This window comes from Beggiatoa leptomitoformis (genome assembly GCF_001305575.3).
Taxonomy (GTDB): domain Bacteria; phylum Pseudomonadota; class Gammaproteobacteria; order Beggiatoales; family Beggiatoaceae; genus Beggiatoa; species Beggiatoa leptomitoformis.
The window spans coordinates 3,921,662-4,037,004 of the sequence record NZ_CP012373.2 but is presented as its reverse complement, the minus strand read 5'-3'; the positions used below and the strand labels follow the sequence as shown (position 1 = coordinate 4,037,004).

At 40.1% G+C, this 115,343-nt stretch carries 101 protein-coding genes and 2 pseudogenes (2 of these 103 running past the window's edge); 48 read left to right on the top strand and 55 right to left on the bottom strand.

The window, feature by feature from the left end:
• The 3 genes in view from AL038_RS17235 to pspB are tightly spaced (at most 12 nt apart) and all read right to left on the bottom strand, a layout consistent with a single transcriptional unit that may run on beyond the window.
• On the bottom strand, positions 1 to 773 hold the 5' portion of the coding sequence (locus AL038_RS17235; RefSeq protein ID WP_062154936.1) for a M17 family metallopeptidase. Its footprint begins 709 nt before the window's first position; 773 of the gene's 1,482 nt are visible here — the first part of the coding sequence; it begins with the start codon at positions 771 to 773; the stop codon falls past the left edge of the window.
• Positions 770 to 1,390: a PspC domain-containing protein gene (locus AL038_RS17230; protein ID WP_062154934.1), complete on the bottom strand. Its 621-nt coding sequence runs from the start codon at positions 1,388 to 1,390 to the stop codon at positions 770 to 772. The genes AL038_RS17235 and AL038_RS17230 overlap by 4 nt, the downstream gene beginning before the upstream one ends.
• Before the next feature lie 12 nt (positions 1,391 to 1,402).
• The gene (pspB, locus tag AL038_RS17225) at positions 1,403 to 1,627 is read right to left on the bottom strand and encodes an envelope stress response membrane protein PspB (protein ID WP_062154933.1); all 225 of its coding nucleotides are present in this window, start codon (positions 1,625 to 1,627) and stop codon (positions 1,403 to 1,405) included.
• 114 nt (positions 1,628 to 1,741) lie between these two features.
• On the opposite strand from pspB, the gene AL038_RS17220 reads away from it, so the two are divergent.
• Together AL038_RS17220 and AL038_RS17215 are read left to right on the top strand one after the other, a co-directional pair.
• Positions 1,742 to 2,248, top strand: coding sequence for a methylated-DNA--[protein]-cysteine S-methyltransferase (locus tag AL038_RS17220; RefSeq protein WP_062154931.1), 507 nt, complete (start codon positions 1,742 to 1,744; stop codon positions 2,246 to 2,248).
• A 258-nt stretch (positions 2,249 to 2,506) separates the two neighbouring features.
• Entirely contained in the window at positions 2,507 to 2,869 is a 363-nt protein-coding gene (locus AL038_RS17215; RefSeq protein ID WP_062154929.1) for a GxxExxY protein, read from the top strand.
• A 157-nt stretch (positions 2,870 to 3,026) separates the two neighbouring features.
• Here the strand turns inward: AL038_RS17215 and AL038_RS17210 are convergent, their stop codons facing one another.
• Together AL038_RS17210 and AL038_RS17205 are read right to left on the bottom strand one after the other, a co-directional pair.
• On the bottom strand, positions 3,027 to 3,608 hold the full coding sequence (locus AL038_RS17210; RefSeq protein ID WP_062154927.1) for an HD domain-containing protein: 582 nt from the start codon (positions 3,606 to 3,608) through the stop codon (positions 3,027 to 3,029).
• 12 nt (positions 3,609 to 3,620) lie between these two features.
• Positions 3,621 to 4,172: a septation protein A gene (locus tag AL038_RS17205; RefSeq protein WP_062154925.1), complete on the bottom strand. Its 552-nt coding sequence runs from the start codon at positions 4,170 to 4,172 to the stop codon at positions 3,621 to 3,623.
• Between the two features lie 124 nt (positions 4,173 to 4,296).
• On the opposite strand from AL038_RS17205, the gene AL038_RS17200 reads away from it, so the two are divergent.
• From AL038_RS17200 to AL038_RS17190, 3 genes are all read left to right on the top strand, one after another.
• Complete coding sequence (locus AL038_RS17200; protein WP_062154923.1) at positions 4,297 to 7,431, top strand: PKD domain-containing protein; 3,135 nt, start codon at positions 4,297 to 4,299, stop codon at positions 7,429 to 7,431.
• 164 nt (positions 7,432 to 7,595) lie between these two features.
• Positions 7,596 to 8,168 (top strand): TetR/AcrR family transcriptional regulator, encoded by a 573-nt coding sequence (locus AL038_RS17195; RefSeq protein ID WP_062154919.1) that lies wholly within the window; start codon positions 7,596 to 7,598, stop codon positions 8,166 to 8,168.
• 52 nt (positions 8,169 to 8,220) lie between these two features.
• Positions 8,221 to 9,183 (top strand): isochorismatase family protein, encoded by a 963-nt coding sequence (locus AL038_RS17190; RefSeq protein WP_083991572.1) that lies wholly within the window; start codon positions 8,221 to 8,223, stop codon positions 9,181 to 9,183.
• Positions 9,184 to 9,261: 78 nt separating this feature from the next.
• Here the strand turns inward: AL038_RS17190 and AL038_RS17185 are convergent, their stop codons facing one another.
• The 6 genes and pseudogenes from AL038_RS17185 to AL038_RS17160 form a co-directional block, all read right to left on the bottom strand.
• Positions 9,262 to 9,873: a hypothetical protein gene (locus AL038_RS17185; protein WP_062154918.1), complete on the bottom strand. Its 612-nt coding sequence runs from the start codon at positions 9,871 to 9,873 to the stop codon at positions 9,262 to 9,264.
• A gap of 79 nt (positions 9,874 to 9,952) precedes the next feature.
• On the bottom strand, positions 9,953 to 10,615 hold the full coding sequence (locus AL038_RS17180) for an HAD-IA family hydrolase (RefSeq protein WP_062154915.1): 663 nt from the start codon (positions 10,613 to 10,615) through the stop codon (positions 9,953 to 9,955).
• 64 nt (positions 10,616 to 10,679) lie between these two features.
• Positions 10,680 to 11,549 (bottom strand): annotated as a pseudogene (locus AL038_RS18995) (IS982 family transposase).
• A 74-nt stretch (positions 11,550 to 11,623) separates the two neighbouring features.
• On the bottom strand, positions 11,624 to 12,082 hold the full coding sequence (locus AL038_RS17170; protein WP_236839422.1) for a GntR family transcriptional regulator: 459 nt from the start codon (positions 12,080 to 12,082) through the stop codon (positions 11,624 to 11,626).
• 205 nt (positions 12,083 to 12,287) lie between these two features.
• Positions 12,288 to 13,010, bottom strand: coding sequence for a hypothetical protein (locus tag AL038_RS17165; protein WP_062154914.1), 723 nt, complete (start codon positions 13,008 to 13,010; stop codon positions 12,288 to 12,290).
• Positions 13,003 to 14,166 (bottom strand): AAA family ATPase, encoded by a 1,164-nt coding sequence (locus tag AL038_RS17160; protein ID WP_062154912.1) that lies wholly within the window; start codon positions 14,164 to 14,166, stop codon positions 13,003 to 13,005. Before AL038_RS17160 ends, AL038_RS17165 begins: the two co-directional genes overlap by 8 nt.
• A gap of 567 nt (positions 14,167 to 14,733) precedes the next feature.
• Between AL038_RS17160 and AL038_RS17155 the strand changes: the two genes are divergently transcribed.
• The 3 genes from AL038_RS17155 (at position 14,734) to AL038_RS17145 (ending at position 17,232) form a co-directional block, all read left to right on the top strand.
• Positions 14,734 to 14,880 carry a nucleotidyltransferase family protein gene (locus AL038_RS17155; protein ID WP_083991571.1) on the top strand — a complete coding sequence of 49 codons (147 nt, stop codon included), beginning with the start codon at positions 14,734 to 14,736 and terminating at the stop codon, positions 14,878 to 14,880.
• 428 nt (positions 14,881 to 15,308) lie between these two features.
• Complete coding sequence (locus AL038_RS17150; RefSeq protein WP_062154910.1) at positions 15,309 to 16,286, top strand: AAA family ATPase; 978 nt, start codon at positions 15,309 to 15,311, stop codon at positions 16,284 to 16,286.
• 10 nt (positions 16,287 to 16,296) lie between these two features.
• Entirely contained in the window at positions 16,297 to 17,232 is a 936-nt protein-coding gene (locus AL038_RS17145; RefSeq protein ID WP_062154908.1) for a DUF58 domain-containing protein, read from the top strand.
• 183 nt (positions 17,233 to 17,415) lie between these two features.
• On the opposite strand, the gene AL038_RS17140 is transcribed toward AL038_RS17145, so the two are convergent.
• From AL038_RS17140 to AL038_RS17130, 3 genes are all read right to left on the bottom strand, one after another.
• Positions 17,416 to 18,741, bottom strand: a complete 1,326-nt coding sequence (locus tag AL038_RS17140) for a TRAP transporter large permease (RefSeq protein ID WP_062155603.1) — start codon at positions 18,739 to 18,741, stop codon at positions 17,416 to 17,418.
• Between the two features lie 14 nt (positions 18,742 to 18,755).
• Positions 18,756 to 19,286, bottom strand: coding sequence for a TRAP transporter small permease subunit (locus AL038_RS17135; protein ID WP_062154906.1), 531 nt, complete (start codon positions 19,284 to 19,286; stop codon positions 18,756 to 18,758).
• Between the two features lie 62 nt (positions 19,287 to 19,348).
• On the bottom strand, positions 19,349 to 19,906 hold the full coding sequence (locus tag AL038_RS17130; protein WP_145917128.1) for a DUF2799 domain-containing protein: 558 nt from the start codon (positions 19,904 to 19,906) through the stop codon (positions 19,349 to 19,351).
• Positions 19,907 to 20,070: 164 nt separating this feature from the next.
• Between AL038_RS17130 and AL038_RS17125 the strand changes: the two genes are divergently transcribed.
• Both AL038_RS17125 and AL038_RS17120 read left to right on the top strand, forming a co-directional pair.
• Positions 20,071 to 20,718 (top strand): CoA pyrophosphatase, encoded by a 648-nt coding sequence (locus AL038_RS17125; protein ID WP_062154901.1) that lies wholly within the window; start codon positions 20,071 to 20,073, stop codon positions 20,716 to 20,718.
• A gap of 1 nt (position 20,719) precedes the next feature.
• Positions 20,720 to 21,559 (top strand): hypothetical protein, encoded by an 840-nt coding sequence (locus AL038_RS17120; RefSeq protein ID WP_062154899.1) that lies wholly within the window; start codon positions 20,720 to 20,722, stop codon positions 21,557 to 21,559.
• 168 nt (positions 21,560 to 21,727) lie between these two features.
• Here the strand turns inward: AL038_RS17120 and glnD are convergent, their stop codons facing one another.
• From glnD to miaB, 6 genes are all read right to left on the bottom strand, one after another.
• On the bottom strand, positions 21,728 to 24,427 hold the full coding sequence (gene glnD / locus AL038_RS17115) for a [protein-PII] uridylyltransferase (RefSeq protein ID WP_062154897.1): 2,700 nt from the start codon (positions 24,425 to 24,427) through the stop codon (positions 21,728 to 21,730).
• 141 nt (positions 24,428 to 24,568) lie between these two features.
• On the bottom strand, positions 24,569 to 25,846 hold the full coding sequence (locus AL038_RS17110; RefSeq protein WP_062154895.1) for an NAD(P)/FAD-dependent oxidoreductase: 1,278 nt from the start codon (positions 25,844 to 25,846) through the stop codon (positions 24,569 to 24,571).
• Positions 25,847 to 26,201: 355 nt separating this feature from the next.
• A complete protein-coding gene (locus tag AL038_RS17105) occupies positions 26,202 to 27,086 on the bottom strand; it encodes an HlyC/CorC family transporter (RefSeq protein ID WP_062154893.1) in 885 nt (294 codons plus the stop codon).
• Positions 27,083 to 27,571 (bottom strand): rRNA maturation RNase YbeY, encoded by a 489-nt coding sequence (gene ybeY / locus AL038_RS17100; RefSeq protein WP_062154891.1) that lies wholly within the window; start codon positions 27,569 to 27,571, stop codon positions 27,083 to 27,085. Before ybeY ends, AL038_RS17105 begins: the two co-directional genes overlap by 4 nt.
• A 132-nt stretch (positions 27,572 to 27,703) precedes the next feature.
• Positions 27,704 to 28,702 (bottom strand): PhoH family protein, encoded by a 999-nt coding sequence (locus AL038_RS17095; protein WP_414635096.1) that lies wholly within the window; start codon positions 28,700 to 28,702, stop codon positions 27,704 to 27,706.
• Between the two features lie 36 nt (positions 28,703 to 28,738).
• The gene (gene miaB / locus AL038_RS17090; protein WP_062155600.1) at positions 28,739 to 30,064 is read right to left on the bottom strand and encodes a tRNA (N6-isopentenyl adenosine(37)-C2)-methylthiotransferase MiaB; all 1,326 of its coding nucleotides are present in this window, start codon (positions 30,062 to 30,064) and stop codon (positions 28,739 to 28,741) included.
• A gap of 227 nt (positions 30,065 to 30,291) precedes the next feature.
• Between miaB and AL038_RS17085 the strand changes: the two genes are divergently transcribed.
• The 4 genes from AL038_RS17085 to AL038_RS17070 are packed head-to-tail and all read left to right on the top strand — an operon-like array spanning position 30,292 to position 36,407.
• The gene (locus AL038_RS17085; protein WP_062154888.1) at positions 30,292 to 30,705 is read left to right on the top strand and encodes a hypothetical protein; all 414 of its coding nucleotides are present in this window, start codon (positions 30,292 to 30,294) and stop codon (positions 30,703 to 30,705) included.
• Between the two features lie 12 nt (positions 30,706 to 30,717).
• A complete protein-coding gene (locus AL038_RS17080) occupies positions 30,718 to 33,678 on the top strand; it encodes a tetratricopeptide repeat protein (RefSeq protein WP_062154886.1) in 2,961 nt (986 codons plus the stop codon).
• A 16-nt stretch (positions 33,679 to 33,694) separates the two neighbouring features.
• On the top strand, positions 33,695 to 34,237 hold the full coding sequence (locus tag AL038_RS17075) for a tetratricopeptide repeat protein (protein ID WP_062154884.1): 543 nt from the start codon (positions 33,695 to 33,697) through the stop codon (positions 34,235 to 34,237).
• Between the two features lie 16 nt (positions 34,238 to 34,253).
• On the top strand, positions 34,254 to 36,407 hold the full coding sequence (locus AL038_RS17070) for a tetratricopeptide repeat protein (protein WP_062154883.1): 2,154 nt from the start codon (positions 34,254 to 34,256) through the stop codon (positions 36,405 to 36,407).
• Positions 36,408 to 36,605: 198 nt separating this feature from the next.
• Here the strand turns inward: AL038_RS17070 and AL038_RS17065 are convergent, their stop codons facing one another.
• From AL038_RS17065 to proC, 3 genes are read right to left on the bottom strand one after another with little or no spacing between them, the layout of a single operon-like run.
• Positions 36,606 to 36,893 carry a DUF167 domain-containing protein gene (locus AL038_RS17065; protein ID WP_062154881.1) on the bottom strand — a complete coding sequence of 96 codons (288 nt, stop codon included), beginning with the start codon at positions 36,891 to 36,893 and terminating at the stop codon, positions 36,606 to 36,608.
• A 3-nt stretch (positions 36,894 to 36,896) separates the two neighbouring features.
• Positions 36,897 to 37,451: a YggT family protein gene (locus tag AL038_RS17060; RefSeq protein WP_062154874.1), complete on the bottom strand. Its 555-nt coding sequence runs from the start codon at positions 37,449 to 37,451 to the stop codon at positions 36,897 to 36,899.
• Entirely contained in the window at positions 37,448 to 38,275 is an 828-nt protein-coding gene (gene proC / locus AL038_RS17055) for a pyrroline-5-carboxylate reductase (protein WP_062154872.1), read from the bottom strand. The genes AL038_RS17060 and proC overlap by 4 nt, the downstream gene beginning before the upstream one ends.
• Before the next feature lie 254 nt (positions 38,276 to 38,529).
• On the opposite strand from proC, the gene AL038_RS17050 reads away from it, so the two are divergent.
• Positions 38,530 to 39,465 carry a hypothetical protein gene (locus AL038_RS17050; protein ID WP_145917127.1) on the top strand — a complete coding sequence of 312 codons (936 nt, stop codon included), beginning with the start codon at positions 38,530 to 38,532 and terminating at the stop codon, positions 39,463 to 39,465.
• Positions 39,466 to 39,538: 73 nt separating this feature from the next.
• On the opposite strand, the gene AL038_RS17045 is transcribed toward AL038_RS17050, so the two are convergent.
• Positions 39,539 to 41,047: a caspase family protein gene (locus AL038_RS17045; protein ID WP_062154868.1), complete on the bottom strand. Its 1,509-nt coding sequence runs from the start codon at positions 41,045 to 41,047 to the stop codon at positions 39,539 to 39,541.
• Between the two features lie 58 nt (positions 41,048 to 41,105).
• Entirely contained in the window at positions 41,106 to 41,807 is a 702-nt protein-coding gene (locus AL038_RS17040; RefSeq protein ID WP_083991570.1) for a DUF599 domain-containing protein, read from the bottom strand.
• A gap of 246 nt (positions 41,808 to 42,053) precedes the next feature.
• Between AL038_RS17040 and AL038_RS17035 the strand changes: the two genes are divergently transcribed.
• Entirely contained in the window at positions 42,054 to 43,766 is a 1,713-nt protein-coding gene (locus AL038_RS17035) for an ATP-binding protein (protein ID WP_062154863.1), read from the top strand.
• A gap of 30 nt (positions 43,767 to 43,796) precedes the next feature.
• Here the strand turns inward: AL038_RS17035 and fur are convergent, their stop codons facing one another.
• Positions 43,797 to 44,240, bottom strand: a complete 444-nt coding sequence (fur, locus tag AL038_RS17030) for a ferric iron uptake transcriptional regulator (RefSeq protein ID WP_062154861.1) — start codon at positions 44,238 to 44,240, stop codon at positions 43,797 to 43,799.
• A gap of 87 nt (positions 44,241 to 44,327) precedes the next feature.
• On the opposite strand from fur, the gene AL038_RS17025 reads away from it, so the two are divergent.
• Both AL038_RS17025 and AL038_RS17020 read left to right on the top strand, forming a co-directional pair.
• The gene (locus AL038_RS17025; RefSeq protein WP_062154859.1) at positions 44,328 to 44,702 is read left to right on the top strand and encodes an outer membrane protein assembly factor BamE; all 375 of its coding nucleotides are present in this window, start codon (positions 44,328 to 44,330) and stop codon (positions 44,700 to 44,702) included.
• A 224-nt stretch (positions 44,703 to 44,926) separates the two neighbouring features.
• Positions 44,927 to 45,496, top strand: a complete 570-nt coding sequence (locus tag AL038_RS17020; protein WP_062154857.1) for a hypothetical protein — start codon at positions 44,927 to 44,929, stop codon at positions 45,494 to 45,496.
• Positions 45,497 to 45,658: 162 nt separating this feature from the next.
• Here AL038_RS17020 and AL038_RS17015 read toward each other — a convergent pair whose 3' ends face one another.
• Entirely contained in the window at positions 45,659 to 47,173 is a 1,515-nt protein-coding gene (locus AL038_RS17015) for a CoA-acylating methylmalonate-semialdehyde dehydrogenase (protein WP_062154855.1), read from the bottom strand.
• A gap of 165 nt (positions 47,174 to 47,338) precedes the next feature.
• Positions 47,339 to 49,603: a flotillin family protein gene (locus AL038_RS17010; RefSeq protein ID WP_062154853.1), complete on the bottom strand. Its 2,265-nt coding sequence runs from the start codon at positions 49,601 to 49,603 to the stop codon at positions 47,339 to 47,341.
• Between the two features lie 264 nt (positions 49,604 to 49,867).
• Between AL038_RS17010 and AL038_RS17005 the strand changes: the two genes are divergently transcribed.
• From AL038_RS17005 to AL038_RS18985, 4 genes are all read left to right on the top strand, one after another.
• Positions 49,868 to 50,254: a hypothetical protein gene (locus AL038_RS17005; RefSeq protein ID WP_062154851.1), complete on the top strand. Its 387-nt coding sequence runs from the start codon at positions 49,868 to 49,870 to the stop codon at positions 50,252 to 50,254.
• Positions 50,255 to 50,286: 32 nt separating this feature from the next.
• A complete protein-coding gene (locus AL038_RS17000) occupies positions 50,287 to 50,601 on the top strand; it encodes a hypothetical protein (protein WP_062154850.1) in 315 nt (104 codons plus the stop codon).
• A 39-nt stretch (positions 50,602 to 50,640) separates the two neighbouring features.
• Complete coding sequence (locus AL038_RS16995; RefSeq protein WP_062154848.1) at positions 50,641 to 50,925, top strand: hypothetical protein; 285 nt, start codon at positions 50,641 to 50,643, stop codon at positions 50,923 to 50,925.
• Positions 50,926 to 51,042: 117 nt separating this feature from the next.
• Positions 51,043 to 51,300 (top strand): transposase, encoded by a 258-nt coding sequence (locus tag AL038_RS18985; RefSeq protein WP_083991569.1) that lies wholly within the window; start codon positions 51,043 to 51,045, stop codon positions 51,298 to 51,300.
• 586 nt (positions 51,301 to 51,886) lie between these two features.
• Here the strand turns inward: AL038_RS18985 and AL038_RS16980 are convergent.
• From AL038_RS16980 to AL038_RS16950, 7 genes are all read right to left on the bottom strand, one after another.
• Positions 51,887 to 52,813 (bottom strand): type II secretion system protein N, encoded by a 927-nt coding sequence (locus AL038_RS16980; RefSeq protein WP_062154846.1) that lies wholly within the window; start codon positions 52,811 to 52,813, stop codon positions 51,887 to 51,889.
• A 30-nt stretch (positions 52,814 to 52,843) separates the two neighbouring features.
• Positions 52,844 to 53,974, bottom strand: a complete 1,131-nt coding sequence (gene ftsW / locus AL038_RS16975; protein WP_062154843.1) for a putative lipid II flippase FtsW — start codon at positions 53,972 to 53,974, stop codon at positions 52,844 to 52,846.
• 98 nt (positions 53,975 to 54,072) lie between these two features.
• Entirely contained in the window at positions 54,073 to 55,251 is a 1,179-nt protein-coding gene (locus AL038_RS16970; RefSeq protein WP_062154841.1) for an MFS transporter, read from the bottom strand.
• Positions 55,252 to 55,272: 21 nt separating this feature from the next.
• The gene (locus AL038_RS16965) at positions 55,273 to 55,653 is read right to left on the bottom strand and encodes a gamma-butyrobetaine hydroxylase family protein (protein WP_474117481.1); all 381 of its coding nucleotides are present in this window, start codon (positions 55,651 to 55,653) and stop codon (positions 55,273 to 55,275) included.
• A 78-nt stretch (positions 55,654 to 55,731) separates the two neighbouring features.
• Complete coding sequence (locus AL038_RS16960) at positions 55,732 to 57,345, bottom strand: cyclic peptide export ABC transporter (RefSeq protein WP_062154838.1); 1,614 nt, start codon at positions 57,343 to 57,345, stop codon at positions 55,732 to 55,734.
• A 10-nt stretch (positions 57,346 to 57,355) separates the two neighbouring features.
• Positions 57,356 to 58,636, bottom strand: a complete 1,281-nt coding sequence (locus AL038_RS16955) for a C45 family autoproteolytic acyltransferase/hydrolase (protein ID WP_062154837.1) — start codon at positions 58,634 to 58,636, stop codon at positions 57,356 to 57,358.
• Between the two features lie 169 nt (positions 58,637 to 58,805).
• Positions 58,806 to 62,732: a mechanosensitive ion channel domain-containing protein gene (locus AL038_RS16950; RefSeq protein WP_062154836.1), complete on the bottom strand. Its 3,927-nt coding sequence runs from the start codon at positions 62,730 to 62,732 to the stop codon at positions 58,806 to 58,808.
• A gap of 741 nt (positions 62,733 to 63,473) precedes the next feature.
• Here AL038_RS16950 and AL038_RS16945 point away from each other — a divergent pair.
• On the top strand, positions 63,474 to 65,618 hold the full coding sequence (locus AL038_RS16945) for a TonB-dependent receptor plug domain-containing protein (RefSeq protein WP_062154835.1): 2,145 nt from the start codon (positions 63,474 to 63,476) through the stop codon (positions 65,616 to 65,618).
• A 354-nt stretch (positions 65,619 to 65,972) separates the two neighbouring features.
• Here AL038_RS16945 and AL038_RS16940 read toward each other — a convergent pair whose 3' ends face one another.
• The 4 genes from AL038_RS16940 to lexA all read right to left on the bottom strand — a co-directional run bounded on the left by AL038_RS16940 (position 65,973) and on the right by lexA (position 68,536).
• Complete coding sequence (locus tag AL038_RS16940) at positions 65,973 to 67,139, bottom strand: hypothetical protein (protein WP_145917126.1); 1,167 nt, start codon at positions 67,137 to 67,139, stop codon at positions 65,973 to 65,975.
• 14 nt (positions 67,140 to 67,153) lie between these two features.
• Positions 67,154 to 67,405 carry a hypothetical protein gene (locus AL038_RS16935; protein ID WP_062154832.1) on the bottom strand — a complete coding sequence of 84 codons (252 nt, stop codon included), beginning with the start codon at positions 67,403 to 67,405 and terminating at the stop codon, positions 67,154 to 67,156.
• A 40-nt stretch (positions 67,406 to 67,445) separates the two neighbouring features.
• Positions 67,446 to 67,838 (bottom strand): hypothetical protein, encoded by a 393-nt coding sequence (locus AL038_RS16930; RefSeq protein WP_062154830.1) that lies wholly within the window; start codon positions 67,836 to 67,838, stop codon positions 67,446 to 67,448.
• A gap of 92 nt (positions 67,839 to 67,930) precedes the next feature.
• Positions 67,931 to 68,536 carry a transcriptional repressor LexA gene (gene lexA, locus AL038_RS16925; protein WP_062154828.1) on the bottom strand — a complete coding sequence of 202 codons (606 nt, stop codon included), beginning with the start codon at positions 68,534 to 68,536 and terminating at the stop codon, positions 67,931 to 67,933.
• A 367-nt stretch (positions 68,537 to 68,903) separates the two neighbouring features.
• Here lexA and AL038_RS16920 point away from each other — a divergent pair, with 367 nt between their 5' ends.
• The 6 genes from AL038_RS16920 (at position 68,904) to AL038_RS16895 (ending at position 74,830) form a co-directional block, all read left to right on the top strand.
• Complete coding sequence (locus AL038_RS16920; protein ID WP_083991568.1) at positions 68,904 to 69,704, top strand: energy transducer TonB; 801 nt, start codon at positions 68,904 to 68,906, stop codon at positions 69,702 to 69,704.
• Between the two features lie 12 nt (positions 69,705 to 69,716).
• Positions 69,717 to 70,538 carry a MotA/TolQ/ExbB proton channel family protein gene (locus AL038_RS16915; protein WP_083991567.1) on the top strand — a complete coding sequence of 274 codons (822 nt, stop codon included), beginning with the start codon at positions 69,717 to 69,719 and terminating at the stop codon, positions 70,536 to 70,538.
• 135 nt (positions 70,539 to 70,673) lie between these two features.
• Complete coding sequence (gene htpX / locus AL038_RS16910; protein WP_062154824.1) at positions 70,674 to 71,543, top strand: protease HtpX; 870 nt, start codon at positions 70,674 to 70,676, stop codon at positions 71,541 to 71,543.
• 213 nt (positions 71,544 to 71,756) lie between these two features.
• Positions 71,757 to 72,044, top strand: a complete 288-nt coding sequence (gene groES, locus AL038_RS16905; protein ID WP_062154822.1) for a co-chaperone GroES — start codon at positions 71,757 to 71,759, stop codon at positions 72,042 to 72,044.
• Between the two features lie 54 nt (positions 72,045 to 72,098).
• Positions 72,099 to 73,742, top strand: coding sequence for a chaperonin GroEL (gene groL / locus AL038_RS16900; RefSeq protein ID WP_062154820.1), 1,644 nt, complete (start codon positions 72,099 to 72,101; stop codon positions 73,740 to 73,742).
• 140 nt (positions 73,743 to 73,882) lie between these two features.
• Positions 73,883 to 74,830: an Rpn family recombination-promoting nuclease/putative transposase gene (locus AL038_RS16895; protein ID WP_062154818.1), complete on the top strand. Its 948-nt coding sequence runs from the start codon at positions 73,883 to 73,885 to the stop codon at positions 74,828 to 74,830.
• A 150-nt stretch (positions 74,831 to 74,980) separates the two neighbouring features.
• Here AL038_RS16895 and AL038_RS16890 read toward each other — a convergent pair whose 3' ends face one another.
• The 3 genes from AL038_RS16890 to AL038_RS16880 form a co-directional block, all read right to left on the bottom strand.
• Complete coding sequence (locus AL038_RS16890; RefSeq protein WP_062154816.1) at positions 74,981 to 75,517, bottom strand: hypothetical protein; 537 nt, start codon at positions 75,515 to 75,517, stop codon at positions 74,981 to 74,983.
• A 161-nt stretch (positions 75,518 to 75,678) separates the two neighbouring features.
• Positions 75,679 to 76,827: a 4-phosphoerythronate dehydrogenase PdxB gene (gene pdxB, locus AL038_RS16885; protein WP_062154814.1), complete on the bottom strand. Its 1,149-nt coding sequence runs from the start codon at positions 76,825 to 76,827 to the stop codon at positions 75,679 to 75,681.
• A 203-nt stretch (positions 76,828 to 77,030) separates the two neighbouring features.
• A complete protein-coding gene (locus AL038_RS16880) occupies positions 77,031 to 79,139 on the bottom strand; it encodes a thioredoxin domain-containing protein (RefSeq protein WP_101539147.1) in 2,109 nt (702 codons plus the stop codon).
• Between the two features lie 191 nt (positions 79,140 to 79,330).
• On the opposite strand from AL038_RS16880, the gene AL038_RS16875 reads away from it, so the two are divergent.
• From AL038_RS16875 to zorA, 7 genes are all read left to right on the top strand, one after another.
• Positions 79,331 to 80,386 (top strand): microcin C ABC transporter permease YejB, encoded by a 1,056-nt coding sequence (locus AL038_RS16875; protein WP_062154812.1) that lies wholly within the window; start codon positions 79,331 to 79,333, stop codon positions 80,384 to 80,386.
• Positions 80,383 to 81,414, top strand: a complete 1,032-nt coding sequence (locus AL038_RS16870) for an ABC transporter permease (RefSeq protein ID WP_062154810.1) — start codon at positions 80,383 to 80,385, stop codon at positions 81,412 to 81,414. Before AL038_RS16875 ends, AL038_RS16870 begins: the two co-directional genes overlap by 4 nt.
• Positions 81,415 to 81,609: 195 nt before the next feature.
• Entirely contained in the window at positions 81,610 to 83,172 is a 1,563-nt protein-coding gene (locus AL038_RS16865; protein WP_062154808.1) for a VPS10 domain-containing protein, read from the top strand.
• Between the two features lie 251 nt (positions 83,173 to 83,423).
• On the top strand, positions 83,424 to 84,389 hold the full coding sequence (locus AL038_RS16860) for a complex I NDUFA9 subunit family protein (protein WP_062154806.1): 966 nt from the start codon (positions 83,424 to 83,426) through the stop codon (positions 84,387 to 84,389).
• A gap of 174 nt (positions 84,390 to 84,563) precedes the next feature.
• On the top strand, positions 84,564 to 85,772 hold the full coding sequence (locus tag AL038_RS16855; protein ID WP_062154804.1) for a type II toxin-antitoxin system HipA family toxin: 1,209 nt from the start codon (positions 84,564 to 84,566) through the stop codon (positions 85,770 to 85,772).
• Entirely contained in the window at positions 85,747 to 85,983 is a 237-nt protein-coding gene (locus tag AL038_RS16850; RefSeq protein ID WP_062154802.1) for a helix-turn-helix domain-containing protein, read from the top strand. The genes AL038_RS16855 and AL038_RS16850 overlap by 26 nt, the downstream gene beginning before the upstream one ends.
• A gap of 302 nt (positions 85,984 to 86,285) precedes the next feature.
• Positions 86,286 to 88,118, top strand: coding sequence for an anti-phage ZorAB system protein ZorA (gene zorA / locus AL038_RS16845; protein WP_062154800.1), 1,833 nt, complete (start codon positions 86,286 to 86,288; stop codon positions 88,116 to 88,118).
• A 28-nt stretch (positions 88,119 to 88,146) separates the two neighbouring features.
• Here zorA and AL038_RS16840 read toward each other — a convergent pair whose 3' ends face one another.
• Complete coding sequence (locus tag AL038_RS16840) at positions 88,147 to 90,180, bottom strand: winged helix-turn-helix domain-containing protein (protein WP_062154798.1); 2,034 nt, start codon at positions 90,178 to 90,180, stop codon at positions 88,147 to 88,149.
• A 240-nt stretch (positions 90,181 to 90,420) separates the two neighbouring features.
• Here AL038_RS16840 and AL038_RS16835 point away from each other — a divergent pair, with 240 nt between their 5' ends.
• Positions 90,421 to 91,692, top strand: a complete 1,272-nt coding sequence (locus AL038_RS16835) for an NAD(P)/FAD-dependent oxidoreductase (RefSeq protein WP_062154796.1) — start codon at positions 90,421 to 90,423, stop codon at positions 91,690 to 91,692.
• 177 nt (positions 91,693 to 91,869) lie between these two features.
• Here AL038_RS16835 and AL038_RS16830 read toward each other — a convergent pair whose 3' ends face one another.
• From AL038_RS16830 to AL038_RS16815, 4 genes are read right to left on the bottom strand one after another with little or no spacing between them, the layout of a single operon-like run.
• Positions 91,870 to 92,058, bottom strand: coding sequence for a Trm112 family protein (locus AL038_RS16830; RefSeq protein WP_062154794.1), 189 nt, complete (start codon positions 92,056 to 92,058; stop codon positions 91,870 to 91,872).
• Positions 92,039 to 93,037, bottom strand: coding sequence for a tetraacyldisaccharide 4'-kinase (gene lpxK, locus AL038_RS16825; RefSeq protein ID WP_062154792.1), 999 nt, complete (start codon positions 93,035 to 93,037; stop codon positions 92,039 to 92,041). The genes AL038_RS16830 and lpxK overlap by 20 nt, the downstream gene beginning before the upstream one ends.
• 9 nt (positions 93,038 to 93,046) lie before the next feature.
• Complete coding sequence (locus tag AL038_RS16820) at positions 93,047 to 93,475, bottom strand: ExbD/TolR family protein (RefSeq protein WP_062154790.1); 429 nt, start codon at positions 93,473 to 93,475, stop codon at positions 93,047 to 93,049.
• Complete coding sequence (locus AL038_RS16815; RefSeq protein ID WP_083991565.1) at positions 93,475 to 94,089, bottom strand: MotA/TolQ/ExbB proton channel family protein; 615 nt, start codon at positions 94,087 to 94,089, stop codon at positions 93,475 to 93,477. Before AL038_RS16815 ends, AL038_RS16820 begins: the two co-directional genes overlap by 1 nt.
• Before the next feature lie 170 nt (positions 94,090 to 94,259).
• Between AL038_RS16815 and AL038_RS16810 the strand changes: the two genes are divergently transcribed.
• From AL038_RS16810 to AL038_RS16800, 3 genes are read left to right on the top strand one after another with little or no spacing between them, the layout of a single operon-like run.
• Positions 94,260 to 95,153: a sterol desaturase family protein gene (locus tag AL038_RS16810; RefSeq protein WP_062154788.1), complete on the top strand. Its 894-nt coding sequence runs from the start codon at positions 94,260 to 94,262 to the stop codon at positions 95,151 to 95,153.
• 15 nt (positions 95,154 to 95,168) lie between these two features.
• The gene (gene ureA, locus AL038_RS16805; protein WP_062154786.1) at positions 95,169 to 95,471 is read left to right on the top strand and encodes an urease subunit gamma; all 303 of its coding nucleotides are present in this window, start codon (positions 95,169 to 95,171) and stop codon (positions 95,469 to 95,471) included.
• A 27-nt stretch (positions 95,472 to 95,498) separates the two neighbouring features.
• A complete protein-coding gene (locus AL038_RS16800; protein ID WP_062154784.1) occupies positions 95,499 to 96,176 on the top strand; it encodes a phytanoyl-CoA dioxygenase family protein in 678 nt (225 codons plus the stop codon).
• Positions 96,177 to 96,224: 48 nt separating this feature from the next.
• On the opposite strand, the gene AL038_RS16795 is transcribed toward AL038_RS16800, so the two are convergent.
• The 3 genes from AL038_RS16795 to AL038_RS16785 all read right to left on the bottom strand — a co-directional run bounded on the left by AL038_RS16795 (position 96,225) and on the right by AL038_RS16785 (position 103,474).
• Positions 96,225 to 97,640: a hypothetical protein gene (locus AL038_RS16795; RefSeq protein WP_062154782.1), complete on the bottom strand. Its 1,416-nt coding sequence runs from the start codon at positions 97,638 to 97,640 to the stop codon at positions 96,225 to 96,227.
• Entirely contained in the window at positions 97,637 to 99,505 is a 1,869-nt protein-coding gene (locus AL038_RS16790) for a tetratricopeptide repeat protein (protein ID WP_062154780.1), read from the bottom strand. Before AL038_RS16790 ends, AL038_RS16795 begins: the two co-directional genes overlap by 4 nt.
• Positions 99,506 to 99,586: 81 nt before the next feature.
• Positions 99,587 to 103,474 (bottom strand): DUF3683 domain-containing protein, encoded by a 3,888-nt coding sequence (locus tag AL038_RS16785; RefSeq protein WP_062154778.1) that lies wholly within the window; start codon positions 103,472 to 103,474, stop codon positions 99,587 to 99,589.
• A gap of 275 nt (positions 103,475 to 103,749) precedes the next feature.
• Between AL038_RS16785 and AL038_RS16780 the strand changes: the two genes are divergently transcribed.
• The 5 genes and pseudogenes from AL038_RS16780 to AL038_RS16760 all read left to right on the top strand — a co-directional run bounded on the left by AL038_RS16780 (position 103,750) and on the right by AL038_RS16760 (position 106,793).
• On the top strand, positions 103,750 to 103,968 hold the full coding sequence (locus tag AL038_RS16780) for a hypothetical protein (protein WP_062154776.1): 219 nt from the start codon (positions 103,750 to 103,752) through the stop codon (positions 103,966 to 103,968).
• 29 nt (positions 103,969 to 103,997) lie between these two features.
• Positions 103,998 to 104,351, top strand: a pseudogene (locus AL038_RS16775) (PD-(D/E)XK nuclease family transposase); the annotation flags it as partial.
• Between the two features lie 63 nt (positions 104,352 to 104,414).
• Positions 104,415 to 105,118, top strand: a protein-coding gene (locus tag AL038_RS16770; RefSeq protein WP_414635095.1) for an IS1 family transposase whose coding sequence is annotated in 2 segments (ribosomal slippage) — positions 104,415 to 104,694 and positions 104,694 to 105,118 — 705 coding nt in all. Because the reading frame shifts where the segments join, the coding sequence is not laid out codon by codon here.
• Positions 105,090 to 105,722: a PD-(D/E)XK nuclease family transposase gene (locus AL038_RS16765; RefSeq protein WP_062154774.1), complete on the top strand. Its 633-nt coding sequence runs from the start codon at positions 105,090 to 105,092 to the stop codon at positions 105,720 to 105,722. Before AL038_RS16770 ends, AL038_RS16765 begins: the two co-directional genes overlap by 29 nt.
• Positions 105,723 to 105,815: 93 nt before the next feature.
• Entirely contained in the window at positions 105,816 to 106,793 is a 978-nt protein-coding gene (locus tag AL038_RS16760; RefSeq protein ID WP_062154772.1) for an Rpn family recombination-promoting nuclease/putative transposase, read from the top strand.
• Positions 106,794 to 106,818: 25 nt separating this feature from the next.
• Here the strand turns inward: AL038_RS16760 and AL038_RS16755 are convergent, their stop codons facing one another.
• On the bottom strand, positions 106,819 to 107,883 hold the full coding sequence (locus AL038_RS16755; RefSeq protein WP_062154770.1) for an aminopeptidase: 1,065 nt from the start codon (positions 107,881 to 107,883) through the stop codon (positions 106,819 to 106,821).
• Between the two features lie 135 nt (positions 107,884 to 108,018).
• A complete protein-coding gene (locus AL038_RS16750) occupies positions 108,019 to 109,263 on the bottom strand; it encodes a M48 family metallopeptidase (protein WP_062154768.1) in 1,245 nt (414 codons plus the stop codon).
• Positions 109,264 to 109,352: 89 nt separating this feature from the next.
• Between AL038_RS16750 and orn the strand changes: the two genes are divergently transcribed.
• Together orn and AL038_RS16740 are read left to right on the top strand one after the other, a co-directional pair.
• A complete protein-coding gene (gene orn / locus AL038_RS16745; RefSeq protein ID WP_062154765.1) occupies positions 109,353 to 109,901 on the top strand; it encodes an oligoribonuclease in 549 nt (182 codons plus the stop codon).
• Positions 109,902 to 109,993: 92 nt separating this feature from the next.
• The gene (locus AL038_RS16740; protein WP_062154763.1) at positions 109,994 to 111,499 is read left to right on the top strand and encodes a bifunctional ADP-dependent NAD(P)H-hydrate dehydratase/NAD(P)H-hydrate epimerase; all 1,506 of its coding nucleotides are present in this window, start codon (positions 109,994 to 109,996) and stop codon (positions 111,497 to 111,499) included.
• 115 nt (positions 111,500 to 111,614) lie between these two features.
• Here the strand turns inward: AL038_RS16740 and cysN are convergent, their stop codons facing one another.
• Positions 111,615 to 112,892, bottom strand: coding sequence for a sulfate adenylyltransferase subunit CysN (cysN, locus tag AL038_RS16735; protein WP_062154761.1), 1,278 nt, complete (start codon positions 112,890 to 112,892; stop codon positions 111,615 to 111,617).
• On the bottom strand, positions 112,892 to 113,788 hold the full coding sequence (gene cysD, locus AL038_RS16730) for a sulfate adenylyltransferase subunit CysD (RefSeq protein WP_062154755.1): 897 nt from the start codon (positions 113,786 to 113,788) through the stop codon (positions 112,892 to 112,894). The genes cysN and cysD overlap by 1 nt, the downstream gene beginning before the upstream one ends.
• A gap of 183 nt (positions 113,789 to 113,971) precedes the next feature.
• On the opposite strand from cysD, the gene cysB reads away from it, so the two are divergent.
• Positions 113,972 to 114,949 (top strand): HTH-type transcriptional regulator CysB, encoded by a 978-nt coding sequence (gene cysB / locus AL038_RS16725; RefSeq protein ID WP_062154753.1) that lies wholly within the window; start codon positions 113,972 to 113,974, stop codon positions 114,947 to 114,949.
• Between the two features lie 130 nt (positions 114,950 to 115,079).
• Here cysB and AL038_RS16720 read toward each other — a convergent pair whose 3' ends face one another.
• On the bottom strand, positions 115,080 to 115,343 hold the 3' portion of the coding sequence (locus tag AL038_RS16720; RefSeq protein WP_062154751.1) for an Rpn family recombination-promoting nuclease/putative transposase. Its footprint extends 567 nt past the window's final position; the window shows 264 of its 831 coding nt (coding positions 568-831); its start codon lies beyond the right edge, outside the window — the gene reads right to left on this strand; it ends in the stop codon at positions 115,080 to 115,082.

Genomic DNA, 115,343 nt, shown 5'->3' with positions numbered 1-115,343 from the left:
TCAAAACACACCCCTTTCCCGACTAATGCCACTTTTTTACTAAACTTTACAGGGCGATAACGCAATAACAACAATCCGCCGTCCATCGTCTCGCTCGCCTGTGTGACCGCGAGAAATGCACCCGCATGTTTTGTGCGCAAGGCCTGCAAATCATAAAATTTACTCTCCCAACCATGCTCATCCGCTAACCGCTCCACCTTCTGCCGATACAACAACGGCGTTAATTTATTCGCAGGCAAGACAGACAAATAACGCGCCAGATTATTACCAACCGCCTCCGCGCGTGTTTGTGCAAATTCATCAGGAGAACTAACCCCATATAACTCCACTTGCGAAAACGTATTATTAATTGATTTAGCATGATTTTTAAATGTAGGCATCTCCGCGACGGCCGCTAATGCAGCCGCAATAATCGCCTCGGCTAACTGCATAGCAAACGGTTCAGCAAAGCCCGCAATACAAATCCCTAACACCTGCGGATGATAAACAACATGATTTGTAACCAACTGTCTTGCAAGAGTTAAACACTCAAACGGCGCATGAATCTCAGGAGAAAACCCCAACGTTACCAAGCTCGCACTAGGATTAGGCAATTCTATGACCAATGGACTTTCTTGATGCTGATGACGACGCAAATAACGCTGTTTAAAAACATCTATATACGGAAAATCGGGTGCGGTTTCCAACACTTTAGCGGGCAATATCATCACCCAATGACTTAACAAATCAATATCCGCTTGTGTGGGCTTCTGTGCGTGGCTGTTTATCTTCATGATTTACGCTGTAAATCCCATATTTTACGTTGTAACGAAAATGTGTCAGAGGTCACATAATGTTCAATACGACGGGTTTTCTGGTCGGTCAACGACACAACCGCATCTAACTTAGCCAATAACTCAGGCAACCGCTGCATAAATGCCGTATCCTCTGGCGAAATCGCATTTTTTACATCCGCATTCGCTGCATCTGGTCTTGTCGGCAAAAAGAAAGCCAGCCCAAGATAAATAAAAAACGTGAACGGAAAAAACATCGTGCAAAAAACGGTCATAATCCGAAAAAATGCAACAGAAATACCTGAATAATCTGCAAATCCTGCACAAACGCCAAATATCCATTTTTGTTGAGTATTCTTATACAATCCTTTATATAAGTTTGTTTTATTGTCTGTATTTAAGGTTTTTGGTGTAGGCTCAGTTTCATCAAACTCATCAAACTCATCAAGCATCGACTCTTTAGGTGTCGACACTTTATCTTTTCGCTTTAAATACCCATTTCTTGCAGCAGCTAAGGGGGATGATTGCGCTGTTTTTGTCGCTTGCTTTTCCGCCTCTTTGCGTACAAACGCATCAAATGACCACTTATCTTCTTCATTTGGGTTAGGATTACTCATCGAGATAACTCCTTATTTTTGTTTGCGCCAATCAGGAATTTGATCATCCAATATAGATTCTAATACATTAATACGCTCTTCCAAGCCTTTAGCTTTTTTGTATAACTGCATAACTTGCTGTTTATCTTCTGGAGATAACCCACCTTTTGATTTATTTTTCCAACGATAATGTAAAATCAACCATAAAGGCACAACAAAGACAAGGACAACACTTAATAAATCGATAAGTTCTTTCATGATGACGACACCTAACTTGAATAAAAATAATGAAGTAGCATTATTGTACAATTAAGTTGCTATCATTTGTAGTGGTTAAAACTGCCCCATTAAGCCAGAGACGAATTAAAAAATATGAATATTCAATTAGCTCCCAAAACAGCAACGTTCACTATTCGCTATGGAAAACAACCAAGCCCTTTTGGAGAATGCGTTATCGGTGTTACTGAACAAGGCGTATGTTACCTAGCCTTTACCGATTCTTACACAGAATTACAAGAATATTGGACACAAGCAACCTTATGTTACGACGCACGAGCTACGGCTGATTTACTCCCACAGATTTTTAAGCCCAATCCAAACCTTGATGTTTGCGTGCAAGGGACAGCTTTTCAACAAAAAGTCTGGACAGCACTAACCCATCTACCATTTGCAACCGTCATCAGCTATGCCACGTTAGCCGAAACTATCGGACACCCCCAATCTGCGCGTGCAGTAGGGCAAGCCGTAGCAAAAAATACCGTAGCCTTTTTAATCCCTTGTCATCGTGTTATCCGACAATCGGGCGAACTGGGCGATTACCGCTGGGGCGTAACCCGAAAACAAGCCATGTTGGCATGGGAAAAAGATAAAATTGCTTGAATATCGGTCTGAATCAGGATTAAAAGATTGTCTGAATCAGAATTTCCAGAATTTTCAGAATTAAAAACAATTAAAAACATAATTTTTTTATTCTTTTAATTTTCTTGTCTTTTTAATTCTGGAAATTCTGAAAATTCTGTTAATCCTGATTCAGACAATCTTTATCTTTAATTGTTGTTAATTCTGAAAATTCTGTTAATTCTGAAAATCCTGATTCAGACAATCTTTCAATCTTTTTAACCAACAAGAAGCCAACACATGCAAAAAGACCCTTTAACGTATCAAATTATTGGTTGTGCAATGAAAGTACACAGAACAATGGGAAACGGTTTTCAAGAGGTTATTTATCAACGGTGTTTAGAAATAGAATTTAAAAAAGAAGGCTTATTATTCGGTAGAGAAGTAGAACAAAATGTTTTTTATGAAGGCGTGCAAGTTGGCACAAGAAGAGCGGATTTTATTGTAGAAAATAAAATCGTCGTAGAACTTAAAGCCTTAATAACCTTAGAAGATGTTCATATAGCCCAAGCTAAAAATTATGTTACTGCCTATCAATTTGAAAAAGGCTTATTAATCAACTTCGGCGCAAAAAGTTTAGAACATAAACTTATTTTTCCTTAAAGACTGTCTGAATCAGGATTTTCAGAAATTAAAGATAAAGACTGTCTGAATCAGGATTTCCAGAATTTTCAGAATTAAAAACAAATTATTTAATTAGTCTTTTTAATTCTGTTAATTCTGCTAATTCTGAAAATCCTGATTCAGACAGTCTTTAAATTCAAGCGGTCTTTTTTGCGTGTAGCACTTGGCGGGCTTGGTGAACAAGTTGGTCGAAGTGGGCTTCTAAAATGGGGTTAATACCACGTATGCCATTGATAACTTGTTCACTCCATGCAACATATTCTAAACAGCGTTCTGTCGACCATGTCTGTGGTGGCATGTATAAAATATCTTGAACGTTGCAAATTTTATCTGCCAATTTTACTAATTTTGCCCGTGTGGATTTGTGGGGGGCATGTTCTATTTGTAGGCGTTTACGTTCTGCTTTTTCAAGGCTTTTGTCGTCAGTCACTTCTTGAACCACGTTTAAAACGTCTGTGCCAAATAGGGTTTGAATCTCTTGATTCGTTGTGTTGGTATCTTCTACTGTGTCGTGCAGTAAGGCGGCAACAATGGTGACTATATCGTGTACTCCCCCTTCTTCCCAGAGTAAGGTTGCAACATTAATAGGATGATTGATATAGGGTGATACTTGTTTATCGCGTCGCCGTTGGTCGCGGTGTTTGTCAGCAGAAAAGCGTAAGGCTTTTAATAACAGTGCAATTTCTTCTGCCGTGAAGGTCGTGGTATTTTCTAACATGATGTCACCTAGTTATTCTGTTACTTCAGGTGTGCTTTCATCAATATATCGGGCTAAATAAATGCTTTGGAAAACAATAAATACAATGGTTAAGCCCATCATTCCAAATAGTTTGAAATTAACCCATGTATCGGTGCTGAAGTGGAAAGCAACGTATAAATTTAATAATCCCATACTCAGAAAAAATCCTGCCCATGCGATGTTTAACCGTAGCCAAACGTGTGTTGAGGTGACTTGAACGGCGGTTTCTAACATGCGCTGAATTAAATTCTTTTCCCCTATGAATTGGCTAGCAATTAATGCGCCTGCAAATAGGAAATCTATGAGGGTCGGTTTCCATTTGATAAAGGTTTCATCGTGCAATACAAGGGTCATTCCGCCAAAAATAATCACGATGGCAAGCGTGATGAGGTGCATTTTTTCGTAGCGATGGTGTTGAATGCGATAAATAAGCACTTGTGCGAGTGACGCAAGTATTGCAACAGCCGTTGCGACAAAAATATCCGCAACTTTATAGGCGATAAAAAAGAATAGGATGGGAAAAAAATCGTAGAGAAATTTCATATTTTATACGTAATCCAATGAGATAAAAAAAGAATTGTCAAATTATAGCTGAATTTGTTAATTTCATGGCATTAAACCGTTGTTAGGTTGTCCTTTTTGTTTTGTCATTGCAGGGAGAAATTGCATGATGTATCTGTTTTTAAGTCGTTTATTTGGGGTTATGCCCCGTCAAGGTAGTGCGCAGTCATGGGGCGTTTTTTTATTGCAAAAAATGAGCATGTTACTTGTTTTGGGTATGGGTGGTTTTCCCTTAACAAGTTATGCTGTTTTGCAGTTACATGATGGGCAAAACTTTGTTTATGACGTTGAGGCAAATGGCGTATTAGCACAAGGTTCATTCAATGCTTATGCCAATATGTATCGTTTGCGGGTCAATAATGCCAATTATTTGGGGCAGGTAACGCAGTTGTCAACAGACGGGCGTGAGGCTTATTTAGCCAGTTTTACTGAGCCTGCGAGTGGATTACAGGTGGAACGGCGAATTTATGTGCCAAAAACAGGGCAATTTGCGCGTTATATGGAGGTTGTCGGCAATCCAACCAGTGTTACAAAAACAGTTGATATTGAAATATCAGGCACGTTAGGGTCTGGCAATAATACGCAGGTGTTGGATAGCCGTAGTAATTATTTAATGACGCAAACCGTTGTTAATGGCGTAGTGGTGAGCAATAGCCCCATTTTGTTGCATTATCATTCTCAGGCGGGTGGTGCGATTACAGCCACGCATTCTCTGAGTGGCGGACAATTAAGTTGGACTTATGCAAAAATCAGTATTCCCGCAAATAGTCAACGACGTATCATTTATTTTGTTGCACAAGCAGGGACAGCTATACAAGCAACGGATATAGCAACCTATATTGCTTTTAATCCCAGTAGTTTGTATGAAAATATTGTTGATACTATACGGGGCGAAATTGTTAATTTTACCCCACCCAGCCCGAATGCAAATACGGATTTTAGTAGCGCGATAGCCTTGAGTAATGGCGAGTTACGCCAAGGGAGTTTAGAAGAAACGGATACCGCTTCGCATCAACGCGCAGGCACACCCGCAGATGGTTATTTATTAAATTTAGCCAAAGATGAAACCGTTACCTTAACCGCTGCCGCAGGATTTAATACCTATCTGTATCTGTTTGATGATATTGCGGGAAAAACGGTTTTAGCCTCGAATGATGATAAGGATAAAAATACGCAACAGTCGGAAATTGTTTTTACCGCGCCAGCAACAAAAACGTATTATATTGAAGTTACTGCATTTAACCGCCAAGAACGGGGGACGTATAGCTTAAATGTACAGTCAGGTAAGCAAAATAAAGCCCCTCAAGCATACGATTTTGTTATTACAGGACAAAACAGCACTGCACCCGCAACGGTTACTTTTACTGATTTTAGTCATGATAGTGATGGTTCTATTGTTAAACGGTGTTGGCAATTTGGGGATGGTAGCCCAAGCCAATGCACAACGGGCAATAGCATTAGTTATACCTATACCAGTGCAGGACAGTATAGCGTCGGTGTAACAGTGACCGATAACGATAATCTAGCCGATACGCAAACCGCCGTAGTTAAAATAATTGCGCCTGTTGAGGGGATTGTTTTACCGTTAGCCAATATTGTGAGCGGTGAATTAAGCACAGCCGATACACGCTCGCGCACACGGGTTAATGCGCTGACTGACCGTTATGTGATTGCTGCGCCCAATGTGGGGGAAGAATTGGTTTTAGAAATGAGTTCGGAGCGTTTCGATAGTTATTTGTATTTATATGACCAATACAATCGTTTAGTCCGTCAGGATGATAATAGCGGCGGTGGAAAAACTGCTAAATTGCGTTATGCGCCCACGTATGCAGGTAATTTATATGTAGAAGCAACGTCTTATGATGATAATCAACTGGGTTTTTATTCTTTGTCCTTACAAAAAGTCAGTGCCGCAACAACGGTTAATGTCGTCTTAGAAGCCTCAACGATGTTGAATAATCCCTTGCAAAATCTGTTTGTTGCAAGATTACCTGATAGCTTTAAACCGACTTTTTTATTGTGGAATTTTGGGGATAATAGCGCGACATTGAGTACGGATGAAGCCATTGCCTCGCATACCTACAGCCGTACAGGTACTTATACGGTGAGTGTGATTGCGAATAATGCCAATGGTGAAGTAGAAACGGGTTCAAAAACCTTTTTTATTAATAGCCAAGTGATTATTCCACAATCTCATTTTAGTGCAACACCACTATTTGGGGAAATTCCTTTACCCGTGTTTTTCTCTAATCAATCCTCAACAACATTAAGCGGCGATACATTGCGTTATATTTGGGATTTTGGTGATGGACAAATCGCAACCGATAGCACGCCAAATCATACTTTTACCGCCGCAGGTGCGTATCAAACTGTTCTACGGACTTATTCAACCCTCACGCAGCAAAGCAATTCTTACACTGTGCCAATCACCGTTATAGACCGCGCTAGTGAAAATATTGCGATGACAGGTATTACACGTTTACGTCCTCAAGTTTTAATGGGCGGACTAGACCCGATGTTAGTTGATTTATTGGATACTGATTTGAAAGTATTCGCTATTATCCGCACGGGCAGTGCTAAAATTCAAACAGTGCGCTTGTTACAAAATGGCAGTGATTACAGCCTTTCTTTACAACATGTTGCAACTTATAGTAATGGCGACCAACGTTATGAAGCCATGTTTCCGCTGTATCGGGGCTTGTTTCCGGCCATTACCTTAGGGGAATTGTTTGGTGCGAAAACAGGACAATTTCGTATTCAAGCAGATGATATTAGTGGACAATTTCACGCTTTTCCTAATTTGGAGTTAGGCAGTAACCCCCCCTTAAGCACCGCACCGACTGCATTAAAAATTGAACCCATTCGCGCCCTAAAAGTTCGTCGTCATCAAGCGCAAGTATTAGCCGCAGGTTTTGACCCTGCATTAGTGAATACGACAGATAGCCAATTTACGGTAAAAGCCATTGTCCGCGAAGGCATATCGCCTATAGAAAGCGTAGTTCTTCAGCAAAATCAAGGAACATTCGCGTTATCTATGCGCTTATTAGAAACATTACCCGATGGTGATTATCTTTACGGTGTCGCATTTGCCTATCCACAGGATAGTTTTAGCAATGTCACATTAGGGAATATTTGGAGTAATCAAGCCAGTGCTGAATTTTTCAGCGTTATCGTTACGGATAAAGCGGGTTATACGCACCGTTATCCTGAACTTAAAATTGGGAATTATCCTGTACAGTAAAAGCGAATAGTGCTAGATAATTTAGAAGGGATTGACAATTGTAGGGTGCGTTAGCATTTAACACACCCTACGCATTAGGGTTTAGATTGCAAGTCCTTATGATTATTACGCGAATTCTATCGCTTAAAGCGGTGATTGTTCATCTTTAGAATATTATGAGTGATATGAAAAATACCAGTAATACACGGGATAAGTTACTAACGGTTGCTTTTGAAACGTTTTATACAAATGGCTACAGTGCAACAGGCTTAAATACGATTTTAGACATAGCAGGCGTGCAAAAAGGCTCGTTGTATCATTTTTTTTCCTCAAAAAAAGAACTTGCTTTAGCAGTGATAAACGAAAAAATAGCCGAGCGGTTTGCAGAAAGATATACCGCTATTGTTATTTCAGAACAACCCCTACACACCCTTTTTACATTCATCTCTAACCCCGCGAATTTTGATTTAAAACGCGGTTGTCCATTAGGAAAATTGGTTCAGGAATTAGCAGGTTTAGACGACGATTTTAGAACGGCTTTAGCAAAAGCGTATATCAGTTATGAGGGGTACATTGAGCAAGCCTTATTGAAGGCTATGGCTATTGGTGAATTAAAACAAGGAGATGCTAAAAAATTAGCCACCTTTATCGTGTCTGTCATTGGTGGCGCGATACAACGGGCAAAATTGAGCGATAACGAAGAGCTGTTTATTGATTCTATTGAACTATTAAAAAAATACATTTCCCATCTTGACTGATTAGTCAAGTCTCCATTACACTCTTCTTGACCAATCAGTCAAGGAGAATGCGATGCCCTACCTCACGTTAAAATTATCAAAAAAATTACCTGTTGCCGTAAAAGCACAACTTGCATCAGAATTAACCCGTCTTATGGCAGAAATTTTGTGCAAAGAAGCCCGTTTAACAGCAATAACGATTGAAGAGCTTGAAAATAGTAGTTGGTTTATTGGCGGAGAAATTCAGGATATTGGTGCTTATTTAGCGATTAATATCACCCAAAACACCAATACTGCGACGCAAAAAGCACAAATGTTACAAGCAGCGTCCGCGTTATTACAGACCCATTTAGGACAGTTACCACTGGCAACTTATATTGTTATTAATGAAATCAGTGCAGATTCATGGGGGTACGATGGCGCGACGCAGGCAAGCAGAAAGAACTCCGTTGTCAGTGGCAATTATGCAAACCCGCCAACAGGGGGCAAAAAAAGAGCATTACTCGTTATTGATGTACAAAATGAGTATTTTACGGGCAAATTACCTGTTTCTTATCCGAGTAATGCGCAAGCAAATCTTCTGCGTGCAATCACGTTTGCACAACAGGCAGATATAGCCGTTGTATTTATTCAGCATACATTAGAAAAAGGCTTGTCTGTGTTTCAAAAAGACAGTATTGGCTGGGAACTTCACCCCAGTATTGCCGCAATTACACCTGATTTTTATATAGAAAAAACCCAACCTAGCTCATTTGTGCATACAGGATTAGAAAATTATCTCCGTAGTAATGGCATTGATACGGTTGTTATCAGTGGTTACATGACACAAATGTGTTGCGATACAACGGCAAGATACGCTTTTCATTTGGGATTTAATGTAGAATTTTTATCTGACGCAACGGCAACATTAGGCTTTGAAAATACAGCGGGAAAAGTAACCGCAGAAACCTTACATAATACGGTTTTAGTTGTCCAAGCCAGCCGATTTAGTCAGGTATTAAGTGTAGATGAGTGGATAGCAAGCGTTAGTCAGTAGCGGGATATTAGAAAAACGGATATCAGCCTGTAAAACGGTGATATCCGTGTTATTTTTACAAGTAGCTGAAAAGTACAATTATACAGTCTGCAATAGCTTTTCTACGGCAGATAAATCCGCCCGTTTCATTGGTTTACCATCTGTTGCACTGGGTGGCGACCAGCGGACATCATCAATATTGAATACCGTTAATGCAATATTATGTTCTCCCGCAACAAAATAGTAACAGGGATAATTCACGGTTTTATTCGACTCGCGCGCGGGCAGGCGAAATTTGCGCTCGGTCAGTTCATAAGGAATACCTTTATTCATTAAAAATAAGGCAACCTCTTCAGGGGAATAGGCGAATAAATGCAAATTAATTTCTGAATGGGGGGTTGCTGTCCCCAGTAAAACCGAGCCAACCAAGCGAGGGGAAAAAACCTGCAACATACGCATGGCATGTAGCGCGGATTCTCGCATCGTGTGGACTAATAAAGGTTGTGTATCACTTTTAAATAAACGTTGATAAATAACGATTTCTTCTTGAATTTCGCTATTACTGGGAAGGTTGCGGGTATTGGGTACGCCCAACTGTGTTGCGGCTTTACATTTGGCAAGATGATAATCATCAATACCTTCTTGTACCATCAGCCGCGCACTGGCTTGAGCAATGCGCTGTCTAAATTGCGAGTCTGTAGCATTTTTCATGGGACTAACAGAAATAATAAGAAGATAAAACAAATGGATAGAAGGGTAAGAAAAGCGTGCGTGATAAAATGGTGGTGGTTTAAGCCTCGTTAGCGTCTAAATAAGCAGGTAAATCCGTTAGGTTGTCTAAACAAATAAGTGGCTGGCAAGCCAGTAAACGCGGTTTGTCATGCGCGCCATAGCTTACGGCAATTGCCGCAGTGCCTGCATTTTTTGCCATCTGTAAATCGTATTCAGTATCGCCTATCATCACCGTTTTTTCAGGGATTACGCCTAATTCATCCATGATTTCTAATAGCATTTGCGGATGTGGTTTTGAAAATGTTTCATCTGCACAACGGGTTGTATGAAATAATTCGGTTAATTGATGTTCTGCTAACGCGATATTTAAACCACGCCGTGCTTTACCTGTTGCAACTGCAAGCCAATATCCTGTCGCACGTAATTTTTGTAATGTTTGCGTAACCCCTGTAAATAGCGGCGTTGGAAGGGTATCTTCAGCAAAATAATATTGTCGATAACATTCTTTAAATTGCTGATATTGTTGTGCATTAATGGTGGGAAACAGGTGATAAATAGCATGTTCCAAACTTAAGCCAATAACATTACGAATGGCTGCACTAGAGGCATGACCTAGCCCAACCGCCTGAATAGCCGCTTTAAACGTCGCAACAATCCGAGCTTGAGAATCAACCAGTGTGCCATCCCAATCAAAAACTAACAGTGTAAAAGCGGTTTTCATTGTGCGAATCCTGAAAATTCTTTTTAGCGAGTTTTCTATTTTAACCTGAGTTCGGGCTAAGCGATTAGACCAAAGGAGTTAAATCCTTTCTGGCAATATTCAAAGAAGGCAGTTTATCCTGATAAGAATAAGCAACCAAACTTGCGACAACGTTAATCATATAATGGGTTAATGAACGATGCCGCGAGTGTTCTAAATCAAAGATATTTTTCAGCTGGTCATTAATCGTTTCGATGATACAACGCTTACGTAACAAAAGCTTATCAAAAGCGGCGAGTACTCGGGGTTTCATGTTTTTCTTCAAGGTGGTAATCAGTTCTACGTCGTCCAAAGCTAATAACTCAGCTAGCTTTTTAGTAGAGATAGCCACGGTCTCCAAAGACTTTACCGATAAAGTCTTTCAGCAGACTCGGAACAGGTTTTCTATCATCGACATTACCGCGCGTAATCCGAAAGGAGAGGATTTGACCGCAATCATCGACTAAGAGATGGAGTTTGAAGCCATAAAACCATCCTGTTGAGGATTTGCCTCTTTGTGCCTCCTCCTTGAAGGTTTGGTGGCGTGAAATCCGTAGGTTATCGCAAACCCGTAAAGGGGTTGAATCAATAAAGGCAATCCCCTTCCCTGTGGCGCAACGGCTTTTCATGAAGAAAGTCAGAGGAATCAAGATGTCAGGTAACAGCTCAATAAAACGATTGTAGGAGACAAGTTTCGGAAATGCCTGAGACAGATGCTGATGACGGGTATAAAACCATTTGAAGGTTCTGTAACCTGATGAGTGGTACAAGACGATAAGGGTGATGATTTCGGAAGGACTTAAGCTACGAGTTCTGCGTCTTGTTTTGCAGCCATCGTTGAGTTGAGTTTTTCCCATTCAGGAATAAATGCGTTGCAGAAATCATCCACTTCACAAAACAATCGTGTTAAATTCATGGTAGGCAAGCTCGTTGAGAAATATGGAATGTAGAGATTTTATATTTTCTCAGATTTTATCGGGCTTGCCTTCCTTAGACCGAACTCAGGTTACCTAAGATAATCCGATAATGAAAATCTAAATCGCCTGCTTCTTGATAGTAAGTTTCGCCACTTTGCACGGTTTTAAAATGGCTACTTAATAAGCTGTTTAAATCGCTGATTTCTGCCTCTGTCATGTGAACGGCAGCCAACCGCGCCGCCATCCCTTCCAAAGCTTCGCGCACTTGATACAGTTCTTCTAAACCATCTTGTGTTAAGACGACGACACGCGCCCCGACGTTGGCTTTACGTTCAACTAAATGGCAAGATTCTAAACGGTTAATGGCTTCACGAATCACAGCACGGCTCACCGCGTATCTTGTCGACAACTCCGTCTCGCTGAGTTTGCTGCTAGGACGGATGACACCTTCGACAATATCTTGTCGCAATTGAATAAAAGTTTTATCGGCAGTGGTGACAGGCTGATCAGTAGGGAGTATCAGCGATACCATGATGTGTGTCTCTATGGGTGAATTGTCGACAATATAGGCGGTTTTTTGGGGGGGGTCAATGGGAAAATGGGGGAGGTTGTCGACAATGGGGGGAGAATATTATAGGACTTACGCATTGATAATAGCCGAGAAATGAGGATTAAGTTTTCTTCAAAAAACTTGACCATTACAGGAACAACGGCATAACTCCTAAATATTCTACTTTTTACGGTGTGTTGGCTATAGATAATAAATTGAGAATAGCACTTTCAAATACTTGAGCTTGACTACAATGTTGTTTTACTCTTTCCCATTGTTCGGTAATTTTCGGGGCATGTTGTTGATATTCGCGTTTGCTTTTACGAATGCGTAAACCACTTTTTACAGGCAAGTCAGCTAATCTATTTTCTAGCGTTAGATTACATTCCATTTGCCCAAATAATAAATGTTCATCGGGCAAATGTGCAGCAGCTAACCAAGTACCAGAAGACTGGGCTGGTAAGCAAAAAACAGTATTTGCACTTGCACTTGCTGGTTTTAGCCAGCTTTCCACTACTTGTTGTAGTGCTGCTACAGTATCCACTACAGGTGGACAAGGTTTAGTACACGGCAATGTTTGCCAACCCAAGTTTATGCTTTCTTGCTGTATGTTTGCACCACAATCACTATATTGTGTAGCTGCTACATCAACATCAATATGCAGGATTATCCAATCAAAAAGTTCTAGCGTGGGTTCTGTGTCTATGTTTCCAGAACATTGTTTACTCATTTCACGACACCATTTTAATACGCCACACCAGCCATTACCCATTTGTGGACGACTGGGACTGGCTTCTGGCTGAAGTCGCGTTAATACAAAAGGAGCTGGCAGAATCGCTTTGAGTGCAGCTTGGATGATTTCATAATCTGTTGGTCCTTCTGCAACTAAGGCAATGCGCAAATTAGACATTGGGAACAGCTCCTAAACGTCCCATTAACCATAAGCGAGAAAGCGGGTATTCTTGATTAAGTTTAAGTAAACATTCACTTAATTCAATGCGACGTACACAGGTCATGCCATTACTATCACGTTCTATGGCAAATAAACGTATTTCTGGATCAGTTAAATCTAAGCCATCTAATATAGCGGGGTTATGTACGGTAAATAAAATTTGTCGATCAGGTGTATTGTTTTTCAACCAATCCGAAAGCCGTTCGGTGAGACGTATTGCTAGACGTGGATTAAGACTTTGGTCTAAATTGTCGATGGCAAACAGGTGCGGAGCATTAGGCAATAAACACAGCGCAGCATAAAATAATACATAGAGTGCACCCTCACTCGCATCACCAGCAGTCAATTTATTGCGACTATTATTCATAAATCTGTCAGTAAATTTTAATACTGATTTAGTCCCCTCTTTGACGGTGTCAATATCTACACTCCAACTGATTAAATCCAATACTGTATCTAATATTTCAAGCGAAACTTCATCATTATCTTTGTTTAATTGTTTTCGTAGTTCTGCAAATGCCTCAGCAAGTTGTCCTCCATTGAGTCCCACAGGATTACGTGGCTGAGCGTCAGACTCAACATTGCGTAGTGTTGGAGTGTTAGGGCAATAAATAGCGTATTCTTGTAGGCATTGCATTAGTTGTGCGGCAGGGGAGGTTGGTTCTAGTTCTACTAATTTCAATGCAGCTAGACCTGCTTTAGTATTTAGGTTTTTTTTATTACGACGTTGTTTATCGGAAACAATAGGGTCTTGCGTGTCTTTTAATAATTCATCTATAAATATCCATGCCAGTTTTGGATGACTCATTGGGTTTTTCAGGGATACTTGGTATGTTTCTTCATTCTCTCCTTCTACGCTGATATGAATATGCTTGGGTGGATCTTGGTCACTGAAGGAACTTTTATATAAACGTGGCAAGCTAGTACGCACGCCTCGACGCATTAAGCTTTCATTATCAACAATGCCATACGCCGCAGCACTTAAGACACCAATGGCTTCTAAAAGGTTGCTTTTGCCCACACCATTGTCACCGATGAGACAGTTAACGCGCCCGAGTTCAATGGTTTGATCGTTAATGGATTTGAATCCCTGAATTTTGAGTGTGCGAATCATATTAGTCTTGTTTTTCCTGTCAGTAGTTCTTGCATAATTACTTGCTTGAGGTCGTGGGTTTTAACACAACATTTTAACTTACGACAAGTCGAGAGACTGTTTTCTCGTTCCCAAACGCTATTTAGGAATACCTGTATATCAAGTTCTGCTTGATAATTTGAGAAAAACTTCTCCCAGTAAGTTATTAACAATAAAGAATCAAATCCTTCTATTCACTACTTAGAAGTTTATCTGAGTATTTTCCTTGTTTCCAAACGTTGCTTGGAAACACATTCGTTGATGTCTTGCATACTAGTAAAGACTGAGCACAGAGCGGTCAAGACGGCATTTGGGAGAGAGAAAAACCCTTAAAATAACTGATAAAGATTTAATTACAACCAGAGTTTTTCCATAAAAAGTCCTCCAATATTCTAAAAATCTTCGCCTACCAAGCAACCTTAGAAAATACCCCAATGAATGAGTTTACAGACTTGTTTGCGCTGTAAGATTTAGTTGCTTACAATTAAAAAGACTCCAATAATATTAATTATCGGGGTCTTTTTTTATAAGCATGATAGGTGAATTCAAATGCGAACACTTGCTGAAATCCAACAAATTTTACGAAACTATCAACCTGAATTAAAAAGCAAATATGGTATTGAACGACTAACACTTTTTGGCTCGTATGCGCGTCAAGAACAAACGGAAGAGAGTGATATTGACATAATGTTATAGCCATGTGCCTGAGATTCCTTGACACAGGCTATTCCTCTTAGTGAGCGTTTTTCTTTTACCTGTACCCAAGTTTCTTGGCTTATATATTTCTTGCTGAGCTATTCTACAAATCTCCGTCCGCATTCTCGATAGTTATAGTTTTATACCCCTGTACGGGTTTTTCCGTATTTCACTGTGTCGCTTTACAGCTAGGGCAAGTTAGCATTTTAGAGACTCTTCTTCTGTTTTCTTATCTTAATATTACTACTTCTTTAGCATTACCAAAAATCCATTGCGACAGTCTAAAGAAAAGCAATGCTTTCTTGTAAAAACCTGCGTTTATTTGAATTACTAAAGATTAATCTTTAAAAAATGACAGTACGGCATAATAGTGGTTCATATTTATTCACCCTGTCATTACTGTTATTCAAGGAGTTAAAACGTAGGACATGAGCGAGAATACGCAAACGATTATCAAACAATTAGAACAGCACATCAGCGAACAAATTTTAGGACAAGCAACCCTTGTTGAGCGACTGTTGATTGCTTTATTAGCAGATGGACATCTACTGGTTGAAGGCGCACCGGGGCTTGCAAAAACCCGTGCCATTAAAGTGTTGAGCGAAGGGATAGAAGGCGACTTTCACCGCATTCAATTTACCCCCGACTTATTACCCGCTGACTTAACAGGAACAGAAATTTATCGTCCTCAAGAGGGCAGTTTTCAATTTCAACAAGGGCCGCTATTTCATCATTTAGTCCTTGCGGATGAAATTAACCGCGCCCCTGCTAAAGTCCAATCCGCCTTGTTAGAAGCGATGGCAGAACGCCAAATTACTGTTGGACGCACCACATATCCATTGCCTTCTCTCTTTCTTGTCATGGCAACACAAAATCCCATTGAACAAGAAGGTACTTATCCCCTACCCGAAGCGCAATTAGACCGTTTTCTGCTGTATGTCAAAATTACCTATCCAGACCCCGTGCATGAAAAAGCAATTTTACGTCTCGCTCGCACGGAAGCCTTACAAGCCAATGATACAACACCGCGTCCCACTTTCTCGCGTGTAAGCCAAGCGACTATTTTCGCCGCGCGCCAAGAAATTCTAAGAATCCATTTAGCTGATGATTTAGAAGACTATTTGCTGCAATTAGTGCTTGCAACCCGCAATGCACGCCCTTACGGTGACGATTTAGCCAAGTGGATACAATATGGCGCAAGTCCTCGCGCAAGCATTGCGTTAGAACGTTGTGCAAGAGCGCACGCATGGTTAGCAGGACGCGATTTTGTTGCCCCTGAAGATATTCAAACCATGGCTTACGATGTTTTAAGACATAGAATTCTACTGAACTACGAAGCCGAAGCTGAAGGCATTACCAGCGACACCGTTATTGCTGAATTGCTTGCCCGTGTTGCTGTTCCCTAAAGGTTACGCCATGTTTTTCCGCACTAAACCGCTAACGCCTCCCACAATGGATAATGAACGGGTACAAGTCAATTTACCGCAATTGATTAGCCTTAACCAATCCGCGCCAACCTTACGCCTTTGGCGGTCACATAAACCCCGTTCACAACAAAGCGGTACATACATTTCCTCTTTTAAAGGACGCGGTATGGAGTTTGACGAAGCGCGTCCGTATCAAGCGGGGGACGATATTCGCGCGATTGATTGGCGCGTTACGGCACGCACGGGTAAGGTTCACACGAAATTATTTCGTGAAGAGCGTGAACGCCCTGTTTTTCTTTGGGTGGATTATCGCGCGCCGATGTTTTTCGCCACACGTGGCGTGTTTAAATCTGTGTTAGCCGCAAAATTGGCGAGTTTATTAGCATGGACAGCAAATTATGCAGGCGACCGTGTGGGCGGACAAATTTTTACTGATAATCAACATCATGAATTAAAACCCCGTCGTGGTAAACCTGCGGTCTTGCATTTTTTAAAACAGCTCACAACTACCCAAACGCCTGCCGAAACGGTTAATAAAAATGCCATTCAAACCGCATTAGGACGCTTACGTCAAGTTGTGCATCCGTCTAGTTTAGTGTTTTTAATCAGTGATTTTCGTTATTTAAATGCGTTGGGTGAGTCGCATCTGGTTCATTTATCCCGTGATAATCAAGTGGTTTTATTTTTCATCTATGACCCTCTTGAATGGCAATTACCGCCAACAGGTTATTATCGGCTGAGTGATGGACTGCAAGAAGTCAATTTATACACGGGCGATAAGCAGTTATCTCAAACTTATGCACAACGCTTTCTCCAACATCAAGCCTATTTACAGCAACTCGCACAACAGCATGGAATGCAGTTTATTGCCTGTGCAACAACGGACGACCCGATTAAATTATTGCAGCGGGAAATGCGGTATTAACGGTTTTAAAATTGGCTGTTGCTATAACAAAAAAACGGATAACACCGCGTAAAGTAGTGGTATCCGTTATTCATCTTTCTGGTTTTTAAGTATGGTTGTTTGTTAATGCTGAAAACTTTGATTCAGACAGACGTTAAACGGATAACACCGTTTAGAGCGGTAGTATCCGTGTTGTTTTATAGTCTAGTATCCCTGCAAACTATCCATTACATTCGGTAACCAAAGGATAATTTGTGGGAAAATGATGATGAGCAGTAAGACTAGCAATTGTAAGATGACAAAAGGGGTAATTCCCCAATAAATCGTGCTGATTCTTATGGTTGGCGGTGCAACGGCTTTAAGATAAAACAGGGAAAAGCCAAACGGTGGAGATAAAAACGATGTTTGAAGATTAACGGCAATTAAAATGGCAAACCACAATAAATCAATACCAAAGTGAGCGGCAATGGGGGTTACAATTGGAACAACAATAAAACAGATTTCCAGAAAATCTAGGAAAAATCCCAGTACAAAAATCAATAACATCGTAACGGTTAAAAATCCCCACATCCCCCCCGGTAAATTGGTAAAAATGTGATGAACCAGTTGATCGCCCCCCATTCCTTTAAACACTAAACCAAACGCCGTTGCCCCAATGAGGATTAAAAAAACCATGCTGGTTAAACGGAGCGTGTGTTGCATCGCATCGAGAAGATTACGCAGGGTTAAGCGTTGGTGAATCAGCGCGAGTATTAGGGCAACAACCGCACCAATTGCAGCCGATTCGGTTGGAGAGGCAATTCCAAAGAAAATCGACCCTAATACGCCAATGACTAGAATTAAGACAGGAAAAACACTTTTGAGGAGTTTTTTTGTGAACCGCCAATTCCACTGATGTTCATCTAAATTAGCCAGTGCAGGCGCGGCTGTTGGGTATCGCCACGCGATAAATATAACATAAAGCAGGTAAATGATGACGAGGGAAAGACCGGGGATAACAGCCCCCATGAATAAACGCCCAACAGGAACACCCATGACATCGCCTAACAGAATTAAGATAACGCTGGGGGGGATGATTTGCCCTAATGTGCCAGCGGCAGCAATTGTGCCTGTTGCCAGCACAGCGGAGTAATTATTTTTGAGCATAGAGGGCAGGGCGATAATACCCATTGTGACTACTGTTGCACCCACAACGCCTGTTGTCGCGGCAAGTAATGCACCTACCAAAATAACTGAAATAGCCAATCCACCGCGTAATTTACCAAACAATAACCCCATAGTTTCTAGCAGTTCTTCTGCAAGCCCCGATTTTTCTAGGACAATCCCCATAAAGATAAAAAGCGGAACAGCAAGCAGCGTGAAGTTGGTCATAATCCCCCAAATACGTAAGGGAAGCAGGTCAAGAAAACCAAGCCCGAGAAAAGTTAGACCAAAAACCAGCGCGATTGCCCCCAACGTAAACGCGACAGGATAACCCAATAGGAGCATAAACATGAGGACAATGAACATCATCAATGCCCAAACATCCATCGTTAAAAATTCCATTATCGTTGTTCCTCAACAGGGCTACCTAAAATAAATAAGAGATGACGGAGCGCGTCACCAACCCCTTGTATAATAAGAAATACAAAACTGAGGGGGAGTATGCCCTTGAGGATAAATCGATAAGGTAATCCGCCCGCATCGGGAGAACCTTCATTAAAAATATAGGCGTTGTAAACGAAACTCTTTGAACAATAAATAATAAGCAGGCTAAAGGGGATGAGCAAAAATAGGCTACCGAATAAATCTAACCATGCACGGGCTTTTGCATTTACCCAACGACTGCGATAGATAATGTCCACTCGCACATGATCATCGTGTTTAAGTGTGTAAGCCGCGCCGAGCAAAAACGCTGCCGCAAATAAGTGCCATTGTAGTTCTTGCAACATCACAGAACCTTGATTAAAAACGGCGCGGGTGAATACGTCGTAAACAATGGCTAACACCATAAAAAGAATGAGCCACGCGCTAATAACGCCCGTCCATTCACTAAAGGTGTTAATAAATCTAACTGTTTTATGTAGATAGTTCATAATGTCAATACGATGGTGGTTGATATGCGTGGGGGTTTTTAACCTACCGTACCCCTCTTTGACTAATGCGATAAAATGGACTCCGCGCGGTCACGCAGTTCTATCGCCGTCTCTTGTTTACTCTCTAATTGTTCTATCTCGTTATCTAAGGTTTTTAAATCATTCTGTATTTTCCGTCGTGTGTTTTCCTCGCGTGAACTACTCAGTAAAGCAGATAAACGTCTATATTCACTATTTTTACTATTTAGTGTTGTTTGCGCGGCACGATAGTTTGCTTCTAAACCGTCTAAATACGCATTTAAAAAAGCGGTTTCTAAATGACTAGGACAAACACCTTCATATTGACTTAATTGCTTCCCTAAATCATAACCCTTGTTCGGACGGCAATAAGTCACGATGCCCTTTTCATATCCCTGTTTATACAACTGAAAATTGGGACGAACTTTATATTCCGCACACGCTTCTTGATGAGAAGAAAAACGTTCTACTTTATAACCTTGCGCGCCATCGTTATAACCAATGGTTTGCCAATTTCCCTGTTGACACTCTTCTTGTGACAAGCTGGCACAACCTGCCAGTAAAAACATAAAACTCCCTGCAAACAGCATTTTTTTTATCAAGATAGCTTCTCCTTTTTGCTTTTCTACATGGTTAAGACAACGGTATTCACCTGATGAATGCGGACAAATCTTGTATTTATCCGCGTACCATTAGCCCCTAAAAAAATCTTCTATACTAGGACAATATGTAAGGAAAATAACTAAAAGAACATAGAGGTGTACAGATGCGTCAATTAATTCAACAAGCGTTATTAACCACAACTTTCCCCACCAATGGCGATTTTACGTTAAATCCACACGCGCCCAAAGTCGCTGAACTGATTCCTGCGGCGGTATTATTGCCATTAGTTGCGTATCCTGATGGATATCGCGTCATTTTGACGCAACGCACGGCACATTTACATCATCATGCAGGACAAATTTGCTTTCCCGGGGGGCGTGTGGATGCAACAGACCAAACGCCCATTGATACCGCATTACGGGAGACGATGGAAGAAATCGGACTACCCGCACAATTTATTGAAATTGCAGGTTCGTTAGACCCTTATGAAACAGGAACGGGTTTTTTAATTACACCGATAGTCGGGTTCGTACAAACGGGTTTTCAACTCACTGTAGATAGTTTTGAAGTCGCTGACGTGTTTGAAGTCCCTTTAAGTTTTTTATTAGACCAACGTAACCATCAACGCGAAATGATGAATTATAAAGGGCAACCCCGTTTTTACCATGTTTTTTATTATCAAGAGCGAATGATTTGGGGAGCAACCGCAGGCATACTCATAAATTTTTATCAACGCCTACAACTTGCCATGACACAGGAAAGTAAGCACACTTCGAGAAATACACATTCTCCTAAAGGCTTATTGGTCTAGTATGCAATATTTTACACGTTATACTCACTACTTATTGATAATTTTCAGTATTATCCTATTAACTCTCAGTGCGTGTACCTCTCTAACGAGTACCAAACCCACGACATCGGCTACTGAAACATTTAACGTTCAACTGTCAGAACAAGACGCGCTAATGGAGGGGTATAAAATTTGGCAAAATGAAAGCGGTGCGAAAATAGAAGGCTTAACCGCATGGAATGCAGGAGAGGATTTTGCCTCTCTAGGAATTGGGCATTTCATTTGGTATCCCGCAGGAAAAATACCCGTGTTTACAGAAGGATTTCCATTATTAATCCAATTTATGCGCACGGAAAAAGTGGACATTCCTGCTTGGTTAATAAACACACCGCATTGTCCTTGGGCAACTCGTGAGGCTTTTAATAGCGCAATCAATAGTAATGAAATGTTATTACTGCGAACTTTTTTGCATGAAACATTACCCGTGCAAGTACAATTTATGGCGCAACGTGTCGAACAAAGTTTACCAACCCTATTGGCAACGCTACCGACTGATATACAAAAGGAAAAAATACGCACACAATTTTATCGCGTCGCACAATCCGCCAATGGTATTTATGCGTTGATTGACTACGTAAATTTTAAAGGTGAAGGGGTTTCTACAACCGAACGTTACAACGGACAAGGCTGGGGATTATTACAAGTGTTGGATAAAATGGCGGGTAATACGAACAACCCAACCGTTGAATTTGCAACGGCAGCCGCACAAGTTTTAACCCAGCGTGTACAAAACTCACCTGTGGAACGGAATGAAAAACGTTGGTTAGCAGGATGGATAAATCGAGTTAATACGTATCGCTAGATGGTTCTGTTTGAATTAAAAGCCTGTCTGAATCAAAATTTCCAGAATTAAAAACCAGAAAAATGAACGAGGGATAATATCACTTAAAATAATATTGTCCGTTATTCCTTTTAATTCTGGAAATTCTGTAAATCCTGAAAATTCTGATTCAGACAAATAAGTGATAATTCAAAAAGTAATCGCTTTTGAACTGGCATTCATCTTTACTTCTTTTTCCACGTCTAAAACCATGGATAATTCTTCACGCAATGCGTCTAGTTGGTCTGAGGAATACAACAAGTGATTAGTACGGTCAGTAATAAAAAATACGTCTTCTACCCGTGAACCTAATGTTGCAATATTGGCTTTTTTCAAACGAACATCGCAATTAACAAAGGCTTGTGCAACACGCGAGAGTAGTCCCGGGCGGTCGGTGGTAATCACTTCTAAAATCGTATGGTCATTGCTACGGTCTTGTGTAAATGTGATACGGGTTGGAACAGTGAAGTATTTGACCTGACGCGGAATACGCCGATTGATGGGATAAAAAGGGACACTTGTATCACGGCTTAAGGCTTCTTTTAAGGCATGTAAAATACCCTCTACCCGTTCTTGATCATGAATTTCTGCGCCACTTTCTTCTAAGACGGAAAAACCCGCCATCGTAAATTCACTTTGTGTGGGAATAATATACGCATCAACAATGGTAATGCCTTGTTGTTCCAGAAAGTAAGTGATTTCTGCAAACAAGGAATCGCGTTCATGTGCAAACACAGTAAATTCAGTACTGCCTTGTGTGTTGTGCCGTTCCATGACTAAAGGCGTTGCTATCGCAATATGGTTTAACACGGCAAACGTTTCGCGGGCGACTTCTTCAGGTGAAGAGCGTAAAAAGTAGTCATCGCCCAAATCATCCCAAAAAGCTTTTACTTTTCCTTCATTTGACCCTTGCAACAGTTGTAGGGCTTGGCTTCGAATATTGCGAATGTGAAATTGTTTATCAGGCACATTACCTAATCCATTGCGCAATACATGCCGAGTTTTACGGTATAAATCAACAAGTAACGCATCTTTCCAATTATTCCACAATTTGGGATTTGTACCGCGAATATCCGCAACAGTTAGCAGGTATAAATAATCTAAGCGAACACAATCACCGATTTTTTGCGCAAAATGGTTAATGACTTCAGGGTCGGAAGTGTCTTGGCGTTGAGCCGTGATGGACATCAGTAAATGATGACGAACCAGCCATGAAACAAAGCGCGCATCATAGTCACTTAAACCATGTGCTTGACAAAAAATCATGGTTTCACTTTCCCCTAAAATAGAATGGTCGCCCCCCCTTCCTTTGGCAATATCGTGAAATAAACCCGCTAAATACAATAATTCGGGCTTGGGTAAAGAATCCATAATTTTTGAGCAGAAGGGAAATTCATGGCGAAATTCTAAAATTCCAAAACGACGCAGATTACGCACAACGAAAATACTGTGTTCATCAACGGTATAAACATGAAACAGGTCGTATTGCATTTGTCCAACAATTTTGCCAAAGGCGGGAATATATGCCCCTAAAATGCCGTAACGATTCATACGCCGTAAAGAACGGGTTAAACCGCGCGGTTGGCGAATGATTTCAAAAAATAGGCTACGCGCCCGTAAATCACGATGAAAGGCATCATCAATTAACCAGCGGTATTGACGCATTAATCGAATGGTGCTTGCTCTAATGCCTTGTATTTCTGGATTTTGTTGTAACAGTAAGAAAATTTCTAACAATGCAAATGGATAATTCATAAAGACTTTATCGTGCATAACCTCAATATAGTCGTTACGCACTTGAAAGCGTTTATTAAGCGGGCGAATATTTGCGGGCAAATCGCCGTATAGAATAACTTCATGAAACAATTGTAAGAGCATGTCATTTAAACTACTGAGTTCTTTAATAGTGCGGTAGTAGTTTTTCATGAAGTCTTCAACGCCTAAATGGGCGTTGGTATCGTGATAACCGAGCGTCGCAGAAAGCGAGCGTTGATGGTCAAATAAAATACGGTCTTCACGCCGTTTTGCCATGATGTGTAATAACTGGCGGATTTTCCATAAAAACTCTTGTCCGCCTATCATTGCTTTGTATTCTTCTTCTGTTAAAAAGCCATGATGAACTAAATCGTGTAAGGTTCGCGCACCAAAATGGCGTTTTGCAACCCATGCAACGGTTTGAATATCACGCAAACCACCGGGACCTTCTTTTATATTGGGTTCAAGATTGTAGCCTGTACCGTGATATTTTTCGTGGCGTAAATTTTGTTCATTGACTTTAGCGGCAAAAAATTCTTTGCTTGCCCACATTCGATTAGGATGAATGCGCCCAACCATATCATTAAATAGGGTTTGTGAGCCTGTTAATAAGCGTGCTTCCATTAAGTTAGTAATCACCGTAATGTCTGCAAGGGCTTCTTGTTCGCATTCGTCTAGGGTGCGAACACTATGCCCAACTTCTAACTGAATATCCCATAAAAACGTAATAAATGCGGTTGCGTCTTCTTGTGTTGTGTTATCCATGGGATGACGCAATAAAATCATCAGGTCTATATCTGAATAGGGATGTAATTCGCCCCGTCCATAACCGCCAACGGCAACTAATGCCATGTCGTCAGGCACAGACCAGTTGTAACATTGCCATGCCGCAAATAATATCTGGTCAATCAGCCATGCGCGCTGGGTAACTGCTTCTATCGCATTCATAGAAAGTTGAAACCGTGCATTAAGTATCTCATTTCCTTGTTGTAATGCCTCACGAAAGGCTTTAACAGGCGAGTTAGCTTGCGCGAGCAGGAGCGCGAATTTTTGAGGGTCAAACAGTTGTAGGTCGGTCGGGGTTGCGGCAAACATAATTAGGGAAATCTAGCGTCAATAAAGCGTGATGATGAATATGATGGGGACAATTTTTTTTTGCAACAGCACATAAATTATAGCGGGTGTATTTTAACGAGAGCGTTAGCGTTTTTTTTGTTTTGAGGACAAATGATTATTTTACCCTACCGCTTGGCATTGCCACATTGGTTTAATGCCCAAAGCGTTAGCAACCGCTAAACCTGAATTTAACGCATCTTCATGAAAACCGTTGTTGAAATAACTGCCACAATACCAAGTATTCTGTTGTCCTTGCAGTTGTTTCAGTTTGCCTTGCGCAATAATGGCGCGACTATCAAAAATGGGATACTGATAGTTTATTTCATGTAAAGGATGTTGTGGTTCAATTTGGGGGTTGAAGGAAAGAAAAAAGGCTTGTTTAGTGGGTAAGAATTGTAAACGATTTATCCAATAGGTGACGGAAACTTCTTTTATCTGATTGTGGTGTGTGGTTGCAATATAATTCCATGCTGACCAAATCCGCCGTCGTAATGGCATTAGTAAAATATCCGTATGTAACACCGCCCGATTTTTTTGATATTTAAAGCAACTGAGCAATTGTTGTTCTGCGTCGCTAGGGTCGGTAAGTAATGTTAAGGCTTGGTCGGCATGGGTTGCAATCACGACTGCATCAAATGTGTTTTGATTACCTAGCGCATCATAAACATAACAACCTGTCGGGTGGCGTGTAATAGCAGTTGCAGGGGTGGAAAGATGTAATTTATCACGGATGTCTGCGGTAATTATTTGAATATAGCGTTGTGTGCCACCCTCTATTGTCTGCCATAAAGGACGGTCGCTAAGGGTTAATAGTCCATGATTATGAAAAAAACGGAGTAGCGTTAGCGCGGGAAAAGACAATATTTTATTTGCAGGACAAGACCAAATCGTCGCGCTCATGGGCAATAAATAATGCAGACGGAATGCTTGACTATAACCGCCTCGTTGTAAAAAATCGCCGAGCGTTAATGTAACTACAGACGGGTTTTTATTTGCTAACAACGCTTTCCCTTCTCGATTAAATCGTAAAATATCCCACAATAACAAATAAAAATCAGGATTAAATAAATTGCGCCGTTGTCCAAATAAGGTATTTAAATCACTCCCCGCATACTCAATTTTTCCTTGATCCAGTGACATAGAAAAACTCATTGCCATCTGATGCGTTTTTATATTTAAGTAATTAAATAAAGCAGATAAGTTTGGATAGTTTAATTCGTTATATAAAAGAAACCCTGTATCTATACTAAAAATTCCCTCGTCGGTTTTCACGGTAATCATTTGGCTATGTCCGCCAACATAATTATTTTGTTCATAAATCGTAATATCATGTTGTGTATGTAATAACCATGCAGCACACAATCCTGAAATACCCGTTCCAATAATGGCAATTTTCAAAACTCCCCCTTATTATCTTTATTATTCTATTGGTTACATAATACTAGGCGATAGACATTAACGCACATAACAGGTTCAACCATACCCCATTGTGCGGGTAAATTTGCACTGACCCTAAACGTGGGTTAATCCTAATGCTGGAATAGGAAATGTATTTGGAGATAAACTGAAATGATAGTAAAAATACGGCTAAAGCTACATGAACACCGTTACAAATGTTCTTAGTCTGTTGGAGGTGATTACACGGATACCATCACCTCAAGCGCACTTTAAGCGATAGTATCCATTGTTTTTCTTTAATACTTGGCAGAGGAAAAGCCGTTTTTCTCCACTGACAACGGCTTAAGAATACCCGCTATAAGTCAATATAATCCTCGTCTGTCACAGCGGGAAAACTCATTCGCCTTACTCGTAACAAGTGTAAACGACGACTATTAGAACGAATAACTTCAAATTCTAAGCCTTCTAAAAAGATTTTTTCTCCACGTTGCGGTAAATGTCCAAAGGTATTAATCACAACGCCGCCAATGGTGTCAAATTCTTCATTACTAAAATTAGTTTTAAAGTATTCATTAAACTCCTCTATTGGCGTTAAGGCCAAAACCGAGTAAATATCTGTTTCTCTGGGTTTAATATACACTTGATCATCAAAATCGTGTTCGTCATCAATATCACCCACAATTTGTTCAATCACATCTTCAATCGTTACTAAACCCGCAACACCACCATATTCATCGACGACAATTGCCATGTGGTTACGACTGGTACGAAACTCGCGCAATAAAATATTTAACCGCTTACTTTCAGGCACAAAGACCGCAGGACGCATTAAATCACGCGGATTAAAATCATTCGGTTTACCTTGGGCAAAATATTCCAGCAAATCTTTAGCAAGAAAAATACCTTGAACATCATCCTTATTCTCGCCCAACATCGGAAAGCGAGAATGTCCTGATTCTATTACCGTCCGCATCATATCTTCGGGCGTATCGTCCAAATATAAAACCACCATTTGCGCACGCGGAATCGTAATATCGCGCACCTGCATTTCAGCAATCGCTAACGCACCCTCAATCATATTTAACGTATCGGTATTAAATAGACTGCGTTTTTGTGCATCACGTAACAGGGTTATCAATTGTTCTTTATCTTGCGGCTCATTTGCAAGTGCTTGGCGTAAACGTCCAAACCAAGAAAACATTAAAGAAGTTGTTTGAGAAGGGGGGGGGACAGCGTTCATGGCTTATCTATCGTGTTGTAAGGATCGGAATAACCCAGTTGTTGCAAAACTTGAATTTCCAAAGATTCCATTCTCTCTGCTTGCGCATCTTCTACATGGTCATAACCAATTAAATGTAGCGTACCATGAATAACAAGGTGCGCCCAATGCGCAAGAAGCGGTTTCTGTTGCTCATTCGCCTCATGGACGACAACAGGCGCGCAGATAATAATGTCACCCAACAAAGGGATTTTTAAACCTTTAGGTGTTTCAAAAGGAAAAGATAAAACATTCGTTGCATAGGCTTTTTGTCGCCATGTTTCATTTAATGTTTTACCTTCCGCTTCGTCAACAATACGAATGGTTAGCGCGTTTTTACGGCTGATTTTTAAGCGGGTTTGAATATCAGGATGGTGTAAAACGGCGTTGACCCAGCTCACAAATTGGCTACGGGTGGGTAAATCGGAAACCGCACAGGCGTATTGAAGGTCAACGTCTGCGTTCATAGATGTCCATTAGAGATAAGAGTGTCGGTTGTGAATAGAAAAGGGGACACCATTGATTAAACAGTGTCCCACGATGGATTAATAAAGTTTACAGTGACATCCAACAGAAAAACAAGTGTTCTCGCCTAGTACTCATTTTACGAGCATTTTTTCTGCACGGTCATAAGCATCAATGATACGCGCAACAATCGGATGACGAACAACATCTTTACTATCAAAAAACGTAAAGCTGATACCCTCAACCTCTTGTAAAATTTTAATAACGTGTTTCAAGCCCGACTGCTTTTCGTTGGGTAAATCAATTTGCGTCACGTCGCCCGTAATAACGGCTGTAGAACCAAAGCCAATACGGGTTAAAAACATTTTCATCTGCTCTAGCGTTGTATTTTGCGCCTCATCTAAAATGATGAAAGAATCATTCAATGTGCGCCCACGCATATAAGCTAACGGTGCAATTTCAATCACACTACGCTCGATAAACTTCGTCACCCGCTCAAAGCCCAACATTTCATACAAGGCATCATACAAAGGGCGTAAATACGGGTCGACCTTCTGCGCTAAATCCCCCGGGAGAAACCCCAACCGCTCACCCGCTTCTACCGCAGGACGCACCAACAGAATACGACGAATCTGCTCACGCTCTAAGGCTTCAACGGCGCAGGCAACGGCTAAATAGGTTTTACCCGTTCCCGCAGGGCCAACACCAAAGTTAATATCATGGCGAAATATCCGATTAAGATAATTACGTTGATTAATTCCCCGACCTCTCACCATACCGCGCCGTGTCCGAATAATCACTTCAGCCCCTTCAGGATCATCTAAAGGTGCAGGCATTAACGCATCTTCAAGGCTTGCAGGTTGAGAATATAAATGCACCCGTTCAGGGCTTAGGGGTTCGTTAGCAGTATAAAGCTGATTCAACACTTCAGTTACATTTTTCACGGCATCATCCATACCAACAACCCGAAATTGATGACCTCGGTTGTTGATTTTTACATTAAAACGTCTTTCGAGTTGGCGTAAATGTTCGTCAAACTGCCCACATAAATTCGCTAATTTCTGATTATCAAATGGCTCTAAGATAAAATCATTCGTCATTAGCGTGTCTGGATTTGGGATTTGTTTGCTCAAGGGTAAAAAGATTCCTTGTTGTGCGGATGTGCTGCATTAATTTTCCACCACACCCCGTAACGAATTAGGCAGAGCCTCAGTAATACGGATATTAACAAACTGACCGATTAAACGAGAGTCTGCGATGAAATTAACCACACGATTATTTTCCGTCCGTCCCGCCAACTGTTGCGGGTCTTTTTTGGACGGTCGTTCTACTAAGACTTTTTGTACAGTGCCGACCATCGATTGACTAATAACATTTGCCATATCCTCTATGCGTTTTTGCAATATCGCCAAACGCTGTTTTTTAACCTCGGCTGGCACATCATCAGGCATACTTGCCGCAGGAGTGCCGGGACGCGCGCTATAAATAAAACTGAAAGAATGGTCAAAACCAACCTCTTCAATCAATTGCATAGTCGCCTGAAAATCCGCCTCTGTTTCACTGGGGAAACCAATAATAAAATCCGATGATAAACACAAATTAGGGCGAATTTCTCGCAAGCGTCGCACCTTTTGCTTATATTCAAGAGCCGTATGCCCGCGTTTCATGCGCGACAAAATCAAGTCAGAGCCACTCTGTACGGGTAAATGTAAATGACTCACTAAAGCAGGGACATCAGCGTAGGCCTGAATCAAACTATCGCTTAATTCCATCGGGTGCGACGTGGTATAACGAATACGCTCAATACCCTCTATGGCGGCAACATAACTAATTAACAACGCAAGGTCAGCAACATCACCATCAGCCATCACGCCACGATAAGCATTTACATTTTGCCCCAATAAATTGACCTCACGCACCCCCTGCTGCGCTAATTGCGACACCTCAACTAACACATCTTCAAATGGACGGCTCACTTCCTCACCGCGTGTATAAGGAACAACGCAAAACGTGCAATAACGGCTACAGCCTTCCATAATCGACACAAACGCACTCACGCCTTCCGCGCGGGGTTCGGGCAGACAATCAAACTTTTCAATTTCAGGGAAAGAAATATCGATTTGCGGTTTACGCGATTGCTCAGCCGCTTTTAACATTAACGGCAAACGATGCAAAGTTTGAGGACCAAAAATCACATCGACATAAGGGGCGCGTTCTCTAATTGCCGCACCTTCTTGGCTGGCGACACAACCACCGACACCAATCATAATTTCAGGACGGGCTTCTTTTAAAGACCGCCACGTGCCCAATTGCGAGAACACTTTTTCCTGTGCTTTTTCGCGGATAGAACACGTGTTAAGGAGTAACACATCCGCTTCTGTTGGGTCGTCTGTTGGTTCTAAACCATGCGCGACTTGAAGAGCTTGCACCATACGAGATGAATCATACTCATTCATCTGGCAACCAAATGTTTTAATATAGAGTTTACGTCCCATTGAATTTTTAATAACACCCATCACAGCGAAAATTTACAGTAAATTATATTCTAGCAAGCTATCAGAAGGACGCAAAGTAAATGCCCACTGTATGCCGCTAAAGAATCCATCAATCTAAAACGCCATATCTGCAAATAAGCACAATAAATTGTTTTTCTTCAGGCTTGCTATATAGATAATTTTCTTATCTAATTGTCTAAATTTTCTGAAAATGTCAGTGTGAAATAATGGAACAACAACCGTTGATTAAGCTAGCGCAAGAAAAGAAAGAATACTTACAACAAGCTCGGATAGTAGAAACCGATGCCGCCAGAAAATTTCAGCTAGAAAATGAGATTGAAGCAATGAATAGACAGATTAATGAATTAAAGGAAAGTTCAGACACATCAGAAGATAAACCCCAAACAGGCTCGAATATTCGTATTGACGGCAATCAAATCAATGGAAACAACAATAAAATTCAAGTGATTGTGCATCAATGGCGATGGTGGGGCATAGGGCTTATTGGTATTATGTTATTGCTTGTATTAATAGTAGTGATTTCTCCCAATAAATCGCAAACCGCTACAGGTGATTGTAATACAGTTATTTCGGGTGGAAATAATATTACGATATCTGGTAGTTGCACACCTAACAAATAAGCGAGAACCATCATGCGCCGTACAACAATTTGTTTAGCTATTTGGGCAATATTACCCCCCGTTTATGCGTTTAATGACCAAAGCCAACAGGCTGATGGATATTGTAATGTTCTTGTGCAAGATGCTGATGGAAAGAAAGTTAAGATTATTTGTGGTGTTGACCCCAAAGCACATCAGCAAACGCAGCAAGAAAAATCTGAAGTTGAAAAGAAATTGTTCGATTTATATGAACAACGCATTAAATATTTAGAAGAAAGAAATGAATTGGTTGATAAAACCAAAATTGCTGAAGAAGTTGTGAAGAGTTATAACGAATTGCGAAAAGCATACGAAAACTTGCAAGCACAGGTGAATGCGCAAACGGATGAACACTTAACCCAATTACTCACAGAAGCACAAACGGCTTTATTAACCGCTGAATTGGAAAAAGCAAAACAGATTCTGGATAAACTGTTAGCCACTTTGGAACCAGTAGCGCAAATTGATTTAAAAGCAACAGTACATTTTACACAAGCCCGCGTTGCACTGGCTGCCTTTAAACCGAATGAAGCCCATCCACATTTAAAAAAGGCGTATGAATTACGTCCTGAGAATTTTGAATACGCCATTACCTATGCAGATACGCTCCAAAAATCACCAAGAACCTACCGTGACCGCAACACAGCAATCCTAACGTACCAGACAATTTTAAATTGGTTACGTCCCTTAGTGGAAACAGATAAAACCCGTTTAAATGACTTAGGTTGGACACTTAATAACCTTGCCATATTAGTAGCAGATGACACAACCCATCGGGCAGAGGCAGAAAAATATTACCAAGAAGCTTTAAAAATCAGACGTAACCTCGCCGACAAACAACCAGCTGTCTATCTCCCTGATGTCGCGACTACGCTCAACAACCTTGCTAAATTAGTAAAAGGTGATACAAGCCGTCGGGCAGAGGCAGAACAGGATTACCAAGAAGCCTTAAAGATTTATCGTGACTTAGCCGACAAACAACCTGCTGTCTATCTCCCTTATGTCGCGATGACGCTTAATAACCTTGCTGTTCTAGTAAAAGGTGATATAAACCGTCGGGCAGAGGCAGAACAGGATTACCAAGAAGCCTTAAAGATTTATCGTGACTTAGCCGACAAACAACCTGTTGTCTATCTCCCTTATGTCGCGACTACGCTCAACAACCTTGCTAATTTAGTAAAAGGTGATACAAGCCGTCGGGCAGAGGCAGAAAAGTATTACCAAGAAACCTTAAAAATTAGACGTGACTTAGCCGACAAACAACCTGCTGTCTATCTCCCTGATGTCGCGGGTACGCTCAATAACTTTGCACTATTAATAGCAAGTGATACAAGCCGTCAGGCAGAAGCAGAACAGGATTACCAAGAAGCCTTAAAAATTAGACGTGACTTAGCCAACAAACAACCTGAGGTCTATCTCCCTGATGTCGCGATGACGCTCAATAATCTTGCACTATTAATAGCAAGTAATACAAGCCGTCGGACAGAGGCAGAACAGTATTACCAAGAAGCCTTAAAAATTAGACGTGACTTAGCCAACAAACAACCTGAGGTCTATCTCCCTGATGTCGCGATGACGCTCAATAATCTTGCACTATTAATAGCAAGTAATACAAGCCGTCGGACAGAGGCAGAACAGTATTACCAAGAAGCCTTAAAAATTAGACGTGATTTAGCCAACACACAACCTTTGGTCTATCTCCCTGATGTCGCTCAAACGCTCAATAATTTTGCAAGTCTAGTAGCAAGTGACACAAACCGTCGGGCAGAGGCAGAACAGTATTACCAAGAAGCCTTAAAAATTAGACGTGATTTAGCCGACAAACAGCCTGCGGTCTATCTCCCTTATGTTGCTCAAACGCTCAATGGTTTTGCAAGTTTAGTAGCAAGTAATACAAGCCGTCGGGCAGAGGCAGAACAGTATTACCAAGAAGCTTTAAAAATCAGACGTTACCTAGCCGACAAACAACCTGCGGTCTATCTCCCTGATATCGCTTGGACGCTCAACAACCTTGCTAATTTAGCATCAAAGGATACAAACCGTCGGGCAGAGGCAGAACAGTATTACCAAGAAGCTTTAAAAATCAGACGTTACCTAGCCGACAAACAACCTGCGGTCTATCTCCCTGATATCGCTTGGACGCTCAATAACCTTGCCGTGTTAGTAGCAGATGATACAACCCGTCGGGCAGAGGCAGAACAATATTACCAAGAAGCTTTAAAAATTAGACGTTACCTAGCCGACGAACAACCTGCGGTCTATCTCCCTTATGTCGCTCAAACGCTCAATAGTTTTGCAAGTTTAGTAGCAAGTGATACAACCCGTCGGGCAGAGGCAGAACGATATTACCAAGAAGCTTTAAAAATCAGACGTGACTTAGCCGACAAGCAACCTGCGGTCTATCTCCCTTATGTCGCTCAAACGCTCAATAGTTTTGCAAGTTTAGTAGCAAGTGATACAAACCGTCGGGCAGAGGCAGAAAAGTTTTACCAAAAAGCCTTAGAAATTAGACGTGACTTAGCCGACAAACAGCCTGCGGTCTATCTCCCTTATGTTGCGGATACGCTCTACAACCTTGCTGTGCTAGTAGCAAGTGATACAAGCCGTCGGGCAGAGTCCGAGAAGTATTACCAAGAAGCCTTAAAAATTAGATGTGACTTAGCCGACAAACAGCCTGCGGTCTATCTCCCTTATGTTGCTCAAACGCTCAATGGTTTTGCAAGTTTAGTAGCAAGTGATACAAGCCGTCGGGCAGAGGCAGAAAAGTATTACCAAGAAACCTTAAAGAATTATAGTGACTTAGCCGATAAACAACCGGCTGTCTATCTCCCTTATGTCGCTCTAACACTCAATAACCTTGCTAATTTGTTACAAAGTGATACAACCCGTCGGGCAGAAGCAAAAAAGTATTACCAAGAAGCCTTAAAGATTTATCGTGACTTAGCCGACAAATAACCAAGCGAGAACTATCATGCGTCGTACAACAATTTGTTTAGCAATTTGGGCAATATTACCCCCCGTTTATGCGTTTAATGACCAAAGCCAACAGGCTAATGAGTGTTGTGATGTTTTTGTACAACATGCTGATGGGGAGAATGTTACGATGAACTGTGGTGTTGACCCCAAAGTACATCAGCAAACGCAGAAAGAAAAATCTGAACTTGAAAAGAAATTGTTCGATTTATATGAACAACGCATTAAATATTTAGAAGAAAGAAATGAATTGCTTGATAAAGCCAAAATTGCTGAAGAAGTTATGAATAATTACAATGAATTGCGAAAAGCATACGAAAACTTGCAAGCACGGGTGGCAGAGGCAGAAAAGTATTACCAAGAAACCTTAAAGAATTATCGTGACTTAGCCGATAAACAACCGGCTGTCTATCTCCCTTATGTCGCTCTAACACTTAATAACCTTGCTAATTTGTTACAAAGTGATACAAACCGTCGGGCAGAGGCAGAACAGTATTACCAAGAAGCCTTAAAAATTAGACGTGACTTAGCTGACAAATAACCAAGCGAGAACTATCATGCGCCGTACAACAATTTGTTTAGCTATTTGGGCAATATTACCCCCTGTTTATGCGTTTAATGACCAAAGCCAACAGGCTGATGGATATTGTAATTCTCTTGTGCAAAATTCTGAAGGGGCGAATGTTACGATTATTTGTGGTGTTGACCCCAAAGTACATCAGCAAACACAGCAAGAAAAATCTGAACTTGAAAAGAAATTGTTCGATTTATATGAACAACGCATTAAATATTTAGAAGAAAGAAATGAATTGGTTGATAAAACCAAAATTGCTGAAGAAGTTGTGAAGAATTACAACGAATTGCGAAAAGCATACGAAAACTTGCAAGCACAGGTGAATGCGCAAACGGATGAACACTTAACCCAATTACTCACAGAAGCACAAACGGCTTTATCAACCGCTGAATTGGAAAAAGCAAAACAGATTCTGGATAAACTGTTAGCCGCTTTGGAATCAGTAGAAAAGCAAATTGATTTAAAAGCAGCAGCACATTTTACACAAGCCCGCGTTGCACTGGCTGCCTTTAAACCGAATGAAGCCTATCCACATTTAAAAAAGGCGTATGAATTACGTCCTGAGAATTTTGAATACGCCATTACCTATGCAGATACACTCCAAAAATCACCAAGAACCTATCGTGACCGCGACACAGCAATCCTAACGTACCAGACAATCTTAAATTGGTTACGCCCCTTAGTAGAAACAGATAAAACCCATTTAAATGATTTAGGTTGGACGCTCAATAACCTTGCTATATTAGTAGCAAGTGATACAAACCGTCGGGCAGAGGCAGAACAGTATTACCAAGAAGCCTTAAAAATTAAACGTGACTTAGCCGACAAACAACCTGCTGTCTATCTCCCCGATGTCGCTCGGACGCTCAATAACCTTGCACTATTAATAGCGAGTGATACAACCCGTCGGGCAGAGGCAGAACAGTACTACCAAGAAGCCTTAAAAATTAGACGTGACTTAGCCGACAAACAACCTGCGGTCTATCTCCCCGATGTCGCTCAAACGCTCAATAACCTTGCTATATTAGTAGCAAGTGATACAAACCGTCGGGCAGAGGCAGAACAGTATTACCAAGAAGCCTTAAAAATTAAACGTGACTTAGCCGACAAACAACCTGCTGTCTATCTCCCCGATGTCGCTCGGACGCTCAATAACCTTGCACTATTAATAGCGAGTGATACAACCCGTCGGGCAGAGGCAGAACAGTACTACCAAGAAGCCTTAAAAATTAGACGTGACTTAGCCGACAAACAACCTGCTGTCTATCTCCCCGATGTCGCTCAAACGCTCAATAACCTTGCTAGTTTAGTAGCAGATGATACAGGCCGTCGGGCAGAGGCGGAACAGCATTACCAAGAAGCTTTAAAAATTAGACGTGACTTAGCCAATAAACAACCTGAGGTCTATCTCTCTGATGTCGCTCAAACGCTCAATAACCTTGCTAATTTAGTAGCAGATGATACAAGCCGTTGGGCAGAGGCAGAACAGTATTACCAAGAAGCCTTAAAAATTAGACGTGACTTAGCCGACAAACAACCTGCTGTCTATCTCCCCGATGTCGCTCAAACGCTCAATAACCTTGCTAATTTAGTAGCAGATGATACAAACCGTCGGGCAGAGGCAGAACAGCATTACCAAGAAGCCTTAAACATTTATCGTGACTTAGCCAACAAACAACCTGCTGTCTATCTCTCTTATGTCACGATTGCACTCAATAACCTTGCTGTGTTAGTAGCAAAGGATACAAGCCGTCGGGCAGAGGCAGAACAGTATTACCAAGAAGCCTTAAACATTAATCATGACTTAGCCGACAAACAACCTGCTGTCTATCTCCCTAATGTCGCTCAAACGCTCAATAACCTTGCCCTGTTAGTAGCAAGTGATACAAGCCGTCTTGATGAAGCTTTGTTATTAATCACAAAAGCCATTGAAATTAGAACCTCGCTAAATCAAATCGCGCCTACCGTATTTGGCGATGATTTGGCAAAAAGTTTTCTTGTTTTAGGTTTGTTACAAATGCAAGCAGGAAAGATTGAGGCATTTTGCGAAGCACTGCATAAAGGTTTTGATGTATCTCAAACAGCAGAATTGAAAAAACTTTTTGCAACAGTACTTAAAGAAAAGTGCTCAAAATAGTATTTTCTAATATTTCAAGGTCTGAACTGCATTTAGAAAAAAGCCTTAGAACTTGCCCAAGAAGAAACATTAAAATTACAAGTAGATGCGTCCTTAAAAAACTTTTGTGGTAAATAACTTTTTATTAGTTATCTGACTATTGTTCTAAATAACGTCAAGATGACAAAAACCATGAGAGATTTAAAAACCTAACAAGGGCTAATGTTGTGCAGATATAAAATCAGGTAGTTTTTTAGGCGATTGAATCCGAAAACGTTTATCTCGGCTGGTGTCACCCTGTAAAAGAATAACGTGTGATTTAGCAACCCCGAAAGATTTTGCTAATAATTTGATGATTTCCGCATTGGCTTGTCCCTCTACAGGCGCGGCTGTCGTGCGGATTTTTAGGCGGTCTTGGTGCGCGCCAACAATGGCGGTTTGGCTGGCGCGAGGTTGTACGTGTACGGAGAGGATTAAATCCTCTCCTTCCCAACGATAAAAATCCATTAGTTACCAACTGAGTAGCAAAATACCTGCATAAAGCAGAATGCCAACAATTAAAGGGGAGATGTCTATTCCCGGTGTTGGTGGCAGACGACGACGAACAGGGGCTAATAATGGTTCTGTGAGATTATCTAGCAAACGGACAACGGGATTGTTATAAAGCGATTGTTGCGTAAGTAGCTCTACCCAACTGAGGATAGCCCGCAAAATAATTGCCCAGAAAAAGACGTATAACGCGAGCGATAGCGTATCCAAAATAGTACGCAATATCAGTGCAGTAAAACTTGCATACTGTCCAAAGAGGTAAACGGTGAGTAGCAGTTTTATAAAGGTGAGTGCGAGAATTAAAACCAGTGCAGCAATATCAACCGTGCGCCAGCGTGGGATAAAGGTGTATAAAATTCTTAGGGGTGGGTCGGTTAGTTGTAGTAAAAAAAGGGTGCTTGCGTCATTAAAACGTATCCGTAAAAAAGTCAGGAGAAAGCGTAGCATAATGAGCAGGATGTAAAGCCCAAATAACGCATTAATTAGAAAAACCAGCGCATTAGTAACAGGACTCATGCTTGTTCCCCATATTCATCTGCCATGCTGGTTGCGCGTGTTTGTGCTGCTTGTAGGGCGCGGTCAAACAGGGCTTGAATATCACTGGCTTGTAAGGTGTTAATGGCTTGTTCTGTTGTTCCACCTTTGGAGGTGACGCGGGCGCGTAGGGTTGCCGCATCTTCACTGCTTTCTAATGCCATTTTAGCTGCCCCAAATGCGGTTTGTAGTGTGAGTAAACGGGCGGTTTCTTGTGGCAGTCCGAGCTGTACCCCTGTTTTTTCTAAAATTTCCATAAGAAGGAAAAAGTAGGCGGGACCACTGCCTGATAGTGCGGTAACGGCATCCATCATGTTTTCATCAGTAAGCCAAACGGTTAGCCCGACAGCACGTAAAATATTTTCAGCCAGTTCATGTTGTTGTTTGCTAACGTGGGTACTGGCGCATAGCGCGGAAGCACCGCTTTGTACCAGCGCGGGCGTGTTGGGCATGACACGAACAATGGGGATTGCACGGTCTTTACCCAGCCAACGATTGAGGTCGGCAATGCGAATACCCGCAGCGATACTGATAAACAGGGGGGGATGTTCGGGCAGTGCGGTTGCGATGGATTTGGCAACTTCTGCCATTTGTTGGGGTTTTACAGCAAGGACAATAACATTAGCATCTTGTATTGCTTGCAGGTTGTCATTGTAGGTTTGAATAGGGAAATAGCTGGCGAGTGCGTTGGGATTAGTATCAGCAACCCGTAAATTATTTGCAGAAACACCCGTTTGTAGCAAGCCTCCAATTAAACTGCTTGCCATATTGCCACCACCAATAAAACAGATAATGGATTCTTTCATGCAAGGCTCTCCAATCTCCATGAGTTGCGCATGTTATTCAGTGTTAATGTGTAAGCTATCTTGTTTAATAAGATGTTGCAAGAAAACTTGCTCATCTTATAGCCCCGTTGTCGGTTATATAATCCATGATTGGACTGTCCTGTATAGGTAGATAAACCAGTACAGGTTGTCGTTTTTTATGAAAAACTGTATCTGTTGTGTTCCCAACGGTTTCGCTATTGTTACAACATAACTAAACCGTAAGTGAGGGAAACATGATGCCAATCTTTAGAGTAGCATTATTGCTTGTTTCTATAAGTTGGTTATCTGCCTGCCAGTCAGAAGAGCAGACCATCAGCAAGCCATTTTACCCTATCAGTCTTGCTTATTGGGCAAATCGAGATGTTTTCTTGGTCGGCAGTTATGCCGATGCGTCGATAAACCTTGTAAAGGCAGATGGGACAGTTGAGGGTAAGTTTCAATTACCCTACAGCGACGGGCGACAACATGCGTTGCGCTTGAGTGTGGATAATACGCGCCAGCAGTTATGGGCATTGGATCAAGGCATGTTGACGATTTATACGTTAGCAAATCAGCAGTTATTGCATAAAATTTTATTGCCCAGTCATGCACAATGCCAACCGCCATTATTCGCGCTGGTTTTAGATTCATCAGGGGCGGCGTATGTGGGCGGGATGAATTGTTATCAAATTTATCGAGTTGACCCGATTGATTTACAAGCCCGCGTCTGGGTAACGTTACCGCAGCCTTTAAATGCGTTAGTGTTGAATAAATCGGCAGAACAGCTAATTGGAATCGCTAGTAATGGTAGTTTGTGGCGGATTGCATTAGAAACAAAGCAAATTACATCGGTACGTTTAAGTCGTCCATTGCCCAATTTGCAAACAACGGTGTTGGATAATGCGTGGTTAGCATGGAATATGGTTTCTGTGCAGGCAATGAGTTGGCAGACGGGTTCGGTGTTGTATTTGTTGCATGGTACTAGCCCAGCGTTGGTAAAAATTGAGTTAACTACTGATGAACGTTATGCAGAGGTGAGAGATTTACCGCATACGGGGTTTGATACTTTAATGGCGGGGGTTTATCAGAATGGTTTTGCTTATACGCCTGAAACAACAACGCATATAGCATGGTATAGCAGTAATCAACCACTTTCCCCTTTATGGGTACGGAAAATAGCGCGGAATTAACGGCGTTAAAAGTAACACGGATACCCGCGTTTCTAGCGGTGTTATCCGTGGTACTGATACGATAACCAGCAATTTAATGGCGATATAACATGACGGTTAAATCGGCATCTTCATCAAATTCGCTTTCTTCATCATTAATTAGCTCTTCCACCAGCTCTAAACGAACATTATCATCATCTAAAAAATCAATGCTGTAGCTGAGTTTAACGGGTTCACCGTCTTCTTGTAATTCAAAAATCAGTTCGGATTCGGTTTCGCCTGATTCTTCATCTGTTACAGGTTCAATTTTCCATTTTCCCTGTGTAATAACGCGGTCAGCTTCATCGCGGTCGATAAATGTGCCATCTGCTTGTAAAGTCGTGAAAACGACAGTTTCCCCATCGTCCCACTCCCACTCAGCCGTTAAAAGTTTGTTATATTGCTTATCGGCATCAGGTTTATCCGAAATTTCTTCGCCATCAACCGCATAAAGGTCTAATGTCTGTTGTTCATCCTTGTCAAAATAATAATCGTTGGCATCTAACTCATAGTAATACATGTCTTTTTTATTAGCTTGAAAATACAAAAGACTATTTGCAGGCACAGTAGTTTTTGCATTAGATGCCAGTGTGATGGGTGGGTCATCATCCTCATCATTTTCTGGGTCTATGTCACGATAGAAAGTAACAGTTTCATCAGTCAAGTTTTCTATGGTAATCGTGGCGTTAGATGTTGTGTTTGTTGTGGTTTCTGTGTCTGCAGGGGATTCTACATTGGTTAAAAAAGCAGGTAATGCAAAGGCTTTGGGGGTTTGTCCCTTAATGCCTTCGGCTTTTAACTCTGCCCGTTGTCTTGCGGGTAATAAGCCGTACATTTGTAAGGTTTTATCCCGCGAATTTTTAAAGACAGTTTCCCATGAAGCACTGGGTTTTTTTAACAATCCTTCGTTAATAAAATAGTAAGTAAAATAGCCCCCCAATTGGTTATCTGACCACGCATATTCGCCCTCAGACGCGGCACTCAGATGTAATAATCCTGTACTTTTTAAGAATAAATCCCGATAAATTTCATCAAACTCGCCTGTTGCTGCTGCGCGTTTATTGGCAATACTGCGCATTGCTACAATGCCATCAATGCTATTACTACAGGCATCTGTCAGGATGATTTTTAAACGGGCATTTTTTGCCACAATGGATTTTTCTAAATTCTGTCGGTCTAAATTGGCAGAATCGGCGGTGTATAAAAAGGTTTTGCCCTTTTCCATTCCACCATGTCCGCTAAAGTAAAATAGCAAAACATCATCTGCATCAACCGTTGTTTTATCAATGGTTTCTTGAATTCGTGCTAAAGTTGCTTGTCGTCCACGCAAGACGGTTTTTTTCACGCTGATAATGCCACGTTCATCCAGTATTTTTAATAACTTGGATAAGTTACCGTAATCTACTTTTATCGAATCAGAAATACTGTTTAAGTCAGTGTCCTTATAGTCATCTTCAATAACTAAAATGGCTTGTAACGTCGCAGCAACACTGGTATTCATCCACAAACAAAAAAATAACAACCAACTGCTTTTAAAGAAGAGAGATAACAAATTAGGGCGCATGATGGAGCTTACGTTAGAGATGTAAAAGGGGAAGTTATTCAATGTAATAGAATTCACGTTATTCAAGCAAAATACGCAAACTTTGTGAACGAAATTCGCGCTTATACAATACGCTGACAACCCAGCTAGACGCAAGAATAAACAATAATGGATGTACTATCCATGTTAACGCGGCAATACCAAAGTAATAAGCGCGTAATCCGTGATTAAAATTTGTCCCTGCCAACGATAATAAAAGCGTATGCCGTTTTATAAAATCTTGTTTAAGTGATTCACTATCCGTTGTATTTGGCGCACCGCCCATTAATACCGTTGCAATGCTAAATTGCCACATTGCCCAGCTAAATTTAAAAAAAGCGTGAACAAAGACAATTATTAACAGTAGCACCTTTAGCTCCCACAAACCCGCCGTTGTTGTGACCGTAAACGGCAAACTTGCAGCGATGAGCATTGCGCGGTCTGTCGCGCCTAAAACAGCAATCAAGCCTGCCAAAATAAAAATCGTTGTTGAAACCAATAATGATGCGTTACGGTGTAATGTGCCGATTAGGTTAGAATCCATAATACGTACTTCTCGTTCTATCAGTCGTCTTGACCACTCTAAACGATAATCATGCAACACACTGTATAAACTAGGATTACTTTGTGTTTTAACCGATGCAAAGTGTGCATAGCTAAACCAGCAAATTAAAAAATATAAAACGGCTAAAACGTCTATCCATGTAACGCCTAACATGTTTATTTCCTGAGTGATTGACATACATTACCGTTAAAAACAAGTGAGATGAGTTAAAAAAAATGTACTGAACAAACGTAGAAAGTGCCGACATCAAGACAAATACAGGCCTTGTCCGCGCGGTCTGTATTTTTATTGTTGTGATAAATATCTTACTTTAATATGCTTTTCTAATAAAATACGCGATATTCTTACTTCTCTTTTTTAAAGCGTTTATGTGTCACGCGCCTAAATAATTTTAAGTATTTTCAATTGGATAATTTCTATATAATGGAACATTACAACAGTTTTATCATTCCACCTAAGCATGAACACCGTTTATTGGGGTTAATGTTAATCACATTACATATTGCTTTATGGTGGGATTTTTCAGGCATTTTTTCCCGATTAATTTTACTGGCGCATTTTGGCGCGTTTGTGATTTGGCAACCTTTTTGGGGACGGGGTGAACCTGCAAATGTAAAAAGTTTATTGTTATTGAGTATAGGCGCGCTAATTTTTATCATATTTTCTAATACATTATTAATTACTATTTGGCAAATTATGTTATTAGGTTTAATGGGAGGCAGGGATTTAGTAAAGCCCCATGACCGTTTCGTCAACATGGCGGCCATTATTTTTTTAACCCTCAATTTATTTATTTTTAATATTCCTCAATTGTTATTACCTGATGAAACAATGCACGTCGTTGATTGGGTGCGTGTGGATTCGCAATCATTATTGCGTTATGGTTTATTATGTATTCCATTGAGTTTCTTATTTATTAGTACAGATGATAGCTTTGAGCATCGCTATCATTTAGATTTTTTTCATGGGCTAACACTTTCATTATTAATGATAATTATTGGTTTAGGTAGCTTGGTTATTATGTATCATAATCACATCAGCTATCCTGTTGCTGTGTTTCAAATGTCATTAGCCATTGCTATTTTTGTCTTAGCTGTCAGTTGGTTGTGGGCAACAATTGCGGGGGAAGAAGGTGCAGAACAGCTATGGACGCGCCATTTATTAAATATTGGTAGCTCATTTGAAAAATGGCTGGATGGATTAGCACAACCCGGTAATTATCGAAACTTAAACCCGCAAGCCTTTTTATATTCAGGGTTTGAGCAATTATCAACCTTGCCTTGGGTTTCGGGTATTGTGTGGCATTCTCTGTATGGTGAAGGCACAATAGGAAAAATTGATACCAAACATTTTATTGAAATTGAATTTCAAAGCATTGAAGTAAAAGTTTATGCCTATTACCGTATCAGCAGTAGTAATTATTTTCACGTTAAAATACTGATTCAATTATTAGAACACTTTCACCAAGCAAAACGCCGCGAAGATGCTTTTGCACAACAAGCGCATTTACAAGCAATTCATGAGACAGGGGCAAAATTAACGCATGATATTAAAAACTTATTGCAATCCCTTCATGCAATTAGTTCCGCAATTGAAACCTGTCAGCCCGCCCAATTTGGGGATACACAACGATTGTTACAAGGACAAATGCCCCGTTTAACACAACGTTTAAAACGGACATTAGACAAGTTGCAAAAACCCGCAGAATTCGCTTCTATCACCGTTCCCGTGTTGTATTGGTGGGATAATTTACAAGCTCGTTATCGAAAACGTAACGTCATTTTTCACAATGCGGTTGATGTGGAAAATATTTTGATTCCTGAAGATGCGTTTGATAACGTGGTAGAAAATTTGTTAGAAAACGCCTTGCTGAAAAGAACACAAGAACCTGATTTAAATATAGATGTAACACTAACGATTAATCGGGAAGGGGTACGTTTAACCGTGTGTGATGACGGTTCGGAAATTCCAAGAGATATTGCAAAAACACTCTTAAATCAACCAGTCGCCTCTTCTAAACAAGGGTTTGGGATTGGCTTATACCATGCGGCACAACAGATTGCCCAGACAGGTTATCAACTGCGTATTGCCAACAACGACATAGGCGAAGTGTGTTTTGAACTGGTGACGGCCTAACAAATGCGGGGCGAAGGGTCGCCCCTGTCATCAACCACTGAACGCATAGTCCTTATAGTTTTGACAATTTTCATAATCTTGGCAATAACCATAGATATATAAACAGTGGTCTTTGATAGCAAACCCCTTTTGAGCAGCAACCGCTTGTTGACGTTCTTCTATGACTCTATCGGTAAACTCCTCAATGTGTCCACAACGTGTACACACAATATGGTCATGATGACTGCCTTGATTTAACTCAAAAACAGATAAGCCCCCTTCAAAATGATGGCGAATGACTAAACCCGCTGTTTCAAATTGCGTCAATACGCGATATACCGTTGCAAGTCCAACGTCTTCCCCTGTTTCTAGCAGTGATTTATACACATCTTCTGCACTCATGTGTCGTTGGTCACTACTTTCTAACAATTGTAAGACGCGCACTCGTGGTAAAGTCGCCTTCAATCCTGCCTTTTTTAAATCTTGACTTTCCATTGAGAAACTCCGCTATGGTGATGTGTTTTTATCCGTAGTGCGCTATGATCCGACTCATTGACACTATGATAGAGGCATTCGTTGATAATGCAAAAGTTTTTCATTCTTATCAGTAGCGTATTACTATCCAGTTGCGCCGTTTATAAAATTGATGTTCAACAAGGCGTTGTTGTCACGCAAGAAACGGTTAGCCAACTACAAATTGGGATGCCCGAGCAAAAAGTCCGCTTTATTCTGGGTCCGCCTTTGCTCATTGACACATTCCATAAAAATCGTTGGGATTATTTTTATAGTTATAAAGCAGGACACGCTGAAAGAGAGCAACGCCATATTGTGCTGTTTTTCGACGAATATGAAAACCTCGCAGAAATTCGTGGCGATATTCAAGCGGGGTCTGTCACAACAACCACACCAATTCCCACCGCACCCTCTCCCGAGCCTCAAGAGCGTCCGCTTTTATAACCGACAGGATTTATTACCCGTGTGCCTGAAATAACAATGCCTTTATCGTTGCGTCACACCACATTGATTTCTTTGAAAGTATATTAATATCAATTAATATTAGTGTCTGCTTATTTATGCTAGACTGCTCATGTAGTTTATCTAGGACAGATTTTGTCGACATCAAAACGACTTGAACATTATACAACATTCATCACAACTCATTTTGAGGCGAGGCAACTCCCATGAAAGCATCATTGTTAATCACGATTATCCCTTTTGTAGTAGGCACAACCAGCGTTTTAGCTGAAACCCCTGTTGCCCCTTCTACCACCACGCCACCCGCAACCGTTGCACCAAATAATCCTATGATGCAAGGTAATCCCATGATGATGCAAGGGAATCCTATGATGCAGGGGAATCCTGCGATGATGGATATGATGGCAAAACGTCAAGCCAGTTGGCAGATGATTCAGGCTGAAATGGAAAAAATTCGGCAAATCAAAGACCCCATGGAACGGCAAAAGCAGATTAATGCCCAGATAGAAAAAACCCAGCAACAAATGCAAGAAAGTCAGATGATGATGCGGGCATTACGTCAAGAACAGACGATGTCGATGGGTGATGAATCGGCTTATTATTCTGCCTATCCCTCTGGTTATACACAACAAAACATGCCCGCTATGATGCAGGCTAACCCAACGTATCAACAATCTATGCCTATGATGGGTGGGCAACAAGCCATGCAACAACATCAACAAATGATGGAAGAGCGGTTAAGTCGGATTGAAAAATTACTTTCAGAAAAGAAGTAAAAATTATAGAAGGATTAAATAATCCCCCTTGTAAAAATAACACGGATAACACCGTTCAAAACGGTAGTATCCGTTTGTATTTTTGCTAAAGAAGCGAATCAATCAGAACATTAAAAGTTTAACGGCATAAAAAAACAACATAAATAAAGCCCCATTAACAATTTAATGCTCACTCCCCCCTTTAAAATGAAATTGCGCACCCCGTATTCCTGTTGTCCACCGTGTCGTAATCGTTTTTAAGCGCGTATAAAAATGCACCCCTTCCGTCCCATGAATCGCATGATCACCAAATAAAGACCGTTTCCAACCGCCAAAACTGTTATAAGCGACAGGAACAGGAATAGGTACGTTTACCCCAACCATGCCAATATTTACCGTATGGGTAAAATTCCGCGCACAATCACCATCACGAGTAAAAATAGCTGCGCCATTACCATACTCATGCGCATTCACCAATTGCACAGCTTCCCCATAACTCTCAACCCGCACCAACGCCAATACAGGACCAAAAATTTCTTCTTTATAAATCCGCATGTTTGCCGTCACATGATCAAACAGACAACCGCCCAAAAAGAACCCTTTTTCCCCACCAACAACCTGCACATCGCGCCCATCAATGACCAATTCCGCGCCCTCATCCACACCTAACGCAACATAGCTTTTTACTTTTTGTAAATGTTGCATCGTAATCAACGGACCCATTTCAGCCTTTTCATCCGTATATCCCCCTATTTTTAAAGCACGAATACGCGGAATCAAACATTCCCGTAAGCGTTGCGCCGTTTCCTCTCCCACAGGCACAACGACAGAAATCGCCATACAACGTTCCCCTGCCGACCCATACGCCGCGCCAATAATAGCATCCACTACCTGATTCATATCCGCATCAGGCATAACAACCAAATGATTCTTTGCCCCACACAAGGCTTGCACCCGTTTACCCTGTTCACAACCCACTTTATAAATATACTCACCAACCAGTGTTGAACCAACAAAACTAATCGCGGCAACATCTGGTGCAGTTAATAACGTGTCAACGGCTTCTTTTTCACCATTCACCACATTAAAAACCCCTTTTGGCAACCCTGCTTTTGTCAATAACTCAGCTAATAACAAGCTAGTAGAGGGAACTTTTTCCGAAGGCTTCAACACAAAGGTATTGCCACAAGCAAGCGCAATTGGAAACATCCATAGCGGTACCATCGCGGGAAAATTAAATGGCGTAATCCCCACACAAACCCCAACAGGTTGACGAATAGCATAACTATCTACCGCATTTGCCACATTTTCGGAAAAATCCCCCTTCAACAACTGCGGAATTCCCATCGCAAACTCGACAACTTCTAAACCACGTGTTAAATCGCCTAAAGAATCGGGCAAGGTTTTCCCATGTTCCTGAGACATAACCGTAATAATTTCATCTTGATGTTGTAGCACTAATGCCCGAAAATTCATCAAAATACGCGCTCGTTGTAACGGCGGTGTACTTGCCCACGTGGGTAATGCGGCTGCCGCTGCCTGAACTGCTTGTTGCACATCTGCTTTATTTGCTAAAGGAACTTTTGCACAAATCTCCCCTGTTGCAGGATTAAAAATATCGCCCAACCGTCCGCTTGTCCCGCCCACTTTTTCCCCATTAATATAATGGTAAAGCGTTCTTTCTGTTATTTTATTCATAATTATCAGGCTATTTATTAAGTTTGATGGTACTGGTATTGTCTAAATCATTGTCTAAATCAGAACTTGCCGAACAACCAAAATTAAAGGCAAGAAAATCAATACTTTCAAATTCTGGGTATTCGGTCAATTCTGAAAATCCTGATTCAGACCGTTTCTTAATCCTTACAAATGCGTTTCACCCACACCCATTTTTTTAACTGCTTGTAACAAATGTGTTAATTTCCCCTGTTGTTCTGGCGAACTGTGAGAGATTAATTTACTTAAAAAAGCGGCAAGACTTAAATTTTGTAAATCTTGTGAGGAAAACGCAGGATTACTTAAAATCGCCTTTAAATCCACTGTTAAATCCCCTTGCGCATTTTCAGCAAGATAATTTTTAAACAACTGCTGCGTGGTTTGGCTGTTTTCTACAAAACCATCAACTGCTTTTGCCATAGAAGTCGCGCTGATAATTTGCTCAAAAAAGCGACTATCTCCGCCGATAATATCAATTTTAGCGGTTTTTAACGCCTCGCCTAACACAGCCGCTTGCATTTCAGCCGTGACTTTTTGCGCATCCATACGCAATTTTTCCACCTGTAACTGTTGCTCCATCCGTAGGCGGAATTCTTCGTGTACCTTGCCCGTTTCACTTAACGCATCTAATGACTTGAATTTTTCCGCCAAGCCTGTCGCTTCTGCTAATAAATGTTCTTGCAAGGCTTTTGCTTCTGCAATCCCTAATTTCTCAATGGCTTGTGCGTCTGCTTCTTTAATTTTAACCTCTACCATGCCTTGTTTTTCTGACGCGCTCGCCATTGCCTCTTTTACCCGCGCTTGTGATAAGCCTTTTTGTTCATCACCAGACGCTTCGGCTTGCAACTTGTCTAATAAAGCCTTTGCTTGCGCCGCGCCATCTTTTTCAATTAATACGATTTGCGCATCTCTGACTCGCGTTTGCGCTAGTCCTTTCTGTTCTTCGCCCGTTGCCTCAGCCTGCAATCTTTCTAACAAGGCTTTTGCCTGTGCAACGCCCTCGCGTTCAATCGCCAACGCATTAGCCTCTTTTACCTTCACATTCGCCAGCCCAGAAGCGGCTTGTTCTGCTTGAACGCCTTCAGCTAAACGTATTTTTGCCATTGCCAGTTTATCCGCTGTATCCCGCTCGGCATCAGCAAGGGTGATTTTTTCTAAGGCTTTAAACTTTGCAGCTTCATGTGAGGCTTCAGCCGCTTTAATATCCGTCACTAATACCTCTTGGGCAATCGCTTCTGCATTGATAATTTTGACTTGTTTTTGGCGATTCGCTTCGGCTAAAACCCGCAACTCTTTAGTGCGTTCTTCTTCTTCTGCAACGGTTTTTTCTACGGCAACACGCTCACGGATAACGTGGGCAATGTCGCGCCGTTGTTCCTCTAAGGCTTTTTCTTTTTCTATGCGTTGTAATTCTATTTCTCGTTCACGACCAACAATCTCTTGTTCTTGCGCAAGTTTTACCCGTTCTGCTTCAATACTCACCACCCGCAAGCGATTTTGTCCCGCAACTTCTATTTCTCGTTGCTTATTTTCTTCCTGAATCGCTAATTGTTCTTCTGTGTGTTTGCGGGCGGTTTCGGCGCGCAAGCGTTCTTGTTCGGCGATGGTGGTCATTTCTGCTTGTTCACGGTCGCGAACATTTTGAATTTCGCGGGTTTGGCGTGCTTCAGCATCGGCTTGTTGTCGTTCTAATTCTAAAATGGCTTCTTTGGCTTCGACATTTTGTTTGGTGATTTTCATTTTTTCCTGATTTTTAAATTCATTGGTCAGGACATTTTGATTTGCCGTTAGTTCAGTAATTTTGCGTATCCCTTGTGAATCAAGGATATTACTAGGGTCTAAATCCGTTAACGGGGTTTGTTCAAGATAGTCAATGGCCGCATCTTCTAAGACGTAGCCATTTAAGTGCGTGCCGATAAGTTCGATAATTTTGTCGCGAAAAGAATCCCGCTCTTTATATAAATCTTCAAAATCCAGTTGTTTACCAACCGTTTTGAGAGCTTCGGAGAATTTGGCAATAAATAATTCTTCTAGGGTTTTTTGGTCAGATGCGCGTGCGCAACCGATGGATTGGGCAACGCGCAACACATCTTCAGGGGTTTTATTCACGCGAACAAAGAAAGTGACTTTAATATCAGCGCGAATATTGTCTTTACAAATTAAACCTTCACGCCCGCGCCGGTCTATTTCTATGGTTTTTAAAGAAATATCCATTATTTCAGCTTTATGCACAACGGGTAAAACCATGCGTCCTGTAAAAGTGACAATCGGTTCGGATTTCATGGTGTTGACGATGAGAGCCTTTCCTTGTTCTACTTTCTTAAAAAAGTGAAAAATAAGGAATAACACGCCAAAAATAATAAGGGCTAAAAGTAAAATCGTTGTTAAAACAAGACCAATGGATAAGGACATCTATTTTTCTCCTTATTTGAAATTAAAGACTGTCTGAATTAGGATTTATCGGACAATTTATTAAAGATTGTCTGAATCAGGATTTTCAGAATTAACACAATTACCAGAATTTAAAAGCAATTAATTTTCTTGTCTTTTAGTATTAATGTAGTACACTAAAATGAAAAGAAAATCAGATGGTGTAGTGGGATAAAAATATTTTGATATTAAAGAGCGACAAAGCTCAGGTCGGTTTTTATTTTTGCGTCATGGATTTAGAGAAATATGCCAGATACTTATGTTCTTTATAATGCCCTAAAAGAGGCTTATGATGCAATTTCTGCCATCTACAAAACATTTAAAGCTGTTGGGTATTCTTTTGACTTACAGCCATTCTATCTTCAATATTCATATGCAGAGCATGAGGATGCAATGAGGTTTTTAAATATCTTACAAGCTGGGCGCATTATAGAAATAAAACACCACTTTAGTGTATATAAAACTATTCCTTGGCAGAATCTCTCTGAAGTAGAACTTTTTGTATTTAAACATTACTGTGCATATATGCTTAACTCTGATAGGTTCGTTACCTTTGATAAAGGAAATCCACCCGATATTAGCAGGCATATTTTATATCTGGAACGTAAATATGAATGTAATATACTAAAATAAACCGAAAACCAGATGATATAAGGGGATAAAACATGGGTATTTTTTCCCTCTTTTCGGGTGTTTTTTCTGATCTTAAATTTAGAAAAGATATCCAAACTTTTAAAACTAATTTTCCAGATGCTAGCCAAACTAGCACAATGAATTTTATAGATATTACTAGAGCGGGAAAAGAAATAGCAAAATATCATGACTTTGATGAGTTTCCACCTGAGTCTATACGGAAAAAGTTTTCTTCTGCTGAGAAGAAAGTTTTTTTAGCTTATGAAAAGCGATTCGAAAATGATTCTCCTCCTGATATGTACCATACTATTCGAGAAGTAGAGCAGCAATATGGAAGAAAGTTTTAGTATTTTTTTAACTCTGGAACAGAACATTAGGAGAGTAGCATGAATTTCCTTGACTCACATGATCCCGCTGTTTGGTATATGAATGGCTATAATGATGCCAAAAATGGGAAACAAAAATTTGGCATGTTCTTTCTTCCTGGTACCAAAAGAATCAAGGAGGCATACAATAGAGGATACCAAGATGCCAAAAACGGAAATATTGATGTTCAATACATGTACCAAAAAACTGACTCTGAAAGGTTTATGGAAGTTTTAAAGAATATTAATAGCCAAGAGTCCCTCTCAGATAGAATAGCAGAAAAACTTACCAAGTTTATTTCCTAACTTGGTGCTCCAGCCGACCACTTTGCGTAGTGCTGGGTTTATCAATATCTTTTGTAGATACCGATTTGAAGTCTAGTATCAAATGTATAAAGATAAACAAAACAGAATCCAAGCAAAATGAGTTCTTATTCAAGTAGTCTGAATGATGCAGAGTGGGCAGTCATTGAATTCCTATTAAATGATTACCCAAGAAAAAGCAAACCTGTTCTCAGAAATGGGACAATCGCCTTCTGTTTGATGCCATGCTTTCAGCTCAAAAATGGCTGTCATTGGGTCGACCTTCCCAAAGACTTCCCACCGTATTCAACAGTCTATTGGCATTACAAACAATGGCCAATGGCGCGCTTACATGAAAACCACCGCACGCAAACCTGATTAGGGTGGATTCCCAAGCGGTGAAAAATACCTGTCTCGCGAGCTGTCAAAGTGAGGGCTTTTGCTTTTACAAAGCCACTGATGGTATTAAAAGACATTTAGCCGTGGATAGTTTATTTCCTTTGTTTACACATTGAACAAAAGCCAATATCAGTGATGATGTCGGTTTGATTGAGATGTTCGGATAGGCCCTTAGATGCGCCTGAAACGACAATTCTCTTAGACAATGGCTATGACTCAGAACGTATTTTGGAAGAGTTAGGATTTATCCTGAAATTATGGATAAAAACGAGTTTGAGCCCCTCTAAGCAAGAAAAGTTAGCGCAAGGTAAAACAGGCTTTGAGCCCGTTAAAGCAAGAGAACGTTCTAATGCTTGGGTAGAGCGATGTAGGTCGTTGGTTAAGAACTTTGAACGGACTCTTGAGAATGCTAATGCTAAACTCAAACTGTTTTTTATCAGACTTCTGATTAAACGGCTCGCTTCTTTTTAAAGACTTCAAATCGGTTCTATATTCGGTGCGCCGCGTAAAGTGTAAGCTGAGCTTAGCCCAGTAATTCGGTAAATTCTGGTTCAGACAATTTTTCTCATGGTTCTATTCGAAAGGATAAATCAACGGGTTGTCCATTGCGCAACACTTTAATGGCTATTTGGTCAACCGTTGCTAATTGTTGCATTAAACCCAGTCCTGTTAGGGGCGAATCTAAAACTGTTCCATTAACTTCGGTTAAAACATCGCCCATTTGTAAACCAAACTTTTCAAAAACATTGGCATCATCGCCCGGTTTTAAGCGTAAACCGATAAATTGTCCGTTATCGTATGCAGGAATGGCTTTAACCAATTTCATCAATGCGGCAGGATTGGTTTTTAATTGTTGTTGATACCCACCTAATAATTTTTCAGGCGAAAGGGTATTACTGCTATTGTCGGTTGTGGTGGTTGTGGGTAATGGTGGCGGGGAAATAACGGTTGTGTTATTGCTGTTACTGGGTGTTATTATTTTGTTATCGGTAGAACTATTTAATAATCTTAAGGTTTCATAGCGTCCATTGCGCATTAAGATAACGTATTTTGCATGAATTTGATGTAAAGTCACCCCTGAAGGCAATACTTCATCTATTTTATAATGTCCTGTTTTATCTGCTTTATCAGGCGTTGCAATCATGGCGTAGGATAATTGCGGATTTTCATCGTTAAAATAAATTCCATGCAGTTTCAAATTTAAGGGGGTATCGGGTGGCGTTGTATTTAATGCGGGTTGTTCGGTCATAACCAATTGTCCAAACAGACCAGACAAGGGTTCTACAGATAAGGGCTGCGGTTTGACAGGTGATGTTGTCGTTGTCATTGCCATGCGTGGAATGGGCAATGTTTTAATCGTTTGTTTATCAATTAAATAGAGAGCCAGTTGTACCACTGCATAACCAATAATGGCAGATAGAATTAAGTTTACTATCACTGCTAGGCGTGGCGACAGGAGGAAAGAAAAGGCAGGAAATAACGTTTTGGTCATGCGGAAAACCTTAAATAATCTGTTTAAAAACTAGGAAAATTTGAGTCGTTTCGCTTCATAATCAATTCGTAGCAAAAACCCCAACATCATGCAATTGACTATCATGCTAGACCCCCCATAGCTCATTAACGGTAGCGTTAACCCTTTGGTTGGCAATAAACCCAAATTTACCCCCATGCTGATACTGGTTTGAATCGCAAAACATAAGCCAATTCCATACGCAATATAGGCTGCGTAGTACATTCCATGCCGTTCTGCATTTAGTGCAATTGCAAAGGTGCGATGAATGAGGAATACAAATAAACCAATCACGATTAATACGCCAAATAAACCAAACTCTTCAGCCAAAATGGCGAATAAAAAATCGGTATGTGCTTCAGGTAGGTAGGTGAGTTTCTGCACACTTAGACCTAATCCCACACCAAAAAGTTCACCGCGCCCAATCGCAATAAGTGCTTGTACCAGTTGAAAACCCTTATCAAAAGGGTCGGCCCACGGATTCATAAAGCTGGTGAGCCGTTGAATACGATAGGGTGCAATAATCATTAATAATACAAGGGCAAAGGATACAACTACAATCCATGAGGTAAATTGGCGTAACGGAACGCCTGCTAGAAATAACATGCCAAGCACTGTTCCAAACAAGACGACTGTCGCGCCATAGTCAGGTTCAAGCAGTAATAAACCTGTAATAATACAAACAATTGCCATCGGTTTTACAAAGCCGCTAAGCGATTCTTGCACCTCGTGACTACGACGGATTAAATAGCCTGAAACGAATAAAATCATAAATAATTTCATTGGTTCAGAGGGTTGAATACTCATAAAGCCTAGACTAAACCAGCGCATACTGCCATTCACTTCATGACCAATACCGGGAATCACAACCAGTAATAACATGAGCATTCCTGAAAATAAAAGCGGAATACTGGTTGTTTGCCACCATTTTAAGGGAATTTGTATCGTTATTACCGTTAGAATTAAGGCAATTATGATATAAACCAGTTGTCGCCAGAAAAAATATAGCGGTTCGTTAAATTGCATGACAGCGATATTAATCGATGTCGATGCAACCATCAGTAATCCCAGCAAAAGCAAGGCAGTACTGCTTAAAATAAGTGGGTTATCATATTGAAAATGATGGGGTTGAAGCCGTGCCATAGGTTGCTTTGGTTTTTATTTTCTTAAGCGATTAAAAGGAGATAAATACATTGTTTAAATCAGCTAATTCAAACGGTTTTTAATTAAAAAGCAGGTGTTTATCTAGCAGGTTGGCGATAAATCCGTAACATAATTATCAGTAATCCTGCCACACTTGCCCAAAATACAACGGGCAGTAAGGGCAATAGTGTTTGTATTTCTGTGGTTTCTTGCCAGCCTGATAGTGACAAACCAATCCGCAAAAAGGCGGCCATTGCTAACATAGAAGACCATAATCCTAAAATCATTCCTTCTTTGCCCGTTTTGCCTAAATTTAATGCAGCAGTGATACCCGCAATAAACATACTGCCCCAAAATCCACCCATAAAAAATTGCGCAATGAGTAATTGCGTTAAAGTTGTCGCAATGGTTGCAAAAAATGCACATCCTGCGGCAAGAACACTTACCCCGATTAAAACAGGAAAAACACCCAGCCGTTTGATTAATAAACCCATAGGAAAAATTAATAAATTGAACCCTATCCAAAAAATAGGCAATAAATACGGCAATTCAGCTTTACTGACAAACTGTAAAAGTTGCGGTGTGCCATTAAATGCAGAATGAACCTGAAAACCAATGCCTGCACATAAATAAGCGATAATAAATAACATAACTGGGGGAACGGGTAAAACAGGTGATGGGGTACTTGTCGCTGTCGTTGCTTGTCGTTGCAACCATTTTTCTACATAAACTAATCCGCTGATAGCTAATAATAAAGTGATGCTACTGATAAAAAAAGGAATGCGCGGGTCTATCGTCGTTAAGTACATGCCCAAATAAGGAGCGATAGAACCCGCAACAGCTAAGCCCACAGATTGCAACGCAATTGCCATCGGTAACTGGGGTTTAGCCGTGTATTTACCCAATAATACCAAGAGAGGCACGCGCAAGGCAGAAGAACTAATGACCCAAATAAATAATAAAACCAATAGCCCTGTTGCACTTAATCCTTGCGGAATGGCTAAAAAGGCGACACAAGAAACCAGACTAAATTTTAATATCACCCCACCCAATTTGCCCACTGCACGTTGTACTTTATCCGCAGCAAAGCCTAAGCCTATATCCATAAAAATAAAAGTTAATTGGTCACACAATAAAATCCAACGTAACCATTGGCTATCAATACCTGCTTGCATCAGCAACTGTGGCAGATAAATCACATATATCGTCCATGTACTGGCAAATAAAAATTGAATAACAGCAAGATATAACGCGGCAGTATAGGGGATGGGAGGCATTATATTTCTCAAGCATGATGCTTAATGTTTAAGCGTAACCGCAAAACGACTTTTGCCCGCTTTTTCTAACGCGGCCAAATAAGTTGTCCATAATGATGACTGATTTATACCCAAATGATATAACCAATCCCAAGAATAAATGCCCGTGTTATGTCCATCATCAAAAAATAAAATAACCGCATACGTTCCAACAGGTTCAATTTTTTCAATATTGACTGCCGCTTTTTCCACTTGTAACACCGCTTGTGCTTCAGTATGTCCACGCACCTCCGCAGAAGGAGAAAAAACGCGCAAAAATTCACAAGTAAAATCAAAATGCTCACCTGATTCAAAAGTGATTTCTAAATGTTTAGATTTTTGATGCAACTTAATATCGGTAGGAATAGGCATTGCTCTTGACACAATAAAACTCCGTAACATATTGTAAAACATTGTTTATATAACAAACATAATCAAACCAAAATAAGACAGGATTCGCCATTATGGATAAGCAACCAATTTGCCATAATCCATTTTTACTACTCTATCAGCAAGATGGAAATATTTATCGTCGTGGGTAACGGCAATCACGGTTTTACCATTGGTTTTTAACGTTTGCAATAAGGTTTCATAAAAATATTGTCTAAAATTCGGGTCTTGGTCTGCGGCAAACTCATCTAAAATGAGTATGGGCTTGTCCTCTAACAAGGTGATTAATAATGCCAACCGTTTCCGCTGTCCTGTGGATAAATTAAGATTGGTAAATTGTCCATTAATAAAGCGTGGTTTATCATTCAATTCTAATTCAGCCAATAACGCATGAACTCTTTTCTCGTCAATATTATCTAAGCCATACAAATGGTTAAATAAATGGAAATCGGTAAAAATCGTAGAAAATAATTCCCGATAATTATAATAATGCGTCCGTTCGATAAGTTGTTGGTCCAGTTGAATCGTTCCTTCACTTGGATAATACAATCCTGTCAATACCTTAAGTAAAGTTGATTTACCGCTCCCATTACCACCCACAATAAATAAAATCTCGCCTTGTTGAAGACTTAAGTTAATATTTTGGATAAAAAAAGATTCACTTCCATCTACATTTTTATAAGAAAAGCTAACATCGGTTAGTTGCAGACTATTAAATGTTGTAAATGGGGCAAAATCGCGTTCTTGACTGTCTAAATGACTTTCAATTTTATCTTCTAACGCATAAATATTCTTAATTGTAATATTCGCTAAGTTTAACGTTGGAATATAAAACACCGTCACTGTTAAGGGTCCCATAATAAACAATGAGGTTGCGACTACCTTAAATACTTCGCCAGAATAACTTTCAAAAAACGCAGGAATAACAAAAATTAACAACGCAATCAGGATATAAAAAGACAAGCGAACAAATGTCATCAAGGTCACTTCAACATACGTTGCTTCAATTTTCGCACTCTCTGCGAGACATGCAACTTTTTGCAAATGCTCAAAAACAGCATTACTTTTCTTATAATTAAATTTTAACTCTTTAAAACCATTTAAAATATTTCCGACAGATTCAAATAATAAGGTTTGTTGTTTAGCAACAATACTATGTTTTTCTTTCGCTTTATAATTATTAAGTACATGGATAGGAATACTAATACCTAAGAGGATAATCGCCATTAATAGACTTAAGGGGGAAATAAATAATAAATAACATAGACTAATCAATACAACAAATAGTGATTGAATAGCCAGACTCATTTGTAATGAAATTTGTGAAATTAAACTGGTTTGTTGCGTGATTTGTGCGTAAAAGTCGGATTGTCCACTTTCCTCAATAAAACGCAGTTCACAATGGCGGATTTTGTCGGTTAAACGTACACGAATTTTGCGCACAATTTCTTCAATTAACGTTGTTGTGCGTATCATCAAATAACGTTGTGTATAAGCAAATATTCCAAAAGCAATAACATAGAGGACAAATAGTTGTACTTCAAAAACACTATTCGCCACTTGTTCTGCGGCAATATTGATAATTGCTAATAACATGCTATTGGCAAAACCTGCAATTATTCCAACCGTTATAACTCGATGAATTGGAATATTTGTTTCTTGTCTAAAAAATTGAATAATTTCCATAAAGTGTTTCCTACCAGCGGATGCGAGCAACCCAAAACATAATGGCAACCATGCTTAAAAATAACGCAATGATAAAAATATAATCCGTTTGTGTCAGCGATAGATAAGATTCTGGGGTAGCGACAAGATTATCAATATCGGCAAACAAGGGATATTCAGGCGGTTCAGCCGTTTTGTCAGTTTGATTATAAAGAAATAAACGCCGTGTTTTCGGTTCAAAAACCATTGATTGTAAGGTATTTTTTGTAAAAATGGCTTCTGATGGTATATTTTCTTGATTGCGCATAATTTGCATTATTTGTAGCGCATTAGCAGGTGTTTCGGGGCTAAAATTTGCGAGGCTGTCAAATTGGTTCCAACGGGCGCGGTCTGCCATGTCAATACAATTTGCAGGGGAATCGCGGTGGACAAAACAATTTAAAACCGCCAATTGTTGCGGGTTATGCCAAGGCATTTCGGTTTGTAGGGGGCTGTCTGCTTGGCGAATTTGTGTGGTATTTGAGTATTCTAAGACATTAATATTTTTAGGGTCAGCGAGTAGTATATTGTGGGGTGAGTAATAGATATCGTGAATTAATAGACTCGTCGCTTGCCCAATATTTTTACCCGTTTCTAGGGCTTTACGCAGCATAAACGTTGCTGATTGTTTTACTAATTCGTCAACATCATCAACCAGATTGTTACCCCCTGCACTGAAATAACCAACATAAAGCCCATCGCTGTTAAAGCCTGAAATAACCCCTAAATAACCAGCAAAACCAATATTAACAACCGTATTTAGCGGATTTTTATAAACCGTAATTGCTTGTAAAGCACGTAATGCGTCGTTGGGTTCTATCTCTACATTTCTGCCAATAATTGGTGTTTGTAATCCGTTTAAATCACCAAATACGCCTAATCCAGAACCATTTATGACGTTATTTTTATCAAAAATGTGTTGAAACGCCCATAATTCATCAAAAGAGAGTTTTCCGTCTCCCAGTTGGTTATTGGCGGTGGAAACGACGATTGTCGCAAGTCCTTCTAATTCATCTTGATAGGCTTTAGGAATTTTTACTCGAAAGTTTTTTATGTTGGCTAATAATGTTTGATAAGTAGATGTATCAAAGTGACTTGCAAGTAATTTGTCCACCTGCGCGCCAAAATCAGGAATTTTGTCTAAAATCCCCTTACCTAATTCGATACCAACGTCTTGCCCATTTTTATGTTGTGTATCAACGTGAAACACGGGTACAGCCCATGCGGTGTGTAGGAATAGACTAAAAATAATAGCGGTAATAAGTCGTTGCATAGTGATGCGGTCTAGTGTTGTGAGCTTGAATTTCGGAAGTTTCCGTTGTTGGGAGTGCTAAACGCAGATTTCCCCCTGAATCCCCCATTAACGGGGGAAAGATTAAGTTTAGCTACTGTCCTTATTGCTTCAGCACTACCCAAATGTTAGGGGATGGTAGCCTACGCGCTTATGTTGGGTCTTTTTGTATCACAATTCCCATGCGTTGTGGCATTTTAATACCTGCGTTATCAAATAGCTTTTTGATACGACGACGGAATTCGCGGGCAACGCCAAATTGTTCATCAGGTAGGGCTTTAATCCAAAGTTGATACCGTACTGCATAATCGTCAAATTCGTTAATGCCCCGAATAGTCATGGCTAAAATTAATCGTTTTAGCTTTTCGTCTGATTTCATTTCATCAATGGTTTGTTGTAGATAGGTAAATACTTGTTCTGTCGGAACTTCATAAGGCACGGGAATCTCAATATTAATCGCTTCCCAACCGCGCACATGGTTATAAACATGGTCAATACTACCATTTGGAAAGTAGTGTGTGCGTCCTAATGTGTCACGAACGATAGTTAAGCGTGGTGTTACACGTTCTACATTGCCTGTGACATGGTCTATTGTGACTAAATCACCTGTTTTAAATTGATTTTCTAGGAGAATAAAAAAGCCTGAAAAGAAATCGCTGACTAAACGTTGCGCCCCAAAAGCGATGGCTAAACCAAGTATTCCTGCTGAGGCAAGTAGGGGCAACACATCCACATTCACGGCTTTAAACATGTAAATCACGGATAAAACAACAACCAGAATTGTCCACGCGGTGCTGAATACGTGGAATAGAATTTTTACGCGCTCTTCGCGTTCTTTTCGTAAATTGGGGTCTTCATCAGGATGGCTGGCGCGTGAAATTGTCCGTTTTCCAAATAAATACATGATTTTAATAGAAAGAAATGCGATAAATGGAATTAAAACGAGCCATCCTAAGGTTCTTACAGTCGCCCAATTGAGTTCTGTTAAACGGTCTTCACGTAGAGGGTTAATTTCCCCTGTTAATAATTGGTTGCGTTCATTTTGGCTTAAGGGTGTATCCGTTGCCTTGGTTATTTTATCTAAGACACTGGCAGGAAACCCTGTTAATTTATAAATTTGTCGTTGTAATTCTTGTTGTTTGGATTCTAAGCCTGCAACTTCTTCCTTGAGTTTACCAACTTCAGTATCAATCCCCCCCAATTCTACCCGTTGTTGGCGAATATCAGTCAACCATGCACGATAGCCCAATACTTTGACAAATGGCTCAAGTAATTTATTAACTAACAATACTTTACTTTCATATAAGGCTTGTTCATCTACACCTAGCGGTAGCTTTGGCAACTCATTAACTTCTAAACTAATATCTGTCCGTTCTTTTAATTCACTGAGCAGATTTGTCGTTTTGGCGGGAAAGAAGACCGTTTTAACTTTGGTTTGTTCAACATCAAATTGGGTTTCGGCAACATTGAGGGTATTACGTACCTGTTGTTCTAATTCTTCAAACATTGGGCGACGGGCTTCTGCCAATTTAATTAATGCTTGTGTACGTTTTTTACGTTCCTCTAAGTTATTGTATTGGTATTCTAAACTAATCAAGCGTTCATAATAACCATAAAGTAATTGGTCAAGTTCTTCTGTATGTTTGCCAACAATGCCACCCAAGAATTTTTCATATAAATCGCGGTCAGCTTCAATCCGTTGGGATACTTCTCGTTCATGTTTGTTTTTTTCAAATTCTTCCATCGTTTTAACGTCGGGCGGCGTGTAATTATTTTCTAAGCCTAAGCGTTCTTGTAACTGTCCTATTTGTTGTGCCAAGCTGTCCCGCCATGTTTGCAATGGCTTTAAGTAGCCTTCATACAATGTGTTAGCTGTTATGCTGTCTCGTTGTTTTTGTAAACTGGTTAATTCCGTTTCCAGCGTCGTAATCGCTGTTTGTAATGTCAGCACTTGTTCACGTGAGACCCATGTTTTAATGGTTGGCGGTAAGGTTTCTTGGGCTATTTCCCCTTGACTGGCTTTTGTTTGTAATAATGTCGCGCTACCCCATGCCCGCCGTGCAAGGCTTAATTGTTCTTCCAAGCGTTGTAATAAGGTCTTAACTTTTTGTTCATGTTCTGTTAATTGTGTTAAAACAGTTTGCCGTAATTCGCGCCATTCTTGCACGGTGCGTAAATAACGCACGACAGTTTTTTCCATTTGTGTTTGAGCGGTTTCTATGGCCTCTTCGGTTATTGTTTGGCGTTTAGCTGGTGCAGTTGGTGCGGGGGTGGCTTCAACAGTCGGCGTTGTAGCAGATACGGTGGGAGAAACGGTTGTTGTCGTGGATGTGGTGGTGGTTGCATTGGTCGTTGTAGGCGTTGTGTCTGTCGTGGTCTTTACGCTACTGCTGGTTGTTGGGGTATCTGTAACCGCAACTTGTTTTACGGGGGGGTCTAGGTGTATGTTTTGTTCGCTATACCATTGTGTAAATTCTTGTTCTCGCTTTATATTGTCTAAAGCAACGGGGTCTTTATGTCCTGTCAAGGCTTTCATGTTTTTTTCTAAGGCTTGACGACTTTTGTCTGTTTCTAGTGTTTGTGTTTCTGCTTGTTTTTGTATGTCGACTATTTGGGTTAACGTCCCTTGAAAACTACTAATGAGTTCGTCATTCGTCAGTTTTTCTACTTCTTTTAAAAACGCAACCCATTCTTTTTCCCATTCTAAGTGTTTTTCTCCTGTAACAACGATAGTTTTTGCCTCAGTTAATGCCGTATTTGCATCTTCTAACTGCTTTTTAAGCGTATCGGCGAGTGCCATAAAGTTTGTCTGTTGGGTTTTAAACATGTCGGCTTGACCACGAACAACCGTCACGGTTTCTTGAATAACCTCTTGTGTAATGGCTTCAGGCAGCACGGTTTTTTGACCACTTTCGGTCTGGCTTAAACTTTGAATAACTTCTGTTAAAACAACTAACTCAATACCTTCTTTTAGTAGTTTATCTGCTTGCTCAGTGTCCTGTCCTAATTTGCCAGACAGTTCTTGTAACGTTGTATTAATGGTATTTAACTCAGCAAATTGTTGTTCACGAAAGGTTTGATTTGCTTGTGCAATTAATAAATTCTGCTTGGCTTCTTGTAGGCTTTTAACGGGTTCATCTGTGACCGTGAATTGTGAGGAATCGGGGGGAGTCGCTTTTTCTAATGCAGTTTGTTGTGCAGTCAAGCCCGTTACTTTTTCAGTCAGTAACTTAGTTTGTTCGTTCAGAATGCCAACCGTTGTATTCCATGTATTAAAACGGGTGTTAAAAAAGGCAATCAAATCTGTTAATTGTCGAGAATTAAAGTCTTTGCGCCATTCTGCACGTTGACTGGCTTCTTGTAATTGTTCAACGGCTTTTTTAGATGCAGTTTCTACTTGTGTTTGCTGTTCTGCCAGCGTTTTTAATTGCGTTTCACTGTCAGCAATAATTACTTCGTCTCGTGCGGCTTGCGCTTGCCATTGGTTGACCTTTTCTAATAAAACGGGTTGTTCATTATTAGTAAGTGATTTTAATACATTATCAGGTACTTGTTCGGTCGTTAGTTCTCCTGTTTCTTTGCGCGCTATTAACGCTGTGGCTAACGGTAAATATTTAGTCTGTGCATCAGCTAATAATTTATTTTCATTGGCCAATTTTAAGGCAACTTCTTGATGTTTTTTCGTCAACCCTTGCAAACTTTTTAATAAAACACTGAGCTGTTGTAATGCTGTTAATTGAGTTTCATGTGCTTTTACAAATAATTGCGCTTGCTCAGGGTCAGTAATAATGTCGGTAACAGGGGGAAGAGAGGGAAGTTTAAACGCCGTTTTTTCAACTGTTTTAGCTTCTATTTCTTGTGTGAGGGTTTTTTCTTGTTCAACTAGTTCAGTAAGGTGTGCATGAATAGCCGTTAACGCATTGACTGCCACATTCGTGTGTTCTAATAAAATTTCTTTTGATAATTGGTTTAAATCCTCATCAGGTGTTGCTGTTATCGTGGGTGGTTCTACGGCAAGTGTCTGTGATACTGAGATACTGAGTAACAATATCCCTAGATAATGGGCTAGTTTATACATAGTTCATCCTTTGAAGCAGTAACAGAGAGAAAAAGCTTTTTTAATTTCTTTAGTTTTTACAACGTGGTCACTCTCACGTATGCAACCATCTAGCCACTTTTTTGGTTAAAGAAACTATTTTTAATAGTTTTTCAAAAAAAGCAACCTTTTAGTCGATTATTATTATAGAAAACGATTTTTATAGCGTTATAATCCATTCATTATTTAGTTAAAAGTAATCAACGGTTGTATGAAAAAAAATCATGTTTTTCTAAAAATGACAGGGCATAAATCAAATAAGTTTTTTTAATTATCACGTTGTTTTATAAATTATTTCCTTAAAAACGCTCATATTTTCTCATAATGGAGGGTATTTTATAAAGCGTGATGATAAAAAATAATATATTTAAAACCTACAAAACAGTTGGTTTGTAATGATGATTTTTATTGTTAATCGAAGTCATGAAGTGATTTCATTTTAACTTTATGTAAAAAATTATAATTTATATTTTAAAAGATAACTTTTACATTTTTTTCTATAAAAATAACCGCATAATTAATTTATTGATTATAAAAATAATTAAGCATAACGCTCAGTTTTTTCATGATTTTTGCATATTCTATTTATGTTCATTGTTTGTCTAGCAGGGGTAAATACATCAGAATTGCAGATTTTTTTGATATTCTGATGTACTTTAAACGAAATTTAATCATTATTTACAGTTAGTTGTTGTAATAATATACTATTTTGAGAATTCAAAGATGCGTTCATCTATTACACTTATTTATCCTTTTTTACTCCTAATGGTTTTGTCACTTATTATTGTTGACAAAAATGTCTATGCAACGGATGAAGAGACGATATTAGAGATTAAACATCTTTCTTTAGAAGAATTGATGGAGGTAGAAGTTACCAGTATTGCAACAGGTACGACACAAGAAATTAATAAAGCCCCAGCAACAACAACGGTGATTACCGCGAGTGATATAGCCGCATTAGGCGCGCAAACCTTAGATGAAGTTCTTGCAACTGTCCCCGGTATTCAAGTTTCCCGCAATTTTTTTAATTATGCCCCTTATTATTCTGTGCGTGGTGTGCATAGCTCGCCTTATAACCCGCATGTGTTGATGTTACGTGATGGTATTCCTATCACTTCTTTGTATAACGGCGGGCGATTATTGACAGAAGGCAGTACTCCTATTCGTGACTTGGCGCGGATTGAAATTATTCGTGGACCGGGGTCTGCTATGTATGGCGCAGATGCGTTTTCTGCGGTGATAAATCTTATTACTAAAAGTGCGGCTGATATTAATGGAACTGAAGCAGGTGCGCGGATTGGCAGTTTCGATACTTATGAAACATGGTTATTACATGGTGATAAATGGCGGGGAATAGAGACTAGTTTTTCTCTGCAATACCGTGATACTGATGGCGATAAAAGTCTTGTTCAAGAAGATTTTTACTCTCAAATCGATAAACTCTATGGCACAAAAAGCTCTCTTGCACCGGGTAGTGTAAGCCGTAGCGAGGAAGCATTAGACCTGCAATTAGGTTTAAGCACCGTTCGTTGGCAATGGCACGGTGGGACAAAAATTCGGCGCAATTTGGGTAATGGCATGGGGATATTACAAAGTGTTGACCCAGAAGGACGTTATCAAAGTGACCAAATTTATACGGATTTAACCTACCAAATTCCAACTAAAACAGATGACTGGGAAGTTAGTGTGCAAGGGAATTACCATCAGCAACGATGGCACGCAGATAAATTGTTGCTAGTCGCCCCTGCGGGTGCGTTGGGTTATTACGATGGCATTAGCGCGAATGTAGGCACGAGCGAAGTACAAAGCCGTTTCAATCTCAACGCATTTTATAAAGGGTGGCAACAACACCTCATCCGTCTTGGAATGGGGTATCAATATGGTGATTTATATAATGTTACTGATGTAAGAACGTATTATCCTGAGCTACCCGAAAAGGCCTATTTGTTAAGTTGGTCAAATTCCCCCAATAGTTTTTTGGAGTCAGGCATTCGCCAAAATTGGCACGCATTTATTCAAGATGCCTACAACTTTGCACCACATTGGGAACTAACCACAGGTTTACGTTATGATTATTATTCTGATTTTGGCACAACGTTAAACCCGCGCATAGCACTTGTCTGGCAAACAACGCCGACATTAACCAGTAAATTATTGTACGGGCAAGCCTTTCGCGCACCTGCTTTTTTAGAGCTTTATGGACGGAATAACCCAGTTTCATTGGGAAATAAAGAGTTAGAGCCAGAAACTATTAAAACCATAGAGTTAGGATTTAATTATCGCCCTGTACAAACGTTGCAAACCGATTTAAATTTATTTTATTATCAATTTGATGAAGGGATTGGATATTTACCTGTTATTCCCCCGCCTGATAATTACCCTCAAGCCTTTCTTGCACAAAACGTTGCGACGCAAAAAGGCAAAGGCTTTGAATGGCAAGTAAAATGGCAAGCGTTAGATAATCTCTTGCTCAGTGGACATTATGCGTTTCAAGATAATAAACAAACGAGTGAAACGGCTGATGAAGGGAGTATTCCACACCCTGCCCATTCTGCCTATTTCCGTACAGATTGGCTTTTCGCGCCTCATTGGAAACTGAATCTACAGGTGCAATGGACGGGTGAGCGTGAACGTATTGAAGGAGACCCACGCCCCCCCGTTGCGGACTACACGCTGACACATCTGACTCTGCACTACACCCCAGCCCCTAAGCCTTGGGAAGTCACGGCAGGAATCCGTAATGTTTTTGATGAATATGCCACAGAACCAAGTTTAGGAGTAAATACGCAAGGAATTTTACCGATTCCTTACGATTTACCATTGGAAGGACGCACTTATTTTTTAGAATTTAATTATCGGTTTCAATAACTATTGAAATAAGATATAGCAACAGTACTATAAAAAGATTAAACAGAACATCAGTAAAAAGAGCGCATCAAATTTACTCGTTATAGCTAACGCAACTTAAAAAGCAGCTTAATGTAGGGTGGAATAGCGTAGCGTATTCCACCATAAAACGCCAAAAATAGCTGAGTTTATGCAGAAAGCTTGCACTGTTGTGGAATACGGCTTGCGCCCATTCCACCCTACAATAATCATTTTAAAGTGCGTTAGCTATAAATAATTTTTAAGTGATTAATTTCGTACTTTTAACCCCAAAACTAAAAAAAAGCACCTTTTCCCACAAACAAGAAAAGGTGCAAACGGGATAAGCGGTTAATCTTATTCAGCTAATTTGTATTGTCCGTTTTCTTTACGGACTAGATGACCTTGTTCGGCTAATGCGGATAAATAATCTTTAGCAACGGGTGTTCCCATGCTGAAACGTTTTTGCAGTTGTGACAGGGTAGGCGAGCAATCACCCGTTAAAATTGCTTCAGTCACTTCTTTAAAACGGTTATCCATGCCTGTGCGGATGCCTGTATCGTAACGCCCAAGTCGATTTGTTGGTTCTGTTGCATCCGTTGCATTGTTTTCTTCAGATTCATCAATTTTTACTTTATATGCGTTGCGTTTTTTGTCGTTTATCTTGTTGCCAATGGACAAAATGGCAACGACTAACGCCGCAAATGTACCTAATACTTCCGTTGCAATAGCGGTAAAAGTAAGGATTGCCCGTTTTACTGCATCACCTTCCATATTGATTTGTTTACCTATAGCAATAAACGTGGGATTGACTATTTCTACAAGATGTTCTGCTTGGTTAAAAGTAGCCAGTTGATTGAGTAATCTTTCCCGATTAGTCATAAGGGCGCGGTATTGATTATAGTTTTCTATTTGTGCGAGATAGGGTTGCATTTCTGCCTCTATTGCTTTGAGTTGGTTACAATACTCAACTGCTCGGCTTTTAAAACTGCTCCCATTTTTATCGCGTTTGGGGGTGCAGTCGGGTTCTGCATACGCGGACATTTCTTGTTGTAGTTGTTGTAATCGTGGTTGTTGGTTTTGTGCAAGTTTTTGTTGAATGCCGACTACATCAATGCTTGCATAGCTGGCGAGCTTATCTAGTTGTGCATTGATATTGGTAAGCGATTGTTGTAAAGATTGATATTGCGGGCTTTCTTGTAAATTTTGTTTTTCGGCTTGGGCTTGTACGGTGGTAAAAAAGCCATAGGCCGCTATTAGGGAAATAACGGTTAGACAAAGCCAAATCGTCACGCTGGCAAATGCCATAAAGGGACGTTGTAAAACGACAAAGAATACAAAAGCCAGCGGTAATAAGAGAATTTTGAAGCCGTCGAAGCTGAGTCCTAAAATCACATAAATCACGCTAGATAGCGCGTCGCTGGCAAGATGCCAGTAGAAAATGGCATTACATGCCATGCCAATAGCGACAAATAAGGCAGAAAACAGCAGTGTATTTTGGCGCAGGTGTATTAGGTTCATCATTCCCCCTGACTGCTTTATTGGCTTAAAAAAGCAGCTAAGGTGTATAAACGTTGTCCGACTTCGTGAGTGTCATTTAAGCGGATGTCAACTTTAAGAAACAGCCAGAACATTAGTAATATCAGTGGAATAAAGAAATATTTAACAAATAAGCTGAGACTACTGGGACGTTGGCGAATTTTTTGTAGGGCTTTTTCTGTCTTAACCCGTCGTTTTTTAAAGCGTTGTTGTGCTGTCGTGCCGTGTGCATCGGTTAGCGTGATTCCCATAAAACCTCCTGTGTTGCGCTTCTTTAAATGATTTTCCTTGTTAATTCATCCGTTTTAGGCGTTGTGCGAGTTGGTTAAAACCGACTTGGTTTGCGGGGTTATCGCGGTTAAGGATGTAGCGTCCGTTTGTTTCGCGAAGTAGATGACCTGTTTCTACTAAACGATTTAAATAGTGTTTTGCGGTTGCGTAGGTTAAATTATAATTTTGTTTCAGTTGGTTAGGGATTGGCAGGCAGTGACGGCTTAAAATGGCTTGTTTGACGGTATTAAAACAAATGTCATCGCTGTTAATGTCGACAGGTGTCGCAAGCGTGACTTCTGGCAAGTCAGGCGTTTCAAGTTCAATAGGCAGGATAGGAGTGGGTAGGACAGCGGATAAAATCCGTTTTGCCCATGCTGTGGTGCGGTTGTGAAGGGTTTGAACAGACAACATGATGCTAACCTCGCTTGCTAAAGAGGGAAAAAATATTGTTGTGTCTTGACTATGCCGCTAACATAATCAAATACAGCGTTAATCTTGAGTTTTTACAAAATTTTATTGCTTCGAATCACGCCTACGCCTAATCCTTCAATGGCTAGGTGTTGCGTTCGTAAATCAACGATGATGGGTTGAAAATCTGGATTTTCTGGTAGTAGTTGAACTTCATGGTCTTGTTGTTGAAACCGTTTAACAGTTACTTCATTACCATCCACGCGAGCAACAACAATTTGCCCATTATTGGCTTTCTCGGTACGGTGTACTGCTAAAAAGTCACCATCTAAAATGCCTATGTCGCGCATACTCAGACCTTGCACACGCAAAAGGTAATCAGCACGCGGGTGAAATAGGGTTTCGTCTAGTTGATAACGTCCTTCTACATGTTGTTCTGCTAAGATGGGTTGTCCCGCTGCAACTCTACCAATAACGGGTAAACCAATCCCCTTAAGTAAACGAATACCTCTTGATGAGCCTGCTAATAATTCTATATAACCTTTTTTTGCAAGGGCTTGTAAATGTTGTTCGGCAGAGTTGGGGGAATTAAACCCGAAAGCGCGGGTAATTTCTGCACGAGTTGGTGGCATTCTGGTAGTATCTATTTGTTGTACAATAAATTCCCAGATTTGTCTTTGACGAGAAGTTAGTTCTTCCATAGTAAGTGGTCTCTATTTATGTGTTTATTCACATAGTGTAATTATATACATGTTTATAGATTTGTCGAATGATTTTTTAACCCGCTTTGGTTTCAACTGACAAAGTTAATACATAATAAATTGATTTATATTTATTTTTTTAAAATTCATCGCGGAGCAAATAAATGGCAAGGTTTTTGAATAGTTATTCTGCGAGTGATATAGCTCCTGAATCTTTAGGGTAGGGTGACAAGCAAGTGTTCGCGTGTCCCCTCCTTTTTTCTTTGTACTGCTTATTTACCTTTCCTGACTATCCGTTATACTGAATCACGCTGTTTTAGGCTCAACCCTTCGGTTATTTCTCATAAAACCCAATTAGTGAATAGTTATGTCATTTCTTGTAAAGACACTGAAAATGCTCATTGTCTTGTTGGTTATTCTTGCCGTACATGGGTGGATTGTTTGGAAACTGCTTTATGTTTCACAAGAAAAACGTCCATCAACGCCTGCAAAAACGTTGCAGGTAAGCTTAATTGTTCCTATACAAGCGGTTACATCACCCTCTCCTGTTATTACATCGCCGCCCGCCGCTATTCCCGTTCAACAAACGCCTCCCCCCGCTGTTGCTCCCATTCCTGCTCAACCCGCGCCAATTGTTGCTACAAAAAACAATCAAAAGCAAATAGTTATAAAAAAAATAACCAAGCCCATTAGTGAAAAAACGGAAAAAGTAGAGAAAAAAACATCACCGACGAAATCACCAGTTATAAAACCTGTCTTAGCCAACAAAACGACAGAAAATCATCTTACTGTTGATTCCTCACCTGCTGTGCCAACACCAACAGGTTTAAGTTTGTGGGCAAAATATAAAACGGCGGATTTACCTGATAGCACGCTTGGAGAAAGTTATACACCCGCAGATTATAAAGCTCAATATTTACATAATACTAAACCCGCTTATCCTTTTTTATCGCGAAAAAATAATGAGCAAGGAACGGTTTTAATGCGTGTGATGGTTAATACCGAAGGTTATGCAGAACAGGCAGAAATTAAAGAAAGTAGTGGATTTAGTCGTTTAGACCAAGCGTCTTATGCAGCCGTAATGCGTTGGCGTTATATACCTGCAAAACAGGCAGGTAAGGCAGTTACTGAATGGATTATTATCCCAATTACGTGGGAACTATATTAAGGAAAATAAAACATGTCACATTTCGGTTTTAGCGATTTTTTACAGCATGTTGCAGATAATCCAATGGCATTGAGTATTCTGCTTTTATTATTACTAATGTCCATTTTGTCATGGTACTTAATCATCACTAAATTATTAAAACTGTGGTTCGTCCATTTACAAGCACGGCGATTTCAACATTTTTTTAATACCGTAATGGTATTAGAAGAATTAATCCAATGGCTTACAACGCATAAAGCCCGCGATCCCTTTTCGCGGTTAGCATTACAAGGCGTGATTGCAGCAGCACACCATGCTGATGTGGTGACAAAACAGGTGGGTACAATTTGTACGCAAAGCGAATTTATTACCCGCGCTATGCGTCGGACAATGAATGAAGAACGCGAAAAACTAAATTCTGGCTTAAGTATTCTTGCTAGCATCAGCAGTACCGCGCCATTTGTGGGCTTATTGGGGACGGTCATGGGGATTTATGGCGCGTTAATGTCTATTAGCTCGCAGGGCAACGCGACGTTAGAAACGGTTGCAGCCCCTGTTGGAGAAGCCTTAATTATGACTGCAGTAGGGCTTACGGTAGCAATTCCTGCTGTTTTAGGTTACAACGCATTAATACGTGGAAATCGTAATTTATTTAATGAGCTAGATGGTTTTGCTCATGATTTATATGCGTATCTTAATACGGGTGTGAAAATTGATACAACCCAATTGAGTGCTTTATCTATAGAAAAAACAACCGTACAAACAAACATAAACGAACAAACCGATGGGCAAACTCCTTCCAATAATATCGTCAACACTGAAAACATGACTATAAATCAAGAAAATTCTCACTAAAACGTCTTGATAAATGAACTTAACAGCCATAATATGTCAAACAAAACCTGAATTACAATCTTATTCACCCAGTGAATAAAATTATATATTTGTTATACAACAATATTTAATCATGTTTAAGGAGCTAGATATATTATGAAAGGCATCATTCTAATGGTCATTACCAACATTGCTGTCGTGGTATTACTCAGCATTGTTGCGTCTATTTTCGGCGCAAATCAGACGACTTTATCAGGGCTTATAATTTTTGCGTTAATTTTTGGAATGGGCGGTGCGTTTATATCCCTTGCCATTTCTAAATGGAGTGCCAAAATGATGGTTGGCGCGGAAGTAATTGAAAATCCGCGTAATAGTACCGAACAATGGTTGCTAGAAACCGTTCAACAACAAGCCAAAAAATCAGGCGTTGGTATGCCTGAAGTTGCAATCTATGATTCACCTGATATGAATGCGTTTGCAACAGGGATGAATCGCAACAACGCATTAGTTGCGGTTAGTACGGGCTTATTAAATGGTATGAACAAAGATGAGGTTGAGGCGGTATTAGCTCATGAAATCAGCCACGTTGCTAATGGTGATATGGTTGCGATGACGTTAGTACAAGGTGTAGTGAATACGTTTGTTATTCTGCTTGCCCGTCTAGTAGGACACTTTGTAGATGGATTTTTCCGTGAAGAAGGCGACGACAGCAGCGCACCCGGTTTGGGCTATTACATTACCAGTATTGTTGCCGAAATTGTCTTTGGAATCTTGGCAATGCCAATTGTAATGTGGTTCTCTCGCCTGCGCGAATTTAGAGCTGATGCAGGCGCGGCAAAATTGGAAGGTGCTAATAAAATGATTCACGCCTTACAACGCCTGCAACAGGCTCACACAGGCGAAATGCCCGCACAAATGAGTGCGTTTGGGATTCATAGCAGTCAAACAACAGGGATTATCCAACAACTGTTTTCTAGCCATCCCAGCATAGACGACCGCATTGCCGCCTTAAGACAACAGGCCTAATTCTCATCATGATGAGACTTTCTTGATGTTTAAACGATGTCAGAAAGTCTCAATCACGACAAACCTATTACATAAATTTCTTAATTTTCCTCTTGAAATACACATTCTATAATCCCATATCGGCGTAACTGGCACTCTAGTAGTAAGAGTGCTAACAAAATGCTAGAATCAATACCTAACACACTAATAACAGATAACCGCAGGGAGTTTTTAATGAAAATCCGTCCTTTACACGATAGAGTCATCATCAAACGCATGGAAGAAGAACGTAAAACCGCAGGTGGTATCGTGATTCCTGATAGCGCGACAGAAAAACCTATTCGTGGCAAAGTCGTCGCAATTGGTAAAGGCAAATTATTAGAAAGTGGTGATGTCCGCCCCTTAGATGTCAAGGTTGATGATGTTGTCTTATTTGGCAAATACTCAGGCACAGAAGTTAAAGTCGACGGTGAAGACTTACTCGTCATGCGTGAAGAAGACATCATGGGTGTCTTAGCTTAATCCACCATTTTTCCATATTTTCTTTATTCCAGATTCCTTTTGAGGACGTATTCCATGACAGCTAAAGATGTCCGTTTTTCTGATGATGCCCGCCAACAAATGTTACGTGGTGTCAATATATTAGCCAATGCCGTTAAGGTCACTTTAGGCCCTAAAGGACGTAACGTTGTATTAGACAAATCTTTTGGCGCACCAACCGTGACCAAAGATGGCGTTTCCGTCGCCAAAGAAATTGAACTTGAAAACAAGTTTGAAAACATGGGCGCGCAAATGGTGAAGGAAGTTGCTTCACAAACATCCGACATCGCCGGTGATGGCACTACCACTGCGACTGTTTTAGCCCAATCTATCCTGATTGAAGGCTTAAAAGCGGTTGCTGCTGGCATGAATCCAATGGATTTAAAACGCGGTATCGACAAAGCAGTCATTGCAGCGGTTGAAGAATTAAAAAAAATGTCTAAACCTTGCACCGATGACAAAGCCATTGCACAAGTCGGTACAATTTCTGCCAACTCTGATGAAGACATTGGCGGTATTATCGCTAAAGCCATGAAAAAAGTGGGCAAAGAAGGCGTAATTACCGTTGAAGAAGGTTCAGGCTTAGAAAATGAATTAGATGTTGTCGAAGGGATGCAGTTTGACCGTGGTTATTTATCCCCCTACTTCATCAACAATCAACAAACCATGGGTGTTGAATTAGAAAATCCGCTTATCCTCTTATGTGATAAGAAAATTTCTAACATCCGTGAAATGATTCCCGTCTTAGAAGGCGTTGCCCGTCAAGGTCGTCCTTTATTTATCATTGCTGAAGATGTTGAAGGCGAAGCCTTAGCAACTTTAGTTGTGAACAACATTCGCGGTATTGTTAAAGTTGCCGCTGTTAAAGCCCCCGGATTTGGTGACCGTCGCAAAGCTATGTTACAAGACATCGCGATTCTGACAGGCGGCACCGTGATTGCCGAAGAAATTGGTTTGAGCTTAGAAAAAGCCAGCTTAACCGATTTAGGCACCGCGAAAAAAATCGTTATTACCAAAGATAACAGCACCATCATTGATGGCGCAGGTAAAAACGCTGATATTAAAGCCCGCGTAGGTCAAATTCGTCAACAAATCGAAGAAGCAACATCCGATTATGACAAAGAAAAATTACAAGAGCGCGTTGCTAAATTAGCTGGCGGTGTTGCCGTTATCAAAGTCGGTGCAACCACCGAAATTGAAATGAAAGAGAAAAAAGCTCGCGTTGAAGATGCGTTACACGCAACCCGTGCCGCCGTTGAAGAAGGAGTTGTCCCAGGTGGTGGTGTTGCCTTAGTTCGTGCATTACAAGCAATTAAGAAACTGAAAGGCGCGAACCATGACCAAGACGTGGGTATCAACATTGCTCGTCGTGCGATGGAAGAGCCTTTACGTCAAATCGTCTCAAATGCAGGCGGTGAACCTTCTGTTGTTTTAAACACAATTCTCGAAGGTAAAGGTAACTATGGTTACAACGCCGCTAACGATGAATTCGGCGACATGATTGACATGGGTATTCTTGACCCAACCAAAGTAACCCGCACCGCATTACAAAATGCAGCTTCCATTTCTGGTCTGATGATTACGACTGAAGCCATGATTGCTGAATTACCCAAGAAAGATGACCATGCAGGTCATGGACATGGCGGTATGGGTGGTATGGACGGCATGGGAATGATGTAAACCCATCGGTCTTAAACGGCTGTTGTTTAAAGATTAGTAAAAAGAAACCCTGCTCACAAGGCGGGGTTTTTTATTTGTCTGCGTGCGATTTTTAATCTGTTAAACTTTACACTAACCATGTTAGCTAATAAGGAAAAATCATGAAAACCAATCCTGAAAAACTGGTGCGTTTTGATTGGGCGATTAAGACGATATTGCGTGATAAGGCAAATTTTGACATTTTGGAAGGGTTTCTCACCGCATTATTGAAAGAAGATATTACCGTTTTAGAAATTTTAGAAAGCGAGAGTAATCAAGAGTATAAATTAAAATTCAATCGTGTAGATTTACTGGTTAAAGATAGTCAAGAACGTTTGATGATTATAGAGATTCAAAACCAGCGAGAAAGTGATTATTTTCAGCGTATTTTATTTGGTGTCTCAAAAGCCATTATCGAACATATTGAAGAGGGTTCTGCGTTTTACAATGTCAAAAAGGTGATTTCTATCAGTATCCTTTATTTTAATTTAGGTCTAGGGGATGATTATGTATATCACAGTGCGAATGAGTTTCGCGGCTTACATAGCAAGAAATTACTCACATTAGGCAACCGTAGCCAACTCGCGGATGCACATAAGATATTCCCTGAGTATTATTTAATTAATGTCAATAAGTTTAAAGACTTAATTGCAGAAGACCTAGACGAATGGATTTACATGTTTAAACACTCTGAGGTTAAAACCGAGTTTAAAGCAAAAAATATTGCTAAAGCTCGAGATAAATTACGGTTAATGCAAATGTCTTTAGCAGAACGTCAAGGGTATAGCGATTTTTTAACCGATGTTGTGGTTGCACAGGATATTGAACGCACCGCCCGAGAAGACGGATTAGAAGAAGGGCGTGAAGAGGGGCGTATTATCGGACGGGAAGAAGGGAGAGCGGAAGGACTCGAAGAAGGACGTGAAGCTGGGAGAGAAGAAGGGAGAGAAGAAGGGTTAGCTGAAGGAAAACGTGCGGCTGCGTTGGAACTGGCTAGAAAATTATTAGCTAATGGTATAAGTATTGAGCAAGTTGTTCAATTAACAGGAATAGCCAGTGATAAACTATAATCTTCCTGATATTTTTCGTCTTTAGCTACGTTACCACCCAAATGAGAAAAGACTGTCTAAATTAAAATTTTCGGAATTATTGCGATAGCCATTTTTTGTGTCGGTTAGTTCTGAAAATTCTGATGCAGACCGTCTTTGTCTTATACTTTCTCATTCTCTGAGCTTTTTGACTAAAATATCTACCTCTGAAGATAAATCTATATTTTTTATATCTTTAACTTTTTTAGGCGGCGCGGGTGTTTCCACGACATGATGCGATTGATTAATTGTTAAGAGTTCTTTTTCTAACCGTTCTATTTCTTGCTGGTCGCGCATGTCACTATAATCAGTTTTAGCGGGTGCAATTTGTGTTTTTAACTGATTAATATGGGCTAATTCAGCCTCTAATTCTCTGGTTTTTTCTGAAACTTCGCGTGCAAGTTGGGTTTCACGTAGCATTTTTAATGAGTCATCGGCAAAAGTGCTGGCAGAATCTTGATACAGTAAATCCGCTCTGCGTAAAACATCATTCATCCATTCATCAGACAGAACTGATTGTTGGTGAAAATCAACCAGACTGCCTTTTAATTGTTCCGCAATGAGGCGAAACTCGTTCAATTCACGAGAAAGCGTCGCTTGCAATTGACTTTCAACAGCAACAACTTCATCGGCTTGTGTAGTTACATTGGAGGGTGGCTTTTTTAACATTATTTTCATCTTGATGGTTTATGGTTTTATAGTTGTACCTTTAGCAAACGTCATTCCACTTTTTTTATTTTTTAAGTAGAAAACAGTTGCCAAGCTATTGTTATAATAGTAATAGCAATAGTAATAGCAGATGAAAAGTAGCGATAAAAGGGTTAGGCTGACTAATTGATAACAACTTGAAATCCTAGGTCACGCAGTTGAGATGCTAAACAGGCTTTTGTGGCAGGTAAGGAAATCGTCACACAGGCGAATTCACGACGAATTGGATATTGTTGGCGCAATACGTCAAAGTATTCGCTGGGGTCGTCTGCATAAATACCGCGCCGTAAAGCGTCAGAATCTCGTCGTACATCATAGACATTACTGACGGCTGTATGAATGATTTGATTATCTTGTGCAGTATCGCTGAATTTTAAGCTAAGTAACGCGGAAGCAGGCATGGATTGTTGTGCAAACCATGTTTGATTTTGTTCAAAATATTGACAAACTGCGGTATAAATCATCTCCGTCCCGCGTACTTTGCCATCAAAACTATAGCCTGCAATATGGGGTGTTCCTAATGCAACTCGTTGTAAAAGCAGTTGATTAATAACTGGCTCTTTTTCCCAAACATCCAATACGGCATTCATCAACGGGTATTTAACAAGGCGTTGGATTAACGCGGTTTCGTCAACGACATCACCGCGTGATGTGTTAATTAAAATAACATTTGGGTTGAGTTGTCGTAAAAAATGGCTGTCAATCAATTGCCATGTTGGATAATAACCTGTGGTTATTAAAGGCACGTGCAAGGTAATAATGTCAGCTTGTGCAATTTCTGCCATGCTGACATAGCTTTCATTGCCTGTACGTGCTTGTAATGGGGGGTCACAGACCAAGCAAGTCACACCCAATGCGTTTAATTTTGCAAGGACACGTGAACCAACATTGCCACAACCAACAATTCCCACAGTTTTTTGAGTTAATTGAAACCCTTGTTGTTGGGCAAGAATAATTAATGCACTGATGACATATTCAGCGGCAGAAGTTGCATTACTACCCGGTGCGTTGGCAAAACCAATAGATTGTTGTTGTAAATATGTCGTATCAACATGGTCAACGCCTATCGTGGTTGTGCCGACAAACTGCACGCGAGTATCTGCTAATAAAGTTTTATTAACCCGCGTTACGGAGCGAACTAATAAAACATCCGCTTTAGACGCGATTAAATCTGCTTGTTTTAACGTCCGTCCAGCAATTGTTTGTACTTCACCTAATGTGGAAAAGGCTTCGTGGACATAGGGAATATTTTCATCAGCTAAAATTTTCATATTTATTATTGTATTGTGGTGCGTATTATTGGGCAGATGCACAGTTTATCGAATCTACGTGCTTGCTTCATTACTATCACAGGGTAAAAAATAAGCGACTGTCTGAATCAGAACTATCAGAATTACCTGCATTATCAATGCGGTCATTTTTTGACAACGGTTAGAAGCACTGATGCAGACAGCTAAAAATGTCGTATAAATAACTACATAACTCGCTCATTATCTGCAAGTAATGCCTTTTCTAACGCAGGCAAACTGCGTATGGGCGCGCTACATTGATAACCTTGACAAATATACGCAACAGCCTCACCTTGCGGATGGCAATTTGCCAAGACCCCTGTTAAGGAATCATTTGTATGATTGGGTATTGCAAAGCAGAGTCGTTGCGGCGCGTAATCTTGCTGACAAGCGGCTTGCCATATTGGTAAATGTTTTGCGTCTGCACGGATAATAATGAGTTGGGGCGGAAATAAATAATCCTCTACCGCTAATAGCAAACTATTGTGTGCATAGGCTAATTGTTCCATCGCAGGGAGGGCTATATCTATCGTCCGTGCAGCAGCGCGTAAATACTCGTCATTTCCCAGTAAATGCCCTAATCGTCCTAAAACTGTTGCTGCAACGCCATTACCTGAGGGCAAGGCTTCATCCATCAACGGTTTTAAACGCGCAATCAGGTTTTCATGATGTTTACCCGTAAAGAAAAATCCGCCTTTTTCTTTATCTTCAAACTCGGCTAATAATACTTCAATCAATTCAAGCATAAAGCTATAGTCGCTATTATTCCAGCGACATTGTAATAAGGTAAAAATCCCTTCAATTAAGAACGCATAATCATCTAAGTACGCATTTAAATGTGCTTTACCATCTTTATAAGTTGCTAATAATCGTCCATTTTTCCATAAAGTATTACGGATAAAATTTAAAGATTGTTCAGCGGCGTGAATATAATCTGTGCGTCCAAAAATGCGCCCTGCAACCGCAAGGGCTTTAATCATCATCCCATTCCATGCGGTTAAAATTTTCTCATCGCGTCCCGGATGTATCCGTTGTTCACGCGCCTGAAACAATAGCGCGAGGGCTTTATCTAAACGGGCATTGATTTCATCTAAAGGTAAATTAAATTTTTCTGCCACTGCTTCGCGGTCGTGCCAGCCGAATAAATGCCAATAGTGTTCTTCAAAATTAGCAGGTCGGTTTAAACCAAATTGATAAGCCAATGGGGTGTATAGTTCGGGTGACAATAAGCCTTTTACTTCTTCAGGTGTCCAAACGTAAAACTTGCCTTCTTCACCTTCAGAATCAGCATCTAACGTTGAATAAAAGCCACCTTCTGGCGATTGCATCTCGCGCAATACCCAATCGGCAGTAGTCAATGCGACTTGTTTATATAAAGGAATTTTGGCTAATTGCCACGCTTCGCTATACGTTGTTAAAAACGGCGCGTTGTCATACAACATCTTTTCAAAATGTGGAATCATCCAATATTCATCAACGGAATAACGGCAAAAACCACCGCCAACATGGTCATAAATACCACCTAACGCCATACGTGTTAGGGTATGCAAGGCGATTTGTAAACCATCCTCGTCAGGATTTTCTTGATGAGCCGTGATGTGGTAGTGATGAAATAAACGTTCAATATTTGTTAGATGCGGAAATTTCGGTGCTTTACTAAATCCACCCCATTCGTTGTCAAAACTTTGCTCGATTTGTTGACGTGCCGTATTGAGTAATTCTGGGCTGATTGTATTGGTTGTAAGCCCTTCCGTTCTTGGGGTTTCGTGATAATCAATGGCTTGAGCAAGCTGTTGACATTGTTCGGTAATCGTCGCACGATTTTGGCGATAGAATTCCGCTACCCGATAGAGAATGTCTTTAAACGCGGGTAAATTAAATCGTGGCTCTTTTGGAAAATAGGTTCCCCCAAAAAAAGGATAATGTGTATCAGGGGTTAAAAACATCGTTAATGGCCACCCTCCTGCCCGACGGGTTAAAATTTGGTGTGCCATTTGATAAATTTTATCAAGGTCAGGACGTTCTTCACGGTCAACTTTGATATTAATGAATAATTCATTCATCACTTGCGCGGTTGTGGTATCTTCAAAAGACTCATGCGCCATGACATGACACCAATGACATGCGGAATAACCGACTGATAATAAAATTGGTTTATCTTGTTCACGGGCTAAACGCAAGGCTTCTTCTCCCCACGGATGCCAATGTACAGGATTATTCGCATGTTGGCGTAAATAGGGACTTGTTTCGTGAACGAGCGCGTTGGTGTGAGAAGTATCTGACATCGCAGACATGGAAAACTCCTGAATGAATTCGGTGAGGCAAGTTTAATCTGAGTCCAACATAGATTCTATTGGTATTTATTGCGCTGAATTAAAGCGACGTTTACATTTAAAATAAAACCGTTCATACCCTTGTCATCTCGCTAAACATAAAGACTCTGGTAAAATGCGTTAAATCACTTTATTCCACTGACGATTTTATAATGCTAACCCGCTATATTTTCAGTCGTTTACTTTTAATGATTCCGACGCTATTTGGGGTCATGCTGGTTGCATTTATCATCACACAATTTGTTCCCGGTGGACCCGTTGAACAATTAATTAGCGAGTTAAAAGGTCAAAATAAACAAGGCGAGGCAAGTACTGGCGTAGAGGGATTATATCGGGGTGCGACGGGGTTAGATGCAAAGCGGATTGCTGAGTTAAAAGCCTTATATGGATTTGATAAACCTGCCCCTGAACGATTTTTTCTTATGGTACAGAATTATGTATTTTTTGAGCTAGGTGAAAGTTATTTTTATCATCAATCTGTTATAGATTTAATTCTTGCTAAACTCCCTGTTTCGCTGAGTATTGGATTGTGGACGTTTTTTTTAACCTATCTCATCGCAATCCCGCTAGGAATTAGTAAAGCCTTGCATGATGGCTCAGCCTTTGACATAACAACCAGCACTTTAATTTTAATTGGTTATGCAACCCCTAGCTTCGTTTTGGGGGTTTTCCTACTCGTTCTCTTCGGCGGGGGGAGTTTTTTCAATCTGTTTCCCTTGCGTGGTTTAATATCAGACCATTGGGATTCACTCCCGCTAATGGCTAAAATCACCGATTACTTATGGCATTTAGTCTTACCTATCACCGCATTACTAGTCACTAACTTAGCCTTAATGACTTTTTTAACCAAAAATAGTTTTTTAGCAGAAATCAAACAACAATATGTGATTACCGCACTGGCTAATGGATTAACCCCTAATGCCATTTTATATAGACACGTTTTCCGCAACGCCATTATTCCCATTGCAACCAGTTTTCCAACGGCTTTTGTTACCGCTTTTTTTTCAGGTAGCTTACTTATTGAAACGATTTTTTCCCTAGATGGATTAGGTTTACTGGCTTATCAGTCTATTATACAACGAGATTATCCTGTTGTTTTAGGCTCATTATATATTTTTACCCTGCTCAGTTTATTTGCAAAACTACTCACTGATATTAGCTATGTTCTCATCGACCCTCGTATTCAATATGGTTCTATCAACCAATGAATTCATCCCCCTCCCCCTATCCACTACGCTACCGTTGGCAACGGTTTAAAACCCACAAACGTGGTTACTATAGTTTGTGGATTTTTAGTATTTTATTTTTCCTTAGTTTATTTGCCGAATTTCTAAGCAACGAAAAACCCTTATTAATTTTTTATAATTATCAATATTATTTCCCCATTATACAAACCTATCCCGAAACCACTTTCGGCGGTTTTTTTGCAACGGAAGCAGATTACACAGACGCATTTATCCGCGAACAATTGACCCACGCAGATAACTGGATGATAGAAACACCAAATCCTTATTCCTTTAATACCCTCAATTACACCACCGCAACCCCCAACCCCGCACCACCGTCAGATACGCACCTACTGGGTACAGATGACCACGGACGCGATGTCTTAGCACGTTTAATTTACGGCTTTCGCTTATCCGTTTTATTTGGATTAACCTTGATGTTTATTGCTGTTTTTATTGGTATTCTCGCAGGGGCGATACAAGGCTATTTTGGTGGACGTATTGACTTATATTCTCAACGTTTAATTGAAATTTGGACGAGTATTCCCGAATTATATGTATTAATCATTTTTTCCTCACTTTTCCATCCCAGTATTTTACTACTGATTGTTTTACTCTCCTTATTTGGCTGGATAAGCTTGGCAGATTATGTTCGTGCAGAATTTCTAAAAGGACGCAATTTTACCTATATTTACGCTGCACAAGCCTTAGGTGTAGGACATTTTAAAATTATCTGGCGACATTTATTACCTAACGCCATGACCCCTGTTTTAACCTATATTCCTTTTTTTATCAGTAGAGCCGTTTTAGCCCTCACCAGTTTAGATTTTTTAGGATTGGGTTTACCGCCAACCGAGCCGAGTTTGGGTAATTTACTCGCACAAGGAAAGAATAATATTGAAGCATGGTGGCTATCACTATTTACCTTTATCGTCCTAGTTAGTATGTTAGTTTTATTAGCTTTTATTGGTGAATCTTTGCGTGAAACATTTAACGCACGGAAATCTTAAGACGGATAGTTATGCTACAAAACTATCTGAATTAGCAACAACAGGGCGTGTTAAAGTAGAGGGCAGGAATCTCTCTTACTTAATCCTACATGAATATTATACTTTTCCTAAGCAGGCTTGATGATTATCATAACATTCGGCATTGCCCCGAAAAATCGCGCTTTTACCAAACAATAATGACAAGGAAATTGTATTATGTTGAAGAAAAACAATTTTACTGTGCTAATTTTGCAGGCTGTTTTGTCTAGCAGTTTATTTATGTCGTTAAATCTTTTTGCAACAGAATGGCAAGCCTTACCGCTAACACGAGATGTCAGCACGATTGATGAGTTTTCTAATTTATTCATAGACCCGAAAAATCCCGCACAACTTTATGTTGATATTTACAAAAGTGCGGATAGTGGTAAAACATGGCAAACCTTGCGGGCAAATCGACAACCCGTTTTTGTTTTCGCGGTTAATCCGCAAACACCAAGTATTTTATATGGTAATAGTCATACATCTGGTTTAAGTGATTTGGGTAAGGCGTATAAAAGTACCGATAGCGGTGCTAGTTGGGATGCAATGACGCAAGCAGTGATTGCATTAGACCCGAAAAATCCTAGTATTTTATATAGTAAGGCAAATGCGAGTTTGTATAAGAGCATTGATGATGGCAACACATGGACATTACTACAACAAGGGTTAGACGTAATTAATAAATTTGGATTACTAATTGACCCACAAAATCCCAGCGTGTTATACGCAAGTGGTCGGCAATTCCCTGTTAGTAATGGTAAATTAGGCAGTAGTAGTGCTGCGGTGTGGGGCGTATTTAAAAGTGTTAATGGTGGCACAACATGGCAACGTATTTGGGATAAAACGGCACATGCAACATGGTTAATCGACCCACACCAATCTGACACCCTATATGTGTCTAAAGATGAAGATATGTTGGGCGGGCGCGGTCATTTATATAAAACCACCGATGGTGGCAAAACATGGGTAGAGTTTTCTAATTATTTAACCGCCGCTGGGGTTAATTTAGAAACGTATTCTGTACAAACCCTAGTTGCTGACCCAAAAACACCTAACACCTTATATGCAGGCATTTCGCGCAGTGTGTGGGCGGGCAATACAGGGCAAGGAGTCTATAAAACGACGGATGGCGGGATGACATGGACAGCCATGAATGCGGGGTTTCCTGCAAATACCGCTGTTGGAGTAAAGCGTTTAGTCATAGACCCAAGCAACAACAATCGCTTATATGCTAATACACAAAAAGGTATTTTTGTGTGGGATGAAAGCCCTGCAACAACAAATATCCCCAAAACACTACCCAATTTAGGCAGCACCGTCGCGGAGGCAGCATTTTTTGGCGGTATTGCCGTTAATGGCGCAGAAGCAGTAACAAGCGTTACACAACAATTAAGTGATGAAGTTACTATTCAAGGACAAATTCAAGCAGTGCCTGCTCATATTGGACAAACAGTAGATTTAGTTGTCTATGCACGTTTTAGCCTGCCAGATACTCCTGATTTTCAACCCGTTTACTTCATGCTACAAAATGGCACCAATATTTTGTTATGGAATCAAGATGCAGAACAACTCACCGCATTTAAACAAGCCGTCACCTTAACCGATAAACTAGATTTAACCCTATACACAGGACAGTTTGTCGCAACAGGCGCGTTAAACATCAGCTTTGGCTATCGTTTAGCAGATGGAACGTTGGTTTTAAGTGAAAAAACCCTAGATGTAACAATTACAGACAAATAAACCAACAAATTGTGCGCAATTAATCAGGATTCTCAGACCTATCTGTGCATAAGCGTTTAAAAACCGTTTAATTTAAAAAAGCTGATGAATCCTGACAAGTCCATTTTTAAATTATTATCCATTGATTTTATATTAAAAATAATGGACTCGGCTTTGCGTATTATCGCAAGATTGCCGTCATTCTCATTGTAAAAAAAGGTATAATAACCCTTTTTACCCATATTCTTGATTTGGCTACAAGGAAAACAGTAATGCGTAAAATTTGTATTGTGGGGGGAGCTGGATTTGTTGGTAAACATTTAACAGCGCGCCTAGCAAATCAAGGTTGCCAAGTAAATGTACTCACTCGGCAACGTGAAAAACACCGCGATTTGCTCGTGTTACCTTCCGTAAAAGTGATTTCTACCAATGTATTCGACCAAGCGGAATTAAATAAACAATTGGTTGGTGCGGATGCTGTTGTTAATTTAGTTGGCATTCTCAACGAAGTTGGCAATGACGGCAGTGGCTTTCGTAAGGCACACGTTGAGATTACTAAAAACCTATTAACCGCCTGCAAAACGAATAAAGTGGAAAAGTTTCTTTATCTTAGCGCATTAAATGCTGATGCAAAAAGAGGCTCTAGCAACTACTTACGTACCAAAGGCGAAGCAGAAGATTTAATTTTAGCGACAAAAGGCGTTAGCTCCACGATTTTTAGACCCTCCGTTATTTTTGGCAACGACGATTCTTTCTTTAATCGGTTTGCAAACATACTTCAAATCGCGCCTGTTTTTCCCGTTCCTTGTCCTAACACAAAATTTGCCCCTGTTTGGGTAAATGATGTTGTCGATGCACTGGTAAAGGTCTTAGACAATAAAAACGGTGAGCATCATGGTCAACGTTATAATCTCTGTGGTCCTAAGGTTTATAGCTTGCTTGAATTAGTAAATTACACCGCGCGCGAATTATTAAGCATAAAACGCTGGATTATCCCCTTGAGTGAAAGCCATTCATTCTTACAAGCAAAGGTTTTTGAACACATTCCGGGAAAACCCTATTCTTTAGACAATTACCTATCATCTCAAACCGATAGTATTTGTCCTAAAGAAGGCAATGATTTCGCAAAATTAGGCATTATTCCAACGACTATTGAAGCCGTTATGCCACGCTACTTCAAAAATCCTGATTATAGAGCTGCTTATAGCCGTTTCCGCCATCAAGCAGGTGGATATTAAGCAATTTGTACACATGAATAATAAAAAGCCAGTATTTATCACCCGATAGATGCTGGCTTTTTTTATGATGCGGTGGTGGCTAATAAAAAAGATGATAGTTAGATGATAAAATTACTTTACATTTTTACGAAAAAATCATTAAATGATAAGTAAATTTATCATTTAAGTGAATCTATGAAAGCTATAAAAGTAAAAGTGGATAATGAAGAAGTAGGAAAGCTGTTTTTTGAACCCGAGAAAAATCAATATGGTTTTAATTATACCGTTGAGAGTAAACCTATTTCATTGATTATGCCTTATAAAAATTCTTCCTATATTTGGGACTACAAATTACACCCCATTTTTGATATGAATATGCCTGAAGGGTATTTATTTGAAATTTTTAAACAGTTTTTGACAAAAAAATATGGCTATCTTAACGATTTTTTGATTTTTTCCCATATTTGTTCAAATATTCAAGGAAGATTATCCTACGAAAGCGAAATATTAAAAAAAGAATTTTTTTCATTTGATTTAGATGATATTTTACAAAACGATACCCAAGATACTTTTACAAAAATTGTAACTACTTTTTTAGATAAAAATGCTATTTCTGGTGTTCAACGAAAATCACTCGCTATCTTAAAAGATAAAGAGAGTATTGCATCAAAAGAGTACATTATAAAAACTTGGGGAGAAGAATATCAACAACTTGCACTTAATGAATATTTTTGTTTAAAAGCCGTAGAAAAAACAGGTGTAAAAATACCCAATATTAAATTATCCCAAAATAATAAATTTTTATTAGTTGAAAGATTTAATTATGATAAAGAAACCGATACTTTTTGGGGATTTGAAGAGATTTTGACACTACTTGGTAAAAATAGGGATGAAAAATATAGTGGAAGCTATGAACAAATTGCAAAAACGATATACACAATATCAACCAATCAATTAAAAGATATGGAATGTTTTTATAAAGTAATCATTATGAATTATCTACTTAAAAATGGAGATGCTCACCTTAAAAATTTTGGAATGCTGTATAACCACGATTTTTCAAATAGATGGTTTTCACCCGCTTATGATGTGGTTAATACAGTTGCTTATATTCATAACGATAGACCCGCTTTAAGCATGTTTGGTAAAAAAATATGGTTTGGTAAAAAAGAGTTGATAAAATTCGGACTACAATACTGTTATTTAAAAGAAAGTAAGGCGTTAAAAATTTATGCAGACTGTATTGAATCCATAAAAAATAGTATCTCCAATCTTCAAGAATACATTTTAAAAAATAACGATTTTGCAAAAATAGGACAAATAATGATTGATAGCTGGATATTGTCTTTAGATGAAAAAAGTTACAAGGATATTCCTAGTGAAATTACACGAAATTGGAAGTAAAATTAGAAAGTTAAGAGAAGAGAAGCTATTAACACAAGAACAATTATCAACGCGCTGCGGTATCAGTAGAGTGACTTTAGGCAAAGTTGAAAGAGGTGAGTTGGGAAATACTTCTGTTAAGACTTTAGATTTAATACTTTTTAATTTGGGTTATGAAATTGAATTCAAATCAAATCAGGGCTTTGGTTTACCAACATTAGATGAAATATAAATAATGTAGTAATTGATTAAGTGGTTAATAAAAAAGATAATAGCAACGACATGATTCTTAAGACCTAATCTTCTTTTCCCACCGCGTTGAGAGTCTTTTTCTAACGCGAATCCACACTTTCTCTTGACGTGTTCCAACGAATAACCAACGCTTATCACACGCTTCAGTGTGGATATATTGCTTGTGAGTTGTTCTACAAACCATTGTTTTACATGTCGGACAACTTAACATTTTGAGGTTTTCCCTCACTAATCTATTTCTTTAATATCATTATTTACTACTACCCTCAATGGATAATGCAAATGGATTTATTTTTTAGCCTTATCAATAACCCTATGATTCCTTGGGGACTTGCATTAAGTATTTTATTGCTTGCGCTGAGTATTTGGGGATTATTTCGCCTCACTCTCGCACGGTTTGAACGCCAATTATTCCAAGCACAACAAGCCATTGATAAAATTCCGCCTAGTGAATTTATCAATCATTATGAAATATTAAACGAACAATTACAGAAAAATCCATTGCTCGCGCAGCAGTGGGAAGCCTTTCGTAAAACCCTTATTTTGCCAAAAAAACCCCGTGAACCGATTTTTTACACCCATCGCCCTGATTTATACTTTAATGAAACAACACTGATTGCCCCACGTTTAAATTTACGCCTTTATCAATCAGCTCCTAATATTTTTGTTGGTATTGGTTTATTTTTTACTTTTATTGGATTGGTTGCTGCTTTATGGTTTGCAAGTCAAGGTGTTGCTGCACCTGATATTGAAAAAGCACAACAAGCTTTGCGTGATTTATTACATGCGGCAACCTTTAAATTTATTACTTCTATTTCGGGTCTCATCGCCTCTATTGTATTTTCATGGCGTGAAAAAGTGCAACTGCATAACTTACAAGAAAAATTCCATATTTTCTGTCATAGTTTGGAAAGTCACTTAACCTTTATTACCCTAGAACAAGTTAATGGTGCGCAAATAGAAGAAAGTAAACGCCAAACTGAACAATTAGAACGGTTTAATACTGATTTAGCCGCCTCAATCGCCAATGCCTTAGAAGATAAATTTTCTGAAAAATTGGCGAAAGCAATGAAACCGTTATCTGTTGCAATTGACGGACTAGCGGACAGGGTTGGGGGGATGAATCAAAACGCGCTAGAGCGCATGGTTGAAACCTTTAGCCAGCATCTACAAAACGCGGCAGGGGAGGAAATGAAACAAGTCGCGCAAGCCCTAGAAAAGTTAATTCCTACACTCGGCGAATTACGCCAACAGTTTGATATGTCAGGTGTAGATTTTGGCTCGCGCATGACGGATGCGGCTTCTACTTTGCAACAAGGCTTTAACCATGCGGCAGATAATTTATTAGAACGAATGTCTGCGACAACAGCAGAAATTAATCAGACTGCTGCTCAAGAATTACAACGGGTTGGTGAGCCGTTGAGTGCGTTATTAACCGCGATGACAGGACTAAAGCAAGGGATTGATGAATCTAGCAATCATCTACGTACCAAAGCCCAAGATGCAGGGGCTGCGTTAGGATTAGCGGGGGAAAAGTTAGAGATGCGTTTATCCAGTGCTTCGCAACAATTAGCTACTCAATTAACGGATGCGGCGGATAAATTTGCAATTGTGCGTACAGAAATGAGTGAAATGAGTGGTCAAACTGTAGAAATGTTTAAATTGTCGTTAAAACAATTAGGGAATATTCAAACACAGTTGGTAGAAACAGGGGCGCAATTAACTTTAGTTGGGCAACCTTTGAGCGAAACAGTTCAGGCGTTAAATTTGACGCTAAATAATGTAAAAACCCTCAGCCAGTCAATGGAAACAACGGTTAATACATTGCAAGCCGTTAGTACCAGTTCTAGTGAGAGCTTGAATAGTACGAATAAAACAGTTGAGCAAGTTTGGAAAAAATATCAAAGCCATTTTGAGAAAGTAGATGAGGATGTTGCTAAAGTTTTCCAAGAGTTAAGTAAAGGTGTCGATAATTATCGTCAACAAGTAGAAAGTTTTACCCAAAAGTTAGATGAAAGTTTAAATAATGCAACAAAATCATTAAGCAGTGTTATTGTGGAGTTAATGGAAAGTATTGAAGATTTAAATAACACATCCGCCAAAGAGAAGAAATAAATAATATTAATTAATTCAAGGTTATTTATTAAAAATAAGAACCTATGCCATATTGTTTAAAGTTTTCTAGCATTTGTTGTGCTTTATCCCTGCTTAACGTTAATTTGTGCAGTTCTGCTAGTTGAATAAACTGTGTTAATACAATGGTGATACGGTTATCGCCACCGCGTATTTTAGGGAGAATTTTCTGCATAATTTGTTCATCTAATGCGTCTTCCCAACAAACATCCAGTTGCTCTGCTGCTTGAATATAGCGTTTTATTTCCGTGATTACACGAAAGGCAAAGGGGGCTATAGGGTGTAAACAGTCCCAAATTTCCATGAGTATTGATTGATAGGCTAAGTCGTGTAATTGCGCACTTAAGGCTTCTCTATCAATGGTTAATTCGATTAATTGCGCTCTATCGTAAACTTTATCGGCGAATCCGTGTGTTGTCTCGTCAATATTGACTGTTCCAATGAAATACAAATTAGGGGGGAATAGCACTTTTTCGTTAGGGGCGAGTTCTATCATTGCGTTACCTTGGCGGGCGCGAATTTCTAGGGCGGATAAAAACCGCGCAAAATAATATTCTATCCGTGCCAAATTCATTTCGTCTAAAATCAAGTGGTAAGGGGGTGCAAATTCGCCATATTGTGTATAAGCATTGCCTGCCTCGCGGAGAAATTGGCTAAAAGGCGTATCTTGATATTTATTGGCTAATGGGTTGAGATAACCTAATAAATCTTCGTTACTTGTCCAGTTTGGTGCTACGGGAACAAGTAGCGTTTTTGCTTGTATCGCTTCGCTATAACTTTCGGCTAACCATGTTTTTCCTGTACCGCTTAGACCTGAAAGAATAACAAAACCACGTAGTTGCAAGGCTAGGTGATAACGGCGCAGGGTGCGCGTGCTAATAGCTAATTGTTTAGCTTGGATAAAGGTTTGTATCTCAGTAAAGCTAGGCGGTTTGTAGTTGATGCTGGGTTGTAGGAGTGCTTGCCATGTTGGCATATCGTCATCCATCATCATCGCCTCATCTGCTAAGTTAAGATGTTGTAAGTGTAGGTATAAAAACCAGTCTAATTCAATAAAATCGTGGGCATTTAAACGTTGTTTCAGCCCTGATATTTCTTGTTGAAAGGTGCTTAATGAATGGATGGTATAGCCGAGTTCTTCTAAGACGCGCTTGGCTGAATAGCGATAAATAGCAAATTCGTCAGGATGAAACGCCATCACCAATCCTGTGGTGATGATGTCACCAAAGCCAGATATTTCTTTGATAGCAATGGCTTTTTCTAAAGGGGTTAGAGTCGTGTTATTGAGTAGAATAAGGGCTTTTTGAATGCAATGGTATTTTTGTGCTTCGTGCTTTAAATGGGGGGCAAAAATGGGATTATTGGCACTCGCTCCCCAAATGTGTTGCCCTTCTAAGATTAATTCTCCTGTTTCTAAGGCTTGTTCAAACTGTTGAATTTCTGCGTTTGTTAAGGGGGTCGGATTAAAAAAAATACGCCCTGTCACATCGTTGCCATTTAAGGTTGCTGCACTTTCAAACATCCATACTTCTTGTTCAAAGCATTGAACTGAAACGGTTTCAGGATTAGCCAATAACTGACGCAGGCGTTGTGCTTGGTGTTGGCGAACTTTTACGCGGAATTTTTCTAATGGGTCAATTTGAAAGTGTTGAAAGGTGGTTTCTAAACTGGGGAGTTTAACGGAGCTTTCCGTATCTTGTTGTTGTATTTTGCGCTGTTTATAAATTTTGTTCCATTTGGCACATAATGCACGTGCTTCTGTATTGGTTAAATAAGTTTGTTTACCTTTTTCAGTTAGTTGCCATAAGCCTCTAATATTTTTATCAATTAATCCTTCTGCATTGAGATAAACCGTCATCCAGCTAATATTGCTCTCTACTTTAGAAAGTCCTCGCGTGTTGAGTTCTTGGCGTGTACTCTCTGATATATTCAAAAGTTGCACAATTTTATTGCGTACTTCAGCGGATTCTGCCTTACCACCTAATTCCCGTAGTACATTTAATAAGGGTGGGATATATTGATAACTCTTATATTTATTGGTCATGTGAATAATGTGATAGTGCGTAAGGCAAAAAGGCTGAATTATCTTAACTTATTGGTTATAGGGTATCTTATAACTATTTCGTATTGTGGTAATAATTTTTTCATATATTTCTCGTCAATTATATTATCCACAAGTTAGAATTTATCAGCTAATATTGTGGGAATATTCGCATTTAATAGAATAAACAATAACGTTGCAGTATATTTTTTTAGTAACCACTTGAAGTAAAGGGGATAAAGCATGGCACATGTTGTTATTATCGGGGCAGGTATTGGTGGGCTTCCTGCGGCACTTGAGCTGAAAAATGAGTTGGGTAATGGTCATGAAGTAACCGTTATTAATACAACTGACCATTTTCATTTTATTCCTTCAAATCCATGGATTGCTGTGGGTTGGCGTAAGCGGGAAGATATTAGTTTTGCCTTAGAGCCTGTTTTAAAACGTAAAAAAATTAATTTTATTATGCAAACCGTCACGAAAATTGACGCGCAACAAAACCAAATCACGTTAAGCAGTGAACAAACCATTCACTATGATTATTTAGTGATTGCAACAGGACCTAAGTTGTCTTTTGATGAAGTACCGGGTTTAGGCCCTGTAAATGGTTTTACGCATTCTGTTTGTACATTAGACCATGCTGAGAAGGCGTATGAAGGTTATTTAAGTTTGTTAGACAATCCCGGTCCTGTTGTGATTGGCGCGGTACAAGGGGCAAGTTGTTATGGTCCTGCATACGAGTTTGCAATGATTGTGCATTCTGCTTTGAGCAAAGCAAAACGCCGCAAAGATATTCCCATGACTTATGTAACAGCCGAACCGTATATCGGACACATGGGCTTAGGTGGGGTTGGTGATTCAAAAGGGATGCTCGAGTCAGAATTGCGTGAGCGACATATTAAATGGATTACTAATGCGAAAGTCAGCAAAATCGAACAGGGTAAAATGTTTGTTGATGAGCATAACGATAAGGGTGAAGTTTATAAACAGCATGAGTTACCGTTTAATTACTCTATGATGTTGCCCGCGTTTAAAGGGATTGATGCCGTTGCTGCGGTAGAAGGTTTATGTAATCCACGCGGTTTTGTTATTGTTGATGATTATCAACGAAGCAAAATGTATAAAAATATTTATTCTGTGGGGGTATGTATTGCTATCCCTCCTGTAGAAGCGACTCCTATCGCCGTTGGCGCGCCAAAAACAGGCTATATGATTGAGTCTATGGTTACGGCAACCGTTGCAAATATTGTGAATGAAATTCAAGGCAAAGAGCCTAGTAAAGTTGCAACATGGAACGCGATTTGTTTAGCCGATTTGGGTGATACGGGGGTTGCTTTTGTTGCTATTCCACAAATTCCACCACGTAATGTGACATGGTCGAAAAAAGGGAAATGGGTACATTTAGCCAAGATTGGTTTTGAGAAATACTTCTTACACAAGATGAAAAAAGGAATTTCCGAACCTGCATTTGAGAAGTATATTTTGAAAGCGTTAGGGATAGAACGTTTAGAATAAACCCCTCGCAATAACGGATAATCCCTATCCATCTTGCAAGAAGTCTTATAAGACGATAAAAAAACCTGTCAGGATTTACCCTTTCTGACAGGTTTTTTTACTTATTTGCGTAATAATAAAACCGTTAGAGGGGGTTAATCTGTTATTCAGACAAATCCCCTCAATACTTCGCTAGCACTACTTTAACTGATCAATTTCTTCCTGTGTCATTTGCCGTGCTTCATCAGGCAACATAACAGGAATACCATCACGAATAGGATACGCTAAGCGTGAAGCCTTACAACGTAATTCATGCGTATCTTTATCGTAAATTAATGGGGCTTTGGTTACTGGACAAACCAATATATCAAGCAGTCTTTTGTCCATTTATTTCTATCCTTTTTAAACGTTGTAATAACTTCTCGCCAAATGTAACGGGTAGTCGCGCGTCTATGGGCAAATACCAATGTTGTGCGCCCGCAATCAATTTACATTTTACCGCGTCTTTTTCCGTCATAATCACAGGCAGATTATCCATAAAGGTAATATCATCTGCCGTATAATAATAATGGTCGGGAAACTCGTGACTGATGACTTTTAAGCCTAAATCCCGTAAACGACTAAAAAACTTTTCAGGGTGTCCTATCCCCGCAATCGCATGAACTTCTTGATTACGTAAATCAGATAAAGGCTTTATAACGCGCTCATCAGTTAACGCATGCAAGGCTTGCAAGTCATATTGCATAGAAAATTCATTTTTTAAACCGACTGCCCCTTTCGTCACCAAAAAATCAACCTGTTGTAGCCGACTAATCGGCTCACGCAACGCGCCTGCGGGTAAACAACGTCGATTCCCATAACGGCGCACATCATCTAATACCGCGATTTCAATATCCCGATGTAGCGCGTAATGTTGCAATCCATCATCACTAATAATGATATTACAAGCAAATTGCGACAATAACATTTTAACGGCTTTTTTTCGTTCAGGCGCAATCATCACAGGACAATGGCTATGTTTTGCCAATAAAATCGGCTCATCACCAACAATTCTTGAGTCACTTTGCTCAGTAACAGAAATAGGATACACCGCACTTTTTCCCCCATATCCGCGACTGACAATCCCCACCCGATAACCCTGTTGCTTTAAAAAACGGGCTAACCAAATGACTAACGGCGTTTTACCCGTTCCCCCAACGGTTAAATTACCGACCACAATGACAGGTATCGGCGGACGATAACAAGAGAAAATACCCCAACGATAAAACTGACGACGCAAGCGCACAAGACCGCAATATAACCAAGCAAAGGGGATTAGTAACACGCTGACGGGATGGCTTCCATACCAAATATCATTCCACTTCATGATAGTAACTTACTCAGATTTTTGTTCTACTTCAAAACTCAAATGCACACAATTAAGATTACGCGCCGCTTCCATCGCACGCATTACTGCTTCATGAGGCGTTTTTGCATCGGCACTAATCATCATTCGCGGGTTAGAACTATCACCAATCACTTGCTTTAACGCCGTCGTCAAAGTATCTAATTGATTATTAACTAATGTTTTACTAGTATCATTAATCGCATAGTCACCCTGTGCGGTAATATAAATTCGCGTTAGCGCATTTTGTTCTTTAGGGGCTTCTCCATTCGCTTGAGGTAAATCAATATTCAACTCTGATTGCCGATTAAACGTCGTCGTCATCATAAAAAATACCAACAACAAAAAAACCGTATCAATCAGCGGCGTTAAATTAATCCGCAAACTGTCCCGACTATCTCTCCGTCGCCGTTTAAACATTATTCAGCCTCACGCTCGCCATGAATAATATCAATCATTTTTAACGTTTCCTGTTCCATATCAACAAGAAATTGGTCAACCTTACCGCGAAAATATCGATAAAACACAAACGTTGGAATTGCGACAAATAAACCAGCGGCGGTCGTAATTAATGCCTCAGATAACCCGTTTGATAACACAGCAGGATTACCTAAACCATGCTCCCCAACAGCGGCAAACATACTAATAATCCCTGTCACCGTACCCAACAAACCCAACAAAGGAGAAATTTCTGCGATTGTTCCCAATGTATTCAAATATTTTTCCAAATCATGCACAACCTCATTAGTCACCTCAGAAATGCCCGATTTCATCATCTCACGGTCATGGTGCATGTGGGCAATCGCAGCAGCTAACATCTTGCCTAGAGGGGAATTATTCCGTAACACCTCCAAATGCTTTTTATCAAAATTGCCTTCCTGCATCCGTTTCCAGACCTGATTAATTAAGCCTTTTGGAATAATATACTTTCGTTGCAAACTCCAAAAACGCTCCCCAATAATGGCTAATGCGGCAATAGAACACAATAAAATAGGCAGCATCACCCAGCCACCCGCAACTATAATTTGAAACACAGTTAATAATTCCTCATTGGCTTGATATGATTATTTCTTATCTTAACATTTTGTCCGCTTGACCAAATAGTTTTACACCATCTTACAACCGCAGTCATTGGTTTAAAGCCCTGCCAAGATACGCTATATTACAACGATTAACCGCTTTTTTTCACCACAGAATCCTAAAGATGATACTGCCTGACTTCCTCCAGAACCTATTACACTTTTTTATTGCCTACGGCTGGGTATTTTCCCTACCCATTTTAGAACGCTTCTGGTACATCCAAAAAAAGCCACTTTTAAGACAAGGGTTTATAAGTGATTTGCTCTATCCTTATCACCCATTTGGCATTGAATTTTTTATCATCATGGGCGTTGCGATTTACGTTTTTCCCGCAGAACACAATGGCTATTTACAAGGCTATCTCAGTGATAAATCCTTTTTCTACACCATGATAATCCTGATTATTCTTGGCGAGATTGTTTTTTACACTGCCCATTATTACTCGCACAAAATCCCTGTATTATGGGAATTCCACCGCGTTCACCACAGCTCTACCACGCTAGATTCCCTCTCAACCAGTCGCTTTCACATCCTTGACCGTGCCTTATTTACCGCCCCCATACTCATTATCATTGCCTACCTTGCGCCACGTCCTGAAGTTGTACTGATTTATGAATTTGCACGCGGATTTATGGATAGATTTATCCACAGCAATTTAAACGTGCCACGCAGTCTGCATAAATTACTCATCTCCTCCCCCCATTTTCACCGCTGGCACCACGCCCAAGATAAAGAAGCATGGGACACCAATTTTTCAGGCAATTTTATTTTTATGGACCTGATTTTTAAAACCGCATACGACCCCGACCCCAGCATCAAACCCCCACCAACCACCTTTGGCGAAGATGGCTACACCAATAATATTATTTTGCATCAACTATTACCTTTTCATTTTTTACTCAAAAAAACCCAGTTTTACACCGTTTTTTGTCAAAAAATGAATCTGTATTACCAACAAATTCGTGACCACAAATGGCATCAACAACTATCACGTTTCAAATGGGTACGTGAGCTATAACCAAAGGATTTAACAATGGAATTATCCCCCAGAGAAAAAGACAAATTACTCTTATTTACCGCTGGTTTACTTGCAGAACGTCGCAAAGCCAAAGGATTAAAACTCAACTATCCTGAAGCCGTTGCCTATATTGCTTGTGCCATTATGGAAGGGGCCCGCGAAGGCAAAACCGTAGCCCAACTAATGAGCGAAGGCGCGCAATTACTCACACGTGAAGACGTGATGGAAGGGATTGCCGAGATGATTCTCGATGTTCAAGTAGAAGCAACTTTTCCCGACGGAACAAAATTAGTAACCGTGCATAATCCCATTGTATAAATAGCTATTATTTTATAGGCTTATGTTGTGATTCAACCATCTTTAACCACTGCTGGTTTTGTGTTAGTGCCGAGTGTCTTTTCACCGATTGAATGCGAGACATTCGCTACTAACATCCCAAAGATTACGCCTACCTCTGCGGGTACTCGTTCGCTTTTATCCCTAGCATGGTGTGCTGAAATAGTGCAACGTTTGCGAGCGCATCCCATTCTTACCAGCATACTTTCTTCAAATATAGTTGCTGTGCAATGCACTTATTTTGAAAAATCGTTATCTCGTAATTGGCTAGTCTCTTTTCATCAAGACCTTAGCATTCCCGTTGCGTATCGTGTTGAACATCCTCAATTACAAGGTTGGTCAGAAAAAGAGAGCGGATTATTTGTGCAAGCCCCCGCCGCTTTATTGGCAGAAATGTTGGCGATTCGCATACATCTTGACCCCTGTTTAGCTGAAGATGGCGCATTGCGTGTTATTTCGGGTTCACATTTATTGGGTCGTCTAAATCCACAAAAGATAGTTACCCAGCGTAACACCATGCAAAAAGAGATTATCTGTGTTGCAGAACAAGGTTCTGCATTAGTGATGCGTCCACTGTTATTACATGCTTCATCTAAATCTTCTGGAACAGGTTTACGGCGGGTATTACATTTTTTATTTGCACCAAAAGATGTTTTATATGGCTTGCAATGGCGCGAGAGCGTTTAAACAGTCTAATACGCTATTTTTTGTTCCCATGTGCAAGCTTTAGATTTATTAAAAACTGTAGGGGTAAATATGGCGGGAGAAGTGAAAAAGGAAGGAATCTGGGTTTTTCTCGAATTGTTTTTTGCCGTAGCTATGTAGTTCATCCAAGCGATATGTTGTTGTACAAGTCCACTCATCCCCTTGTTGTTTCACAGGAACATCGCTGGTAACAGTGGCTTTAGGCAAGGTTAGCCAATAAATTTGATGTAATCCTTTTATATAATCATAATTCGCTTTTTTGCGATTTAATGTGTCTAAAACTTCATTAAACGATTTTTCTTCAGGCGTTTTACTTTTAAGCTCATCTCTTGCAGTTATGAATGTTTGCGCTAATGGAATTTCTCTGTTTTTTATGATTTTCTTCATATCTGTTGCAGATATGGCAGATGTTAGCAAGGAAAAAAGTATTGTTTCGTAACCTTGTACGTTTTCCTCTAATTTGAACATGCTACGCATTGCAACGATAAATAAAAAAGCTACGCTTTTTTCATCAAAAGGTTGCTGTAATCCATTATGGGCAATCCAATTTCGTGTACATTTCATAATCCAACCAAACGCAGATAAACACTTATCTTCTGTCGTAAGATTTAAATTTTTAGGACTCGCATTATCTTCCCATTCATGCGCAAGTGTACGAATAAATAGCTTATAATCTCCTTCTTTATTAACAGGTTCTATCAATGGTAAGAACTTTTCTAACGTATCCAAATAATCCGCCATATTGGCTTTTAATTCGCTAATATCAGGCTTTTCCTTCAGAAAGTGCTGAAACTGAAGATTTTCATTTGAGTCTTTAATATGTTTTTTAATAAACTGGCAAGCATTAATAATGCCTCGTCTTAATGTTAAATAACGGGATTGTTCTTGTTGTTTTAGCCAATCACGTAATTCATTATAGCCTTTTGTATTTTTTTCAAAAGCATTTGGTTTTTTATCTTGTGGAATTAGCATTGTTTTACAAGCTGTTACAAATTCTTTTAAACTTTCTGCTTCACCTGTAAAAATGCAAATATTCTCTTTTGGAAACCCTGAATAAATCAGATAGTTATAAAGATACAAACCGCCTTTTTTACGTTCATAGCCATTTTCTTTTAAAGATGGGCGTATAGATTCAGGGTCTGCCCCTAAACTCAGGTCTAATAACACAACATCGATATCCTGTACTTTTTTAGAACAAATTTCTGTAAATCCATGATAATTCCCTCGTAAATCGATGCTGTGAAAAACACGATTTTTAAAAAAAGCCTCTTTTTCTAATTTCTCTAAAAATACTGTTAAGTCTTCTGGATTATCTGCTAAATCTAAAGCGTTATTATTGAGAACTGCATCACATACTTCTGAAGGGAGCAATTCTTTAAAAATCGCTTGGAACATTGTTTTTTGTTCGCCTTCAGCCCCAAAATCCTCAATCCATAAAATATTCATATAAAATTATCCTGATGAAGTTTAACGGTTATGGTGTAATTATCTTCTGTATCGTCAACAATCAATTCAGATTTATGCAAAAGCGTTAATAATCTTCTTATAAAAACAAGTCCTTGTTGACTTTTTTCTTCTTTATAACGTTTTTCTATTGAAAAGCGATTGCTACAGGTAAAACAATAACTATCTGCATTTTTAGACCAAGTCACTTTTATTGGTTTTTCTGTTGCATAACGAATTGCATTGTAAATAATTTCGGAAAAAATAGAAAATAAGAAAGTGAATCTAATGCCATCTTTTTCAAAATGAAATTGTTCCTCATCAATTTCTAGTTCGATAATGTCAAATTCATTTTTAAGCCATTCAATAATTTTTTGTGAAGACTTATCTTCTATAAAAAGAATCTCTTGTACAAATTGTTGTTTAAGTTGGTCTTGTTCCGTATTAGTGAATTGGGGAAAGAATTTAGCTAAATATCGGGAAGACAGACGAAAAAACAAGCGATTAACCGTTTGTTGTAAGGCAAAAGCTAAGGTTGTATAAATGGTTTCGCTGCCTTTATTATCTTGTTTCCATTTGGTTTTAAAATTTTCTGGTTCTGTTATATATTGTTTAAACATCTGGATTAATGTATTAGTAACAGAAAAAATATTCGCCAGTGATAATAGTCGTGAGACTGCTTTGAATTTATTGGCATCCTCTTTATAGTCTGTTCCCAGTGTTGAAATAATAATGTGAATACTTTCATCAACTGTTCCTAAACTATTATTCAAGGTATGCGTTAAAAACGATAACATTTCCTTGTCGGCTTTTTCTTTAGCCTCTTGTCTTTCCAGTTCAATTAACGCATTCATTGATACTTGACGAATAACACGGATAACTTGTTCTTGATTCTCCCCATCAATCTCTTGTATTCCTTCTAAGATAGAATTTATTTCTTTATCATCTGTAATCTCATGTAAATATTCTTTCGCTTTAGATAAATTAATAGCACCAAATCTACCTTGTTTATAAGCGGTTGCTAGGGCATATTGAGCAAGAATAGCAATGTTTTTATCACTATCCTGTTTAGCCGCTTTTTCAAGCCATTCAAGCGATTTTTCATCGTTTTGCTCAACCCCTACACCTTCGTGATAATGATTCGCTAAATTAAACTGCGCTTTAGCAAACCCTTGTTGTGCGGATTTTTGATACCATTCAAAAGCCTTTTCATGGTTTTGTGCAACCCCTTTGCCTTTTTCATAACAAACCGCTAAATTAAACTGCGCTTCAGCATCCCCTTGTTGTGCAGATTTTTCAAACCATTCAACAGCCTTTTCATGGTGTTGTGCAACCCCTACGCCTTCATGATAACAAAGAGCCAAACTAAGCTGTGCTTGAGCATCACCTTGCTGTGCAGATTTTTTAAACCATTCAAAAGCTTCTTCATCGCTTTGCACAATCCCTATGCCTTTGTGATAACAAAGAGCTAAACTAAGCTGTGCTTGGGCAAACCCCTGTTGTGCAGATTTTTCAAACCATTCAACAGCCTTTTCATGGTTTTGTGCAACCCCTACGCCTTTTCTATAACAATTCGCTAAATTAAACTGCGCTTGAGAAAACCCTTGTTGTGCGGATTTTTGATACCATTCAACAGCCTTTTCATGGTTTTGTGCAACTCCTTCGCCTTTATGATAACAAACCGCTAAATTAAATTGCGCTTTAGCATCTCCACGTTTAGCCGCCTGTTCCATCTGTTTAAATAAGTGTTTATTAACTTTAACTACCTGCGGGTTCTCGTTTTTTATGCTATCGACTTTCTCAATCGGTAATCCTTGATGACTGGCAAGCGGTTTTTTCCGACTGGGTGGCGTATTTGTTGAATCCATTTCAAATCTCCTGAAACAATAGGGTGTATAAACATCAGCGTTATACACCCTAAATAAACTTAAAAACCAATAACCTGATTATTACAACAACACCCGTTCAACCCCGCCGTGTTGAACTTTTTCAATAAACCGTTGTTGCCAGCCATTGCCCAAGTTTTTATTAGCGAGTTCTACAACAATATAATCGGTTTCAATCCCTACTTCATCCCGATAACGCGATAAACCTTGCACGCAAGCAGGGCAAGAAGTCAGCATTTTAACCGTCCCTTGTTCATTAGTTTCAGTCCCACTAAGACTTTTCACGCCTTTGTGTAACTCTTCTTGTTTACGGAAACGCACTTGCGTTGCAATGTCAGGACGCGCAACCGCAAACGTACCCGCTTCACCACAACACCGCTCAGACAATAAAACCGATTGCCCCAATAAACTGGAAGCAACTTTCGTCGGATTATACGTTTTCATCGGTGAATGACAAGGGTCATGATACATATACCGTTCGCCACTAACTCCTTCTAACGTAATGCCTTTTTCCATTAGGTATTCGTGAATATCTAATAAACGACTGTTGGGGAAAATTTGTCCAAACTGATATTTCAGCAGTTGGTCCATGCAAGTTCCACAAGAGACAATAACGGTTTTAATATCTAAATAATTTAAGTTATTAGCTACACGATGGAATAAAACTTGATTCCCTGTGGTGATGTTTTGCCCTTTAACTTCGTCACCATTAGCCAGTTGTGGATAGCCACAGCATAAATATCCCGGTGGGAGAACAGTTTGTGTACCAACTTCATACAGCATGGCTAAGGTTGCCAAACCCACTTGGCTAAATAAGCGTTCCGAACCGCAACCGGGGAAGTAAAACACGGCTTCGCTATCATCTGTCACTTTTGCAGGGTCGCGCAAAATTGGAATGGTATTTTTATCCTCTAGCTCTAACAATCCGCGCATGGTTTTTTTCGGTAAACTGGCGGGTAGCGGTTTTTTTACAAAATTAATGACTTGCGCTTTTAAGGGCATTTTGCCCGTTGTGGCGTGCGGAATGGTTTTTTTACCTGCAAACCCTAGTTTTTTCGCCAGTTGATAACCCAAATTTTGGGCTTTAAATCCCCAATCTAACATGGCAGTACGGAGAATTTTGATAAATAAGGGGTCTGTTGCGTTGAGGTAGCGCATCGCTGCCCATGTGCCAAGACTTGCCCGCCGTTGTCCTTGTTTTTTCAGAATGTTACGCATTTTAATGGTGACATCGCCGAAATCAATATTCACAGGACAAGGATTTTCGCACTTGTGGCAAACGGTGCAATGGTCGGCGACATCATTCATTTCGTCAAAATGGCGTAAAGAAATGCCGCGTCGTGTTTGCTCTTCGTATAAAAAGGCTTCAATAATCAATCCAGTCGCTAGGATTTTATTGCGTGGCGAGTAGAGTAAGTTAGCACGTGGGACATGGGTATTGCAGACGGGCTTGCACTTGCCACAGCGTAAGCAGTCTTTAATCATCACGTTCAATTCGCCCAATTCGCTGGCTTCTAGCAGGAGGGCTTCTCGTTCTAACAGTCGTAATGATGGGGTATAGGCGTTTTGTAGTCCGCCATTAGGAAGCAGTTTTCCGCGATTAAAATGACCCTTGGGGTCTATCTTTTCTTTATATTGAATAAAGGCTTGTTGATATTCAGGGCTTAAAAACTGGAGTTTAGTAATGCCAATGCCATGTTCGCCTGAAATCACCCCGCCAAGCTTTTCTGCAAAGGCCATAACGCGGGCAACAATGCGGTCGGCTTCATGCAGCATGGCGTAATCATTAGAATTAACAGGGATATTGGTATGTACGTTGCCATCGCCCGCGTGCATGTGGGTAGCGACAAATAAGCGTCCACTGCGTTTTTTGTGGTGTATATCGCAGATTTTTTGTTGAACTTCTTGTAAATTCAAGCCAATAAAAATATCGTCTAGTGTTTTTTGAACGGTGAGACGGTAAGAAATTCGCAGGTCGCGACGTTGTAATAAAGCAAAAATGCTTTCTGTGCCATTATCTGTAATATTGGCAAGACTGTAACTTTCTCTAAAGGTGAGTAAATTTGCATCCGTAAGGGTTTTTAACGTGTGGGCAGGCATGTCTAAATTTGCCATTAAATGCGCCCAAAGTTGTTTGGTTTTTTGCAGGTAGTCGATAGCGGTTGCTTTTTTGGTCGCTAAGATTTCGCCTGATTCTTGGCAATGTCCAAAATCACCGCCTTGTTTGGTGTTAAAGCTGGTAGGTAAATCATTTTCTAAATAATAAAGAATTTTATCAACGATTTGCAGTTTATTTTGGGTGGATTGTTCGATGTTAATCCGTTCAATTTCGTCATTGTATTCGGCTAAACGGTCTAGCGGAATGACAACGTCTTCATTGACTTTAAACGCATTGGTATGTGCTGCAATCGCGGCGGTGCGTGAACGGTCTTTCCAAAATAATTGACGGGCTTCTGCGGTAATAGCAACAAACCCTTCTGCTTCACGAGCATTGGCTAAACGGACGATATGTGAGGCAGATTGTGCAATTGCATTTTCATCTTCTCCTGCAATATCAATTAATAAAACCATTTTTGGCAGTTCTTGACGTGGGGCTTTGGTGCTGTATTTCACGGCGCGTACATATCGTTCATCTAAGTGTTCCATGCCTGCTAGTAACACGGTAGGAACGCTATCTAAGTAGTTTTTCACTTCGACAATCGCAGGAACGGCTTTGCGCAAGTCCGCACCGAAAAATTCTAGGCAAACAGTGCGGGTAAACGTGGGTTGTTTGTGTAAAACGAATACGGCGGAGGTAATTAAGCCATCACAACCTTCTTTTTGTACTCCGGGTAAACCGCCAAGAAATTTATTAGTAACATCTTTACCTAATCCCGGTTTGCGGATTTCATGGGCGGGGATGCGTAAAACAGTTGGTTCACCTTTTTGGGTTTTGCCGTCTATGTCGTAACGGGTTACACGAAATTCAGCGAAAGGGATTTCATGAATTTTGCCTAAGTTGTGGTTTAGGCGTTCAATTTCTATCCAATCCGCATCAGGTGTAACCATTTTCCATGAAACGAGATTATCTAGCGTTGTTCCCCACAAAACGGCTTTTTTTCCGCCTGCATTCATGGCGATATTACCGCCGATGGTGGAGGCTTCTTGCGAAGTAGGGTCAACTGCAAAAATACATTTATGTTCTGCGGCACGTTCAGCAACGCGCTTAGTCACTACACCCGCTTCTACCCAAATAGTGGAGACAGGTTTGTCGACATTGGGTAAAGTGCGTTGTGTGACAGCTCCCATGGCTTCTAATTTTTCCATGTTTATTACAGCACTGTCTTGTACTAACGGTACAGCTCCCCCCGTGTAACCTGTGCCACCCCCACGCGGAATCAGCGTTAGCCCAAGTTCAATACATGCTTTAACCAGCCCTGCGGTTTCTTTTTCAGTATCAGGGCATAGGACAACAAAGGGATATTCAACGCGCCAGTCCGTCGCATCAGTGACATGCGAAACGCGGGCTAGTCCGTCGAAACGGATATTGTCTTTATGTGTAACTTGGCGCAAACGACGGCGTACTTTACGGCGTAGCATGTGTTGGCTGTCTAACCACGCATGAAATTGTTGTACCGTTTGTTGAGCTGTTTTTATCAAGCTAAGCGTTAAAGGATTATCTTCCGCACGGGTTTCAATTTGGGCAAGACGATGTGTTAGGGAATGAATCAGCGATTCAAGCCGTTTATGGTTGTCGAGCAAATCGTCTTGAATAAAGGGATTGCGTTGAATAACCCAAATATCTCCAAGCACTTCCAGCAACATACGGGCGGAACGTCCTGTTCTCCGTTGTGTGCGTAATTCGTTGAAAGTTTGCCAAGCATTTTCCCCCATCAAGCGAAGAAAAACTTCTCGGTCGGAAAAAGAAGTGTAGTTGTAAGGGATTTCACGAATACGGGTTTGTGTCGTCATGAGTGTAACAACCGATGATAATGAAAGTCTAAAGAAGTTGAAGTTTAGCAGAAAATGTAGCTAAAGGCATGAAAAACCTGTATTTTTTAAGGTAAATACAGGTTAAATAGATGTTGTTAAAGTGGATTTTTAAATTCAAAATGGCGATTAAGTCGCTTAGTTTAAACAAGCATTCTGTGGGTTTCTTTGTTGCAACGTGGCTAATTAACAACCATGCTATGCTAAATTAAAGATGATTTAAACTATTAGATAAATGAATCTACGTGAGGGAATATATGGAATTTGCGACGGTAACGGAAGCCTTAACAGTATTAAAAAATACGGATGGTGATAATTTTCGCTGGATTGCGGCAATTTATTATTTGTTGAACGAAGCACCGAGTGAGGCTCGTGCAGATATGGCGGAGAAATTTAACACAATGCCTGTAGAACAGCAGTCATTAATTCAAAGTATGTTAGACATTTACCAAGTAACAAAAAAAGCTGCGCAGTAGATAAAATTGTTTGATACAAGAGGGATTTTATGCGCGTAAAAGACAAATACATCAACCCCTTTACCGATTTTGGGTTTAAAAAGTTGTTTGGGAGTGAACCAAATAAGGACTTGCTTGTCGATTTTCTTAATGAGCTATTGCAGAAAAAGACAGGACAAATTATTGACTTGACTTATCTTCCTCCTGAACAACTCGGGCGACACATCGATAATCGTAAAGCAATTTTTGATATTTATTGCGAAAACGAATACGGGGAAAGGTTTATCGTTGAATTACAAAAAGCGAAACAAAACTATTTCAAAGACCGTAGTATTTATTACTCTACGTTTCCAATTCAACAACAAGCTGAAAAAGGTCAATGGGATTTTAAATTAAACGCGATGGTAGTGCTAAAGAGAAAGTGATATTAAAATAAGAAAACAGAAGAAAGAAGAAGAGTCCCTAAAATGCTAACCTGCCCAAGCTGTAAAGCGACACACATTGTGAAATACGGAAAAACCCGCACAGGGACACAAAACTACAAATGTCGCGAATGCGGACGACGATTTGTAGAACAACCCACCAAGAAATACATAAGCCAAGAGACGTGGGCACAGGTGGACAAGCTATTAAAAGAAAAACTTTCACTGAGAGGAATAGCCCGTGTTACAGGAATCTCAGGCACATGGCTACAACATTATGTCAATGGTTTGTATGCGCAACAAAGACTAGAACAAGCCGTTAAAAAAAAGGACAGTTGCGCTTAGAATGCGATGAGATGTGGTCATTTGTTGGGCAGCGTCGCCAGAAAGTGTGGGTATGGTTAGCGTTGGATAGAGACTCACGAGAGGTTGTCGGGATTGCCTTTGGGAAGCGAGATGTTGAGGGAGCGCAAGCACTCTGGAATTCACTCCCAGCGGTATATCGGCAATGTGCAGTCTGTTACACCGACTTCTGGGAAGCGTACCAGAAAGTTCTTCCGAGTAAACGGCATCAAGCAGTAGGGAAGGAGACGGGGCTGACCAATCATATAGAGCGATTTAATAATACGTTAAGACAGCGTGTCAGTCGTTTAGTGAGGAAAACCTTATCTTTCTCCAAGAAAATAGAAAATCACATTGGGGCTACTATTTTTTTCATTAATGATTATAACAAATCACTGCTTCTTTAGCACTACCAACGCGATTTATACCGTTGGCATTTTAGATTTTGTCTTTGATGAGGATAAAGAAGACCAAGACGTTTTTCATCATGAAGTTAAATTGATAGACCAAAGTACCAAAAGAGTCTTTTATGACAAATTGACTTATATCTATTTAGAAATGCCTAAATTCACCAAAACTGAAAATGAATTAGAAACGCATTTTGACAAATGGCTGTATATTTTACGGAATTTAGAAAATTTAACCAACCGCCCGAAAAAACTGCAAGAGAAGATATTCGGCAAGCTGTTTGAACAAGCAGAAATCGCAAATTATACCGACCAAGAATATGCAGAGTATGAGGAAAGTTTAAAAGTCTATCGGGATTTAAAAAATGTGATTGATACGGCTTTTGATGAGGGTAAAGCTGAGGGTTTGGCTGAAGGACTGGCTGAAGGAATAGAGAAAGGGCTGGCTCAGGGGATTGAAAAAGGACTTGCCGAAGGTATGGAGAAAGGCAAAGATGAAGCGATTCGTTTAACCGCATTGCAGTTGAAACAGGAAGGTATTCCTCATGAAATTATTGCAAAAGTAACGGGCTTAACCATCAAAATAATCGATGAATTATCTTGAGTGGACTCGGCAAGCGTTTTTAAGTTTAGTTTCTAGCTAAGTAACAAAAAAAGCTGCGCAGTAGATAAAATTGTTTGATACAAGAGGGATTTTATGCGCGTAAAAGACAAATACATCAACCCCTTTACTGATTTTGGGTTTAAAAAGTTGTTTGGGAGTGAACCAAATAAGGACTTGCTTGTCGATTTTCTTAATGAGCTATTGCAGAAAAAGACAGGACAAATTATTGACTTGACTTATCTTCCTCCTGAACAACTTGGACGACACATCGATAATCGTAAAGCAATTTTTGATATTTATTGCGAAAACGAATACGGGGAAAGGTTTATCGTTGAATTACAAAAGGCGAAACAAAACTATTTTAAAGACCGTAGTATTTATTACTCTACGTTTCCGATTCAACAACAAGCTGAAAAAGGTCAATGGGATTTTAAATTAAACGCAATTTATACCGTTGGCATTTTAGATTTTGTCTTTGATGAGGATAAAGAAGACCAAGACGTTTTTCATCATGAAGTTAAATTGATAGACCAAAGTACCAAAAGAGTCTTTTATGACAAATTGACTTATATCTATTTAGAAATGCCCAAATTCACCAAAACTGAAAATGAATTAGAAACGCATTTTGACAAATGGCTATATATTTTACGGAATTTAGAAAATTTAACCAACCGCCCGAAAAAACTGCAAGAGAAGATATTCGGCAAGCTGTTTGAACAAGCAGAAATCGCAAATTATACCGACCAAGAATATGCGGAGTATGAGGAAAGTTTAAAAGTCTATCGGGATTTAAAAAATGTGATTGATACGGCTTTTGATGAGGGTAAAGCTGAGGGTTTGGCTGAAGGATTAGCTGAAGGGGTTGAAAAAGGCAAAGCGGTGGGACTGGCTGAAGGAATAGAGAAAGGGCTGGCTCAAGGGATTGAAAAAGGACTTGCCGAAGGTATGGAGAAAGGCAAAGATGCAGCGATTCGTTTAACTGCATTGCAGTTGAAACAGGAAGGTATTCCTCATGAGACTATTGCAAAAGTAACGGGCTTAACCATCAAAATAATCGATGAATTATCTTGAGTGGACTCGGCAAGCGTTTTTAAGTTTAGTTTCTAGCTAACAGTCCATTCAATGTTTGTTGACGTTCTTCAGCAGACAATTGTGATAGCGTTTTAACGGCTTGATAAAATTCAGCTAAATTGCCTTGTTTTTCGGATAATAATGTAGTGAATGCGGGAATATAATCTTGATAAGTCAATATTGAGGTAATTTTAGCGTTATTGAGTGTTTCTGCGAACCAAAAATCATATCCTGCGTAGCCTCCCCATTTTTGTTGTTTAACTTGTTGATAATTAGCTTGTAGTTGCGCAAAAATATGTGTTTTCTGTGCGATTTTATCTGCTTGTGATAATGGTGAACGGTAAAGCTGTTCTAAATCTGTGCGTGTTTGTTGAATTAAAACGATAAAATCGGCACGTCGCTGGCGATATTGTTGATAATTTTCCCATTCCGCAGGTGTCCCATTTTGTGCTAACCAACGTTCTACACCAATGGTTTCTACCGTCATGGCAAAACTTTCATTAAAAGCGGTGTCATTGGGGATATATAAAAGTTGATGGGATAATTCGTGAAAAATGACGGATGCAATGCGTGTTCGCGACCACGATAACATGGTGTTTAATAAGGGGTCGGTAAACCAACCTAGTGTTGAATAGGCGGCGATGCCTCCAACATAAACATCGTATCCCTCTGTTTGTAATGCGCTTGCTGCTTGTTTTGCATCCGCTTCGGTAAAGTAACCTCGATAGCTGACACAGCCTACGACGAGAAAACACCATTCTTGCGGTTTTATGGAAAAAGGCGCGGCAGCGAAAACATTCCAAACCACGTAAGGGCGTTGTAAATCAGCATAAAAGGTGTAGCTGGGATTGTCTGGTAAATATAGCTTATCACTGGCAAAGGCGCGAATTTGAAGAACTTCAGCCAGTTGTTGTTTTAAACGTGTTGGGGTGTCGGTTTGGGCTATGACATTTTCTATGGGTTGCATCCGTTGCCAAATATCAACTTGTCCTTGCATGGCTTGCCCGTAGTAGCTGATGGTATTGCAGGCGGTAATGATGAAGACACTTAATAGTAAGAAAATGAATTTAATCTGTTTATTATGTGTCATGGAATGTACTCTTATTTTGTTTGCATGACGAAATTTATTTAGTGTAAATCCGTTGTGAAAGTAACACGGATAGCACTATTTTTAGTAGTGTTATCCGTTGGCTTTGACCTTTATTTATTTGTCATAGGCCGCCCATTATTTTCCTACGCTGTTTAAATGGGCAATGCGTACAGGCGCGGGGGGATGTGAGTCATAAAAGGCGGAATATAAAGGGTCGGGCGTGAGTGTGTTGGCATTTTCTTTGTACAATTTCACAAGGGCTTGTACTAAACAGTCGGCACTTGCTTGTTGAGCAGCAAAGCTGTCTGCTTCAAATTCATGTTTGCGTGCCGCCCATGCGAATAAGGGACTAAAAAAGAAGGTAAACACAGGCATTATTAGCATGAATAGGAGTAATGCCATGTAAGTGCTAGGCATTGTGATGCCAAACGCATTATAAAACGCCGTTTGTTGTATTAACCAGCCCAATAAAGCCAATCCACTTAGGCTGATGATTCCCATAAAAAACATACGTTTTTGTACGTGATTATGTTTAAAATGTCCTACTTCATGCGCAAGAACGGCTTCTACTTCATCTACATTTAATCCTTCTAGCAAAGTGTCAAAGAAAACAATTTGTTTATGTTTACCAAGACCTGTGAAATAGGCGTTGCCATGTCCAGAACGTTTCGAGCCGTCCATGACGTAAATACCTTCACTGGTAAAACCATTGCGTTGTAATAGCCCATCTATTCGTTGTTTTAATTCACTGTCTTCTAACGGTTTAAATTTGTTGAATAGCGGCGCGATAAAGGTTGGGTAAGCAATAAGCATTAGTAATGTAAAGCCTATCCAGACAAACCAAACCCATAACCACCATAATGCACCTGCAAATTCCATTAGCCATAAAACGATGGTTAATAAGGGAACAGCAATAACCAGCGATAAAACCAAGCCTTTTAAAGTATCCGCAATAAAGGTTTCCATACTCATGCGGTTAAAACCAAAAGTGGATTCAATTCGAAAAGTTCGATACCAACTGATGGGTAAATCTAGCAGTGAGGAAATCAGCATAAAACTGAGGATAACCGCAACCCCTGTCCATAAGGATGACCAACCCATTGCACGCCATGTATGGTCTAAAAAATTTAACCCCCCTCCAACCGTCCAAACCAATAAAATAGCGGTTTCTAACAATAATAGTTTTTGTGCGAAACGGGTTTTAATTTCAGTATAAGTGCCTGCTGTTTGGTGTTCGGACAACGCGATTTTTTCTTTAAATAAAGTAGGAACTTGGTTTTTATTAGATTGCACCATCTTAATTTGTCGCTGTGCAAGCCACCATTGCAAGCCTACGCCCGCAATAACGGCTAGTAAAAATACAACGGTTAATTCATTCATGTATAAAACTCTCTTAATTAGACGCTATAGAAACGATTGTATAGGGTAAAATAGGGATTAATTAATATAAGTTAAAGGTAACTCGCATAATGTCCCAAGACCCAACACATTTAATTTGGATTGATTTGGAAATGACAGGCTTAGAGCCAGCGCATGAATCCATTATTGAAATTGCAACGGTTATCACCGATGTTCACTTAAATCTGGTTGCTGAAGGCCCTGTGATTGCTATTCATCAACCTGATAGCTTATTAGCCACAATGGATGAATGGAATACGCGCCAACATAATGAGTCGGGGTTAGTAACAAGAGTGCGTGAAAGTACCATTGATTTAGCAACCGCAGAACAAATGACACTGGCATTTTTACAACAATACGTTCCTGCGGGTAAATCGCCAATTTGTGGCAACACAGTCAGTCAAGACCGTTTGTTTTTACATGCCTATATGCCCACATTAGAAAAGTATTTTCATTATCGTCAAATAGATGTCAGTACGCTAAAGGAATTAGCACGGCGATGGATGCCTCAATTGCCCAAGTTTAGCAAAACTGCACAACATCTTGCTATGTCAGATATTTATGAATCTATTAATGAATTAAAATATTATCGGGAACATTTTTTGCGTTTGCCTGTTTAAACATAGCGTGTTATGTCACTTCGGGCATTGCAGAGACAGACGCAAGCGACCAAATAATGCACGACAGCAAGATTTTCGTGTAGGAGCAAACCATGAAAGATAAATCCGTACTTCCTCTGCCATTATACCGTGCCAGCCAAGTACGTGAACTAGACCGTATTGCCATCGAAGAAATGGGAATACCGGGTATTTGTTTAATGGAACGTGCAGGCAGTACTGCATTTCAAGTCATGCAAACCTGTTTCCCAAAAGCAAAACGTATTATCGTGCTTTGTGGCACAGGCAATAATGGCGGTGACGGCTATGTAGTTGCCCGTCTTGCCTACCTTGCGGGCTACGATGTAACAGTATTGCAATTGGGAAATACCAATCAGCTTAAAGGTGAATCCCGTCTCGCTTTTGAAGGCATGCTCAGTGTTGGACTATCGCCACAAGTTTTTTCAGAAAAAAAACTTTCCATTGTCGACCTTATTGTTGATGCCTTAATTGGTACAGGACTAGACCGTGATGTTGCAGGTAAATTCCGCGACGTGATAGACGCAGTCAGTCGGCGTACCTGCCCTGTATTATCCCTAGATATTCCCTCTGGATTACAAGCAGATACGGGAAAAGTAATGGGAACAGCGATTAAAGCCGATATTACAGTCAGCTTTATTGGTTTAAAACAAGGTTTATTTACGGGGGATGGACCTGAATATTGTGGCAAAATTTATTTTGATGACTTGCAAGTTCCCGAAGCCACTTTTAAACAGGTACGCCATACCGTGTCACGTCTCCCCGATATTCTTTGCCGTGAGGCCTTTAAACGTCGTCCTCGTAATGCGCATAAAGGCGCGTTTGGACATGCCCTTATTATTGGTGGCGAACGCGGTATGACAGGTGCGGCACGCTTAGCCGCCGAAGCCGCAGGACGCGTGGGTGCGGGTAAAGTCAGCATTGCGACACGCACCGCACATGCAGATATGCTAAACCTAACCCGTCCTGAAATTATGTGTCATGGCGTTGAAACAGCCAAAGAACTTAAAACTTTACTAGAACAAGCGGATGTAGTGGCGATTGGTACAGGCTTAGGACAAGGGCAATGGGCAAAAGAGATGTTAGAAGCGGTGCGCCACACCGATAAACCCATTGTTGTTGATGCAGATGCACTGAATTTATTAGCACATTCACCCTTTCGTTTTAGCAACAGCGTTATTACCCCCCATTCTGGAGAGGCTGCCAGACTACTGCATTTAAGCACTGATGAAGTAGAATCTGACCGCTTTGCCGCTGTGCAAGCCCTACAACTGCGTTTTGGAAATATTTGTGTGTTAAAAGGCGCGGGAACATTAATTGCGGATACACAAGGACAAATCAATATTTGTACCGCAGGTAATCCCGGCATGGCAACCGGTGGTATGGGAGACGTACTGACAGGGGTTATAGTCGGATTATTAGCACAAGGATTTTCCACTTTACAAGCGGCACATTTAGGCGTGTGTTTACATGGTAAAGCAGGGGACAAAGCCGCATTAGAAGGCGAAAGAGGTCTATTACCCAGCGATTTGTTGCCTTGGTTACGTTATTTTGTAAATCCCGAGTTACAACAAACGGATTAAACAGATTATCCGAACCAAGATTTACAAAACCGCACGGATACCACCACTTTTTTTAATGGTAGTATCCGTTCAGAACTATCCGTAAAAACACCTAATTCTGATTAAAACCATAATCTTAAACAATCATTCCTGCGGCAACGGTATTATTCGTATCACTATCAATCACAATAAAGCTCCCCGTGCCACGATTATGAGAATAAGCATCAATAATCAACGGTTTTAAAAGCTTTAGCGAAACCAACCCAATTTCATTCATTTGTAAGGTATTACCAACAATCTCTTTTTGTTCTAACGAATGAATGTCTAAACTGTAATGCAGTTGATGAATAACACCGCGCACCGTTTGAGTCGTGTGTTTAATCCAATATTTCTTGCTGAAATCTAAAGGAGAATTATCTAACCAACAAATTTTTGCTTGAAATTGCTTTTCTACCTGTGGCGTATCGCCCGTTTTTACCAACATATCGCCACGCGAAATATCTCGTTCATCGGTTAAAGTCAGCGTTACCGATTGCGGGGCAAAAGCAAAATCGGCTTCTCCTTGTCCCGTATAAATCGCTTTAATTTTACTGGTCATACCACTGGGTTGAACCGTGATAGCATCGCCAACGGCAATCACACCCGATTCTATCCGCCCCATGTAACCCCGAAAATCGTGCAATTCTTCCCCTTGTGGCCGATTAACAACCTGTACAGGAAAGCGAAACGGGTGCGCGGTTAAATCACGAGCGATGGATACATTTTCCAATGTCCCTAATAAAGTATTTCCTTGATACCAAGGCATATTATTATCGCGCGTTACCACCATATCCCCATTTAAGGCAGAAATAGGAATGTAATGTACATCATGCAACCCTAACTTTGCGGCGAAAACTTTAAAATCTGCAACAATTTGATTATAAACTGCTTCTGAATAATCCACCAAATCCATTTTATTAATAGCAACAAGGATATGTGGAATTTCCAATAAATGCGAAATACAGGCATGACGACGCGATTGTGGCAAAATCCCCTTACGCGCATCGATAAGAATAATGGCTAAATCCGCAGTACTTGCGCCTGTTACCATATTTCGCGTGTATTGCTCATGCCCCGGTGTATCCGCAATAATAAATTTACGGCGAGGTGTGGAAAAATAGCGATAAGCGACATCAATCGTAATGCCTTGGTCACGTTCTGCTTGTAACCCATCCGTCAATAAAGCTAAATCAACGCCCTTACCCCCTTTACGCTCATGATAATTTTGCGCGGCTTGCAATTGGTCTTCATAAATACCTTTAGTATCTACTAATAAACGACCAATTAACGTTGATTTACCATCATCCACGCTACCTGAGGTTGCAAAGCGCAATAAGCCACTTGTTGTATTTAAAATCACACTCGGTGCGTTCATTAGAAATACCCTTCCCGTTTCTTATCTTCCATTGAAGAATTGCCATGATCGATAATGCGTGTTTCCCGCTCGCTGCGCGTTGCAACTGCGGATTCTTCCACAATTTCTTCCAATGTCACCGCAGCAGAACGCACCGCCCCCGTGCAGGGTGCGCAACCTAAGGTACGAAAACGACACAATACCGTTTCTACCGTTTCATGCTCGCCTAACTGCACATTATCAGCAGGGATTAAGGCTGTTCCACGTTGTACCATCTGGCGTTCTTTAGCAAAATATAATGGTACGATGGGGATTTTCTCTTGCAGAATGTATTCCCAAACATCCATTTCAGTCCAATTAGAGAGCGGAAAAACCCGCACTGATTCACCTTCATGAATTCGTCCATTATACAAATGCCATAACTCAGGACGCTGATTGCGTGGTTCCCACTGTCCAAACTCATCGCGGAAAGAGAAAATGCGTTCTTTTGCCCGCGAACGTTCTTCATCACGTCGCGCACCACCAAAAGCAGCATCGAAACCGTATTTTTCTAAACCCTCAAGCAATGCAGCCGTTTTTAACGCGCCACAACAACGTGCTACCCCCAGTTTTTGCGGATGCGCACCCTCACTAATTGCTTTTTCATTACGATGAACAATTAAACGCGCACCAATAGAACGAGTATATTCATCACGAAATTCAATCATTTCCTTGAATTTATAACCCGTATCAACGTGCATTAAGGGAAAGGGAATAGGCGCGGGATAAAACGCCTTTTGGGCAAGACGTAACATCACGCTAGAATCTTTACCGATGGAATACAACATTACAGGATTGCGAAACTCGGCGACCACCTCACGGATGATGTGCATCGATTCGCTTTCCAAAATTTCTAAATGGGTCAGTTGGCGAGTCATAATTTGGGTCTAACAGTTAATAGAAATTAATAAATGGCGACAGTTAGTATGAAAAAGACGTTATATAGTATTCAGCCGAAGTTTATAGAATTTTACTTCTCTGCTTTACACTATAGCGAAACCGCCTTATTCTTTAAATGAATAGTTAAGCATTAACTTATATCAAAAAGGAATGGGTTTAGAATGAAATTACAACAACTACGCTACATTTGTGAAGTTGCTCAACGGGGTTTAAATGTATCTGCAACGGCTGAAGGATTATATACGTCACAACCCGGTGTTAGTAAACAGATTAAGCTGTTAGAAGAAGAGCTAGGGGTACAAATTTTCGCGCGTAAAAGTGGCAAACAACTAACGCATATTACCCCAGCAGGACAAGCCATTATTCATGTTGCACAAGATGTTTTACGACAAGTAAGTAACATTAAACGCATTTCCCACGAATTTAGTGATAATCAAAGCGGTACACTTTCAATTGGCACAACACATACTCAAGCCCGTTATGCCTTACCACCGATTATTAAACAGTTTATTAAAAAATATCCTAAAGTAGTCTTACACATGCACCAAGGCACGCCCCTGCAAATTTCTCAACTAGCGGCAGAAGGTACTGTAGATTTTGCCATTGCAACAGAAGCACTAGAACTATTTGATAATCTAGTTATGATGCCATGTTATCGTTGGAATCGGGGTATTTTAGTGCCACCAGACCATCCCCTTGCCAACATTAGCAAACCAACACTTGCCGATGTTGCACAATATCCATTAGTCACTTATACCTTTGGTTTTACAGGACGTTCTCAACTAGACCATGCATTTACAAAAGCAGGATTAGAACCACAAGTTGTCTTTACTGCATCCGACGCAGATGTGATAAAAACCTATGTCCGTTTAGGGTTAGGCGTTGGAATTGTCGCCCACATGGCGTATGACGCTGGTTTAGATGATGATTTGTGTATGGTAGATGCAAGCCACTTGTTTGAACCCAGCACCACCCGTTTAGGTTGCCGACGGGGTACATTCTTAAGAAGTTACATGTATGATTTTATGCAATTATTTGCCTCACACTTAACCCGCGAACGGGTTGAAAAAACAATGGAAATGACGAATCAAGATGAAGTGGACACCTTATTTAAAGATGTTGTTTTACGCATGTTGTAACAAGACTTATCTGGATTAGAATCATTGAGTGTGAACAAAGACGGATAATACCACCTGAAGCGGCGTTATCCGTCTGGGTATATCATCAAAAATTAGTCATGCTAAAGAAGCGGTAATTTGTTAGTACTCTCTAATCATTTAAGAAAAGTTGCCGCGAAATCCCCGTGGTTTGTTCTATTAATTCAACTGGCAATCCTTGGGCTAGTAAGTTCTTGGCTATTTCTAGTTTCCCTTTTTCAATTCCGATTTCGATACCTTCGTCACGTCCTTTCTCCTGCCCTTTTTTGAAGTCTTCCGCTTTCTCTTTCTCGCGTAATTCTGCTTCTGAGTATTCATCTTTCATTCGTGCGCGGTCTTGCGGGGTTAAGCCGTCACGTTTGATTAAATCCACCAC

Bases quoted from the DNA above. Each gene is read 5' to 3' on its own strand.
- AL038_RS17230 (WP_062154934.1), bottom strand. From the start codon at position 1,390: ATGAGTAATCCTAACCCAAATGAAGAAGATAAGTGGTCATTTGATGCG.
- pspB (WP_062154933.1), bottom strand. From the start codon at position 1,627: ATGAAAGAACTTATCGATTTATTAAGTGTTGTCCTTGTCTTTGTTGTG.
- AL038_RS17220 (WP_062154931.1), top strand. From the start codon at position 1,742: ATGAATATTCAATTAGCTCCCAAAACAGCAACGTTCACTATTCGCTAT.
- AL038_RS17215 (WP_062154929.1), top strand. From the start codon at position 2,507: ATGCAAAAAGACCCTTTAACGTATCAAATTATTGGTTGTGCAATGAAA.
- AL038_RS17210 (WP_062154927.1), bottom strand. From the start codon at position 3,608: ATGTTAGAAAATACCACGACCTTCACGGCAGAAGAAATTGCACTGTTA.
- AL038_RS17205 (WP_062154925.1), bottom strand. From the start codon at position 4,172: ATGAAATTTCTCTACGATTTTTTTCCCATCCTATTCTTTTTTATCGCC.
- AL038_RS17200 (WP_062154923.1), top strand. From the start codon at position 4,297: ATGATGTATCTGTTTTTAAGTCGTTTATTTGGGGTTATGCCCCGTCAA.
- AL038_RS17195 (WP_062154919.1), top strand. From the start codon at position 7,596: ATGAAAAATACCAGTAATACACGGGATAAGTTACTAACGGTTGCTTTT.
- AL038_RS17190 (WP_083991572.1), top strand. From the start codon at position 8,221: ATGCCCTACCTCACGTTAAAATTATCAAAAAAATTACCTGTTGCCGTA.
- AL038_RS17185 (WP_062154918.1), bottom strand. From the start codon at position 9,873: ATGAAAAATGCTACAGACTCGCAATTTAGACAGCGCATTGCTCAAGCC.
- AL038_RS17180 (WP_062154915.1), bottom strand. From the start codon at position 10,615: ATGAAAACCGCTTTTACACTGTTAGTTTTTGATTGGGATGGCACACTG.
- AL038_RS17170 (WP_236839422.1), bottom strand. From the start codon at position 12,082: ATGGTATCGCTGATACTCCCTACTGATCAGCCTGTCACCACTGCCGAT.
- AL038_RS17165 (WP_062154914.1), bottom strand. From the start codon at position 13,010: ATGTCTAATTTGCGCATTGCCTTAGTTGCAGAAGGACCAACAGATTAT.
- AL038_RS17160 (WP_062154912.1), bottom strand. From the start codon at position 14,166: ATGATTCGCACACTCAAAATTCAGGGATTCAAATCCATTAACGATCAA.
- AL038_RS17155 (WP_083991571.1), top strand. From the start codon at position 14,734: ATGCGAACACTTGCTGAAATCCAACAAATTTTACGAAACTATCAACCT.
- AL038_RS17150 (WP_062154910.1), top strand. From the start codon at position 15,309: ATGAGCGAGAATACGCAAACGATTATCAAACAATTAGAACAGCACATC.
- AL038_RS17145 (WP_062154908.1), top strand. From the start codon at position 16,297: ATGTTTTTCCGCACTAAACCGCTAACGCCTCCCACAATGGATAATGAA.
- AL038_RS17140 (WP_062155603.1), bottom strand. From the start codon at position 18,741: ATGGATGTTTGGGCATTGATGATGTTCATTGTCCTCATGTTTATGCTC.
- AL038_RS17135 (WP_062154906.1), bottom strand. From the start codon at position 19,286: ATGAACTATCTACATAAAACAGTTAGATTTATTAACACCTTTAGTGAA.
- AL038_RS17125 (WP_062154901.1), top strand. From the start codon at position 20,071: ATGCGTCAATTAATTCAACAAGCGTTATTAACCACAACTTTCCCCACC.
- AL038_RS17120 (WP_062154899.1), top strand. From the start codon at position 20,720: ATGCAATATTTTACACGTTATACTCACTACTTATTGATAATTTTCAGT.
- glnD (WP_062154897.1), bottom strand. From the start codon at position 24,427: ATGTTTGCCGCAACCCCGACCGACCTACAACTGTTTGACCCTCAAAAA.
- AL038_RS17105 (WP_062154893.1), bottom strand. From the start codon at position 27,086: ATGAACGCTGTCCCCCCCCCTTCTCAAACAACTTCTTTAATGTTTTCT.
- ybeY (WP_062154891.1), bottom strand. From the start codon at position 27,571: ATGAACGCAGACGTTGACCTTCAATACGCCTGTGCGGTTTCCGATTTA.
- miaB (WP_062155600.1), bottom strand. From the start codon at position 30,064: ATGGGACGTAAACTCTATATTAAAACATTTGGTTGCCAGATGAATGAG.
- AL038_RS17085 (WP_062154888.1), top strand. From the start codon at position 30,292: ATGGAACAACAACCGTTGATTAAGCTAGCGCAAGAAAAGAAAGAATAC.
- AL038_RS17080 (WP_062154886.1), top strand. From the start codon at position 30,718: ATGCGCCGTACAACAATTTGTTTAGCTATTTGGGCAATATTACCCCCC.
- AL038_RS17075 (WP_062154884.1), top strand. From the start codon at position 33,695: ATGCGTCGTACAACAATTTGTTTAGCAATTTGGGCAATATTACCCCCC.
- AL038_RS17070 (WP_062154883.1), top strand. From the start codon at position 34,254: ATGCGCCGTACAACAATTTGTTTAGCTATTTGGGCAATATTACCCCCT.
- AL038_RS17065 (WP_062154881.1), bottom strand. From the start codon at position 36,893: ATGGATTTTTATCGTTGGGAAGGAGAGGATTTAATCCTCTCCGTACAC.
- AL038_RS17060 (WP_062154874.1), bottom strand. From the start codon at position 37,451: ATGAGTCCTGTTACTAATGCGCTGGTTTTTCTAATTAATGCGTTATTT.
- proC (WP_062154872.1), bottom strand. From the start codon at position 38,275: ATGAAAGAATCCATTATCTGTTTTATTGGTGGTGGCAATATGGCAAGC.
- AL038_RS17050 (WP_145917127.1), top strand. From the start codon at position 38,530: ATGATGCCAATCTTTAGAGTAGCATTATTGCTTGTTTCTATAAGTTGG.
- AL038_RS17045 (WP_062154868.1), bottom strand. From the start codon at position 41,047: ATGCGCCCTAATTTGTTATCTCTCTTCTTTAAAAGCAGTTGGTTGTTA.
- AL038_RS17040 (WP_083991570.1), bottom strand. From the start codon at position 41,807: ATGTCAATCACTCAGGAAATAAACATGTTAGGCGTTACATGGATAGAC.
- AL038_RS17035 (WP_062154863.1), top strand. From the start codon at position 42,054: ATGGAACATTACAACAGTTTTATCATTCCACCTAAGCATGAACACCGT.
- fur (WP_062154861.1), bottom strand. From the start codon at position 44,240: ATGGAAAGTCAAGATTTAAAAAAGGCAGGATTGAAGGCGACTTTACCA.
- AL038_RS17025 (WP_062154859.1), top strand. From the start codon at position 44,328: ATGCAAAAGTTTTTCATTCTTATCAGTAGCGTATTACTATCCAGTTGC.
- AL038_RS17020 (WP_062154857.1), top strand. From the start codon at position 44,927: ATGAAAGCATCATTGTTAATCACGATTATCCCTTTTGTAGTAGGCACA.
- AL038_RS17015 (WP_062154855.1), bottom strand. From the start codon at position 47,173: ATGAATAAAATAACAGAAAGAACGCTTTACCATTATATTAATGGGGAA.
- AL038_RS17010 (WP_062154853.1), bottom strand. From the start codon at position 49,603: ATGTCCTTATCCATTGGTCTTGTTTTAACAACGATTTTACTTTTAGCC.
- AL038_RS17005 (WP_062154851.1), top strand. From the start codon at position 49,868: ATGCCAGATACTTATGTTCTTTATAATGCCCTAAAAGAGGCTTATGAT.
- AL038_RS17000 (WP_062154850.1), top strand. From the start codon at position 50,287: ATGGGTATTTTTTCCCTCTTTTCGGGTGTTTTTTCTGATCTTAAATTT.
- AL038_RS16995 (WP_062154848.1), top strand. From the start codon at position 50,641: ATGAATTTCCTTGACTCACATGATCCCGCTGTTTGGTATATGAATGGC.
- AL038_RS18985 (WP_083991569.1), top strand. From the start codon at position 51,043: ATGAGTTCTTATTCAAGTAGTCTGAATGATGCAGAGTGGGCAGTCATT.
- AL038_RS16980 (WP_062154846.1), bottom strand. From the start codon at position 52,813: ATGACCAAAACGTTATTTCCTGCCTTTTCTTTCCTCCTGTCGCCACGC.
- ftsW (WP_062154843.1), bottom strand. From the start codon at position 53,974: ATGGCACGGCTTCAACCCCATCATTTTCAATATGATAACCCACTTATT.
- AL038_RS16970 (WP_062154841.1), bottom strand. From the start codon at position 55,251: ATGCCTCCCATCCCCTATACTGCCGCGTTATATCTTGCTGTTATTCAA.
- AL038_RS16960 (WP_062154838.1), bottom strand. From the start codon at position 57,345: ATGGAAATTATTCAATTTTTTAGACAAGAAACAAATATTCCAATTCAT.
- AL038_RS16955 (WP_062154837.1), bottom strand. From the start codon at position 58,636: ATGCAACGACTTATTACCGCTATTATTTTTAGTCTATTCCTACACACC.
- AL038_RS16950 (WP_062154836.1), bottom strand. From the start codon at position 62,732: ATGTATAAACTAGCCCATTATCTAGGGATATTGTTACTCAGTATCTCA.
- AL038_RS16945 (WP_062154835.1), top strand. From the start codon at position 63,474: ATGCGTTCATCTATTACACTTATTTATCCTTTTTTACTCCTAATGGTT.
- AL038_RS16940 (WP_145917126.1), bottom strand. From the start codon at position 67,139: ATGATGAACCTAATACACCTGCGCCAAAATACACTGCTGTTTTCTGCC.
- AL038_RS16935 (WP_062154832.1), bottom strand. From the start codon at position 67,405: ATGGGAATCACGCTAACCGATGCACACGGCACGACAGCACAACAACGC.
- AL038_RS16930 (WP_062154830.1), bottom strand. From the start codon at position 67,838: ATGTTGTCTGTTCAAACCCTTCACAACCGCACCACAGCATGGGCAAAA.
- lexA (WP_062154828.1), bottom strand. From the start codon at position 68,536: ATGGAAGAACTAACTTCTCGTCAAAGACAAATCTGGGAATTTATTGTA.
- AL038_RS16920 (WP_083991568.1), top strand. From the start codon at position 68,904: ATGTCATTTCTTGTAAAGACACTGAAAATGCTCATTGTCTTGTTGGTT.
- AL038_RS16915 (WP_083991567.1), top strand. From the start codon at position 69,717: ATGTCACATTTCGGTTTTAGCGATTTTTTACAGCATGTTGCAGATAAT.
- htpX (WP_062154824.1), top strand. From the start codon at position 70,674: ATGAAAGGCATCATTCTAATGGTCATTACCAACATTGCTGTCGTGGTA.
- groES (WP_062154822.1), top strand. From the start codon at position 71,757: ATGAAAATCCGTCCTTTACACGATAGAGTCATCATCAAACGCATGGAA.
- groL (WP_062154820.1), top strand. From the start codon at position 72,099: ATGACAGCTAAAGATGTCCGTTTTTCTGATGATGCCCGCCAACAAATG.
- AL038_RS16895 (WP_062154818.1), top strand. From the start codon at position 73,883: ATGAAAACCAATCCTGAAAAACTGGTGCGTTTTGATTGGGCGATTAAG.
- AL038_RS16890 (WP_062154816.1), bottom strand. From the start codon at position 75,517: ATGTTAAAAAAGCCACCCTCCAATGTAACTACACAAGCCGATGAAGTT.
- pdxB (WP_062154814.1), bottom strand. From the start codon at position 76,827: ATGAAAATTTTAGCTGATGAAAATATTCCCTATGTCCACGAAGCCTTT.
- AL038_RS16880 (WP_101539147.1), bottom strand. From the start codon at position 79,139: ATGTCTGCGATGTCAGATACTTCTCACACCAACGCGCTCGTTCACGAA.
- AL038_RS16875 (WP_062154812.1), top strand. From the start codon at position 79,331: ATGCTAACCCGCTATATTTTCAGTCGTTTACTTTTAATGATTCCGACG.
- AL038_RS16870 (WP_062154810.1), top strand. From the start codon at position 80,383: ATGAATTCATCCCCCTCCCCCTATCCACTACGCTACCGTTGGCAACGG.
- AL038_RS16865 (WP_062154808.1), top strand. From the start codon at position 81,610: ATGTTGAAGAAAAACAATTTTACTGTGCTAATTTTGCAGGCTGTTTTG.
- AL038_RS16860 (WP_062154806.1), top strand. From the start codon at position 83,424: ATGCGTAAAATTTGTATTGTGGGGGGAGCTGGATTTGTTGGTAAACAT.
- AL038_RS16855 (WP_062154804.1), top strand. From the start codon at position 84,564: ATGAAAGCTATAAAAGTAAAAGTGGATAATGAAGAAGTAGGAAAGCTG.
- zorA (WP_062154800.1), top strand. From the start codon at position 86,286: ATGGATTTATTTTTTAGCCTTATCAATAACCCTATGATTCCTTGGGGA.
- AL038_RS16840 (WP_062154798.1), bottom strand. From the start codon at position 90,180: ATGACCAATAAATATAAGAGTTATCAATATATCCCACCCTTATTAAAT.
- AL038_RS16835 (WP_062154796.1), top strand. From the start codon at position 90,421: ATGGCACATGTTGTTATTATCGGGGCAGGTATTGGTGGGCTTCCTGCG.
- AL038_RS16830 (WP_062154794.1), bottom strand. From the start codon at position 92,058: ATGGACAAAAGACTGCTTGATATATTGGTTTGTCCAGTAACCAAAGCC.
- lpxK (WP_062154792.1), bottom strand. From the start codon at position 93,037: ATGAAGTGGAATGATATTTGGTATGGAAGCCATCCCGTCAGCGTGTTA.
- AL038_RS16820 (WP_062154790.1), bottom strand. From the start codon at position 93,475: ATGTTTAAACGGCGACGGAGAGATAGTCGGGACAGTTTGCGGATTAAT.
- AL038_RS16810 (WP_062154788.1), top strand. From the start codon at position 94,260: ATGATACTGCCTGACTTCCTCCAGAACCTATTACACTTTTTTATTGCC.
- ureA (WP_062154786.1), top strand. From the start codon at position 95,169: ATGGAATTATCCCCCAGAGAAAAAGACAAATTACTCTTATTTACCGCT.
- AL038_RS16795 (WP_062154782.1), bottom strand. From the start codon at position 97,640: ATGAATATTTTATGGATTGAGGATTTTGGGGCTGAAGGCGAACAAAAA.
- AL038_RS16790 (WP_062154780.1), bottom strand. From the start codon at position 99,505: ATGGATTCAACAAATACGCCACCCAGTCGGAAAAAACCGCTTGCCAGT.
- AL038_RS16785 (WP_062154778.1), bottom strand. From the start codon at position 103,474: ATGACGACACAAACCCGTATTCGTGAAATCCCTTACAACTACACTTCT.
- AL038_RS16780 (WP_062154776.1), top strand. From the start codon at position 103,750: ATGGAATTTGCGACGGTAACGGAAGCCTTAACAGTATTAAAAAATACG.
- AL038_RS16765 (WP_062154774.1), top strand. From the start codon at position 105,090: ATGATTATAACAAATCACTGCTTCTTTAGCACTACCAACGCGATTTAT.
- AL038_RS16760 (WP_062154772.1), top strand. From the start codon at position 105,816: ATGCGCGTAAAAGACAAATACATCAACCCCTTTACTGATTTTGGGTTT.
- AL038_RS16755 (WP_062154770.1), bottom strand. From the start codon at position 107,883: ATGACACATAATAAACAGATTAAATTCATTTTCTTACTATTAAGTGTC.
- AL038_RS16750 (WP_062154768.1), bottom strand. From the start codon at position 109,263: ATGAATGAATTAACCGTTGTATTTTTACTAGCCGTTATTGCGGGCGTA.
- orn (WP_062154765.1), top strand. From the start codon at position 109,353: ATGTCCCAAGACCCAACACATTTAATTTGGATTGATTTGGAAATGACA.
- AL038_RS16740 (WP_062154763.1), top strand. From the start codon at position 109,994: ATGAAAGATAAATCCGTACTTCCTCTGCCATTATACCGTGCCAGCCAA.
- cysN (WP_062154761.1), bottom strand. From the start codon at position 112,892: ATGAACGCACCGAGTGTGATTTTAAATACAACAAGTGGCTTATTGCGC.
- cysD (WP_062154755.1), bottom strand. From the start codon at position 113,788: ATGACTCGCCAACTGACCCATTTAGAAATTTTGGAAAGCGAATCGATG.
- cysB (WP_062154753.1), top strand. From the start codon at position 113,972: ATGAAATTACAACAACTACGCTACATTTGTGAAGTTGCTCAACGGGGT.